The sequence below is a fragment of the Billgrantia endophytica genome (assembly GCF_002879615.1).
Classification (GTDB): domain Bacteria; phylum Pseudomonadota; class Gammaproteobacteria; order Pseudomonadales; family Halomonadaceae; genus Halomonas; species Halomonas endophytica.
On record NZ_PNRF01000044.1, the window covers coordinates 24,682 to 138,218 of the forward strand.

Genomic DNA, 113,537 nt, shown 5'->3' on the forward strand with positions numbered 1-113,537 from the left:
AGCTCCGCTGCTCGGAGAGCGAGCGACATGGACGTCGCGAGTCCAAAGACGGAGTTTACGTGGTGTAAATGAGTACTTTGAGCTGATTTTTAACGCCGTATAGTCGAGCGCAGACAGTTTTCGTACAAGCCTAGTGAGGGCGCTCGGACCTGGCCAAGTCCTGTAGCTCCGTGACAAGGCGGTCAAAACGCTCTCCTGACCGACCGATACAGACCAAGCGACAACTTCCGCTCTTTCCTGAGGCAGGCTGCCAGTTCACCCTCTCCCCACTGAGTTGAAATAGGTAGCGGGATGAGCAGTCCTGGCGATGCAGGAAGCCCTTTGCCCGGAGCAGCACGTCCCGGAAGCCGAGCAGCAGATCCTGCAAGCGCTTGGCATCAATGGGAGAGTGCATGGACAGGCTGACGGACTTCCAGCCTCCCGCAGCCACGGGAATGCGGTAGCGCGGCCTGGTGTCGACTGCGGCAGAACGGGACGACATCAGGCCAGCTCCTTGTCGATCCATGTTTTCAATACGGGCCGTCGGGTTGATATCCCTTAGCCGCTGGATCAACCGTTCCTCTTCTCCACACGGCAGGCGATTGACCAGTATCCGAGTCGCCGCATGTAACTGGGCACACCAGGTTTCCTCGATGAAACGATCGGCCTGGTAGCGCATGATCTGGCCGCCATCGACCAGACACACCACCTCTGCCAGCTCAAGCCGAGCAGAAACCTTGGCGATATCGACAATACGTGCCGGATCGGCGATGCCACTGGTCTCGATGAAAATCGCTCGCGGCCGGCTATGCAGTCGCATGGCCTTGGCCAGCCGTTCGGCCAGGGTCCCCCCCAGCGTACAGCAGATACAACCGTTGCTCAGTTGCAGCATCCGATCATTGTGATATTCGATCAACTCGACATCGATATTGATATCACCGAAGTCATTGACGATGATCAGCGACTGCTCCGGTATGCCCCGGTGAATGAGACCGTTCAAGTAAGAGGACTTGCCCGCCCCCAGGAAGCCCCCGATCACCGTCAGCGGAACCTTGCCATGACTATTCGGTGACATGCACCCTGCCCCCCAGGATCGTTGCAAGCACACCGATCTCCTTCAGGTCGCCCGGCTCACAATCCAGCGGACTCTGGTCGAGTACCGTCATGTCCGCATACTTGCCGATCTCCAGGCTTCCTACGAGATGGTCGAGGCGAAGCGTATAGGCCGCACCGAGTGTGATCATTTCCAGTGCATCCTCCACCGAGATGCGCTCTTGCTCACCTAGCACCTTGCCGGAAGCCGTTTCCCGCATCACGGCACACCAGGCCGTGAACAGAGGACCCAGCGGCGTTACCGGCGCATCGCTATGCATGGCGACAGGAATACCCAGCCGCCTGGCCGATGCCAGAGGCTCCAACCGCTGGCATCGTTCATGGCCAAGCGTATGCAACCGGTGGATATCTCCCCAGTAAAAAAGATGATTGGCAAACATGTTCAGGCATACCCCCTGGGCGGCAGCTCTGCGCAGCTGGGCGTGGTCGATGATCTGGCAGTGCTGGAGAGTGTGCCGATGGTCGCTTCGGGGCCACAGCGTGAGAGCGTTCTCCAGTGCATCCAGCATGAGTTCGACCGCTTCATCCCCGTTGGTATGGATATGTAGCTGGATACCGGCCTGATGATAAGCCTCCACCATCTCGCACAGCGTCTCGGGCGGCGCATTCCAGATACCGTTCGGCTGGCCATCATGGTAATGGGGCCATTTCAATCGAGCCGTATACCCTTGTATCGATCCGTCAGTCATCAGCTTCACTGGGCCGAAATGCAGCTTGTCGTTACCCATTTCGCAACAGTTCTGGAGACGCTCGATCCCTTCTTCCAGCGTCCAGGCCATGCCACTCATGGCGGGTACCAGGCGTACCGGATAGTCATCCTCGCTCGTTACCTCCCTCAAGGCCGAGATACCCTCATCCGTCATGGGGTTGTACAGGTCAGTAATGGTCGTGACCCCGGCATTCCGTGCCACCCGCGCGTAACGGCGTAACGCACGGGGGGTACCCACTGCCTCAAACAGATTCATGCCCAAGGCCTCGAACACCGCATGCATCGCTGCCATTTCCTGTAATTCGCCGTTGGGTTTTCCATCGCCTCCTACCTTGACCCCTTCGACATCGGCATGCCGATCCAGACCTGCCAGTTGCAGCATTCGGGAATTGACCGTCATCACATGCAAGCTGGCATGAACGATGACCAAGGGGCGATCGGCGACAGCGACATCCAGCGACCGTCGGTCGAGGCGCTCTCCTTCGAAGTACACCGGGTCGAAGCCCCAGGCCACCAGCGGCTCGCCAGGAGAAAGCATGCCGGCATGGTCACGAAGCTGCTGCTGCATGGCGGTGATGGTCCGGATGCCCGGCCAGTCGTTGCCATCGGGGTCGCGACGAGGAAAATACCCCAGGTAGAGGTGTTCCCACATTGCCCCTTCCAGAGCATGACTATGCCCTTCGACGAACCCCGGGAGAATGATTTGCTCCGAGAAGCGCTCATCGAGGATGACCTCACCCAAACCCGCCATCGCCTCCTCGGGCCCAACAGCCAGGATACGCCCATCCCGTATCGCCACATGAGTCGCTTCGGGTTGAGAAGGGTTCATTGTCAGTATCTTGCGTGCCACATACACCGTCGTCGTCATGATGCACTTCCTTTCGCAGCGACACCGCTACTGAACGGGCGGCGGATCAGCATGAGCGGAATCATGGCGAGGAAGAACAGCGCCGTTCCGCCGAAGATGGCGAGATAGCTCCAGCCTCCCAGCGATGGCACCAGGGGGGCGAAGATGAACAAAATATGGAAAGTAGTGATGATGATGGCCAGATTGAAGAAAGCGAGCTCCTTCGGCACCGTCGTGCTGAAATCGGCGTCCATCATGCGCAGCAGCAGCAGGCCGGTTCCAGTCGAGCCACAGCAACAGCCGAACGAGGTCAAGGCGCGTTCATGCCCCAGTTTTCCACTCAGCCGCCCAATGAAGAGGCAAATGATGAACGTCGCGAGGGTCACGGAAACGACCACCAGTACAATCGGAGCCAGCAAAGCATAAAGCACGGAAAACTGGATGCTCATCAGGGTGCCCACCACCATGAAATCCACGGCAGAGCCGGTTATGCGCTTGAGACTCTCATCGTCGACGCGATGACTCAGGCCCACGCGGTCAATGACCAGGCGCATGAGCACACAAACGCCAAGACCGTGGAGGAAGAAGAGGTTATGGCTGAACAGCACACTCAGATTGATGCCACCCGGCTCCGCACCCACCACGACCCCTTGCATGAACACCAGCCAGACATGCGTGATGACATAGGCGATGGCCAGCAGGCCAAGATGATAGGCCAGCGAATCCAGGCTTGCCGGGTGGGAAATCATCCGGCCTGTTTCCGGTGGGTTCTGGGCTGGATAGAAACCCGAGCGAAAATTCTCGTCCAGCCTTGATGCCTTGTTGGCATTGTGGCCGCGACTGATGAAACGCTTGGCCATCGGGACGCCTATGGCGAAAGCAACCAGGAAGCCTACCGAGGCAAAAATCAGGCCTACCTGTGCAGCATGCTCGATACCATACTCACTTTCCCAGAGCCCCCCATAGGTCAGTGCCTGCCCCGGCCCTTGAGTGAAGCCGTGTGTGACGATAGCACCTAGCCATTCGCTGACACCTGACCCGGTAATGGCATCGTAGCCCCGTATGACCAGGTAGCCGATCACGCCCTGCAGTCCCAGGCTGATGGTCCAGATGATCGTCAGCCACATCCCTCCGCGCATGATACTTCCCCCCGAGAGAGAAGCTTCCCGGCTAGTGCCAGTCAAGCATAGGGACATGAAGCTGAGAGTAAAGAAGTGAAAGGTCAGAGAAGCGAAGTCACTAGATTGATAGCCAGGAATCCAACCCAGCGAGAGAAGGATAAAACCGATGAGGCCCCCGATGATGCTGGAAGGAATCAGCATGTTTCGGAGTAGTGAAAATCGGTTTCTCAGAACGCTACCTACCACCAGCAATCCTGCCAACAAGGCAAAGGCGATGACGCCATGAAATGTATCTTCCATATCAACCTCTTGCATTGTGCTTATTATGGGAGAAGAGCCAGAAAGGCCCCTGCTCCGGGGAGTCTTAACAAGACATCGCAGCGTCTTGTCGCTTCAGACTAGAAAACCCGACGTGACTTGTATAATATCAATTAAGCAATATTTGATACCTCAAAGGCATCGTGAAATGCGCATAGAAATCCGACACCTCCGCGCCTTCATTGCCGTTGCCGAGCTGCTTCATTTTCGCCAGGCGGCAGAACGGCTGAATCTCGCGCAGCCCGCATTGAGTCGTACCATTCAACAGCTTGAGGAGGCGTTAGGCGTGCAGCTTCTGGCTCGAACCAACCGCCAGGTGGCCATCACCGAGCCGGGGCATACCTTCCTTGATGCGTCCAGGAAGCTCCTGGTTCAACTGGATTTGGCCATCCTCAACACGAGACGTGCCGGGCAGGGTGAGGTAGGGCGACTCAGCATCGGCTACACCGACTTCGCAATCACGGGTAGGCTTCCCCTCATTCTCGAAGAGTTCAAATCTATCTACCCGGAAATAAAGATTGATTTATTGTTCGGGTCAACCGAAGAGCAGTTATCACTGCTGAATGATAGCCGCATCGATTTCGCCTTCGTTACCGGCCCCAACCGTGCCTCGAATCTGACGACCATTCCCATTCAGAGAGACCGATTCATTGCTGCAGTCAGCAACCGACACCGCTTGGCGTCCCGGACATCGATCAGGCTGGAAGACTTGGTAGAAGAGCCTTTTATCGTTGGCTCGATCGAACGCTGGAAGCATTTCCGCCGTCATCTCGACTCCCTATGCATGTCAGCGGGGTTCATGCCCAGAATTTCCCAGGAGACCTTCAATAGCGAAGGCATCTTCGGCTTCGTGGCAGCGGATTTTGGCGTCACTATCCATCTCGAATGTGCCAACAATTACATTAGAAAAGGAGTGACGACTCTACCGATAGAGAACGCGAACCGCTACCTGGAAACAGAGGTCGCCTGGCTATCGACCGCCAGGTCCCCGGCTCAGAAAGTATTCGTAGACTTCATACAAGGTCATAGCCTATAGCTGCATGACAGCGCGTCAAATCATAGCACCTCGTCTTTCAGGTAGTACCAGCGGTAGAGAAAGCGCTGGCCGAAGCGCCGGAAAGGAGCGAAAGTACGTGACTCCACCACGTCACGGATATTGGGGTACGGCAGCTTGGAGGTGAAAATCGGCAGGTCGAGCTGATGACCGTCACCGGCGATCCACTGCGCCAGCCGGCGCCCCGCCTGGGCCGAGTACATCACGCCATTTCCACCATAGCCCAACGCATAGAATATCGACTCCCGTGGGTCCGGCTGGTGAATCCGCGGCATCATGTCATGGCTGACATCGACCCAGCCCCACCAGGAGTAGTCCAGCGGTATGCCCGCGAGCGCCGGAAACTTGCGAACCATGTTGCCGACCAGCACGTTTTCGTACTTCTGCCGTGGTGCATCTCGCCCGGTAATGGCACTGCGGCTTCCGATCTGCAGTCGATTGTCCGGCAGCAGTCGATAGTAGTGGCGCAGCACACGGGTATCGGTGATGACCTGGTGCGTCCTGAGGCTACAGGCATCGATCTCGTCCATCGTCAACGGCCTTGTCACCACGGAGTTGGAGAGGATAGGCAGAAGTCGATTCTTCACCTGCCGGTGCAGACTCTGTGAGGTATAGCCTCCTGTGGCAATGCCCACCGCCCGAGCCTTGACCACGCCTCCCGGGGTTTGCAGGTAATGCGCCCCGTTGCGAGTCTCCCAGCCCTGCACCGGACTCGACGGGTGCACCCTGGCTCCCAGGGCTCTGGCTTTCTCGAGATAGCCGAATGCCAGTTTGCCGGCATGGATGCCGATCCCCTCGGGCTCATGCATGGCTCCGGCGGCTTCCTGATCCCCGACCCAGTCACGCTTCACCGTATCGGCATCGAGGATGCGCGCCTCGTAGTCGAACACATCCCGCAATAGCCTGGCTTCCTTCTCCAGGTCCGGCATGACCTTGTCACGGTGGGCGATATAAAGGTGCCCGCCATGCTGAGGTTCACAGTCAATCTCCTTGATCAGTGACTTGAAGGTCGCCATGCCCTCAATGCATTCGGCATGCAGCTTGAGTGCGGTATCCAGACCATAGCGCTCGATCCATTGGGAACGCTTCAGTCGTCCCGAGGCACACTGGGCCTGGCCACCGTTACGAGTACTGCACCCCCAACTGGTGCGGTTGGCTTCGAGCACCGTGGCCCGGATGCCGTACTCCCTGGCCAGGAAGATGGCCGCCGTCAGGCCGGTGAAACCGGCTCCGATGATGACCACGTCAACCTCCATGTCCTGGGTGACAGGGCCATCGTCGGCGGGTGGCTCGCCCGCCGTGTCGATCCAGTAGGTTGGCGCATAGTCGCGGCCTTGTCCCGGCGTGGCGCTCTTCAGCGGGTCGTAAGCTGGATCATAAGGTTGGGATGGGGCGGTAGAGCGGCATTGCCCGTCTCCCGCCCTGCTGGCGATTGTCTCCATGATCGGCTCCTTCTTGTCTGGATCTCGACGCACACCGATTTAGTGATGGCTGCCTGAAAGGGGTGGCCGGTTCTTGCGGAAGGCGTTTTTCACGGCGATCTTGCCGTCGCGAAAGGTGAAGGCGTCGATCATGCGTGCCTCGGAGCGGACCCCTTCGGTGGTCGTGCCCTTGTAGGTGGTTTCCGAAAAGCCGCGGTCCCCGATGACGAAGTGTTCACCATCGACCCAGCGGGCATCGGGGGCCGTCTTCCAGGCATTCTCGAGTCCTTGGCGCACGTCAGCCTGGCCGACAAAGCTCTTGCCGACCAGTTCCGGACCCGCAATCGCATGGAACACGCAATCGTCGGTCATCATCTCCATCACGGCATCGATATCATGACGATTCAGGGCGTCGCTGAAGGCCTTGAGAAACTCCACATCCGGCTGGCGCATTGGTTGCTCCCGTAAACTCGTTGGTCATTGTAAGTGCGCTTGTTTCACGCAAAAGGCCCGATGGCATCCTTGGTGCCAGGCCTGTCAACGAGAGTACTGGTGTGCCTGGCTCGCGCTTAGCACCAGTTGCCACCCACCTATTGGGCCAGGAAGCCACCCGGTGGGATCGGTGGTTCAAATCAATTCGGACTGAGGATGCTCCTCAAGGCGGTGGCGCGGTGCATAGGGAGCGGGGTCCATCGACGGCTGCCGCCCCAGCAGCCCATCGACCATCAGGCGCGTCGAGGCGGGGGCCAGAACGAGCCCGTTTCGATAGTGCCCCGCATTGACGAACAGCCCCTGGATATCCGGCACCTCGCCAATGAAGGGAATACCATCCGGTGCCGCCGGCCGGAGCCCTGCCCAGTGATGCTCGATCTCGCAGTCGGCCAGCGCCGGCAACATGGCAATGGCGCTCTGTCGCAGGGACTCGCGCGCCACTTCGGTGGGGGTCTTGTCGAAATCCATTTCTTCCAGGGTCGAGCCGATGAGTACCCTCCCATCCGCACGCGGAATCAAATAGCGGCCGTCGGCCAGCACGACCCGCTCCAGCAACATTCGTCCCCCGGGCATCGGCGGCGTGCGAAACAGCATCATCTGGCCCTTTACCGGCTTCACGGGCAGGGTGATTCCAAGCCGACCCAGCAGCACCCCGCTCCAGGCACCGCCGCACAGCACGACCTGGTCGGCGGGGAGGCACCCCCGCGTGGTCTCGATGCCGGTCACTCGTCCCCGATCCATGCGGAGCGACTCGACGCTCACCTCTTCCTCCAGGCGCACCCTCTCCAGCGACATCAACCGCGCCCTCAGCGCCTGGCAGAGCCTTGGATTGCGAATGCTACCCAGCGTCGGCATCCAAAGGCCGCTCGTGAGTTCCCCGGCCAACCACGGTTCCTTGTCATGGATGAAGTCGGCATTGACGACCTCCAGGGGCTTGCCCAGGCCCCTGCCCCAATCGAATGCCCTGTCGCCGTCATCGACCCGCAGATAGAGCAGTCCCTTCTGGCGGTACTCGGAATCGATTCCTGTCGCTTCGAGCAATTCCGCCGCCAGGGCCGCATATTCTTCCTCGGCATTCCGGGCGAGTTCCGATACCGGCTCGCTGTAGCGCCATGGATAGAGCGGCGAGATGATGCCGCCTCCCGCCCAAGACGCTTCCTGCCCGCATCGCCCACGCTCGACCAGGACGACACTGCAGCCTGCCTCGGCCAGTTGGCAGGCAGTCATCATGCCGATGACCCCACCGCCGATAACGAGAAAATCTTTCACCCAGGCTCTCCCATGTACGCCCATCGTCAATCACCCCGATATCGCAGGGGCAAGCCCCGCCGGGACGAGACTCACTCAGACGTGGTCTGGTGCCTCTCCGACACATACCGTGCCCGACACGTAGCAGAATTTTTTATGATACAAAATATTCCGAATAACGAAACTTATTCAAAAACTAGCCCTGCGGCAACCATACGTCAAATGGAAAGTTTCGTAAAATGGTACCATTTGATTGATTTTCAGAAATTACTGTATGCTGCCTATCACCCTGACCCCGTTCGAGGCGGGTACGCTCTTCGAATGGCCAGACACATCGATAACGCCCCTCTCAGACGGGCCGAGGAGGCAGTGATGACAGACCTCATGAATACCAGACCCGACATCATGCTGTCGGCCCGGGAGCTCTTCGGTATCGACAGTGACCTTGAGGTACCGGCTTTCAGTGAACGGAGCGACCACGTGCCCGAGATCGACGACGTCTATCGCTTCAACCCGGACGTGACCCTGGCGATCCTGGCCGGTTTCACCCGAAATCGCCGCGTGATGGTCCAGGGGCTCCATGGCACCGGCAAATCGACCCATATCGAGCAGGTCGCGGCACGCTTGAACTGGCCCTGCCTGCGGGTCAACCTCGACGGCCATATCAGCCGCCTGGACCTGGTGGGAAAAGACAGCATCGTGGTGCGTGACGGCCTGCAGATCACCGAGTTTCAGGAAGGCATCGTGCCCTGGTCGCTGCAGCGGCCGGTGGCGTTGATCTTCGACGAATACGATGCGGGACGTCCCGACGTGATGTTCGTCATTCAGCGCATCCTGGAACGCGATGGCAGCTTTACCCTGCTCGACCAGAATCGGGTCATTCACCCTCATCCCTGTTTTCGCCTCTTCGCCACCGCCAACACCCTGGGCCAGGGCGACCTCAGCGGCCTCTATCATGGAACCCAGTTGCTCAACCAGGCCCAGATCGACCGCTGGAACATCGTCGCGCAGCTCGACTATCTCTCTCACGACGAGGAAGTGAAGATCGTACTGGCAAGGGTTCCCGCCAAGGCCGACGAACGGGGACGCAAGCTGATCGACGCCATGGTGGAAGTCGCTACCCTGACCCGGCGGGGATTCGCAGCCGGCGACCTGTCGATGCTGATGTCGCCACGCACCGTCATCACCTGGGCCGAGAACTGCGAGATCTTCCGCGACCCGGCGTTGGCGTTCCGTCTCTCGTTTCTCAACAAATGCGACGAAGCAGAGCGCCCCATCGTCGCCGAGTTCTACCAACGCTGTTTCGATCAGGAACTGGATGAGTCCTGGCACCATGCGACGGACGGCAAACCGTGAGCACGCCCCAGCGACTCAACCGGCAGCGGCAGCAGGTTGCGGAACTCGAGGCCGCGGCGTTGCGTGCGCTCACCGGAGACCGGGAGTTGCACTATCGTGGGCAACGGCCCCAGCGCGGTATGCAGCCTCTGGCGCTCAACGCTCCCCACCTGAAGCTGGCGACTGGCAACATCGAATTGGCGGCCCTGCGTGGCGTCACCGATGCCTTGGCGATGCGGCTACAGTACTCGAAGCCCGCCCTGCATCGACACTGGTGCCCCGAGCCTCCGGTGGAACGGCTGATATTCGAGCTGCTCGAACAGCTGCGCACCGAGAGCCTGGTCAGCGGGACCATGCCGGGCATGGCAACCAATATGCGGTTGCGCTTCGAGGCGTGGTGCCGTGAGTTTCATCGTTCGGGGCTGACCGAGAGCGCCCTGGGCATTCTTCTCTACAGCGTGGCTCAGATCTGCTGGTCCCGCCTGATGGCCAGGTCGGTGCTGGAGGAGACGGAAGATGTCATCGAAGCGACCCGTGCCGCCATTGCCCCGGCAATCGGTACCGCCCTGGCCGGGCTGCGCCGGTATCGTCACGATCAGGCTGCCTACGCACCCTATGCGCTGGAAATAGCGCAGTGGGTGGGAGCCAGCGTCGAGAACGCCATGGCCGAGCGGGCCGAGGACGACGAAGCAGCGGATCGCGTACAGCAGCGCTTTGCGCTACTGCTGGATTTCGAAGACGAAACGCAGGACAGCTTCACCACAGCCACGACCGGCGACAGCAAGCATTTCGCACAGGCCCAGCAGCGCTATCACATCTACACCACGGCACATGACAGCGTCGTGCCTGTCGACAGCCAGGTACGTGATGCATTGCTGGCCGAGTATCGCGACCACCTCGATGCCCGCATCGCGACCCAGGGCGTCAACCTTCGACGATTGGCACGCCTCTTCTCGGCTCGACTCAGCACACCGCGCCGCGATGGCTGGCACTTCGGCGAGGAGGCCGGTGTGATCGATGGACGCCGGCTGGCGCAGCTGGTCAGCTCCCCGACCGAGCGTCGCCTCTTTCAGCGGGAGCGCTACAGGCCTCGGGCCAACTGCCTGGTGAGCTTTCTGGTCGACTGCTCCGGGTCGATGAAAATGCATGGTGAGCCTGTTGCCATGTTGCTCGACCAATTGAGCCGAGCGCTTGAAATGGCCGGCGTCACCACGGAGGTGCTCGGCTTCACCACAGGCGCCTGGAACGGCGGGCGACCGTATCAAACCTGGCTGAGCCGGGGCAGGCCCGCGTCTCCCGGACGCCTCAACGAGGTTCGCTATCTCGTCTTCAAGGACGCCGATACCCCCTGGCGCCGCGCCCGCCGGAATATCGGCGCTCTTCTCAAGCACGACATCTACCGCGAAGGCATCGACGGCGAAGCCGTGGAGTGGGCCTGCGCCCGCATGACCGGCCGGGACGAAACACGGCGGCAACTGATCGTCATCTCCGACGGCTGCCCAATGGACAGCGCCACCGGCCTGGCCAACGACAAGTTCTATCTGGACAACCATCTCAAGGAGGTCGTGGCACGTCAGGAAAGGCTCGGTGAGGTCGGTATAGCGGGTATCGGTGTAGGGCTGGATCTCAGCCCTTTCTATCGCCACAACCTGCCCGTCGATCTCTCCCAGGGGCTGGATAACGAGCTATTGATGAACATTGCCGGGTTGATCATCAACGGCTGCACATATCGGCGCTGATCATCCACCGCAGGTACTGTCATCCCACGAAGGCATGAGCTCGGACATTCTGACTGGGGTCAGATACCGAACTCTGACAGGATCAGCCTGAGACCGATCAGCATCAGGAAGACAAAGACACCCCGGCGCAGCAACAGGGGAGATAACGGTGGCGGAAAACGCCGACCCGCAAAGGTAGCCAGCGTAATGACAGGGATCGACCAGGCGGCCAGCAACAGGATCTCGGCATTCAGCTGCCCCTGGAGGCCAATGAACAGGGTACGCACCGCCGAGGTGACGGCAAAAAGCAGAATCAGCATATTACGGATTCTGATCAGCCCCATGGGCTGCCGGTAACAATGATAGATCAGGGGAGGGCCGGCAATACCGAACAGGCCACCCAAGAGGCCGGAGAGACCGCCATACAAGGCGAAGCTGCGACGCGAGGATAGTGCCGTCTGGCAATTCTGATGCAGCAACAGGCTTGCTCCACCGTAGATGATGACTATCCCCAGCAAGATGCCAAGCAGTGAAGAGGCCCTATCGCTGAGATAATCCAGCAGCAATACGCCAACCAGAATCGCAGGCACGATACCTAGCCCGGCCGCCTTTGCCGAAGGCCAGTCGATATGATGGAGCGCGCCAGGCAGCGCCACCAGACAGTTGATCAACATCATCAGACTGACCACCGCAGCGACCGAGGCCACCGAAGCGATGCCGAGACCGCTGGTCGCTCCCATCACGATGAGACCAAGTCCAAACCCGGTCACGGTATGGAAATAGCCAGCCAGGGCGGCAACGACAAGAAAGTGCAGCAACAGTGGGTCATTCACGACATCAGCCAATTGCTCTGGCGCCTCGGGCCTCCGCGGCCTGTGCCTGTATCGTGGTCACGGCAATGACATGGTAGATATCGTTGACGCTACAACCCCGGGACAGATCATTGGCCGGCCTGGCCAGCCCCTGCAGCAATGGTCCGATCGCTTCGGCCCCACCGATACGCTCGGCCAGCTTGTAGCCGATGTTACCGGCTTCCAGGTTGGGAAAGATCAAGACGTTGGCATTGCCCTTGACTCGGGAGTCCGGCAGTTTGCGTTCGGCAATCTCGGCAACGATGGCGGCATCGAGCTGGACATCCTCGTCGATGGCCAGGGCCGGACGCCGCTCCTTGACCCGACGCGCGGCATTGACCACCTTTTCCACATGGCCATGACTGGCGCTGCCGCTCGTCGAGAAGGAGAGCATGGCGACCCTGGGTTCCTCGCCCAACAGCGACTCGGCGCTTTCGGCTGCCGCCAGGGCGATATCCGCCAACTGGTTGGAATCGGGATCGATGACCAGGCCGCAATCGGAAAAGATCATTCCCCCCTTCAGGTTGTGAAACGGTTTGCAGAGCATCATCAGGAAGAAGCTGGATACCAGCTTGTGCGCCGGATCGACCCCCAGTATCTGGATGGCCGTTCGTACAACCTCGGCGGTAGGATGCACGGCGCCGGCCACGCAGCCATCGGCATGCCCCTGACGTACCAGCAGGTTGGCGAAGCACAGCGGCTCGTGCACCGCTGTTCTGGCTTGCGCGAGCGTCATGCCACGCTTCCTGCGAAGGTCGTGCAATACTGCCGCCAGATTGGTGGTCAAGCGGGAATCGGCGGGGTCGACCACGTCAAGGGCGGCCAGATCGAGACCCCGGGCCGCCGCCACCGCCAGGATGTTCCGCCGGTTGCCCACCAATACGATCTTGGCAACGCCGTCCTCGGCGGCATTGATGGCCGCCCGAAGGATGCGCTCATCCTCGCCTTCGCAGAGCACGATACGCCTGGGGGACTGGCGGGCTCGCTCGATGATTCGCTTCAGTGCCTTCATTGTCGTCTCCTTCCATGTCCGATACGCGTCGGCATCGGCCATGACAGTGAAAAAACCCCCGGCCATGCCGGGGGAAGACCACTTCCACTGAAACCACATTCACTCAGACGTAGTCCTGGTACTTCTCCAGCAGGCGTACCGGCTTCTTCAACGCATCCCGGCGGAACGGGTCGCCCAGCTCCCGGGTACACAGTATCTCCACGATGCAGGTCTTGCCTTCGTTCATCTGCAGGTCCACTGCCCTCTTCAGCGCCGGCCCCACGTCTTCCAGCCGGTCCACGGTGATCCCTTCGGCCCCCATCGCCCGACCGATCTCGGCGAAGCTCTGGTTGTCCAGCTCCCCCGCGACGAAGCGGCGGTTGTAGAAGTCCACCTGGTTCTTCTTCTCGGCTCCCCACTGGCGGTTGTGGAACACTACCGCGGTTACCGGAATGTTGTGACGCACGCAGGTCATGGTCTCCATCAGGCTCATGCCCCAGGCACCGTCACCGGCGTAGGAGATCGCCGGACGGTGCGGCGCGGCAACCTTGGCGCCAATGATGGTGGGAAAGGCGTAGCCGCAGTTGCCGAAGCTCATGGCGGCAAAGAAGCTGCGTGGCTTCTCGAAACGCAGGTAGCTGTTGGCCACCGAGTTGATGTTGCCGATATCGGTGGAGACCATGACGTCCTCGGGCATGGCCTTTTCCAGCTCGCGCAGCACCTGCCGCGGGTGCAGGTATTCGCCACCGGAGAAGGGCGTTTCCCTCTTGGCCTCGTCGATGGCGTCGAGGCTGAAGGGGTCACGCTCGTGGGTCCACTCGTCGAGTTCGCGTTCCCAGGCGGCCTTCTCGGACTGGATGGTGTCGTGGCGCTCGGCCTTGGTGGTATCACAGGCCAGGTCGCGCCCGGCCAGCCGTTCGCTCAGCGCGATCGCGGAGGCCTTGGCGTCGCCGCAGATGCCCACAGCGATCTTCTTCACCAGGCCGAGCATCTTGTGGTCGGCGTCGATCTGGATGACCTTGGCGTTGGTCGGCCAGTAGTCCAGGCCGTGCTGCGGCAGGGTACCGAACGGCCCCAGCCGGGAACCCAGCGCCACCACCACGTCGGCCTGGGCCAGCAGTTTCATCGCCGCCTTGGAGCCCTGGTAGCCCAGCGGGCCGCACCACAGCGGGTGGCTGGCGGGGAAGGAGTCGTTGTGCAGGTAACTGTTGACCACCGGTGCACCGAGGCGCTCGGCCAGGGCCTGGCACTCTTCCACCGCATCGGCCATCACCACCCCACCGCCGGAGATGATCACCGGGAACCTGGCCGTGGCCAGCAACTCGGCGGCCTCGTCCAGGCTTTTGGCCCCACCGGGGCCGCGGTCCAGCCGCGACGGCTGGGGAATCTCGGCCTCGATCTCGCCGTAGAAATAGTCCCGCGGAATGTTCAGTTGGGTTGGGCCCATCTCGGCCATGGCCCGGTCGAAGCAGCGGCCGGTGTACTCGGCCATGCGCGCCGGATGGGTCACATGGCCCTGGTACTTGGTGAACTCCTGGAACATCGGCAACTGGTTGCACTCCTGGAAGCCGCCCAGGCCCATGCCCATGGTGCCGGCTTCCGGGGTGACGATGACCACCGGGCTGTGCGCCCAGTAGGCCGCGGCGATCGCGGTCACGCAGTTGGAGATGCCCGGGCCGTTCTGGCCGATCACCAGGCCGTGGCGGCCGGAGACGCGGGCGTAGCCGTCGGCCATGTGGCCGGCGCCCTGCTCATGGACCACCGGAATCAGGCGGATACCGGCCGGGGCGAAGATGTCCATGGCGTCCATGAAGGCCGACCCCATGATGCCGAACATGTCGGTGACACCGTTGGCGACCATGGTTTCGACGAAGGCCTCCGAAGGGGTCATCTTCTGCTTGCCCTGGGCCACTGGGCGGTTGTCTACGTTGTCTGAAGTGCTCATAAGGGTCCTCCACGGCGCGGCCGCTTCATCATGATCTTTTTATGGTACGAAGGGTTCCGAATAACGAAACTTGCTCAAAATTTAGCGTCGCGTCAACCACGCGTCAATGGAAAGTTTCGAAAAATGGTACAAATTGATTTCTTTTGAGGAACAATATACCTTGATGGAAAAGGAGGCAGCGCCATGACGAGTAGCAAATCCGACATCACCAAGCTTGAAGGCGACACACCCGCGCAACGTTTACTGGCACTGCTGGAGGTGATAGCCGAGAAGGATCAATTCTTCACCCTGCAGAGCATGGTCGAGGAAACCGGCCTGCCGAAACCCACCCTGCATCGCATGCTGCAGCAGCTCGAGACCTCCGGCATGCTCCAGCGCGAGGCCGACAACCGCCACTACAGCAAGGGAAGCCGACTGCGCCGCCTGGCCGAAAACCTGCTGCTCAACGACACCGTGCACGGTGCACGCCATGCGGTGCTTGGCCAACTGGTCGACGAGGTCGGCGAAAGCTGCAATATCACCGCCCTGTCAGGCGGAGAGGTCCTCTATCTCGATCGTGTCGAGACCTCGGCAGCCCTGCGTTTCTACCTCCACCCCGGGTCCCGGGTCCCGGTGCACTGCTCGGCAAGCGGCAAGCTCTTTCTGGCCCAGATGAGTCCCACGCAGCGCAGGCGACTGCTGGAAACGCTTCCTCTCAAGGCATTCACCAACAACACCTTGACCGATATCGATGCGCTTGAAACCGAAATCGAGACGGTTCGCCAGCATGGTTATGCCTTCGATGACGAGGAGTTTCTATCGGGACTGATCTGTATCGCCGTGCTGGCACCCAACCCCAGGGGCAGGTCCAACCTGGGAATAGCCATCCAGGCCCCCATCATGCGCATGACGCAAGAGCAGGCGCTCCAATGTCTCCCCGCGCTGCAACGCGCCGCCGAGGCCATCGCCGCCATCGATCGAGATGCCATGCCGCACGGCAGCTCCCTGGCCGAATTGGCAACCTAGCCTACGCTCCCAGTGGCGGCAACACGCCGCCCGGCATATAACCAATCGAAGTAACAATCATCGTATTTATTCCTGTTCTGCCGATTCGAGTGACTTATAATGGGCTTGTAAGCGCTAGCCCGTTTCTGATGCGCTTGTGCGGGAGACAGGTCATGATCGAATACAGGAAAACCAGCCGGCGAGAGCTAGAGGAGAGGATCCTTTTCCTCCAACTGACGCTCACGACGCTAAAAGAGCAACTGGATGCCCAGCACAGTCTCGATGACGGCTCGCCAAGAGGCAGGGACGATCGTCCTCCCGCCTGCCGGCCGCCCGCGACTCCGACGTCCGACTGTTTTGAAACCCCTCTGGCCATTGCCGCGGGCTAGGCGCTCACGGTCGCAGGGCTGACCTTTCCTCTGGACCGCTGTGAATGGACGCTCAACTCAATAGAGCAGATTGAGTACCAGCAGCGACACCACGAGGAAGAGTAGGGTCATCACACCCCCGGCCTTCATGTAGTCCGTCACCCTGTAGCCGCCCGGTCCCATGATCAGCGCATTGACCTGGTGCGTGGGAATCAGGAACGAGTTCGAGGTGGCTATCGCCGCGGTCAGGGCAAAGATGCGAGGATCTGCATCCATCCCCATCCCCTGGGCGGCCAAGGCGATGTTCACCGCCAGCGGCACCAGCAGGACCGTCGCGCCGACATTCGACATCACCAGGGTGAAGAAGGTGGCCAGTATCGCGATGACGGCCTGCAGCACCCAGGGCGACACGTCACCGAGGCTGATCAAGGTGGTCTGCGCGATCCAGGCAGCCGTCCCGGTATCCTCCACCGCCCCCCCCAGAGGAATGAGGCTCGCCAGAAGAAACACGGTCTTCCAGCTCACCGCATCGTACGCTTCGTCCATGCTCAGGACCCCGGTCAGGATCATGCCCACCGCCCCGGTCAGCAATGCCACGGAGAGGCGCAGGTCCGTGAACAGGATGAGCCCGAGCGCGACGGAGAAGAACAGCAGCGCCGCGGGAACCTTCTGGGGGCGCAACTCCTCGCGTGGGTAGTCGGTGGTCATCACCACGAAGTCGCGCTCCTTTTCCAGCCGCATCAGGGTGTCCCAGCGGCAGTGCGAGACCAGAACGTCCCCCGCCGCCAGAGGCAGGTCTCGAATCCCCTCTTGCAAGGTCTCCCCCCCGCGATGGATGCACAGCACCGAAAGCCCATAGGACTTGCGCATGGCAATCTCCTGTACGCTCCTGCCAATCAATCCCGACCGCGGCGGAATCACGACTTCGGCAATGCCCGACTTTTCCGGCGCCAGGGCGTCGGCGAAGACATCCAGATCCAGTAGCGTACAGCCAGCGCGTTGCTCGAACGCGTTCAGTTCCTCGCAGTGGCCGAGGATAGCAATGCGTGCGCCGGGCTCTATGGTCAGCCCGCGCCAAGGTCCCACCCGCAGCTCGCTATTCATGAACGTGGCCACGGCAACCACGCCAGCGCCCTGCTCCAGGTCGCCGATTACCCTCCCTGCCAGCGGATGATCCTCGGGGATGCGCACTTCACGTATCAGCAGGTCGAGGCCGTACACTTGCTGGTAATAGCCGATCACGCTATCGCTGCCGCCGTCACCGCTGGCGGCCGGCAGTACCAGCCGTCCGAGCAGCACGAAGTACAGGATGCCAGTGAACAGCAGTGCCAGGCCGACCGGCGTCACATCGAACAACTCGAAAGGCTCCATCCCGGGAGGAAGAAGGTCGTTCAGAAGAATCAATGGGCTGGAGCCCACCATGGTGATGGTGCCCCCCAGGATCGTGCAGAAACCCATCGGCATCAGCAGCCGTGACATCGGCAGCCCTGTACGCCCCGAGATGCGCGAGACGACCGGGATGTAGAGCGCCGCCGCCCCCACATTCTGCATGAAACTGGAGATCACACCGGCGGTGCCGGAAACCAGCGGAATGATGCGCGGCTCGGTCTTCCCGCCCACCCGCATGATCAGGGTGGCGAACCGGCTCATGATGCCGGTCTTGTCCAGGCCGGCACCGATGATCATCACCGCTATGATGGCGATGACGGCATTGCTGGCGAAGCCGTCGAACAGCGCCTGGGGGTCGGACAGCCCCTCCAGGCCGGGCACCAGACCGAGCAGGCCAAGCAATACCATGATCGACACCGCCGCCACGTCGATGCGTACGATCTCCGAGACGAACAGATAGATGGTGAAGCCCAGCAGGGCGAGTACGACGACCATCTGGGGTGTCAGCGCAAGAGTTTGCTCCATGATGGGATGTCCCGGCCGGTGGAAGGGGGCGGGAGTGTATCGACAGCGACGACCGACCGTCGCTTCCCGACCCGGTGGCCGGTAACGACACGCTCCCTTCGAATCCAGCGAAGCGCCGGTTTCAGCACTGTTGACGACCGTAGAACAGATTCACCACATGACGCGCCTCGGCGAAGAACAGCCACCGCTCGGCCAGCAGCCCAATGCCGAGCAATGCCGGTGCCGACAGCGCCAGCGTCAAGGACAGCGGCGTGGCATCGGTACGTAGCAGCGCGACCAGCAGCAGGAACGGCAGGATGAAGCCACATACATACACCACGATGCGCAGCTGGTTGATGCGTGCGGCGGCAGCCTCGTAACTGAATTCGCGGTTGAGGAAACTATCGCTGCTCTGTCCCGATTCGAGCAGCTTGATTCGGGCACGCGTTGCGCCCACGGCCGTATTGATGGTCGGCCCCTGTGGCTTGCCAATCCAGAAGAAGTACACCGCCTTGGCCAGGCCCGCGGTAATGAGCAGCACCAGGGCCAGCCTGCCCGCAACGGCGGGGGACTCACCGAAGGCCACCGTCACCCCCGTCAGCAGCACCGCGCCCGAGGCCAGGCTGAGCAGCAGGTAGTTGGTGGGCACCAATGGGCTGTTCCACTGGGGAATCGTGCGCAGGCTGGCGTAGATCATGCCGGTGGCAAAGACCGTGGCCAGAGCAAGCAGCAGTACCAGTACACCGACAAGGGTCATCCCTGCCCCATGCGCCCCGCCCGTCGACCACAGGCCGAGCAGATAGAGCGCTACGCACGGATAGAACAATACGGAGAACACCGCTTCCCGGGACAGCCAGGAGGTACGGAAGCGGAAGAAGGCCCGCCAGGCGTTCTTCGGGTTGGCCAGGTGCAGAGTCGAGGCCAGCAGGCCAGCGGTGGCCAGCACCACACCGGTGACGATCGAGGTCAGCGTTCCGGACACGCCCAGCCCCGGCACGCCTCCGAGCAGGCCCAGGCCGACGGAGAGGATCACCAGGCCGAAGCCGGCGCCGGAAACCACGGTGAAGAAGATCACGGACAGCGCGGGATGCATTGGTTATCTTCCTTATACGGGTGAATGGGGTTAACGGACGATGGCCTTGTCAATCCAGCTCTTGAAGCGCTCGGAGAGAGACGGCAACGGCGCACCCGGCGTGGTCTCCGCATGGGGCTTGTTACGCGGAGGGAGGTAGCGGTTGACTGGGTTGTAGCCGAGCTCCGGCAGGGATTGATAGCCGTTGCGCTCACGCACCAGGCGGCTGACCTCGGAGTCCGGGTCGTCCAGGTCACCGAACGCCCGCGCACTGGTGGGGCAGGTGATCACGCAAGCCGGCTGCCGATCGGCCTCGGGCAGCAGCTCGTCATAGATGCGATCCACGCACAGGGTGCACTTCTTCATGGTACCGACGGCCTCGTCCAGCTCGCGTGCGCCGTAGGGGCATGCCCAGGCGCAGAGGTTACAGCCCATGCACTTGTCCTGGTCCACCAGTACGATGCCATCCTCCTCACGCTTGAAGGAGGCACCGGTGGGGCATACCGTCACGCACTCCGCCGTCTCGCAGTGCATGCACGACATGGGCATGTTGATCGTCTTGTTGTTGGGGTAGGTATCCACCTCGTAGGTACGCACCCGGTTGAATGCCACGCCGCTGGGCTCCTCGCCGTATGGCTGGTAGTCGGTCAGCGGGCCCAGGGTCCCCGAGGTGTTCCACTGTTTACAGGCCACCACGCAGGCGTGGCAGCCCACACAGGTATCCGTATCAATGACCAGGCCGAGCTTCATGCCTACCTCCGCTTGATGATGTCCATGAACGAACGGCGCAGGGGCACCGCCGCATGTGTCTGGTAGCGCAGCTGGTCCGGTGGTGTCGGCGCACCGGGCAGTGGCTTCACGGTGGCGAAATGCGGCCAGCTGCTCTCCACCTCTTCCGGCTCGGCCGGGGTGATGCTTACCTGCAGGTCATACCAGGCGGCCTGGCCGGTGATCGGGTCGGAGTTGGTGAGGCGCCGCTCGTCATCGGCGGCCGGCAGCAGTTCCGAGATCAGGTGGTTCATCAGGAAGCCGCGCTTCGACTCGGGCGCATCGGGCGACAGGCCCCAGGCACCGCTCTGCTTACCGATCGCATTCCAGGTCCACACCGTGTCCTCCTGGCAGCCTTCCATCAGCTTGACCTGTACCCGGATGCGGCCGTTATGCGACTCCACCCACACCCAGCTCTTGTCCGCGATCCCGAGGCGCTCACCCCGGCCGCGGTTCATGAACAAGTAGTTCTCCGCGGTGATCTGTCGCAGCCAGGCATTCTGCGAATCCCAGGAGTGATACATGTGCATGGGGCGCTGGTTGATCGCATGGAAGGGATAGCGCTGCTGGTCGACGCGCTGCTCTTCCAATGGCACGTAGTACTGGGGCAGCGGGTCGAAGTATTGCACCAACCGTTCGCGGTCCACGGTCTCGGGCGGCAGCGGGCCGTCATAGAGCCCCTGCCCTGCCAGACGAAACGTCTGCAGCACCTCGGAGTAAAGCTCCATGACGATGGGCTCGCTCGAGGGATTGAAGCCCACCGCCTTGGCCCACTCCAGGTAGTCGCGATTGGCGAAGCGATAGAAGCGCATGTGCTCGGGCAGGTGGTGCTGAAAAAAGCCGCCGTTTTCCTTGTATTTCTCCCACTGCCGGGGGTTCGGCGCGCCGCGCATGTGCTGAGTGCCGTCCTCGCCGCGCCAGCCCGCCAGGAAGCCGATGCCGGGGGCCTTCTCCCAGCGGGTAATGAAGTCGGTGTAACCGTCGTACTTGGGCTTGCCCTCCTCGTCAACGAAGGCCGGGAAGCCCAACCGTCCGGCCATGTCTACCAACACCTCCTGCCACGGCCGTACGTTCCGGTCCGGCTCCAGCACCGGCAAGCGGACGGAGTCGCACGGCGAATCGGGCTCCGAGATCGGCCGGTCGAGCATGGAGATGGCGTCGTGACGCTCCAGGTAGGTGGTGTCCGGCAGCACCAGGTCGGCAAAGTTCACCGTTTCCGAATGGAAGGCATCCACCACCACCAGGAACGGCAGCTTGTAGTCACCTTGATCATCCTTGGCACGCAGCATGTCCTGCACGCTGTTGGTGTTCATGGTCGAGTTCCAGGCCATGTTGGCCATGAACAGGATCAGCGTATCGATGGGATAAGGATCGCCGTTGACCGCGTTGGTGATGACCATGTGCATCAGCCCATGGTTGGCCAGCGGCGCCTCCCAGGAGTAGGCCTTGTCGATGCGCAGCGGGCGGCCCTGGTCGTCCACCACCAGATCTTCCGGCGAGGTGGGAAAGCCCAGCGGCGGAGCGGTCAGCGGCGTGTTGGGCGCCATGTCCCGGGCCGGCTTGATAGGTGGGGGCGTATGCCGGGGGAACGGCGCCTTGGCCCGATGCCCTCCCGGCACGTCGATGGTGCCGAGGAAGACCTGCAGCAGGTGGAGCGCGCGACAGGTCTGGAAACCGTTCGAGTGAGCCGAGATGCCGCGCATGGCGTGCATGGCCACCGGCCGTCCGATGAAGCGGTCATGCTTGCGGCCGGCCCAATCGGTCCATTCGCATTCGATCTCGATGGTTTCCTTGAAGGCCACATGGGCCATCTCCAGCGCCAGCCGCTCGATGGTTTCCGCCGACAGGCCGCAGACCTCCGCCGCCTTCTCGGGGGCGTACCGGGGATCGAGATATTTCTCGGCGATCAGCGTCATCACCGTGCGCGTGCGACGCCCGTCAGGCAGGGTGTGCTCGCCGAACATGGCCGCCTGCACGCCGGGCGTCATACCGTTGACGAACGTCTCCACGGCGGTATCCCACACCAACGGCTTGCCCGCTTCATCGCGGGCGATCAGGCCGTCATCGGCATGCCCCGGATTGTCGATCACCAGGAAGGGGGCATTGGTGTAGCGTCCCAGGTAATCCCAGTCCACCAGGTCGCGGCTGAGCAGCACATGGCACATGGAGAGCGCCAGCATGCCATCGGTGCCGGGACGGATCGGGACCCACTCGTCCGCCACCGCCTGGTAGCCCGTGCGCACCGGGTTGATCGAGACGAACTTCGCGCCGCGGCGCTTGAGCTTCTCGATGCCGATCTTGATCGGGTTGGAGGCATGATCCTCGGCCACGCCCCACAGCATGAAGTACTTGGCCCGGTCCCAGTCGGGGTCGCCGAATTCCCAGAACGACTGGCCGATGCTGTAGAGCCCTGCGGCGGCCATGTTCACCGAGCAGAAGCCGCCGTGGGCGGCCCAGTTGATGGTGCCGAACTGCTGCGCCCACAGGCCGGTAAGGGCCTGCATCTGGTCGCGCCCGGTGAAGAAGGCCAGCTTCTTGGGGTCGGTGGCGCGAATCTCGCGCAGCCGCTCGGTGAGGAGTTCCAGCGCCTCGTCCCAGGAAACCTCGACGAACTCGCCATCGCCGCGCTCGGTCCCCGGCTTGCGCATCAGCGGGTTGCGCAGCTTGGCAGGCGACATCTGCTTCATGATGCCGGCGTTGCCCTTGGCGCAGAGTACTCCCTTGTTGACGGGGTGGTCGGGGTTGCCGCGGATGAAGCGGACCCGATTGTCCTCCACGGTTACCTCGATACCGCAGCGGCAGGCGCACATGTAGCAGGTAGTGTGGCGTTTCTCCTGGGCCGAATGGTCTTCGAACGCTGGCAGCTCCCGAGCGACGGAAGCCGCATCCGCGCGAGGCACGGTACCATTCGGCGCGAAGAGCATCTGCAGGGCTTTATCGAACACGGGTTGCCTCCTTCGAGCTGCCATCCGGCCTGTCGCCGGTTCCGCAACTGCTGGCCGTCAATGAGTCTCAAGCATTAAAAAGGGCATAAGCTAATTTCTATCTAGAGCTTAATCGCGGCTAAACTATAGCGACAGTTCATGGAAGTTAAGTCTACATAACCTGAAGGAATGGAAATGAACCTGCACCTGCTCCGCATCTTCGTCGCCGTGGTCGATGCCGGCAGTTTCTCTCGTGCCGCGGAAGCCCTGAGGATCAGTCAGCCAGCTGTGTCCAAGGCGGTACGTGAACTCGAGTCGCAGTTGGAGACCACGCTGCTGGACCGCCAGGGTCGCTCGTTCCAGCCGAGCGAGCCCGGCCAGGCGCTTCATACCTATGGCCGAAGCATCTTTGCCTTGGAGCGGGAGGCCCATGAAACGGTAGCGGCTTTCTACGGCCTCGAGCGTGGGCGGCTGACGATAGGCGCCAGCACCACCATCGCCACCTATTGGCTGCCGCCACTGGTCGCCGAATTCCATCGTCGCCATCCCCATATCGAGATACGACTGGTCAGCGAGAACACCAAGCAGATCATCGAATCGCTCATCGACTGTCGGGTGGACGTCGCCCTGGTGGAGGGGGTGGCAGTCGACGCACGGGTGGAGGCACGTCCCTGGTTCAAGGAGGAGATGGTGATCATCGCCGCCGACTCCCTTGAACCCAGCCAGGTGATGGATCTGACAGGTCCCGATTCGAAGCCGGTGTGGGTGGTACGTGAGCCCGGCTCGGGCACCCGGGAAGCCACCGAGGCGCTGTTGACGGAACTGGGTACCTCGAGCCCTCAAACCATCGAGGTCGGCAGCAACGAGGCGATCGTCCAGACCGTCTCGTCCGGAATAGGGCTAGGCCTGGTACCCCGTATCTGTGCCAGGGACCAGCTGAGGCTGGGCCGGGTCAGGCAAGTGGACATCGGCAAGCCGGCGATCCAGCGCCAGCTCTACCGGGTGCGACTACCCCATCGCACGGTCAGCCAGGCGGCGATTGCCTTCGAGGCACTGCTGGCGCGCCAAACCGCCGAGTCATGAGCCGCCTTGTTCAGGCCCGCCGTGGGCGAGTGCATCACACGGGAAACAGGAACACGGGACGCCGTGACTTGAGCGTCACCTTTCTCGCCACCGAGCCGATGATCATGTCGTTGACCCCCGAATAACGACGCGAGCCCAGGACGATGCAGTCCGCATCGATGCGGTCGGCCTCCTCCAGGATGGTCCGTCCCGGCCGGCCGGTCAGCACACGGATCTCCGCCACCCTGGCATGCACCGCTTCCTCCGACTCCAGGGTGGAGCGGGTAAACTGTTCAAGGCGTCGCTTTATTTCGTCGATCGCCTCCTCGAACGTGGATTCCCGATACCCCCCCATTACCGAGCCGGAAATGTAACGCTCGGCGATATTGTTGCGAATGATGGAGGGCTCCTCGATCACGTGAACGATGTGGATATCCGCACCGTACCGTTCGGCAACGCTCGCAGCGCAGCGAAAGACATCGGGTCCCCGCGGACCGAGATCGGTGGCATAGAGGATTCGTTCAATCTTGAATGACATGGCACTTTCTCCAGAAGCTCCGGGGAGCCGGACTCCCCGGAACCAGGTTGCGCTTCGTTCTGACGGGAGGACCGCTAGGCACGACTCGCCATTTGCTGCTCTTCGGCCAGTTCATCGAGCATGTCGGCGATCTTCAATCTCTGCACCTTGCCGGAAGGCCCCCTGGGCAGCCATTGAACGGAGTGGATGCTGCTGGGCGTCTTGAACTTGCCGACCTCCTTGCCGCAAAACTCCCGCAGCTCGGTTTCGCTCGCCTGCTTGCCGTTCTTGAATACGACGCAGGCCATGATCTGCTGGCCATACGTCTCATCCTCCTGCGCATAAGCGGCGGCCTCGAGCACCGCAGGGTGTTTCAGCAGCGCATCGTCGATCTCGCGCGGGGCGATGTTCTCGCCACCCTTGATGATGAGCTCCTTGAGGCGCCCCGTGATATAAAAGAAGCCATCCTCATCCTGATAGCCTAGGTCCCCGGTGCGTAACCATCCGTTGCTCGTCAGGGTTTCGGCCGTCGCCTCGGGATTCTTGTAGTACTCCTTCATGACATTGTCGCCGCGTACCATGAGCTCACCGATCACTCCGCGCGGCGCTTCCTCGCCGCTACTCGCCACCACCTTGACCTCGTTGCGATAGGCGATGCCGGGCGAGCCATACTGCGCCTGAAACGGTGGAAGCGGGTTGGAGAGAATCTGAGCGGCCGTCTCGGTCAGACCCATGGTCTCTATCAGCGGGATGCCGAACTCTTTCTCGAAGGCCTTGTGGCTGGAAGCCGGCAGCGCCGACGATGCCGAGCGCCCGAAGCGAAGCCGCGCATAGTCGGGATTGGCGCGAACGCTGGTCTCCTGAGTGTCGCCGTGTTCCTGGAGATAGGCGACGATGGTGGGTACCACGCTGAACCAGGTGCATTGGTAATCGCGGATCCAGTTCCAGAAAGCACGCGTGCTGAAGCGATGCGGCATGACGACGCTGCCGCCGCTGATCAGCGGAGCAATGACGGTGACGATCTCGGCATTGATGTGATACAGCGGCAGAACGCACAGCGCGCGGTCCTCGGACGAGAGCGCATGCGCTTCGACCGTATTCTTGCCGCCCGCGATCACGCTGCGGTGGGTAAGCAGCACCCCCTTGGGCTTGCCCGTGGTCCCCGAGGTATACATCAGCAAGGCATTGGCCTCGGGCTCGAGAGGCTCGAGCTGCACCACCTCGACCAGCCCCACTGTCGGCCATTGCGGCCCCTGGTCGGGGCAGGCGGGTATCACGCTTACCGGTCGCCGGACCCTGTCAGCGAGCCGGCTCGCCCGCTCCTCGTGCTCCCCCGAAGCAAACAGTATGCTGGCGTCACAATGATCCAGCACATACTCGAGCTGACCATCACCGGCGATGGCATTGAGCGGTACCGCGACTCGCCCGCTAGCCATCACGGCCAACAGCAGAATCGCCGTCCACAGGCCGTTATCCATGAGCATGGCGACATGCTCCCCCCTCCTGCTGCCCATGGCGTCGAGCTGGGCCGACACCAGCGCCACCTTGTCCCGAAGCTGCGCGAACGTCAGCTCTTCGCCACTTTCCGGAGCGATCAGAAACGTCTTGTCCCTGCAGTCGGTGGCCAGCGAATTGATCAGATTGAGAACCGTCATTGAAATACTCCCATTCCTTGCCCTTGGTTAACGTCAGGAATCGGCAAGGCCGTGCTTTTGCAGGTAGGCGCCGAAGAGGTCGTCCATCGTGGGTTCGCTGGGTGGAATCGTGCGCGCAATACGGGTGATATTGAGATAATGGCGATAGTTCATGTTGTCGGAGATGCTGTTCTGCCCCCAGGTGCCACAGCCCATGGAGAGGGAGAACGGTAGGCCGTTGTCGAAGTTTCCACCGTTGGCGAAGGCGTGTGCCTGGTTCACGATCACGCGGCAGACGGGCATCTCCAGCCCCAACCTGCGGATGTTTGCCTCGTTCCGGGTATGAATGCCACAGGAGTGGCCCTTGCCTTGATGGTCCAGCAGGCAGCGGGTCTGCTCGAAGGCCGCCTCGAAGTCCCTTGCACGGTAGATGGCCAGTACCGGGGAGAGCTTCTCACCCGAGAAGGGATACTCCTTGCCGACGTGCTGCTCCTCGACCATGAAGAAGGAGGCCGACTGAAGCTCGGAGCGGGTCAGCCCGGCACGCCGCGCAATATCGGGCGCGGCGCGGGCGATGATGTGGCGGCTCAGGCTGCCATCCTCCCACATGGCCGCTTCGAGCTGCTGCTTTTCCGCTGCGGTCAGCATGACTCCGCCACTACGTTCGAGGGCCGCGATGGCCGACTCGTAGACGGCATCGAGTATGACCAGGCTGTTCTCCGACGAGCAGCTGGTCGCGTTATCGAAGGTCTTGGAAGCGGTGATCTTGCGCGCCGCATCGTCGAGCTCGGCGGACTCGTCGATGATGACCGGTACGTTGCCCGCCCCCACGCCAACGGCCGGGGTACCGCTGGAATAGGCAGACCTGACATTGTTCTGCGAACCGGTGACCACCACCAGATCCACCTGGTTCATCAGCTCGTAGGTGGTCGCCTTGCTGACCGGGATCGGCAGCTGCTGCACCAGGTCCCGCGGGGCACCGACCCGGTCGAGCTCGGCATGCATGAACTCCAGCAGCAGGGTGCATGCCGCCTGCCCCTTGGGCGATGGTGCCAGAATAATCGCGTTGCGCCCCTTCAAGGCATTGATCGTCTTGTTGGCTGGGGTGGCCGCGGGGTTGGTCGACGGAACCACGGCGCCGACCACGCCGACCGGGCGGGCGATTTCCACCAGGCCGAGCTCGGGCAGCTCCCGGATGACACCGACACTCTTCGCCTGCTCGAGATCCCGCAGCAGCCCCATGGTCTTGCGGCGATTCTTGGTGATCTTGTCCTCGACGTTGCCCAACCCGGTGGTCTCGACCGCGAGCTCGGAGAGCTGGCGATTGCGCTCGGGCTGTACCAGGGCCCAGGCGACAGCCGTCACGACCTCATCCACCTGCCGCTGGCCATAATGCTCATATTCGGCCTGGGCCATACGGGCACGTGCCACCAGCGAGGCCACGGCGGCCCGGGCGTCGGACGTGTCCTTCAGTTGACTCACTTGTGTGCTGCTCACCATAACCGTTGCTCCATTATCGGACGATTCAAGCATCTTAGATACATGAGTTGGTACACATTGGTGTCCTGCGCATCTCTTCGTGAGACATGAACCGATGCGAGACACACTTGCCTGCGGGCTTCAATGTTGCCGGGGATGCCGCAGCGGCTCGGCTGCGGCATCCCACCGGGTTGCCGGGGGTCGCATCCCCGCGATCAGTCTTCCTCGGCCAACTCTTCCAGCTCTTCGGGATCGAGGCTGGCGAACAGCTCCTCGAGGTAGGCCTGACGCTCTTGCCACATCTCCTTGAGCTCCTCGCGGCCCATGACACGCATGGGCGAGCCGCCCGCCTTCAGCTGTGCCTGGACCTCCTCGTCATTGAACATCTCGACAGCGCCTTCGGAGAGGATCTTCAGTCTCTCCTCGGAGACACCGGAGCGCGTCATCAGGCCACGGTAGTTGACGCTGGAGTCATCGATGTCGTAGCCCGCCTCCTTGAAGGTGGGTACGTCGGGCAGAAACTCCTCATCTCGCTCCAGATCGGCGATCCCCAGAATCTTCACGCGATCCTGGCTTCGGTAGGCGTCCGAGAGGTTATTGAAGCCGGCCATGACCTGCCCACCCTGGACAAAGCGCAAGGCATCGACCCCGCCATCGGTGGGCAAGTACTTGAGCTCGATTCCCGCCTCGTTCTCCAGCTGTACCGTTGCGATATGGTGGCCGACGAACAGGCCGGCGCCGGATACGGTAACGCGCCCGGGGTTCTCCCTGGCATATTCGACCAGGTCGTCGATGGTATCGAACGGGCTATCGCGACCGACGATGAGAACGGCCGGGTCCACCCCCCAGTTGGCGATGGGCTCCAGGTTGTCGATATCGTAGTGCGTGTCGTACATCAGCGATTGCGCAATGAAGTGCGGCACGTTGTAAGCAGCGATATCGTAGCCCTCGTCCCGGCTGTTCTGGACCAGATAATTCCAGCCCACCTGGCCACCGGCACCCGGCCGGTTGACGATGACCATCGGCTCGCCGAAGTAGGTCTCTGACTTCGACGTCGCGATACGGGCCTGGAAGTCGGTGGCGCCACCGGCCGAGTAGGACACGATGACGTTGATGGGGTTGCTGGGATAGTCCGCCAGAGCGGAACCACTGACGGCGAGCATGGCCCCCGTCACGATTCCGGCCAACAGCGTCTTGTCTTGGAGCAGGCGTTTGTTGTTCATGTTACGTCTCCTTCGTTCTGGGGAGTTGTTATGTCGTGCGGTGTTTAGATCAAGATCCCCTGGGGGACCTGAACTCGGAGCAAAGCGACAAATATGAGATACAACACTCCTAGGAAAAGGCCCGTGATGACGGCGCCTTTGATGGCTCCGCGCAAGCTGATGCGTTGCGGGGAGTAGATCAGAATGATCAGGAAGAAAGCGATGTAGGAGGTCGCAAAGAATCCCAACCATTCCATGACCCACAGAAAGCCGGCGAGAATCAGTATCAGCGGCCAGATGCCGCCCCACGGGATCGGCTCTTCATCGGCTGCGGTGACCGGCTGCTTCGGGACCCAGGCCAGCAGCACCATGATCGCCGCAATCCCCACGGCCACCAGGGCGGTCATCTGCGGGAACTCGTAGCCCGGCAAGTTGGGCATGAACGAGGCGGCCGCCAGGCCCATGGCCATCAGCAGAGTCGCCAGGGCGGTAAAGCGATGCTTGCGATGACTCATCATGATTCCACCTCCACGGTCCGTCCGGTCGACTGGCGACGTTGGCGCGCGCGCACCTTGAATTCCGCTGCGACGCTATAGCCGATCGACAGCACACAGAGGAAGATCAACAACAGATTGACGCCCCCGGTGAAGAAATACTGGAAGGTGCCGTCCATTGCCTGGCCGAGCATCTGACCCTGCAGCAGATTGGTTTCCGCGATCGGACCGAGGATGATGCCGAGTACCACCGGGCCAGGGCCGAAACCGAAACGCATGGCGAAGTACATGGCACAGCCCATGGTCATCATGATGATCACGTCGGAAGTGCTGTTCTGAACGCTATAGGTGCCGAACACCGCCAGGATGGCCACGGCTGCCGCCATGTGTTGCTTGGGTATCTGGATCACGTACCTGCTGAACCGGCTGATATAGAGACCGAACACCATCATCAACACCTGGCTGACCAGCAGGGCACCCATGAAGGTCCATGCAACCGAGGCGTGCTGGGTAAACAGGTCCGGACCGGGAAACAGGCCCTGGATCAGCAACCCACCCAACAGCACGGCGGCTGTGGGACTGCCGGGAATACCAAGCGACAGCATGGGTACCAGGGACGCCCCGACCATGGAGCTGTTCGAGGTCTCCGAAGCAATCACCCCATCAGGCTCCCCCTTGCCGTAGGCCTCGGGGTTGCGGCTGAACTTCTTGTTCTGGTCGTAGGCAATCAGGCCGGCGATCTGCCCGCCAGCGCCGGGAATCAGACCCACCAGCACCCCGACCACGCTACCGATGCCCAAGGCGCGAACCCTCGACAGGTTGTAGACGATCGAGGCCCAGAGTGGGCGATGCTCCATGCCGAAGGTCTTCCCGCCGCGACCGCGCCTGGCATCTTCGACCATCTGGAAGACCTGCGGTATCGCGAAAAGACCGATTAACGCGGGGATGATGGTCACGCCGCCCTGTAGATGATCGGTGAACATGAACCGCTCGGTCCCCGCCACCGGATTGAAACCAATCAGCGATATCCAGATGCCGACGGCACCGGCCAGCAGCCCCTTGAGCACCGTTGTGCCGCCTAGCGATCCGATGACGGTGATGCCCAGGATGGCGATCCAGAACAGTTCCGAGGGTCCGAAACCCAAGGCGAAGTCGGCCAGCAACGGTGTAAAGAAGATCAGAACCAGCACCCCGATCACACCGCCGATCCCTGAGCTGATGAAGCAGTAATGCAACGCCTCCGTGGCGCGGCCACTCTTGGCCATCGGGTGGCCGTCGAGCATCGTCGCGATGTTGGCCGGCGACCCGGGGATATTGACCAGGATGGCGGTCACCGCACCGCCCGCCACCGTGGCGGTATAGATCACGCCGAGCAGGATCAGGCCCGAAGAGGTATCCATCTGAAAGGTAAAGGGGATAAGCAGGGCAACCGCCATCGTGGGACTGAGACCGGGGGTCGCCCCCAACAGCAGCCCCACTACGGTTCCGACGATGAGAATCACCAGATTCCAGCCGCTCAGAACCTCGGGTAAATATTGGAATAACTCCACGGGTCTTTTCCTCCGCTGGCAGGCCCAAGCTCCGTCGGGCATTACTTGTTATATGAGGGACCGCTTGTTTGTTATGGGGTCCGCTTGTGCCCAGGTCATATACATAACCTACCTAACGTATTAGACTAGACGTCAGAGGCTGTCAAATCGCGAAGGCATGCCGGAGGAAGGCAGCGTCAGGGAAGCAGGAAGGAATCCTGGATTCAATGTAATCCATTGATAATAATGATAATTTATTGACAATTGCGCGGTAGGGGCTCAGACGAGCCGATATCGCGCAAAAGGAACACGAACTTCGTATACAACATTGGCAAGCGCCCGTCTGGGCCGGCAAGGCGTGGTAGCGGCAGGAATACGAATGGAAAAACAAACTGGCTCGAACAGCTGCGAAGCGCGTTTGAACCGGTGGTTGAGGGACCCGTCGAAATTTGACAATAATTGCAAAGGGATCTGTTTTGTACAGTATCTGTCAATAAAATATTCTCCCAATGCAGAGGGAAAAATCAGCAGTGGCGGGAACCGTAGATCAATGCACTGGGATGCAAAACTGGGGGAAGCGCTGTGGAGATGGAAGCAGAAGTCGATAGGCTGAGCCTGTTTACTGTAACGCCGCTGGAGGCGGCCAGGGGCAAGCCGCTCTATCGAGTGGTCGAGGACCACATTCGCACCTTGATAAATACCGGACAACTGGTTCCCGGGGACCTGATTCCATCTGAATCACAGCTGGCGAAAGCTCTGGGAGTGAGTCCCGGGACGGTCAAGAAAGCCATTACGAACCTGGTCTGGGAGAAATTGCTCTTCAGGCATCAGGGAAAGGGAACCTACGTCTCCAGAGTCGACTTCGAAAAAAGCCTGTTCCAGTTCTTCTCCTATGGGGATGCGGAAGGCCGCTCGATCCGCATCCGCAAGAAGACCACAGCCCGCCGGCGTCAGGCCGGTCCAGCGGATATCTGCAAGCGGCTTGGGGTAGAGCCGGGGTCGGAACTCATCTATATCGAGCGGGTGGGCTTGATCGGCGAGCAGCCCATCCTGGTCGAATATTCCTGGTGGCCGGCCACCGTGGTACCGGGGCTGGAGGACGAGAGCATCTACATCCCGGATTTCCTCTATGCCATGGTGCTCAATCGGTACGGCGTACCGGTGGTGCGGGCCCAGGAAACCCTGACAGCCGATGCCGCCGATGACACCACTGCCACGATGATCGGCATCAAGCCGGGAACACCGGTGGTGGTGCTCAAGCGGGTGACCTACACCACCGGTGACCGCATCGTGGAAGTGCGCACAACCAAGGGTCGAGCCGATCGCTTCAGCTACAAGACGGAGATCCGCTAACCGGTACATCGCCGGCATCGATAAGCCAGGCTGTCATAAGGCGCCTTTCAGCCGCTCGCTGCGCCGGCGCAGCAGCTCCATGGTGATCAGCATCAGGGTCGACAGCAGGATCAGGATGGTAGCCATGGCGGCGATGGCCGGGCTGATGTTCTCGCGAATGCCGGAGAACATCTGGATCGGCAGGGTCCGTTCGGTGGGGCTGGCGATGAAGAGTGCCACGACCACCTCGTCGAACGACGTGGCAAAGGCAAACAGCCCGCCGGAGACCACCCCGGGGACGATCTGCGGCAGCACCACGGTGAAGAAGACGCGCAGAGGGTTGGCCCCGAGGCTGGCACCGGCGCGCACCTGATTGAAGTCGAAGCCCTGCAGCGTGGCATTCACGGTGATCACCACGAAGGGCACCCCCAGTACGGTGTGGGCCAGTACCAGGCCGGCATAGGAGTTGAGCAGGCCCACCTGAGCGAAGAAGAAATACATCCCCACGGCTACGATCACCAGCGGCACCACCATGGGAGAGATCAGCAGCGCAATGATCAGCCCCTTGCCAGGAAAGTCGGCACGGTTGAGCCCCACCGCCGCCAAGGTACCGAAGGTCATCGCCAGCAGGGTTGCCAGCGGAGCCACGATCAGGCTGTTCTTGAGCGAGTTCATCCAGGGACCCGAGCTGAAGATCGCCTCATACCAGCGCAGCGAGAAGCCCGGCAGCGGATAGGTCAGGAAGGAACTGCTGCTGAACGACAGGGGAATGATCACCAGCACCGGCGCGATCAGGAACAGCAGGACCAGCCCGCAGACGCCGCGAAACACCCAGAACCAGACCTTTTCTATCGGCGATGCATAGGGAGGCAGTGCCATCGTGCTTCTCCTGAACGGTTCAATTTCTGATCAACTGTTTGCGGTTCACCAGGCGGTGATAGACCAGGTAAAGCATCAGTGTGACCACCAGCAGGATGCTGCCAAGGGCCGCTGCCATTCCCCAGTTATTGGTACTGTTGGTGTAGTAGGCCACGTAGTAGCTGACCATCTGATCGGCCGGTCCGCCCACCAGTGCCGGGGTGATGTAATAGCCCAGTGCCATGATGAACACCAGGATGGTGCCCGCGGCGATACCGGAAACCGTCTGGGGAACATAGACCTGCCAGAAGGCGGCGAAGGGATGTGCCCCCAGTGACACGGCGGCACGCTGGTAGCTGGGCGAAATACCCTTCATGACGCTGTAGAGCGGCAACACCATGAACGGCAGCAGGATGTGCACCATGGCGAAGAACACTCCGATGCGATTGAACACGAGTTGCATGGGTGAATCGATCAGTCCCGAGGCCATCAGGCTCTGGTTCACCAAGCCATTGGACTGCAACAGGATGATCCAGGCCGCGGTACGGACCAGCAGCGATGTCCAGAACGGTAGCAGGACGAGGATCAGCAGCAGGTTGCTGGTCCTGGCCGGCAGGGTGGCCAACAGGTAGGCGAGCGGGAAGCCCAGCGCCAGGCAGATCAGGGTGACGCCTCCAGCGATCACCAGGGTACGCTGGAAAACGGCCTGGTAGAGACGCTCGCCCTCACTGACACGCTGAATCTGGCCGGTGTCATCACGTTCGAGATCGACAGACGCCAGGAGATATCGATCCGTGGTCGCTGGCGCAGCCCGCTGAATGCCCAGCCATGTGGAGGTCTCTCCCCAGGCGGCGTCAATATCGACCAGCGTCTGGGTCCAGTCGCCGCCGCTTTCGGCACTGACGGACGGCAGGCCACGCAGCGTTCGCATCAACAGGCCACGATAGCCGCTGTCTTCATAATTGAGCCGGCGGCTGATGCGTCCCAGACCGCCACCCTGCCGGGAATCTCGAAGCTCTTCGACGAAGACGCCCACGGTCGCCTCATCGGGAAGACCCATGCCATCCCATTGCTGCAGCCCGGCCGTGGTCAGTGGCATGACGGATTCGAGCTCGGTGTTATCGACGCTGCGCCACAGCATGCTGCCGATGGGCACGACGAAGACGATGATCAGGAACAGTGCCAGCGGTGCGACCAGACCGAATGCCTTCAGCTTGCGCAACCGCTCGGCGCGGCGCAGTTGAGCCTTCAGGCTACCGGCAGGCCCGGCCTCGGAACTCGATGCTGCCGTGGACATGGATAGGCCCCCCGTCGACGAAGCGTGGCACGCCAGGACCAGGCCCTGGCACCACAGGGAAAGGGGCGGCGGCCCTGATGGCCACCGCCAGGCTCATGGATCAGCGTGCCGCCCAAGCGTTGAAGCGCTGCTCCAGGTCCTCGCCGTAGTCGACCCAGAAGGCGGTATCCACGGCCAGAGCGCCTTCCATGTTTTCTTCATGAGTGGGCATGCGCCGCGCCTGCTCATCATCGAGCCGAGCGATGGCGTCTGGATGTACCGGCCCGTAGGGGATCTCGCTGGAATAGGCGGCCTGGGTGTCGGGCTGGCTGGCGAAGGCGATGAAATCATAGGCCTCGTCGACATGGTCGCTACCGGAAACGATGGCCCAGTAGTCCAGGTCGTAGATGCTCTCGTTCCAGACGATTTCCAGGTTGCTGCCCTCTTCCTGGGCGGCGGCGATGCGACCATTGTAGGAAGAGGTCATCACCACGTCGCCGGAAACCAGCCACTGAGGCGGCTGGGCTCCCGCCTCCCACCACTGGATGTGCTCCTTGATTTCGTCGAGCTTGGCAAACGCCCGGTCGACACCCTCGGGCGACTCGAGCACCTGATAGATCTCGTCGGCAGGCACGCCATCGGCCATCAGCGCGAATTCCAGGGTGTACTTGGCCCCACGACGCAAGCCACGGGTGCCGGGAAACTGCTCCACGTCCCAGAAATCGGCCCAGGAGGTCGGCGGTGTGTCCAGCGCGTCGGCATCGTAGGCCAACACCGTGGACCAGACGAAGGTACCCACGCCGCACTCATCGAACGCCGCATCGATCAAGACGCCCCCCAGGCCCAGCCGTCCCCAGTCGATGGGTTCGAACAGACCCTCGAAGCAACCACGAACCAGCTCCGGGGATTCCATCTCCACCAGGTCCCAGCTGACGTTGCCCGTCTCTACCATGGCACGGATTCGCGACAGCTCACCGTTGTAGTCCCCGGGCGTAACGTTGACCCCGGCGCTCTCCGCAAAGGGGCCATAGTAAGCCTTCTGCATGGCATCCCCCGACGCCCCGCCGAAGGAGATGACGGTCAGCGCCTGGGCACTGGTGGACACGGCCAGCCCAAGGGCACACAGGCCACTGGCAGCGACGCCACGGCCAAGGCGAGAAAGAGGAAAGCGGTTGTGGGTCATATCATTCTCCTGGTCGCGGACGACCTTTCCATTGTTGTTACTGAGTTGTTACTGATGTGAACAGTTGATGCTGTTGTTGTTGCCGTGTGGATGACTGTTGCCGTTACCACCGCCGTGGGGGCTCCAACGTCAGGAGGCGTTCAGCGCCCGGACGTCCTCATCTCGCCAGCCAAGCTCGATGACATCACCTGGCTGCATGCCGCTCGAGAAATCATCCACGGGGACACGTGCCACGAAATCGTCGTTGCCGGCCAGCTCACAGCGCACGCGCAGGTGGTCACCCAGGTAGATGAACTCCCTGACCCGTGCCTGCAGCCGATTGGGTAGCGCCCTGGCCGAGCCGTTGAGCTTGACCCGTTCGGGCCGGATCGACAGGCGCGTCGCGTCGCCTGCGCCCAGGTTCGGGCCGATGAGCGCCCCCGTGCGCAACCCTTCACCGAAGCTGACCCGACACTGCCGGCCTTCCACGGATTCGATCGTGCCCGATAGGGTGTTGTTCTCGCCGATGAACTGTGCGACGAAGGCGTTCGCTGGATGCTCGTAGAGGCGACTGGGCGTATCGATCTGCTGTATGACGCCGTCGTTGAAGACCGCCACCCGGTCGGACATCGTCAATGCTTCGCTCTGGTCATGGGTGACGAAGACCACGGTCAGGCCCAGTTGCTCGTGAAGCTGCTTGATCTCCAGTTGCATGTGTTCACGCAATTGCTTGTCAAGGGCGCCCAGAGGCTCGTCCATGAGGATCAACTGCGGCTCGAAGACCAGAGCGCGGGCCAGCGCCACGCGCTGTTGCTGCCCTCCCGAGAGCTGTGTGGGACGACGTTTGGCAAACTCGCCCAGCTTGATCATGCCCAGGATATCGGCCACCTTCCGGTCGGCCTCTGCCGCCGGCATCTTGCGGGTCTTCAGCGGATAGCGGATATTCTCCTCGACCGTCATATGCGGAAAGAGCGCATAGTTCTGAAACACCATGCCGAAGTTGCGCTTGTGCGGAGGTACGCTGTTGAGTCGCTGGTTGCCCAGGAAGATGTCACCGTTGGTAGGGACCTCGAAGCCGGCAAGCATCATCAGGCAGGTTGTCTTGCCGGAACCGGATGGACCCAGCAAGGTAACGAATTCCCCTTTGTGGATGGTGAGGTTGAGATCCTTCACCACCAGGTTCTCGCCATCGAAGGTTTTCTGTACGGCATCGAAGCGAATCAAGGGTGTCGATGGGTGGGCACTCGGTTTGCTTGTCGTGTCATGAGGCATCGTTTCACCCGTGTCTATTAGGTGGGTGCAGTGACGTCGACAATCAAAGACGTTCACTCAAAATTTCCACGTTTCCAACCTATTCATCGACGCGCCCGTCGTCAAGTATATTCCACATTCTCCTTCAGCCCTCTTTCAACGCAACGTGGTGCAGACCTCCTGTCATCATGCGTCGCTTTCACGGCATCGGAGCGGCCTTCGGCCTGGCAGAAAAGACAACAGAAAAATCAAAGCCCTTTCACGGTCACGCTCGCTGGCCTAGAGTGGAGGCATGTTCAGCAACAATGCAGGAGGCTAGCCCATGACGGCGCAAGACCGACCCTCGGTCATGGCAGGATCCGAGCGACGTGCCCAACTATCGCTCTTTGCCCGGAATTTTTTCAAACACCCACGGATGCTGGGCTCGATCATTCCCAGCTCTCCGTTCCTGGTACGGCGGCTGCTCGAGCCGATCAACTGGGAAAGTGCCAGGGTCATCGTTGAATATGGGCCCGGTGTCGGAACCATCACGCGAGAGATCCTGGACCGCCTGCATCCCGATGCCACCCTGGTGGTGCTGGAAACCAATGACGAGTTCGTCGATTTCCTGCAGCGTTCCATCAGCGATCCACGACTGCAGGTGATTTCCGGTTCCGCCGAGACGATCCAGGCGGAGCTGGATCGGCTGGGTCTCCCGGCGGCCGACTACGTGGTGGCGGGCATTCCCTTCAGCACCATGCCGGCAGACTGCAGGGAGCGCATCCTGCAGGGTAGCCGGGAGGCCTTGATGCCGGAGGGGGCCATGCTGGTCTACCAGTTCTCACCCAAGGTCCTGCCGGCTCTGCGCCAGATCTTCTCTGCCGTGGAATGCGGCTTTGAACCCATCAACATCCCCCCGGCAAAAGTCTATTTCTGCCATCCCTGAGCCTTGTCATGGGCCGGGCCAGGCGGCGTTTCCGCCTGGCCTTCATCCGGCCTCGCGCCTGGCTTGAAAGGCGTGCCAGCTCCCGGGAACTGGTCCGGGTGCATGAATGGGAATATCCTTTCTGAACTGCATACCGTTCATGATCTTACTGTACACAGGGAGAAAGAAATGCCCGGCTTGCTGCCCGACGTCGACCCCGATGGCCTGCTCGAATACTCGGTGGTCTATACCGACCGTTCGCTCAACCATATGTCCCAACGCTTCCAGGGGGTCATGCGTGACATTTCAGCCACCCTCAAGCAAGTCTACAATGCCCGCAGCGCAGTCATCGTACCCGGCAGTGGCACCTTCGGCATGGAAGCCGTCGCCCGACAATTCGCCACCGACAAGACCTGCCTGATAGTACGCAACGGTCAATTCAGCTATCGCTGGAGCCAGATCCTCGAAATGGGTGCCATCCCGGCGGTGGCGTCCGTGCTCAAGGCTCGCCGCCTGGATCCATCAGACTCGCTCTCCCCCTTCGCCCCGGCGCCTGTCGAAGAGGTGGAGCGCACCATCAGGACCGAGCGACCGGAGGTTGTCTTTGCCCCTCATGTCGAAACATCGACCGGTACCATCCTGCCGGACGACTACCTCAAGCGGATCGCCGCCGCCGTCCATGAGGAGGGTGGCCTGTTCGTGCTGGACTGCATCGCCTCCGGCACCCTGTGGGTGGACATGGAGGCGATCGGCGTGGATGTCCTTGTCAGCGCTCCCCAGAAGGGCTGGAGCGGCGTGCCCTGCTGCGGCCTGGTGATGCTGTCCGAGCTGGCCAGGAAACGCATCGAATCCACTGTCAGCACCAGCTTTGCCTGCGACCTGCGCAAGTGGCTGGACATCATGGAAACCTATGAAGGCGGCGGCCATGCCTATCACGCCACCATGCCCACCGACGGCCTGGCGCGGCTGCGTGACATCATGGACGAGACCGCTGCCTATGGTTTCGAGAGGGTCAGCGAGGAGCAATGGGCACTGGGCAAGGCCGTTCGCGCGATGCTCGCCGACTACGGCTATTACAGCGTGGCGGCCCCCGGGTTCGAGGCACCTGGCGTGGTGGTCTGCTACACCCGCGACTCGGGTATTGTCGGGAAGTTTGCCGCTGCAGGCATCCAGGTAGCCGGCGGCGTGCCGCTGATGTGCGATGAAGGCGATGATTACCAGGCTTTCCGCATCGGCCTGTTCGGCCTGGACAAGCTGCATGACCGCGAGCGCAGCCTGGCCAGCCTGGAGGTTGCCCTCAAGCAGATCGCTTGACAAAGGCGGCGTGAGCCGAACGAGAAACGAGACAAGGGGCGGCCAGAGGGCCGCCCCTTGTCTTTCAGCTCGAGTCAGGCCAGGGCCTGAAATCCGAGCCAGGTGATCAGGATATTGAACGCCTGGGCCAGCGCATCGGTGATTCGCGTTTCGCTCAGTAGCCGCCCATACCCCTCGGCACCATGCCCAGGTTATTTTCTACCGACTTCACCCCCGCCGTGTTCTCGGCAGCCACCTGGACAGCCAGTTTCTCGTTCTGGCTTTCCACCAGCCCCCACAGCTGTACGACCCCATCCGAGACAATGATGTTGATGCGATCCGCCCAGACACCGGTGTGACCCTCGACCTCCCTGAGGATGGCGTCACGTATCTCGCGGTCATCGGTACTGACCGTTGCTTCAGCGCTTGGTGCAAGGGCAGAGAACCCCCGCAGCAGATTGGCGCGGCTGACGATGCCGACCAGGCGGCCGTCACGAAGCACGGGCACCCGCTTGATATGGTGCTTCTCCAGGAGCCTGGCAACGCGGTGCAGGGCCTCGTCCTCGGCGATGGTGATAGGGTTGGGCGTCATGATTTCATGAGCCTTGCGCGCGTGGGACTTGATGTAGTCACTGGCGTTGTCGGCACCGGCAAAGATCGACTTCAACCACCACGACTTGCGCCGGTCGGTGCCGTTCTCGACCCGACGCATCAGGTCACCTTCGCTGACGATGCCCAATACCTTCTGATCGGCATCCACTACCGGTAGCGCACTGATATTATTCTCGAGCAATAGCCGGGCAATTTCACGAACGTCGTCGTCTGGCGACACGGTGATGACCTTGGAAGTCATGACATCAGCAGCTTGCATGGCGGCATCTCCGGAAGAAACAGGAAGGCAATGGAAGGCGACTCTGCTTGACTCTAGTCCGCCTTGGCGGTACTCACAAACTGACGCTTATCGTTGACATTAGCAGTCACGCGGCTCTTCCGACTTGATATGAAGCAAGAGTCTCCTCACAAGCCTCCTCTCACAAGCCCTTAGCCAACGCCCTTACTCAGCCCCCTTCCTGGTGCACCTTTTCGACGTCGACGATGCGTGACCGGCTCATGACGATCTTCCACCGCTGGATCACCGCTTCGTCGCTGCCACCTTCTTCGCGGATGACCAGGTTGAGCAGGTGTCGCTTCTCCACCGACTCACGGGAGACCTGGCCGTCCTTCTGGCGGTAGACGTGGTGGGAGCCCTTGTCCATCAGCCGGGTCAGCAAGGAGAGGTCCAGTGACAGCGTCTCGCGTGTCTTTTCATAGCCGCTGAGAAAGCGGGTCGGCGACATGCGTGAACTGGAGCGGTAATGGAGCACCACCTCCTCGCGCTGGGCCACGTTGCGCTTGCGCACCCGCTGGATCTGCTCATCGAGCTTGCTGAAACGCTTGTAATCGAACCATTCGAGCTGGCGGCCAACCAGCGCATTGCTGGTCGCGTCCAGGTACTGGCGCCGCCACTTGGGGCGCCCCTTGCGCAACAGTCGCCATAACGTGTTGCGCAGGTCGTCCTTGAAGACCTCACGCATGGCATAAAGCACGGCCATGGCCAGCACGAACAGCGCCGTGATGTCTCCCAGGGTGTCCCGTGCCTGGAGCAGCCCCAGCGATACGAAGATCATCACCACCGCCGTCGCCAGCGCCTTGACCGCCTTCTGCTCGCCGATGCCCAGTTCCTGGCTGCGCTGCTTGAGTGTCACCGGGTATTCAATGAGCCGGTGCAGCAGACGCATCTTGTTGGACATGCGCGTGGGGTCGTGGGTAACCCGCTCGGAGTTGTACTCCGCCTGCCTGCGGTGTTCATTCTCCGCCTCGCAGATGGCCAGCAGGCGCTCACGAATACCGCGAAACACCCTGCCCCTCGGCAGGTTCGCCACCAGCGCCAGCAGGCGTTGCTCGGTGAACCAGGACAGGTAATTATCGATGTTGTCATAGTACTTGAGCAGCGTGCCATCGCTCGGTCGGTTACGGCGCAGCCGGCGCAGTATGCCCTGGGCCAACTCGCAGGATTCCTCGAGCTGCTCCTGCAGGCGTATCGCTGGAGTTGCGACCTCCTCCGTTCCTCCCTCGCCTTCCGATTCGCCGCTTGTCGCGGCCACATCCCCGGCGGCCTCCGGCTCTTCGTCTCGATGTCCCTGGCGCTGCTCGATCTCCTTCACCTCCCTGGCCGTGTCCAGCAGCATCTGGATCGAACGCTCCAGGGCGACAACATACTGATAGGCATACAGGCTCAAGCTCAGCCGGTACTGCTCACTGCTGAGCTTGCCGCGACTCGCGAGACGACTGAGGACCAGCGGAAGGTGGTGCTTGTCGCTGTAGTAGGTGAGCTTGACATGGATCGCTCTGTGGTAGAACGCATCCTCGGAAATGATGTGATCGTTGAGCCCCAATTCCCCGGGCACGAAAAGGAAGACATCGAGGCGATGCGAGATCTCCTCCTGTAGTACGCGAGAAATCTTGAGATGAAAGCTGTCCTTGCGCTCGACGGTGATCACGTCGTCGCTGCTCCTGACTTGGGGGTTCGGGCCAGTACCTTGAAGCTACCGGCGCTCTCTCGATAGTACTGCGCCCCGGGGCCGGCTGGCCATGGCTCCCTTGGCTCAGCCATCGACGTCTCACCCTTCCGGTGACGCCCCCCGCGGGCTGGTGTCTCCCTGCGGATCGGCCACGCCGGCCTCGCCCGGCGCCCGGCCTTTGGCATCACGGCTCTGTCTTCGGGCATTGCCTTCCGGATCGTCCCCCGTGGCATCGCCCAGCTCGCTGCCCGAGACGCTTTCCATGCTGACGCTGAGTCGAGGCATGCCGAGGTCGATGTCTTGCGCTTCCATGCGCCGCTTGAGCAGCAGGTTGAAGGAGCGTGTCACGTCCCACTGCATGACCGGCGCGGTGCGGAAACGCATGCGCAACACGGCGGCCCCCTCATCGAAGCGATCGATGCCTTGCATCTCCAGTGGCGACCAGATGTGGTGGCGCATCATCGGGTCCTGGCGCAGTTCCTGGGCGGTTTCCTGCACCAGTGTGATGGCATCGTCGATCTTCATGGTGTGCGGGATTCGGATGCGCATCAGCGCGATGCCGAAGTGTCGCGACATGTTATGGATCGACTGGATGGCACTGAAGGTGATGATATGCAGGATGCCGTCGAGGTCACGCAGTCGCACGGTGCGCAGGGTCAGCCCCTCGACGGTGCCCATGTGGCCATTGATCTGGACGAAATCATCCACCGCCAGAGAATCCTCGACGATGATGAAGATGCCGGTAATCAGGTCCTGCACCAGCGTCTGGGCACCGAAGCCCACGGCCAGGCCGATAACGCCGGCACCGGCCAACAAGGGGGTCACATTGACCCCGATATTGGCCAGCCCGACGATGCCGGCGATGATGACGATGGTGGCAAAGATCACGTTGCGGATCATGGGCGTGATGGTCTGGGCCCGCGCCTGATTGACCCGCCGCCCCCTGGAGCGGGCCGAAGAAATCAGCGCCCGCTGGATGGCGGTATCGGCAAAGATCCAGGCCAACCAGGCCAGTAGCACCGTGAAGCCCAGTGCCAGCAAGGCCGGCCCGATGTGCATGCCCGCCACCCCTTCCTGGCCCAGGCCAAACAGCGAACCGCCCCATACCTGCAACGACAGCTCGGCAAGGATGAACCAGGAGACGACATGGGAAAGCGCATAGCCGAAGCGTTCGAGACGCCGGCGGTACTCGCTGACCCCCCGACGCTTGCTGCGCCGTTCGCTATGGCGGCGAATCAAGCCAGTCACCACCAGCGTCATGACCAGCAGCGCAGCGGAAATGATCGACCGGGCCAGCGCCGCGCCCACGTCGCCTACCGTGACGGAGATCGCCAGTAATGAGCCGACCACTACCAGCAGAGCGGGGACATGCCATAACTCACCGACGATACGGGCCAGTTCGATGGTGGAGCCACCCTCGCGGCGTATGCGCCAGGAACGATTGCGGATCAGGTGCTTGATCGGACGCTTGAACTTGAAGATGAAGCGCACGCTGAGGAGCGCCGCCAGCATATTGGCCAGCACCGAGCTCAACCCGGCCAACTCCTCCCCCAGCATTATCGACAGGCGAGCGGAATTGAGCGCATCACCAAGGGCAATGAGTGCGCCAATCAGAAACAACATCCGCAGGCCCTGCTGCTGCAGGGTCAGCACCGCGATGAAGCGGTGACCACGGGTGAAGACCGACACCACGCACTCCACGATCACCGAAAGCGCACGACCGCAGAGCGCTACATAAGCAAGAACCAGCGCCAGGGTACGTCCCGGACTGGCCGGCAACAGTTGGGCCAGGCCCAGCATCAGCAGGAAGGCCAGGGCCCAGGGCAGCATGCGTCTCAGGAAATGCAGGCCCAACAGCCAGGCGCGAGGATCACGAGGCAGGTCCAAGGGCAGCTCATAGCGCTTGAACAGCAGCCTGCCCAGGGCAATCAGGATCACCAACAGACCTGCCCAGACCCCCACCATGACGGTGCTGTCCACGACGATGCGCATCATCTGCGAGGTCCCGGTTTCCACCATCAGGTCGCTGAGCTCCGACCAGCCTTGCTCCAACTGACGCTGCCAGTCATCGATGGGCGACTCGCCGGCCTCGGCCTGCCCCCCCAGGTCACCGAACGTTTCCGCCAGGGCTCCGAGCAGGCCCTGGCGTTGCACGTCGGTTGTGCCGTCAGCGCTTTCGCCATGCACTTGCTGGAGTTCGCGCAGGCTGTCCAGCAAGGCATCGCGGCGCTCGTCGTCCTCCAGAGTCACGATCACCTCGTCCAACGCCTGCTGGAACGATTCGGCGTCATGCTCCTCCGCCTCGTCTTCCGGGCCCCCGGCCAGCCCCGTCATCGGTAATGTCTGCGCATTCAGTGGATTGCTGATGACCAGCAGCGCGGTCACGATCAACAGCCATGCCCCATCCCCGATCCATCGACTGCCAATCGTCATCAGCGCCTGAAGAAAACCGCCTGGCATCGCCACGACTACACTCCCTGTCCATGTTCTGGTCCGCTCGCTTCAGTGTGACAACACAAAAGCGGGTGTTGGTTCCTGCCGAGCGTCCGCAGCACTATGTTAGGCTGGCAAAGACGTTCGCTCGAGTCGCACAGGATGCCTCCATGCAGCCGCAACCACCACCCGAAACCTTGAGTTTTCAAGGCAGAACCCGGCGAGTGGGAGTCGAAATCGAATTTTCCGGCTTGCCGCCCCTGGCAACGGCCGAGCTGGTCAGGGACCTGTTCGGTGGCGAGCTTCGCCTGGTCAGCCCTCATCGCTTCAAGGTAGACGGCACACGCTGGGGCACCTTCGTCATCGAGCTGGACACGCAATATGCCCACCCCGATGACAAGCTGCTGGCGGAGGTTCCGCGCAAGGACAGCGAGTGGGAGCGCCAGCGCCTCCAGATGCGGGTGGAGTTCCACAGCAAGGCCCGCGAACTGATCGGTGATGTCGTGACTGGCCTGGTGCCCACCGAAATCGTCTGCCCACCCGTACCCTGGAACGAGCTGGGCGATCTGGATGCGCTCTTCGCAGCCCTGTACAGCCGCGGCGCCAAGGGCACCGATGCCAGCCTGCTCTATGGCTTCGGCCTGCATCTCAACCCCGAGGTCGCCAGCCTGGAAACCGTTGACATCCTCAAGCAACTGCGCGCCTATCTACTGATGGCAGAGTGGCTGCGCAAGGAAATCGACATCGACATCACCCGCGAAGTACTGCCCCACGCCAATCCCTTTCCCAAGGCCTACGTGCTCAAGGTGCTGGACCCTGCCTATGCCCCGGATCTGGATACCCTGATCGCGGACTACGTCGAATTCAACCCGACACGCAACCGGGAACTGGATCTCTACCCCCTCTTTGCCTATCTGCGCCCGGATTACCCACACGCGCTCTTCCACGACAAGCTGGTCAAGGCTCGGCCGACCTTCCACTACCGCCTGCCCAACGCCCAGCTCTCGCAACAGGGATGGGGCGCGGTGGTGGAATGGAACCGCTGGCTGGTGACGGAACAGCTCGCTGCCGACCCGGAAGAAGTGACCGGGCGCGCCAGCCGCTATGTCAGCTATCACACACGTTCACCCCTGGCCCGCTGGCTCGGCAGGCTGCGTGACTGGGTCAGGGAGGCTCGTGCCGACTCATGACACGTCCCCTGATCGGCATCACCTCCTCGGATTACAAGAGTCGTATCGCCTGGTGGTTTGACTGGTTTGCCGTCTGGCGCCATGGCGGACGTCCGTTGCGTCTCTCCCCCTCCCGACCGTTGCCGGTATCCCTGGACGGCCTCATCATCGGCGGAGGTGACGACATCCAGGCACACCTGTATGGCGGTGAAGTTCAACTCGACGTGCGGGTCGACCCACAGCGTGATGAGCTGGAGCTGGAACTCATCGAGCGCTTCGCTCCCCAGGGAAAGCCGGTGCTGGGCATCTGCCGTGGCGCCCAATTGCTCAATGTCCACCTGGGCGGCACCCTGGATCCGGATATCTACACCACCCACGAAGGACTCAAGCGGCGGCGAACCGTGCTGCCTCGCAAGACGGTGGATATCGTGGCGGACAGCCAGTTGCACCGTATCCTCAAGGTCAACTGGTGCCGCATCAACAGCCTGCATCATCAGGCCGTGCAACAGACCGGCCAGGGGGTCGAGATAGTGGCCCGCGACCGCGATGGCCTGGTACAGGGAATCGAGTCCAGACAGCACGACTTCTTGATCGGCGTGCAGTGGCACCCGGAGTGGTTGATCTTCAATCGCCCACAACAGCGCCTGGTGCGTGCGTTGATCGATGCCGCGCGGAGCGGAATGACGAACGAGTAGCGGCCACCGCAGCGGATGGCCGCTCGCAACAGGGCAGGAAGGTGTCAGTTTTCCAGCGAGGCGTCCAGCGTGATCTCGGCATTGAACAGCTTGGAAACCGGGCACCCTTTCTTGGCCTTGTCGGCGGCCTCCTGGAAGGCGGCCTGATCGGCGCCGGGGCTGCGCACGCGGGTCTCGAGATGCACCGCGGTGATGCTGAAACCGCCGTCGTCCTGGCTCAGGGTGACGGTCGCTTCGGTCTCGATCTTCTCGGGCTCAAGGCCCGCCTCGCCCATGATCATCGACAGCGCCATGGAGTAGCAGCTGGCGTGAGCCGCTCCGATCAACTCTTCCGGGTTGGAGCCCGGTTCACCCTCGAAGCGCTTCCCGAAGCTGTAAGGCACATCCTTGAGCACGCCGCTCTCGGTCGAGACCTGGCCCTGCCCTTCCTTCAAGCTACCTTCCCAGACAGCGCTTCCGGTTTTCTTCATGCTCATGTCGACTCCTTTGCCATGCTCGGAACTGGCCTGTGGGTAATGGATACTGGCACGTCGTGCCATCACCCTTCCTCACCATAGCCCATCACGCCAAGGTTGCCAGCATGCCCCGCACCTCTATGGAAATCATTTCCGCCCCCGACTCAACCTCGAATGCCACGCAGCGCCTCCAGCCCCCCGGCCAGGGCATCATGGCCCAGCCGCCGCATCTCCTCGATATTGCGCTCGGGGATGGCCTCGGGATCGGGATAGTGCTCCAGCGCCCGCTCGAGGCTCGCTTCGCGCAGCAGGTGCAGCATCGGCCAGGGCGATCGGTTGGTGAAATTGGCGGGGTCGTCCGGCTCGGCGTCCTCGAAGCAGTAGTCGGGATGAAAGCTGGCCAACTGGTAGATCCCTTCATAGCCCTGCTCCGCCAGGAGCGCCTCGGCGATGGCCAGGAAATCGAGGTAGTCGTCGAAGTCATCGAGTCCTTGGCTCAACACCAACAAGGTGGTCTCGATACCGGGCGTTTCATCCAGCCGCTGACACTCCTCGATCAGCGTCCGTAGCGCCGGCTCCCACTCCCTGGCCACGATGTCCGTGTAGCGGACCGTATCGCGGGCCAGCTCACGACCGGCGAAAGGGCAGACATCATGGGCGACCACGAAGGTCTCGACCCAGGTACGGGTGGCGGCAAGGATCGGGGAAGGCGAAGCAGTCATGGCGGGACTCGGCAGATGAAGGGAGTCACATGGTCCGCCGGGGGAGACCGGATTGCAAAGCCGATCGCCCCCGTCAGGGGCGCTTCTCGTCACGGCGCGAGGCAAGCCGGTCGGCCAGCCGCGTCGGTTCGGGCAGCTTGGTGCGCCCCAGGCAGCTCACGACCCATTCCAGCGAGGTCGCCAGCGAGATTCGGTGGCCCAGCGAAACGTAGAGGGGCTTCACGGCCAGCCGCGAGCGCAGCACGGCACCAATGATCTCACCGCGATGACGCAACGGTGTCCACTCGCCACGCCCTTCGGGAACCGCATCGTGACTTCCGCACAGGCGGGACTTGGCCACGCCGATGGTCGGCAGGTCGAGCCACAGCCCCAGGTGCGAGGCCACCCCCAGCCGCCTCGGATGGGCGATGCCCTGCCCGTCGACCATGACCAGCTCCGGCCGGGTGGTGAGCAGGGCGAAGGCGGCCAGCGCCGCCGGTATCTCGCGAAACGACAACAGGCCGGGAACATAGGGCATGCGGGTCGGCTCACGGTGGACCACCTGCTCCACAGGGGTCAGACCCGGCCAGGTCAGCAGCACCACGGCGGCGCGGGTGATCTCCCCGCCCTGCTCGAAGCCGATGTCGACCCCGGCGATGTGCCGCACCGGGTCGAACCGGTCTTCCCGTTCGATGCGCCCGGCCAGGCGCTTCTGCAGGGCAATGGCCTCGTCAGGTGTCAGGTTCCAGTCGTGCAGCGCTGCGGCGGTCATGCCCGGCCTCCTGCTTCATTCATGTGACTCGCGTAGACTATCGCTTCCATGTCGCTCGTCACCATAGCAGGAAAGAGGCTGATGAAACTGATCCACACCGCCGACTGGCACCTGGGCCAGACCTTCCACGGCCAGGAGCGCCACGTCGAGCATCGTGCCTTTCTCGACTGGCTGTTGCAGACCCTGGAAGCGCGACAGCCGGACGCCCTGCTGATCGCCGGCGACGTGTTCGACGTGGTCAACCCTTCCCTGCGTGCCCAGGAGGAGCTCTACGGCTTCATCGTCGAGGCGCATCGCCGCCTGCCGCGGCTCGACATCGTGATGATCGCCGGCAACCACGACAGCGGCAGCCGCATCGAGCTGCCCGGGCCGCTGATGCGGCGTCTCAACACCCATGCCCTCGGCCGCGTGAACTGGTGCGACGACGGCAGCCTCGACGCCGAGCGGCTGCTGGTGCCGCTGACCGATACCCGGGGTGACGTCCGCGCCTGGTGCCTGGCGCTGCCGTTCCTGCGCCCCTCCGAGGTCACCGGTATCCGGCGCGACAACGAGCCTGCGCACGATGGGGGATACATCGCCGGCATCCAGCGCGTCCACCGGGAGCTGATCGACGCGGCTCGTCGGCAGCGCCAACCGGGCCAGGCGCTAGTCGCCATGAGCCACGCCCACCTGCGTGGCGCCCAGGTCTCCGAGCACAGCGAGCGCCCCATCGTGATCGGTGGCGAGGAGTCGATCTCGGCGGCGCTCTTTCCCGATGACATCGCCTATGTGGCGCTCGGTCATCTGCACCGTCCGCAGCAGGTCGGCGAGGCGCGCATCCGCTACAGCGGCAGCCCCCTGCCGATGGACTTCAGCGAGGTGCACTACCCGCATCAGGTGGTGGAGATCACCCTCGAGGGCGAAACCCTGGTCAGCAGCGAACCGATCCCAGTCCCCCGTACGGTAGAGCTCATGCGCATCGGCCCCGCCCCGCTGGCCCAGGTGCTGGCAGAACTGGAAACCCTGCCGCGCGGCAACGAGGAGCCCCCCGAGCCCCTCCTGCCCCGCGAACGATGGCCCTGGCTCGAGGTACGCGTCGAGCTCGAGGCCCCGCGCCCCGACCTGCGTTACCTCATCGAGACGGCGCTGGCCGACTGCCCGGTGAGCCTGCTGCGCATCCACACCCGCTTCCCCGACGCCGCCGACAGGCGCGATGGGGCGCGAGTGACACTGGAAAGCCTCGGCCCCCGCGCCCTGTTCGAGCGCGCCTGGCAGGAGGCCTACGGCTCGGACCCGGACGACGACATCCTGCGCGACTTCGACGCACTGTGTCAGGAGGTACTGGATCACCAGCCGACCCGCGAGGGCAGCGCATGAAGATCCTTGCCGTTCGTCTCGAGAACCTCGCGTCCCTGGCCGGACGCCATGTGCTGGACTTCACCCAGCCGCCGCTCGCCGACGCCGGGCTGTTCGCCATCACCGGCCCCACCGGTGCCGGCAAGAGCACCCTGCTCGACGCCCTGTGCCTGGCGCTCTACGGCAACACCCCGCGCCTGCGCGGTGCCCGACAGGATCAGGCGCGCCTGCCCGACGTCGGCGACAGCGACGTGACCAGCTTCGACCCGCGCACGCTGCTGCGTCGTGGCGCGGCAGGCGGTTACGCCGAGGTCGATTTCCTCGGCCAGGACGGGCATCGCTATCGGGCCCGCTGGGCGGTACGCCGGGCACGTGACAAGGCCGAAGGCCGCCTGCAGGCGGCCGAGCAATCGCTGACCGATCTCGAGGATGGCCGGATCCTGACCGCGCAGAAGCGGGAGTTCGACCGTCTCTTGCCCGAGGTGCTGGGCCTCACCTTCGAGCAGTTCACCCGCGCCGTGCTGCTGGCCCAGAGCGAGTTCGCCGCCTTCCTCAAGGCCGACGACAACGACCGCAGCGACCTGCTGGAGCGCCTGACCGGCACCACCGAGTACTCCGACATTTCCATCGCCGCCTATCGACGCGCCAGGGAGGCGAAAAAATGCGTCGATGCCCTGGAGGCCAGGCTGGCCGACGACCTGCCCGCGGACCCCGACACCCGGGCCACGCTGGAACGCAGCGCCGACGACGCCGAGCGCCAGTTGCATGCCATCCAGCAGGAAGCGCAGCGCCTGGAGGCCGACAAGCAGTGGCACGAAATGGATGAACGGCTCCTCCGGGCCTACGTCGAGGGACGCCAGCAGCAGCAGCACGCCGAGACCCACTGGCAGACGCTGGCCGAAGCGCGCGCCGACAGGGAGTGGCGGCGACGACTGGCACCCCAGCGCCATCGCCTGCTGCGCCAGGCCGCGCTGCCCAATGAGATCGCCGCGTTGGAGGATGCCCACCGCCAGACCCTCAAGGCGCTAGAGCAAGCCAAGGCCGCCCAACAGGCCGCCGGACAAGCTCGAGACCGGGCCGCACAGCAGTTGGACGCAGCCATCCAGGCCCGCCATCAGGCCGACCCCACCCTGCACCAGGCACGCGAGTACACCCAGGCCCTCGCTACCTTGGAGCAGCAGCTGACTGAACTCGAGTCGCAGCATCATGACTGCCGACAACAGGCCGAACGGCTGGCCGGGCAGCGCAGGGAAGCCGAAGCCAGACAGCTCGAGCACAAACGGAAGCGCGACGAGTGGCAAGCCACGCTGCGCCAGCTGATGGGCAATCACGAACGACTCGATGCCGCGCGTCAGGCGGCCCAGCGGGCCCATGGCCAGGCCGCCCACCGCAGCCTGGCGCTGGGTGAGCTGGAGAGCCGGTGGCAGGAGGCCCGGCGTGCCAATCTGGCCCAGCGCCAGCTTGGCGAACGAATGGTCCTGGATGAAGAACGTCGGGCCGAGTTGACCGCTCTGGGCAAGGTCGCCCGGGAACGGCTCGATGAGCGGGAACGTCACTATCGCACTCTGCACGACGTCATCGAACGCAGCCGTGCTGCCCGCAGCGAGAGCGTGATACGCCTGCGCGAGACACTGCAGGAAGGCGAGCCCTGCCCGGTGTGCGGCGGTGTCGAACATCCTTTCCGCCACCGACCGCCGGTTTCTCCCGAAGCGGCGCAACTGGCCGCCCAACAGGCCCAGGAAGAACAGCAACTGGGCGAGGCCCGGCAGACATGGGAGCAGGCCCAGCGCGAGCGCAACGATCTCGAAGGCGAGTACCGTGCCGTCATGGCAGCGATGGCACGCTGTCGCCAGGAGTTGCAACAGACCGATAGTCGCCTGGCTCAGGCGCAGCAAGCCCTGGCCGAACATCCGCTGTACGCCGAACTCACCGCCATCGACGCCACCGAGCGCGACGCCTGGCTGGCGTATCAGCGCCGCGTGAGCGACGACGAGCGCGAACATGGCGAACGCACGCTTCAGGCACTGGCCCGCGCCGAGGCCGAGCTGGCCCCGTTGGAGGAAGCCTTGCGCCAGGATGAGCTCGGGCTCGCCCAGCTCGAGGCCAGGCGAACCGCGCTCGAAGAGGAACTGGGCAAGCGGGCCGAACGGCTACCTCCCTTGCATCAGCAGCGCAGCGACCTGACCGCTACCCTCCGGACACTGCTCGGCGAACATGCCTCCGTCGACGCCTGGCAGCAGGCGTTGGAGACGCGCCAGGAGTCAGCCCGCCAGCAGCGCGACCAGGCCATCGAGGGCTGTCATGGTGCCGAGCGCGAACAGGCGCGGCTCACCCAGCGGGTGAATCACGAAGCCGAGCGCATCGAGCAGCTCATCCGGGAAGGCGCCACGCTGGAGCGGGAGCTGACCGACTGGCGCCAGGCCCATCCGCAGTTGGACGACATTACGCTGGCCCGACTACTGGTGCAGCCCGAGGCAGAAGCCGAGCGTGAGGAGCGCGAACTGGCCAATGCCGACGAGGCCCGCCAACGCACCGAGGCGAGCCTCGCCGAGCGGCGCCATGCACTGATCGAGCATCGGCGAGAGCAGACACTGACGGATGTGGCAAACGGCGACGAAGCGCTACTTGGCGAAGAGGTCGCAGTGGAGATCGGCAACCGCCGGGAGGCACTCGTCGCCGAACGGCAGGTCCTGGCGCCAAAGCTGGAGGAAGCCCAGCAGACACGCGACGAGGCCGTGCATGCGCGACGTGACGACGACCGCCGCCGGGCGCGCCAGCAGGCGGGCCAGGCCGAGCGGGATGCGGCACGCGCCGAGCAGGTGCGCTGGGGACGTATCAGCGAGCTGATCGGATCCGCCGACGGCAAGGCGTTCCGCCGCATCGCCCAGGCCTACAACCTGGAGCTGCTGCTCGACCACGCCAACGCCCACCTGGCCAACCTCGCACCGCGCTACCGGCTGGTGCGCGGCGGAAGTCCGCTGGGCATGCTGGTCATCGATCATGACATGGGCGACGAACAGCGCTCGGCACACTCGCTCTCGGGCGGCGAGACCTTCCTCGTCTCCCTGGCCCTGGCGCTTGGCCTGGCGTCGATGACCTCCGGCAACCTGGTGATCGAGTCGCTGTTCATCGACGAGGGCTTCGGCAGCCTCGACCCACAATCGCTGGCGCTGGCCATGGAAGCGCTCGACGGCCTGCAGGCCCAGGGACGACGCGTCGGGGTGATCTCGCACATTCAGGAGATGCATGAACGCATCCCGGTGCAGATCAAGGTGGAGCCGCTGGGGAATGGCGCCAGCCGGGCGAGGCTGGTGAGTGGTTGAGCAGGCGTTCGAGTAGTGGCATTGCCGCAAGCCATCATGTACGATATTTTGTACGTACCATTTTATGTACAGGAGAAGAAAAAATGGACGCCATCAGCTATACCTCCGCTCGCACTCATCTGGCCAAGACCATGCAGCAGGTCTGCGACGACCATGCTCCGGTGATCATTACTCGCAGCAAGGCCGACTCCGTGGTGATGATATCGCTGGAGGACTACGAAGCCCTGCAGGAGACCGCTTACCTGCTGCGCTCACCGAAGAACGCCCGCCGCCTGCTCGAATCCATCGCCCAGTTGGAGGATGACAAGGGCCAGGAGCGGGAGCTCATCGAGGAATGAAACTGACCTTCTCCGAGCACGCCTGGGAGGACTACCTCTACTGGCAGAAGAGCGACAAGAAGGTGCTTCGCCGTATCAATCAGCTCATCAAGGAGATCCAGCGCACGCCCTTCGAGGGAATCGGCAAGCCGGAACCGCTCAAACACGGCCTGGCGGGGTACTGGTCCCGGCGCATCAACGACGAACACCGCATCGTCTACAAGGTCACGGAGGATGCGCTGCTGATCGCGCAGTTGCGATATCATTACTGAGCGGGTGCCAGTCCGGTCTTATTTGAACTTGGGGCTGAAGTTAAAATAAGCAGCGTCGCTATGTTAACCAGCGGCATCATGACGCCGGGTACGGCGCGACCGCATTGCCGTCTTCGGTCATCAGACGAACCAGCTTGGGATGCACGAACAGCTTTTCGCGCCCGGCACGGATCTCCTTGAGCACTCCGATATCGCATAGCTGCTGAAGGTAGCTGGAGGCGGTCTGGCGCCTGGCGATGTCACGCTCCACCAGATTGTTGATTCGACAATAGGGCTGCTCGAAGATCACCTGCACCAGTTCATGGCTGTAGACCCTGGGCAACTGCTGCTGGATATGGCGGGTCGTATCCTCAATCAACGTGCGGGTCGCCGCAATCTTGTCGGTGGTCCAGCGGGCCGTATATTCCACGGCCTTGAGCATATAGATCAGCCACTCCTGCCACCGCCCCTCGCGAGTCACGGCCAGCAGCAGGCGATAGTAATCAGGCTTGTGCAGAACGATATAGCGACTGAGATAGAGGATCGGCAGCGTCAGCAACTGCTGCTCGATCAGATAGAGGATGTTCAGCACTCTTCCCGTACGCCCATTGCCGTCGGTGAAGGGGTGGATCGCTTCGAACTGGTAGTGAGCCACGGCCATCTTGATCAGGGGATCGACACCATCCTCCTCGTGGAGATAGCTTTCCCAGTTCGCCAGCAGTCTGCGCAGCGCCTCCTCCCCCATGGGCGGGGTATCGATCACCTCACCGGTCGCCTGGTTGGAGAGGGTGGTACCCGGCACCCGCCGGATCTCCATTTCGACGCCCTTGATGGTGCTGCAGATCTCCACTGCCGTATTGGTGCACAGAGGCCGCCTGGCCAGCTCGCGGTAGCCATGGCTCAGCGCGGTACGATAGCGCAGCGCCTCCTTGGTAGCAGGGTCGGCGTGGGTATCTTCCTGGGCAAACTGGAAGAGCCTGTCAGTGGTAGTGACGATGTTCTCGATTTCGGAACTGTCGCGGGCTTCCAGCAGAGGCAGCAGGTTGATGAGCAGCCCCTGGTTGGGCAGCAGCTCGCCCGCCTGCTTCAGTTCCGCCAGTGCCACCCTAGCCGGAATGCAGGCCTTCAGCACGGCAGGCCTCTCGAGCTCTTCGGCGGGTGGCAGCGGCGGTAAGCCGTTATAGGGTTGGTCAGGACGCCAGCTCATGTTCATTTCTTCCTGAAAAATCGACACGTCGTCAGCTTATGTCGATGGCATCGACATAAGCTGACGACGTGTCGAAAAAACTGCGTTTCATAAACATATCGTGGTGACATGTCGATGCCATGGGTACGTCAGCGAGCACTTCATCGATGTGGTTGCCGAGTACGGCGTCGCATACTCGCTACTCGAAGGGAATCGACACCTCACCCAGGGCGGCACGGCGAATAAAAGCGCCCCGTTGTCGGGGCGCCTCTGTCACCACTCTTTCAAACTGGATTACGCCAGGTCGAAGCGATCCGCGTTCATCACCTTGTTCCATGCCGCCACGAAGTCCTTCGCGAACTTCTGCTTCGCATCGTCCTGTGCGTAGACTTCCGCAATGGCACGAAGCTGGGAGTTGGAACCGAAGGCCAGGTCCACGCGCGTTCCGGTCCACTTCACCTCGCCGGTCACGCGATCACGTCCCTCGAACACGTCTGCGTCCGCCGACGCCGGCTTCCACTCCGTGCTCATGTCGACCAGGTTCACGAAGAAGTCGTTGGTCAAGGCACCGGGGCGGTCGGTGAACACACCGTGGCGCGAGTTGCCGTGGTTGGCAGCCAGTACACGCATGCCCCCAACCAGCACGGTCATCTCCGGCGCGCTGAGCCCCAGCAGTTGGGCCTTGTCGACCAGCATCTCCTCGTCGGAGACGGTGAAACGGGCACGCCGATAGTTGCGGAAGCCGTCGGCCTCGGGGCGCAGCCACTCGAAGGACTCGGCATCGGTCTGCTCGTCGCTGGCGTCGGTGCGCCCCGGGGTGAACGGCACCTCGATATCGTGACCGGCATCCTTCGCGGCCTTCTCGATGGCGGCAGCGCCACCCAGCACGATCAGGTCGGCCAGCGACACCGTCTTGCTACCGGTCTGGGTCGCATTGAAGTCGTTCTGGATGCTCTCCAGCGTCTTCAGCACCTTGGCCAGTTGCTCGGGCTGGTTGGCTTCCCAGTCCTTCTGCGGCGCCAGGCGGATACGTGCCCCATTGGCCCCGCCGCGCATGTCGGAGCCCCGGAAGGTCGAGGCAGATGCCCAGGCGGTGGATACCAGCTCGGGGACGGACAGGCCGGAGGCAAGAATCTTCCCCTTGAGGGCAGCGATGTCCTGCGCATCGATCACCTCATGGTCGACAGCGGGCACCGGGTCCTGCCAGATCAGCTCTTCCGCCGGTACTTCCGGGCCCAGGTAGCGTGCCTTCGGACCCATGTCGCGGTGAGTCAGCTTGAACCAGGCGCGAGCGAAGGCCTCGGCGAACTCCTCCGGATTCTCATGAAAGTGCTTGGAGATCTTCCGATACTCCGGATCTTCCCGCATGGCCATGTCCGCGGTGGACATCATGATCCCCACGCGCTTGGACGGATCTTCGGCATCCGGCGCCATGTCTCTGTCGGTCAGGCCTATCGGGCGCCACTGCTGGGCACCGGCCGGGCTCGTGGTCAGCTCCCACTCGTAGCCGAACAGCACGTCGAAGTAGCTCATGTCCCACTTCGTCGGCGTGGGTGTCCAGGCCCCTTCCAGACCGCTGGTGATGGTGTCACGGCCCTTGCCGCTCTTGTAGCGGCTCTTCCAGCCGAAGCCCATCTCCTCCATGGGTGCGGCTTCCGGCTCGGGGCCCACGTTGACCGGATCGCCCGCGCCGTGGGTCTTGCCGAAGGTATGGCCGCCAGCGGTCAAGGCCACCGTCTCGTAGTCGTTCATCGCCATGCGGGCGAAGGTGTCGCGGATGTCCCTGGCCGATGCCAGCGGATCGGGGTTGCCGTCGGGGCCTTCCGGGTTGACGTAGATGAGGCCCATCTGCACCGCGGCCAGCGGGTTCTCCAGGTCGCGCTCGCCGCTGTAGCGGCTGCTGGCGTGGTCGCTGGTGGCCAGCCACTCGTCTTCCGCGCCCCAGTAGATGTCCTCTTCCGGCTGGTAGACGTCCTCACGTCCACCGGCGAAGCCAAATGTCTTGAAGCCCATGGATTCCAGGGCGACGTTGCCCGTCAGGATGTACAGGTCGGCCCAGGAGAGCTTGTTGCCGTACTTGCGCTTGATCGGCCACAGCAGGCGCCGCGCCTTGTCCAGGTTGCCGTTGTCGGGCCAGCTGTTGAGCGGCGCGAAGCGCTGGGTACCGGTGCCGGCACCGCCGCGGCCGTCGCCTACCCGGTAGCTGCCGGCACTATGCCAGGCCATGCGAATGAAGAGCGGTCCGTAGTGGCCATAATCAGCCGGCCACCACTCCTGGGAGTCGGTCATCAGCGCTTCGAGGTCTTTCTTGACGGCCGCCAGGTCGAGCGACTTGAACGCCTCGGCGTAGTTGAAATCCTCCCCCAGCGGATTGGATTTGGGAGAGTGTTGATGCAGGATGCTGAGGTTCAGCTGGTTGGGCCACCAGTCATGATTTGAGTTGCCGGTATCGCCTTGCTTGGTGCGAGAACCGTGCATGACGGGGCATTTACCTGCACTGCTGTCGACTTTCTGATCCATGACGCTCTCCGTTAGTGACGCATAGTTCTGGTGCATAGAATGCAAACCGTTGAGCCGATGGGTTCCTCTCGAACGTTACGCCCTGAAAGCCGTACCGGCGGGACGTCAGCCATATCACCGTAATGTTTCAGTCAAGTGGCGATATGTTTCCCTGCTGTCCATCAACGTGAGAATAGGTATAACAGCTGATTCTGTAGGAGGGGACTTGTTTTTGCGCACCAAGGTAATAGCTAATATCAATGACTTCTCCCAGTCTCATTGAAGCAATCATTCCCAATGAGCCACCTCATCCCCCGGTCGACCCTCCCATCGTCCCCAGCCGTGTTAGGCTTCTTGCATTACCTTGAAGGAATGGGAGTGATCATGACCGCGGCCGAGATGCTCGAGCGCCTGGTGGGATTTGCCACCGTTTCGCGCGATTCCAACCTGGACCTGATCGCCTTCGTCGAGGGCTACCTCGACGAATACGAGGTGGAGCATTGGCGGGTGGAGAGCGATGACGGCAGCAAGGCCAACCTGCTGGCGCGCATCGGTCCTGCAGTGGCAGGCGGCGTGGTGCTGTCCGGTCATACCGATGTGGTGCCGGTGGATGGGCAGCCCTGGAGCACCGACCCGTTCACCCTGGTCGACAAGGGTGACGGGCGACTCTACGGCCGCGGCACCTGCGACATGAAGGGCTTCATCGCCTGCGCCCTGGCCGAGGTTCCCGAATGGGTGAAACAGCAGCTACGCGCCCCGATCTATCTGGCGTTTTCCTACGATGAGGAGATCGGCTGCCTCGGGGCGCCGCGCATGATCGAGCGCTTGATGGCGGAGCATCCACGCCCATCGGCCATCATCGTCGGCGAGCCCACCTCCATGGCTCCCGTCGTGGCGCAAAAGGGGATCACCAACCTGCGCACTACCGTGACCGGCCGCGCGGCCCATTCCAGCCAGGTCAACCAGGGTGTCTCGGCGATCCACGTGGCCGCCCGGCTGGTAACGAAGATCGAGGATGTCATGGCCGAGCTGCGTGCAGAAGGTCGCGTCGACGAGGCCTTCAACGTCGCCCACTCGAGCCTGCATGTCGGCAGGATCCAGGGCGGCACGGCCATCAATATCATGGCCCGGGAATGCACCTTCGACTGGGAGATCCGCCATCTGCCCCAGGACAGCTTCGATGCGCTCCTGGCACGAGTCACCGCCTGTGCCGAGGCACTGGAAGCCGATTTCAAGGCTCGCGCCCCCGATGCCGGCATTCACACCGAACTTCTGACCTCCACGGTGCCGGCCCTGGCGGACCGGGACAATACCGCGGCCCTGTCGCTTTGCCGCACTCTGCTTGGGGAACGACCCAGCGAGGCCGTGGCCTACGCCACCGAGGCCGGCCAGTTTCAGGCCGCGGGATTGTCCACGGTGATCTGTGGTCCGGGCAGCATCGCCCAGGCGCACCAGCCCGACGAGTACATCGAGATCGAACAGCTCGAGGCGGGTGAACGCTTCATGCAGGCTCTGGGGCGCCGGCTGGCAAGCGGCTAGGCACCAAAACCAGGCTCGGCAAGCCCCGCGACTCCTGTCTTCATCTGCAGCAGACTGCCAGCCAGGGGCCAGCGCGCCTTGCTCCCGGTATCCAGGTGCTGGGTGGCCGTGGCGACGTAGAGCGTGCGCAGGTCGGGCCCGTCGCCGTGTTCGGCGCCAGCGACTTCCCACCGGATGGCTTTCGCCCAGGGCGATCCCGTAGTCGCCCTTTTCTCTATCAGGCAGCATCACGTCAAGCGGCGCACCGCCAGCTCCACGCCGCGCAGTTCCGCCAGCCCGCGCAACCGGCCGTAGAGCGGATAGCCGGGCGCGGTGTCGCGCCGCCGGTCGTCGAGGATGTGGTGCCCGTGATCGGGGCGCATCGGCAGGCGCGGGCCGCCCTCCCGCTCCCGGCGCCGCTCCTCCTCCACCAGTGCCTGAACCACCGCCACCATGTCCACGTCCCCCGCCAGGTGGGGCGCCTCGTGGAAGGTGCGCGGCTCCCCCGCGTCGCGCCGGGTCGAGCGCAGGTGGGCGAAGTGGATGCGCGGGCCGAAGCGCCGCGCCATCTCCACCAGGTCGTTGTCGGCACACACCCCGTAGGAGCCGGTGCACAGCGTCAGGCCATTGGCCGGGCTGGGCATGGCATCGAGGATCCACTGGGCATCCTCGGACGTGGAGACCACCCGCGGTAACCCCAGCAGCGGCCGCGGTGGATCGTCGGGATGGATCGCCATGCGGATCCCCAGCGCCTCGGCCACCGGGACGACCGCCTTCAGGAAATACCCCAGATGCTCGCGCAGGCGTCCGGTGTCGATGTCGGCGTAAGCGGCCAGTGCCTCGCGGAAGCGCTCGAGGGTGTAGTGCTCCTCGGCCCCCGGCAGGCCGGCGATCAGGGTATCGACCAGCCGGTCGAGCCCGGCCCGGTCCAGGGAATCGAGGTGGGCTCTCGCCGCACGCTTCTCGGCTGCGTCGTACTCCGCCTCGGCGCCGGGGCGCTGGAGCAGATAGAGATCGAAGGCGGCGAAAGCCATCTGGTCGAAGCGCAGCGCCAGGGCGCCATCCGGCAGGCGGTACGCCAGATCGGTGCGGGTCCAGTCGAGCACCGGCATGAAGTTGTAGCAGACGGTGTCGATACCGCAGGCCGCCAGGTGGCGCAGCGTCTGGCAGTAGGTATCGATCAGGGCGTCGCGCTCGGGCAGTCCCTGCTTGATCGCCTCGTGCACCGGCACGCTCTCCACCACCGACCAGGTGAGGCCCGCTTCCTCGATGAGGCGCTTGCGCTCGGCGATGGCGTCGATGGGCCACACTTCGCCGTTGGGGATACCGTGCAGCGCAGTGACGATACCGGTAGCCCCCGTCTGACGTATTTCCCCGAGTTGGATGGAGTCCTTGGGGCCGAACCAGCGCCAGGTGTGTTCCATGAACGTCTCCTCGTCTCAGGTTTGCAGACAGACGTCGATCGCTCCGTCGGGCCCGTACTGCGTCAGGTGTCGATAGGCGGCGAGCACCGCCGCCGTGAACCCGGCGTCGGCCGCCAGGGCCGGTGGCACCACGTCGTCCATGACCAGGAAGGCGTCGACCAGCGCCTCGGGGTCCCGGCCGTAGCGGTCGTGCAGCCCGGCGAAACGCCCCGTCAGGGGGTCGTCGATCGGGTAGGGAAGGCCCCGCAGATCATGGCCGGCGGTATAGCGGATCCAGGCGGCCACGCCCAGGGCCGTGCAGGGTACCGGCCTGCCGATCTCGACACACGCCTGCGCGCCCAGCAGCCAGCGCTGGGGCAGCTTCTGGCTGCCATCCATGGCGATCTGCTGCAGGCGATGCCGCAGGCTGTCGTTGGCGAAACGCGTGAGCAGCGACTCGGCGTAGGCAACGAGGTCCATGCCCTCCGGCAGGCTCAGGGTGGGGGCCGCCTCTTCGAGCATGTAGCGACGCAGCAGCGCGCGCAGGTCATCACGCCTCACCGCCTCGAACACCGTCTCGATGCCGGCCAGGGCCCCCAGGTAGGCCAGCAGCGAGTGGCTGCCGTTGAGCATGCGCAACTTCATGGTTTCGAAGGGCGCCACGTCGGCGACCATCTCCACACCCTCGGCCTCCCAGTCGGGGCGTCCCAGGGGAAAGTCATCCTCCACCACCCACTGGGAGAACGCCTCGCAGACCACGGCGCAGGGGTTCTGAATGCCCAGGTCGGCGAGGCGGGAGAAGTCGGCGGCGGTCATGGCCGGTACGATGCGATCGACCATGCTGCAGGGAAAGGCCACCTCGGTGGCGATCCACCTCGCCAGGGCGGCATCACGTCGCCGTGCCAGCTGGATCACCGCGATGCGGGTGCGCTTGCCGTTGTCCGGCATGTTGTCGCAGCTCAGCACCGTGAAGGGGGCGACGCCCCGCTCACGCCGCCGGGACAGCGCCTCGACCAGCAGGCCCGGCGCGGTGCGCGGGCGGGAAGGGTCGGCGATATCGGCGGCGATCATCGGGTCGCCCAGCAACAGCTCGCCGCCGGCCGGACTCAGGAAATAGCCCTTCTCGGTAACGGCCAGGGTGACGATGCGCACTTCGGGAGAGGCGAGCCGCGCCAGCAGTGCGTCGAGATCCCGCCCCCAGTGCCCATCGCCGTCGCGACCGGAGCTCTTGTCTTGCCCCGTGAAGTGCGTCTCCTCGATCACGCCGATCTCGCGCAGGGTCGCATGCTCGCTGTCGGCGTACTCGACCACCGGGTAGCGGTACCCCGCCTCCCTCAGGTCGTCCACCAGCCCCACGCTCGAGCGCAGGTTGGCGCTGCTCACGCCCCAGGCCGTGTCGCCGGTGCGCCGACGATGGCGCTCCAGATAGACCGTCTGGTGGGCCCGATGGAAGGCCCCGAGCCCCAGGTGAACGATGCCGATCCGGCCTTCACCGGGGGCCGCTGCAACGTAGGTCACGTTCATATCCATCCATAATCCTCACATATCGCGCACGGCCAAGGGGTCTATTCACCCATCAACAGGTTCGGCAGCCACAGGGAGATCGCCGGCACGTAGGAGACCAGCAGCAGCACGGCGAGATTGCAGAGCAGAAACGGCATGAGCGCGCGCGCCACGGTCAGCATGGGCAGCTTGCCGATCCCCGACACCACGAACAGGCAGACCCCCACCGGCGGCGTGGTCAGGCCGATCATCAGGTTGAGTACCATCATGACGGCGAAGTGCACCGGTTCGATGCCGACCCCGGTGGCCACGCCCAGCAGCGCCGGAAAGAGAATGATCAGTGCGGCGATGGTCTCCATGAAGGCGCCGACGAACAGCAGGATCAGATTGAGGATCAGGATGACGATGATCGGGTTCTCGCTGATGGCGAGAATCAGGCCGGCGATCATCTGGGGCACCTGCTCGCTGGTGAGAATCCAGCCGAACAGGTTGGCGAGCCCCACCAGCAGCAACAGCGCCGAGGAGGTGAGCACGGTATCGGAGAGGATGCCCGGCAGCTTGCGCCAGGAGATGCCCTTGTAGATGAACATGCCCACCACCAGGGCGTAGAGGCTGGCGACGATGGACGCCTCGGTGGGCGTGAAGAAGCCGCCAATGATGCCGTAGAGGATGATCACCGTCATCAGCAGCGCCCAGAAGGCGGTCTTCGCCTCCTTGAGCAACTGCGGGAAGGGAACGCGCGCCTCCTTCGGATAGCCGCGCCGCACGGCAAGGATGTAGACGGTGACCATCATTGCCACCCCCATCAGCAGGCCGGGGATGGCACCGGCCAGGAACATGCGCCCCACCGAGATGCCGCTGAGCGAGCCGGCGATGATCATCGGCACGCTGGGCGGAATGATCGGCCCGATGGTCGAGGAGGCCGCCGTCACCGCCGCCGCGAAGGGCTTGTCGTAGCCGGCACGCGCCATGCCGGGGATCATCACCGAACCGATGCTGGCGGCATCGGCGACCGCCGTGCCCGAGACGCCGCCGAAGATCATCGACCCACCGACATTGGCCAGCCCCAGGCCACCCCGGATATGCCCCAGCAGCGCGTTGGAGAAGCGGATGATGTGCTCGGTGATGTTGCCGACGTTCATCAGGTTGCCGGCCAGCACGAAGCCCGGGATGCACAGCAGCACGAAGGTGTCGATGCCCGCGTACATGCGCTGGGGCACGATGGTCAGCGAGATGCCCTCCATCAGCAGATAGATCAGCGAGGCGATGCCCAGGGCGAAGGCGATGGGCATGCCGATGAGCAGAAGAGCCAGGAACACGCTGAACAGGATGATGACTTCCATCACGGCGTCTCCTGCTCGTTGCGGTCGAGCGGACGGAACATGGCGATGCCCCCTTCCAGAAAGCCGATGACGCCGTAGAACAGCAGCAGCCCGAACGTCACCACGGTGGAAAAGAAGATGTAGAGCATGGGGATCCGCAGTGTCGGCGAAGTCTGCCAGGCGCCGTTCTGGGCGTACTGCCAGGCATGGGGCAGAACGACCCAGGCGAAGCCGGCGATCAGCAGGCAGATCAGGGCCTGATAGGCGGCCCGTGCCCGGATACCCAGGCAGTGGTGGAAGAGTTCGACGTTGACGTTGCGGTTCTTGCGCAGCACCACCCCCGCCGCCAGCGCCACCATGTAGAGGAACAGATAGCGCGACAGCTCCTCGGTCCAGGCCGGGGAAAACGGCAGGAACAGCCTCGAAACGACCTGCAGCAGCACCGTGCCGGCGATCGCCACCAGGGCGACAACGGCCATGCCGGTGAACAGGGTATCGATCCAGCCGATCAGGCGCCCCACCATCCCCTGGAATCCGGGCACCGCCGCGAGGGTGTCCAGGCTATCGATGGCTTCCTGCTCGATCGCCTTGTAGTCCGGGCCCATAAGCCTCTCCTCATGGTTATCCCCCATGGGGGCAAGCATGGGCTCATGCTCGCCCCCGGGGGGTGCCTTACAGGTTCTGGATGGCCTCGAACAGGGCCCGTTGCTCCTCATTCAGAACACTCTCCACCGCCGGAAGAGCCTTCTCGGCGAAGGCAGCGGTATCCACCTCGATGAACTCCATGCCACGTTCGCGCAGCAGCTGCTCGAGGCGCACCTGATCCTCCTCGAACAGTCCGGCCTGATACGCCTGCATGACCTCGGCGGCATCGAAGACCACCTGTTGCAGTTCTTCCGGCATCCGCTCGAGCTGGTTCCTGCCGATCACCACATAGATCCAGCTACGCACGTGGCCGGTGAGATTCAGGTAGTCCTGCACCTCGTAGAAGCTGGCGCTCTCGATCAGGCTCAATGGATTCTCCTGGGCCTGAATGGTGTTCTGCTGCAGCGACGTGAACACCTCGCTGAACGCCATGGGCGTGGGACGAGCGCCCAGCGCCTGCCAGGTATCCACGAACAGCGGCACGTTGGGCACCCTCAGCCGGATACCGTCGAGATCATCCGGATGCCGAATGGGCCGGTTGGAGGTCAGCTCACGCGAACCACGCTCGAACCAGGCCAATGGCACCAGGTCGGCGCGCTCGGTGATCTGCGCCTCGATCTCGGCACCAACCTCACTTTCCACCACCCGGTGCAGGTGCTCGGCATCACGGAAGGCATAGGGCGCCGCCATCATGGCGGCCTTGGGCGCCCAGTTCTGCAGGCTTTCGCCGGTGATGGTCATGTCGGCGGTGCCCAACTGGATGCTGTTGATCACGTCCATTTCGCTGCCGAGCTGCTCGTTGGGATAGATCCGCACCTCGATTCGCCCCTCGGAACGGGTCTCGACCTCCTCCTTGAACCTCTCGGCCGCCAGATGCCAGATATCCCGTTCATTGGCCAGATGACCGAAACGCAGCGTGAAGTCCGCAGCCAGTGTTACCTGGCTCACGGCCAGGGCCACGCCCAGAACGGTGCCGGTGAAGAGTGATTTCATCATGGTGTCGACTCCTGCATGTGAGCATGCGAGTTGTTGTTGATCTTCGTGTGGCGTGCTGAGAATCAGCACCGGCCGTCAGGCACCGATCTGGATCAGTACCTTGCGGGCCTTTTCAGGATGGTGCTCGAGCATGTGGATAGCGCCCGGCATCTCGGCGAACGACAGGCGATGGCTGACCAGCGTCAGGGGGTCGAGACGCCCCTCGGCCATCAGCGCCAGCACCTCCGGAAACTTGCGGTTGTTGAGGCGCGACCCCACCAGGGTCAGCTCCTTCTTGATCACCTCGAGCTGCACCAGGTCGCTCGGCGTGGGAGCGAAGCCCAGCAGGCCGATGCGTCCGGCCGGCGAGGCCAGGCGCAGCATCGACGGCAACAGCGCCGGCACGCAGGCGGCATCGGCAATCAGCGGCAGGCCCTCTCCGCCGGTCAGGCGCATCACCTCGGCCTCGACGTCATCGCGGCTGCCGTGGACGGTATGCCACGCGCCAAGCTCACGAGCCGTGACCAAGCGCTCGTCGATCACGTCGGTGACGATCACCTCGTCGATGCCCTTGGCCCGGGCCATCTGCAGGATGGTCAGGCCGATCACCCCGGCACCGAACACCAGCAGACGATCCCCCGGGTGTGGCTGCATCCGGTCGAGGACATTGGCGGCGATGGTGTAAGGCTCCACCAGGGCGGCGGCATCCAGCCCCAGCCCCTCGGGCAACGGGTGCAGGTTGGCGGCCGGCACGGCGACGAGTTCCTCGAAACCACCGTCGCGATGCACGCCGATCACCTCCAGGGCGGTGCACACGTTGGGGCGCCCGATGCGGCAGGGGTAGCAGCCGCCGCAGCTGATCACCGGATCGATGCAGACCCGGTCGCCCACGGCCACCTCCGCCACACCCTCGCCCACCGCCTCGACGATGCCGGCGAACTCGTGCCCGGTGATGCGCGGGAAGCGCACGAAGGCATTGTCGCCATGGATGATGTGCATGTCCGAGCCGCAGATGCCGGCATAGGCGACGCGTACCAGTGCCTCGCCGGCGGCCACTCCCGGCACCTCGACCTCGGCGAGCCGATAGTCCAGGGGGGCCTTGACCTGAAACGCTTTCATGGGCGGTTACCTCCTCACCAGTGCCACAGGGTGCCGTCTTCCAGCCGATTGACCGGCAGGCTGGCACGCGTGTAGGGGTACTGCTTCGCCAATGCCTCATCGATGTCCACGCCATGTCCCGGCATCTCACCGACGATGAAATGACCATCCTCGAAGCGGTAGTCGTGGGGGAACACCTCATCGGTGATCGCCTCGTGGGGCATATGCTCCTGGATGCCGAAGTTGGGCACCCAGGTATCGAAGTGGATCGCCGCACCCAGGCATACCGGCGAGAGATCCGTCGGGCCGTGGAAGCCGGTACGCACGTGGTAGAGCGCGGCCAGGTCGGCGATGCGGCGCAGATGGGTGATGCCGCCACCGTGGGTCAGCGGGGTGCGGACGTAGTCGATCCACTGGTTCTGGAGCAGTTCGCGGTAGTCATGGATCGAGTTGAACACCTCGCCCACCGCCAGCGGTGTGGTGGTGTGCTGACGAATCAAGCGGAAGCTCTCCTGGTTCTCGGCCGGCACGCAATCTTCCAGCCAGAACAGGTGATAGGGCTCGACCTCCTTGCCCAGCCGCGCCGCCTCGATAGGGGTCAGCCGGTGGTGCACGTCGTGCAACACGTGGAGCTCGTCGCCGAAGCGTTCGCGCACCGCGGCGAACAGCTTGGGAACGTGATTGAGATATTTTTCGCTACTCCACACATGTTCGGCGGGAATCTCCGAGTCCGCCGGCTCGTAGCGCTCGCCCTCACGCTTGGCAACGCCGTAGATGGTGGCAATGCCGGGTACGCCGGCCTGTACCCGTACCGCACGGTAGCCGAGCCTGACGTGTTTCTCGACTTCCTCAAGGCAACTCTCGATATCGCGGCCGGTACAGTGGGCGTAAGTCATCACTCGCTCACGACTCTTGCCCCCGAGCAGCTGGTAGAGCGGCATATTGGCCGTCTTGGCCTTGATGTCCCATAGCGCCATGTCCACCGCCGATACGGCAGACATGGTCACCGGCCCACGTCGCCAGTAGGCACCCCGGTAGAGATAGTGCCAGATGTCTTCGATACGGCTGGCATCCCGCCCGATCAGGGCGGGAACCACATGCTCCTCGAGATAGGCAACCACCGACAGCTCACGCCCATTCAGGGTGGCATCGCCGATACCATGGGTGCCCGATTCGGTCACGATCTTCAAGGTGACGAAGTTGCGTCCCGGCGAGGTAACGATCACATAGGCATCACTGATTTTCATGGCTGCTCCGTCGAAGTAATGAAAGGTACCGCTCAACGCTCGAAGAGATAGCGCTGCACGTTGTCGTAGCAGACCGCACGCACCAGGTGGCCGATACGATCGGTATCGTTGGGTAGCTCGCCACGCTGCATTTGCGCGCCGAGCATCTGGCAAAAAATGCGGCGGAAGTAATCGTGACGCGAGAACGACAACAGACTGCGCGAATCGGTGAGCATCCCCACGAAGCTGCGCAGCAGGCCGAACTGCATTTGGGTGGTGAGCTGGCGCTCGATGCCGTCACGCTGGTCGTTGAACCACCAGGCCGCCCCGAACTGAACCTTGCCGGGAATGCCATCGCCCTGGAAGGAGCCCGCCAGGCTGGCAAGCATCTCGTTGTCGCGCGGATTGAGGTTGTAGACCACCGTACGTGGCAATGCCCTGTCGCGGTCGAGTGTGTCGAGAATCGCCGCCAGTGGTTCGGCGTAGGTCACATCGCCGATGGCATCGAAGCCGCTGTTGGGGCCGATCTCGGCCAGGCCGCGCTGGCTCAGGCTACGCAACGCCCCCAGGTGCAACTGCATCACCCAGCCGCGACGGGCGTACTCGCGCCCCAGCCATAGCAGCACCGCAGTGGTAAAGCCGCCGGATGCCTCAGCGGTCAGCGCTGCACCCTGACGCCGGCGGTCGATCAGTCGGTCGAGCTCAGCCACCGTGGGCGGCACCACGAACACCGGCTTCTCCAGGCTGTGGTCCGACAGGCAGCAGCCGTGTGCGGCGAAATGGTCGAGTCGCTGGCCGAGCGCCGCGAGCAGGTCGTCGAAGCGCCGGATCGGTACGCCGCTGGCCGCCTCCAGCTCCCCAAGGTAATCGACGAAACCGGGCTGCTCGATCTTGAGCACGGCATCGGCTCGAAATGTCGGCAGCATGGTTGGCCCCTTGCCGCTCACGGCGTGACGGCGATGCTCGTCAAGCGGATCGACCGGGTCATCGGTGGTGCATACCGTGCGGACATTGAAGCTGTCGAGGATGCCCTGGGCGCGCAACTCCGGGGTCGACAGACGCGCGCGGGAGGCGGTCCATATCTCCTCGGCGGTCTCAGGCGAGAGCAGCGTATTCTCGATACCCAACGGATGGCGCAACTCCAGGTGCGTCCAGTGGTAGAGCGGATTGCCGAGACAATCCGGCACCGTTTCCGCCCAGGCCTGAAAGCGCTCGCGGTCATCACGGTCACCGGTGATGCGGCGTTCATCGATGCCGGCACAGCGCATCGCACGCCACTTGTAATGATCGCCCTTGAGCCACAACTCGGTGAGGTTGTCGAACTGTACGTTGCCGGCGATCTCGACCGGGCTCAAGTGCGAGTGGTAGTCGCAGACCGGCATGCAGGCGGCATGCTCGTGATAAAGACGTCGGGCCGCCTCATTCTCGAGCAGAAAATCCGGCCCCATGAAGTCGATTCTGTCATTGAAGGTCATGGCACACTCCGCCGTTATCGGGACTTGCCCTGGAACCAGTGTCAGCCCATCAGCAGGTTGGGCAGGAACAGTACGATGTCGGGAAAGGCGATGATGCCAAGCACTACCACGAGCACCGCGATGGCGAACGGCAGCAGCTCACGGCTGTACTCGATGAACGAGCAACGCAGAATGCCGCAGACGGTATACATCGAGATGCCCACCGGGGGCGTCATGCCACCGAAGGTGACCAGGGTCATCATCACCAGGCCGAAGTGCACCGGATCGATACCCGCCGCCTTGATCACCGGCACCAGGATCGGCGTCAGCAGCATGACCACCACGGTGGCCTCGAGCAGCATGCCGAGCAGCACCAGCAGCACGGCCAGCGTCAGCAATAGCGTCACTTGGCTGGAGAACACACCCAGCGTCAGCTCGGCGATGGTCTGGGGAACCCGTTCGAATGAGACCACATAGCCGATGATGCCGGAGAACATGATGATCAACATGATCATGCCGATATCACGCACACTGGCATGCATCGCCGCGATGACCTCCTTGAGCCCCATCTCGCGGTGGATCACGCATCCCACCAACAGCGCGTAGGCCACGGCGAAGGCGCCCGCTTCGGACGGGGTGAACAGGCCATAGCGAATGCCGACCAGCAGCCATACCGGAAACAGCAGTGCCCAGATGCTGCCGCGCGCAGCCTTGAGAACCTCGCGCCCCGAGGGGAGCCCTTCGCGCACCGGCGTGTAGCCGCGCCGCTTGGCGACAAAGTGAGTGGTCACCATCAGCGCGATCATGAGCAGGAAACCAGGCACCACGCCGGCAATGAACAGCCGGCCGATCGACACCTCGCCGAGGTAGCCGTAGAGAATCAGACCAATGCTGGGCGGGATGGTGGCCGTGATCAGCCCTCCGATGGAAAGCACCGCACCGGAAAAGCCGGGGCTATAGCCCTCCTTGATCATCCCCTGCCCCAGCACCCGCGACTGCATGGCGGCATCGGCCACTGCCGAGCCCGAGACACCCCCCATCAGGGTGCTCAATACCAGGCTGGCCTGGGCCAGACCACCGCTCATCCACCCGGCCAGCAGTGTGGAAAGACGCATCAGGCGGGGCGTGATGCCGCTGGCATTCATCAAGTGACCGATGAAGATGAACAGTGGCACCGCCAGCAACGGGAACGACTGGGTCGCGGAGACGATACGCTGTGCCCCGATATTGATCGGCAGAAAGGTATCGGGGAGGAAGAAGTAGGTGAACCCGGCGATGCCGATGGCGAAGGCGACGGGCATGCCGATGGCCATCAACACGAGGCCCAAGCCAAGCAGGAGCGCGGCCGTCATAACGGCTCCTCCACAATTTCGTCATCCGGAGCCAGGCTGAAGACGATACCCTTGGCCGCGATGCGACGCGTGAGCGAAACGATCATCAGCATCGCGCCCACCGGCAGGGCCAGGGTGATATAGCCATAGCTCAACCCGGCCACGCCCATCGGACGCTGCCAGTTGGAAAGCGCCAGAGGAAAGCCGTACCACGCCAACAGGAACAGGAAGCCCAGCATCAGCACCAGGCACAGGCCGGCGGCCAGGCACTGGAGCAGCGGCGGCAGGCGCACAGCCAGCGCATCGATGCGCACCTGGCCCCCGCGACGCAGGGTGATATCCGCACCCAGCACGGCAGTCCAGATAAACAGGAACTGGGCCAGCTCGGCGCCTCCGGCAAAGGGCTGGCCGATGGCCCGCGCCGTCGAGCTGACCAGCATGACCAATGAAGTGCCGCCGAGCAGCAGGATGGCGAGCCACTCCTCGATTCGATCGTACCAACGCCACATAAAGAATCCTCGACCCCGGAGGTCCGTCTGGCAGAGTGTCGGGGACAGCCGGCTCAGGCCGGCCGCAGCCAGTTGTTATTCTTGCGCCAGGAGGGGGATCACCCCCCTGCTACCAGCTCCTCACGGTATTGGTCGTAACCGAGCTCTTCATAGACGCCACTGACCCGCTCGCGGAACTCCTCGACATCCACCTCGGTGAAAGTCACGCCCTCGGCCTCCATGCGTTCACGCACGGCATCCTGGGCATCGACGGTGGCCTGACTGGCTTCCTCGCCAGCCTTGGTGAGTTCCTCGTCGAGGATGGTGCGCAGTTCCTCGGGCAGCGACCGATACCACTGTTCGGAGGTGGCGATGCCGGTCATCAGGTGGATATGACCGGTAAGGGCGATGTGACTGGTGACCTCATGCAGGTTCTGGCCTTCGGCGGCGGTCAGTTGCGCCTCGGCGCCATCGATCGAGCCCAACTGCAGCGCCGAGTAGACTTCCGACCACGGTAGCGGCGTTGGCGTGGCGCCCATCGCCTCAATGGTCTTGACCCATACCGGCGAGTTGATGGTGCGAACGCGCACCCCGCGCAGGTCGTCCGGGGTCTCGATGAGCTTCTGTGTCAGCATCTGGCGGGAGCCCTGGAACCAGTTGTAGTTGAGCAGGCGCAGGCCGCTGCTCTCGGCCAGACCCTCGACCCATCCCAGGTAGAGGTCGGACGAGGTGATCCGGTCGTAATCGCTGTGGTCCTCCACCAGGTAGGGCGCGCTAAGAATGCCCAGCTCCCGCTGGTATTCGGAAAGCCTGCCGGCATCGATCAGGATGGCAATATTGGCGCCACTGCGGATCTGCTCGACCACGTCCTCGTCGGAGCCGAGTTGGCTGTTGGGGAAGACGTTGACGATCAGTTCTCCTTCGGAGCGTTGTTCGATCGCCTGCCTGGCGCTCTCCATGGCCTGGACGATGGGGTCCTGGGAGCTCAGTGCCGAGGACAGGTTCAACTGATAGGCCGCGTGGGCGAGGTTGGCGCCTACGGCCAGGGCAATGGCCGAGACGAGTGCGGATGTCTTCATGTGAGTCTCCTGGCGTGCATCATGTTGTGGTTATCGTGTCGAACGGTATGGCGTGTTGTTGTCGCTGACGACAGCGGTGGAAGTTCCATCGAACATTTCGGGGAAACGGCGCATGAGTTCGGGCAGCGATTGCAGTATCTCGCGCTGATGGAGACGCATGGCTCGGCTGGCCGCTTCGGGATCCCGGCCGGCAATGGCCTCGACGATCATCGAGTGCTGGTCGGCCAGCTTGGCGATCGGTGTCGACTCGGGAATGCTCAGGTAGCGCACCCGGTCGAGCTGTGCCTTGACCTCTTCGGTGACACGCCAGGCCGCGGTATGCCCCGCGCCTAGTGACAGCGAACGGTGAAAATCCTCGTCGAGCTGAAAAAAACGGTCGTAGTCGTTAGTCTCGATGCAGCGCCGTTGACGCTCGATCAGTTCATGCAGGTCATCGACCGTGCGATCGTCCAGCCCCTGCTCGGCAGCCTCCTTCGCCACCGCGACCTCGACGGCTTCGCGCACGAAGCGCGCTTCGAGCACGGCCCGTTGCGAAATCCGTATCACGTAGGTGCCACGCTGTGGACGCACCTCGACCAACCCCGCTTCCGACAGCCTTATGAAGGCCTCTCGCACCGGCTGTCGACTCACCGAGAAGATATCGGCCAGCTCTTTTTCGGATAGCGCCTGGCCTGGCGCCAACACCATGCGAATGATGGACAGGCGCAGCACCCGGTAGAGCCGTTGGCGTACCGAGCCTCTGTCGTGAGTGTCCTGCCATAGGGCCTGCAGACCGTTGTCCATGCGCGTTCTTCCCGTCTCGTGGTTGCAGCAGGGTCGTCACCTTGCCGACATAACTAGTATGGTAGTATGGCAATCAAAAAAGAGAAAGAAAAAAACCCAGGCCGGGATTTCCCGACCTGGGTCATTTCGTTCTCGATCGCCTGGCTGGCGATCATGGGCTGTCAGGCAGTGGTGCGACGACGGATCGGCGCATCGCCATCCTGGCGACGACGCGGGGCCCGTTCGGGAGCACCGCTGTCCTCGCTGATTTCAAGCGGACGGCCGGCGACCCGGGCGCGCGCCATCTTGGCAAGGATGCTGGCCGGCAGCGAGCTCGGCAGCTCCACCACGGAGAAGGCGTTGCGGATATCGATGCGTCCGATACGGGCCCCTTCGATGCCACCTTCATTGGCCAGGGCGCCGACCAGCTGGCCCGGCTTCACGCCATCCTTGTGACCCACGGCCACGCGATAGCGGGTCATGCCCTCGCTGGGACCGCCCTCACGGCGACGCGGCGGCTTGCCGTCACGGGGTGAACGCTCGGCACGCTCGTTGCGGTCCTTGCGCGGCGGCTGCATACGACCGATCGGTGTTTCATCGGCGCGAGCCATGGCGGCAAAGGCGCAAGCCAGTTCGATCGGATCGTGCCCTTCGGCGACCAGGCGCTCGATCAAGGCACGCTGTTCCTCGGCACCGGCTGTCAGTGCGCCCTGAGTACGCAGGAAGAAAGCATTGTCACGATGAGCGCGGATGGCGGCCTCATCGGGAATCGGCATATCGGCCATGTGCTGACCGGTGGCCTGCTCCATCCAGCGTACCTTGCGGATCTCGCGAGAGCCGACGAAGGTGATTGCGATGCCGGTCCGACCCGCGCGACCGGTACGGCCGATACGGTGGGTGTAGGCTTCGCTGTCCTGGGGCAGGTCATAGTTGATGACGTGAGTGATGCGCGCCACGTCGAGGCCACGAGCGGCCACGTCGGTCGCGATCAGCACGTCGACCTTGCCACGCTTCAGACGGGTGATGGTGCGCTCACGCAGGCTCTGATCCAGATCGCCGGAGAGGCTCGCCACGTTGACACCCCGGGCGGAGAGCTGCTCCATCAAGGTGGTACAGGCGGCGCGAGTCCGCACGAAGACGATAGCGCCGTCGACGGGCTCGACCTCGAGGATACGTGACAGGGCTTCCAGCTTGGCGCCACCTTCGACGCGCACCAGGCGCTGGTCGATGCTTGCGGCAGTCCCCACGCTGGCTTCGATCACGACCTTGACCGGATCGACCAGGTAGCGATTGACGATGCGCTCGATCTCGGTCGGAAGCGTGGCGGAGAAGAAGACCCGCTGGGCATCCTTGGGCGTATCGGCGACCACACGCTTGACGTCGTCGATGAAGCCCATGCGCAGCATTTCGTCGGCTTCGTCCAGCACCAGGGCGGAGAGGCCGTCGAGCTTGAGGCTACCGCGGTCCAGGTGGTCGATCACACGGCCGGGTGTGCCGACCACGACCTGGGCGCCACGCTTCAGCGCACCCAACTGCTCGCGGTATTCCTGGCCGCCACACAGGGTGGCCACTTCCAGGCCCTGGAGGTTCTGGCCGTACTTGCTGAACGACACGGCCACCTGCTGGGCCAGCTCACGGGTCGGCGCCAGCACCAGTACCTGGGGCTCGCGGCGGCTCAGCTCGAGACGAGAAAGAATCGGCAGTGCAAAGGCAGCGGTCTTGCCGGTGCCGGTCTGGGCCTGGCCCAGCATGTCACGGCCTTCCAGCAGTGCAGGAATGGTCTGCATCTGGATAGGTGAAGGAGTTTCGTAGCCCAGGGTTTCCACAGCGGAGAGAACGGCAGGCAACAGAGCAAGATCGCCGAAGCTCGGCGAAGCGACAGAAGTCGAGGTCATCAATCACACCTTGGTAGGCCGGCAGGGGCCGGCAAATCACATTGAGGCATCCCCGACGCAAAAGAACGGTCGGGCGCACTGCGCTTGTCGAGGGCCACCGTTGGCCGAAGGGCAGAGCGAGTCACGGTATCGGGGACGCCGGTCGCACCTGGCATCCGGTTCGCGTCCAAAGGACTGGCGAACCGCTAAGGCGACCTTTCTGCGCCGATGTCGCCGGTTGGCGGCATCTGGTGGCGCTCCATCTTCACATCTCGGACACTGTCGGAAGATGACCGCAGGTCTCGGTGATTCGGCTCAGGCAATTTCAGCGCCGGCGAATCGTCATGATGGCGGGGTCAGCACATGCGAGGAGGACGCATGCTACCATTGGCACGCCCCCCTGGCCAGCACTTTCAACGCTACGGCCTTGCGAAACCGTCAAGGAGCTTGTCCATGCCAACGCTGTGGGTCGATGCAGACGCCTGCCCCAAGGTGGCGCGCGAGATCATCGTGCGCGCCGCCGAGCGTACCGCCACACCGACCTGGTTCGTGGCCAATCATACGATTCCCCTGCCGCCCTCACGCTGCGTCAGGTCACTCGCGGTGAGCCATGGCTTCGATGCCGCCGACAACGAGATCGTGGCCCGCCTCGCCCCCGGCGATCTGCTGTTCACCTCCGACCTGCCCCTGGCCATGGAGGCCATCGAAAAGGGCGCGGCGGTGATGACCACTCGTGGCGAGATGCTCGACAAGAGCAACATCAAGGCGCGGGTGCAGATGCGGGACTTCATGGAGACCCTGCGTGCCAGCGGCGAGCACACCGGCGGACCCAAGGGGTATACCGACACCGACCGGCGCGAGTTCGCCAATGCGCTGGACAGGTGGCTGGCGAAGAACGCCTGATCCCCGGAAGCCTGCCGTGCCGGTAAGTCCCAGCGCAAAGCGGCGCCGGGGACAGGACGCCACGGAGGTCACCGTCTCACCCCTTCTCGCGAATCCCCTTCCCCGCCAGGCGTTCCCGGTCGTGGGGCCGATCGAAGTCGAGCAGCGGCCCTTTCGGCACGATACGCGTCGGATTGATGGTGTCGTGACTGTAATAGTAGTGACGCTTGATATGGTCCATGCTCACCGTCTCGGCCACGCCCGGCCACTGGTAGAGCTCGCGCAGGTAGTTCGACAGATTCGGGTAGTCCTCGATACGCCGCAGGTTGCACTTGAAGTGGCCGTGATAGACGGCGTCGAAGCGCACCAGGGTGGTGAACAGACGAATATCGGCTTCGGTGAGCCATTCGCCGGCCAGGTAACGACTACCGGCCAGTCGCGCCTCCACGCGATCCAACGCCTCGAACAGCGCCACCACATGCGTCTCGTAGACCGCCTGCTCGGTGGCGAAACCCGACTTGTAGACGCCGTTGTTGATGTGCTCGTAGACATCCTCGTTGACCGCATCGATGGTCTCGCGCAACTCCTGCGGATAGAAGTCCAGGCGATTGCCGGTCAGGCCGTCGAAGGCATCATTGAACATGCGCACCAGGTCGGCCGACTCGTTATTGACGATACGCCCTTCCCGCTTGTCCCACAGCGCCGGCACCGTTACCCGGCCGGTGTAGCGCGGGTCGGTCAGGGTGTAGAGTTCGCGATGGAATTCCACGCCATTGACCGGATCGCCGCTGGCGCCCTCGTCCTCATGATAGCTCCAGCCCTGGTCGAGCATCAGTGGGCTGACGTGAGAGGCCCCGACCAGTGCATCGAGCCCCTTTAGCCGCCGCATGATCAGGGTGCGATGCGCCCAGGGACAGGCCAGCGAGACATAGAGATGGAAACGATCGGCCTCGGCCGGCAGCCCGGGCTGGCCCTTCGGGCCCGGACGGCCGTCTTCGGTAACCCAGTCGCGCAGCTTTGCAGACTCACGCACGAACTCACCGCCATGCTGGCTGGTGTCATACCACTGGTCGTGCCACTTGCCGTCGATCAACAGGCCCATGAGGCGCTCCTGGTCAGGAATTTTGTCTGCCCACAGCTTAAGCCAGCTTACTCGACGCTCAAGCGCAGTTTTTCCCTTGGTCATTTCGAAAATATCGAATCACCAGGGACATTGCTCTCGACCGCGTCTTGGAGCGCTTCCGCCACCGCATGGGTCGCGGGGCCTGCCCGATCCCGATCACGGAAGAACATCTGCATGGGCACGAGACGTGCCCCACCGGTAGCCAGTGGCAGGGGGCGCATGGTCTCCGCATCCAGGTCAACGCCGATTCGGGTTTCCGGCAGCCAGGCGAACCCCAGGCCCCGCCTGACCATGTCGATGGACGTTTCCAGATGGCTGACCGTCCAGCGTTGTTCGGCCTTGAGCCAGCCGGCGTCCATCGATTGACGCTGTGCCGAGTCCCGCACCACCAGCTGTCGATAGCGCTGCAGGTCGCGCAGGTCGAGCTGGCGGCCAAGCGCATGCAGCGGGTGGTCATGGTGAGCCACCGCCAGGAATCGCACCTGCACCAGCGGCTCTCCCAGGAACCCTTGAGCCGCGAGACCGGACACCGCCAGGTCGGCCCGTCCGTCATAGAGCATCTCGATACCGCCATTCAATACGGTTTCATGCAACTGCACCCGGACATGGGGAAAGGCTGCGGAAAAACGACTCAGCGCCACGGCCAGGGCACGGGGAGGAAATATCTGATCCACCGCCAGTACCACTTCGGCCTCCAGACCTTCGGCAAGTCGGCCCGCCACGTCCTCCAGCGCCTCGGCGCTCTCGATCAACTGGCGCGCCCGGCGCAACAGCATCTCGCCGGCCTCCGTGAGCCGAACCTGTCGTCCCGCAGGCTCGAGGACCTGAACGCCCAGTTGCTGTTCCAGCTTATGGACGGCGTGGTTAAGCGTCGACGGGCTCTTGTGCACGACTTCGGCGGCCCGGGCAAATCCGCCATGATCCACGACTGCCGCCAGCATTTGCCATTGGGCCAATGTGACACGCGACATTTTCGATTTCCTCGAACAATGGGTGCGAAACTATGCGCTTAATTTTCGAAAATCCCGTCCTAGAATGCCAGACATATCCTTGAGATTGGAGCAGGTCACATGAGCGATTTGTCACACCCACGTCGCGTCGACCGCTTGATGCGCAGCCAGCCCAGTCAAGATGGCGATGGCGTCAAGATTCAGCGCATTCATGATTTCGGCGGCGGCCTCGACCCATTCCTGATGCTGGACGAACTCGGCTCCGACAGTCCTGACGATTACCTTGGCGGCTTCCCGTCGCACCCCCACCGGGGCATCCAGACATTGACCTACGTGTTACATGGCGGACTGACCCACGAAGACCACCTGGGCCACACCAGCACCATTCGGGCAGGCGATGCCCAGTGGATGCATACCGGACGCGGTATCGTGCACTCGGAAATGCCGCTGACCGATAGCCGGGGGCTGCACGGGTTCCAGATGTGGCTCAACCTGCCTGCCAGGGACAAGCTGAGTCCGGCCACCTATCGGGACGTCCGCAGCGACGAGATGCCGCACCTGATAGGACAGGACGCCGACCTGATAGCACTGGGCGGCCGCTGGCGGGCGACCGATGGCGAAGCGGTGGAGGGTCCGCTGAATGCCCTGGCGGGCAACGGAGCCGTCGGCCATGCGCGACTCGCGGCGGGCGGCGTCCTGAACCTGGAAACCGCCGACGAAACCTTGGCGATCTATGTCTTCGAAGGCACCCTGACCGTGGCGGATGACACCGTCGCGGCCGGTCAACTGGCGCGACTCGAGGAAGGCCAGACCCTGTTGCTGCGCAGTGAGGATGGGGCCCAGTGCCTGATTCTGGCCGGCACGCCCCACCGTGAAGCGATCGCCCACTATGGCCCTTTCGTGATGAACGACATGCGCGAGATCGAGCAGGCACTGAGCGACTATCGAGATGGAACCTTTACGGGCCAGTGAGGCCTCTTGTGGTAACGCCATGTAGCAGCTGCTCGGTCAAGTGGGGTTGCCAACGACACGTCATTGCCGTTCAATGAAGATATAGAGAACGGTGTTCGACAACATCGGCACGGCTCGGGCGAAGCTGCCGGATCGCCCGGGGCGCCTCTTCCTGTATGTTCATACAGACTAGGCAGGCCATATATCATGAGTTAAGGTTCCCATGCCTTTTTATATTCATGTCACCTATTTATATGGCCGATATCCATGTTGCGAATCCTCCATTCGCTGCCCCGCACGCATAAGTTATTGCTGCTACCCGTTGCCACCATGGTCACCGTGCTGGGCGCACACAAGATTGTCACCCTCGTAGAGAACACCCAGCGTCAAGGGCAGACACCCGACACCGTCCTGTTCCCCCTGACGCCCCAGGCCCAACCCGGCCTCCCCTCGTTGAACAGTGAACGCTACTCGGTAGCCGATGCCATCGAAATCGCCACCCAGGCCATCGACGCCACTCGCGACCACATCCCCCTTTCACAGCTGAAACCCACCGAGATCATCGATCTCGACGGTACAGGGCTGGCCGGCATCGCGAACGCAGCCGCCTCTCCCGAATCTCTCGCCTCCCCCCCGACACCGGGGCCCGAGGCGCTCATGTCTGACGAGCGACAGGCCAGCAGCGTTGACCTGGTCGCCACCCTGGACTCCGGGGCACTGCACATGGCCCTCGTGATCGGCACCCTGGCCAGCGGCATGCTGGATGATACCCATACCGATGACGAAGCCCTGGCCGCCGGCGCCACCTCCTATGACGATATTCCCGATGAAGACTGGGCCTTCTTCGACGACGGCCCCATCGTCTTCGACCATGAAGTGGCGGCCACCGAGCCTTTCGTCCCCGAGTGGCGCACCTACACCGTCCAACAGGGCGATACCTTCGCGGTGCTGGCACAGAATGAGTTGGGCCTCGGTTATAGCGAGGCTATCCGGCTTCTGGAAAGCTTGCCGGACCAGAGGCTGTTGACGCATTGGCGAGTCGGCAACACGTTCGAGTACCAGTTGGATGAACAGGATCGGCTGGCGGCCATGCGGGTCATGAAGAATGCCCGTGAAGGCTTCCTGCTGGAACGCGACGACGATGATTTCGACGTCGCCACCATCGAACGTGCCGGCGAAGCCACGCAGCGCCTGTTCGCTGGCACCGTCAGCGGCAGTTTCGCCCGTTCGGCCCAGGCAACCGGCCTGTCCAGTACCGAGGTGGCCCAGGTATCACGGCTGCTCGAGCGGAAGCTCGACTTCCGCCGCGATACCCGCCGGGGCGACGAGTTCCAGGTGCTCATCGAATCCGACATCATCGACGGGGCCAGCTTCGACTCCCGCGTGCTGGCCGTCCAGTATGCAGGGGCACGCATGGACCTGACGGTGGTGCGCAACAGTGCCGACAACAACTTCTACACGCCGGATGGCCAGAGCCTGGACCCAGCCTTCAGCCGCTACCCCTTCGAGGGCAGCTACCGCATGAGTTCGAGCTTCAACCCCCGCCGCACCCATCCGGTGACCGGCCGGGTCAGCCCTCATCGCGGTACTGACTGGGCCATGCCGATCGGCACCCCGGTCCAGGCACCGGCGGATGGCCGTATCGAGAAGGTGGGTAATCACCCGGTGGCCGGTCGCTACGTGGTGGTGCGCCACGATAACGGCTATCGCACCCGTTATCTCCATCTGTCACGCGCACTGGTCAATCGCGGCGACCGGGTCGAGATGGGCGAGCGCATCGCACTGTCCGGCAACACCGGCCGCAGCACGGGCCCGCACCTGCATTACGAGGTCATCGTCAACAATACCGCTGTCGATGCCATGCAGGTCGAGCTGCCGGAGAACAAGAGCCTGAATGGCGAGAAGCTCATGGCCTTCCAGCAGGAAGCCGAACCGCTACTGGCCGCCCTGCGCAATGGCGAAGCCGGGCCCGCGGTAGCCCGGGCGTCCGAGCACGACTCGGAAGACGACTGACGCCACACCGCACGGTCATCACCGACGCCCCGCCAACCAGCGAGCCGACGCCGCGCTGGTTGGCGGGGCGTCGGCTCGCTCCGGAAGCAAAACCGTCTGCTGAAGCGGTCGCCTGACCCCGATGACCCTCGGCATTCCCCCGGAGGTTCCCCGCGTGTCTTCGCCCCACCTACGCAAGACCATTCCCTCCCCGCCCCCGGAGGACAACAACCGCCTGAGTGTCTTCTTCGGCGTCTTCCGCTACAGCCGCCGTGCGCTGGCGCTCGTCTGGCAAACCTCGCGACCGCTCACCCTGGGCCTGGCCGTGTGCACCCTGATTGCCGGCATCTTGCCGGCAGTGGCCGCCTGGATCGGACAGCTGATCGTCGATGCCGTCGTGGCGGCCATGGCACACCATCGCGATACCGGCAGCGTCGAGTGGTGGCCAGTGTTGCGCTACGTACTGGCGGAAGCCGGCGTCATTGCCGCCATTGCCATGGCCCAGCGTGGCCTGTCGGCCCAGCAGTCGCTCCTGCGCGCTCTGCTCGGCCAGAAGGTCAACGTGATGATCCTCGAGAAGGCCGGTACCCTGTCGCTTGCCCAGTTCGAAGACTCGGAATTCTATGACAAGCTGACCCGCGCCCGTCGCGAGGCCTCCATCCGCCCCCTGGGCCTGGTCAACAAGACCTTTTCCCTGCTTCAGAACGCCATTTCACTGATCAGCTTCGGCGTGCTACTGGTGCAGTTCTCGCCATGGGCGATCCTGATACTGGTTATCGGCGCCCTGCCGGTGTTCGTCTCCGAGGCAAAGTTCTCCGGCGATGCCTTTCGGCTGTTCCGCTGGCGCTCGCCCCAGACCCGCATGCAGGTGTACCTGGAGACGGTGCTGGCCCGGGAGGACAGCATCAAGGAGGTCAAGCTGTTCGGTCTGGAGCCGCTGCTGCTCGATCGCTACCGCAAGATCTTCAATACCCTCTATGGCGAGGATCGCCGCCTGACGATCCGCCGCGAGACCTGGGGCTTCCTGCTCGGCCTGCTGGGTACGCTCGCCTTCTATGGCGCCTATGCCTGGGTGGTAGTGGAAACCGTGACCGGCCAACTCACCCTGGGCGAGATGACCATGTACCTGATGGTCTTCAAGCAGGGCCAGGCGGCGCTCTCGGCGAGCCTGACCTCGATCAGCGGCATGTACGAGGACAATCTCTACCTGTCGAATCTTTACGAATACCTGGAGCAGCCGGTGGCCGCCGAGCGAGGCACACTCACCCAGGGGGCCAAGCCCGGCGATGGCATCCGCTTCGAGAACGTCGGCTTCACCTACCCCGGTGCCACGATGCCAGTGCTGTCGACTATCTCGCTGCATATCAAACCCGGCGGAAGCCTGGCACTGGTTGGCGCCAACGGCTCGGGCAAGACCACCTTGATCAAGCTCCTTACCCGGCTGTACGAGCCCAGTGAAGGACGCATCCTGCTAGACGGCAGTGACCTGCGGGACTGGGACATCCAGACCCTGCGTCGACGCATCGGGGTGATCTTCCAGGACTTCGTGCGCTATCAGATGAAAGTGGGCGAGAACCTGGGCGCCGGCGACGTGGCCGCCTTCGAGGACGAGGGGCGCTGGCAGGAAGCCGCTCGGCGCGGCCTCGCCGAGACGTTCATTGCCGACATGCCCGGCGGCTATCACACCCAGTTGGGCCGCTGGTTCAAGGATGGCCAGGAGCTGTCGGGCGGCCAGTGGCAGAAGATCGCCCTGTCGAGAGCCTACATGCGCGAGAGTGCCGACATCCTGGTGCTCGACGAACCCACCGCGGCCATGGATGCCGCCGCCGAGGCCGCGGTCTTCGCCAACTTCCGGGAACACGGCGGGGACAAGATGACCATTCTGATCTCGCACCGCTTCTCCACCGTTCGCTCCGCCGACCTGATCCTGGTCATCGATGGCGGAGAAATCCTCGAGCAGGGCGACCACACGAGCCTGATGGCCACCAACGGCCGCTATGCACGGCTGTTCAGGTTGCAGGCCAAGGGCTATGAGTAAGCCTTCTTGCACAGGATCGGGCCTTCCGGGAGCAGGCCTTCGCATGGCTCAATGGCCGGTTTGGAAAAGCGTTCCCGCCTACAGCGTCAACGGCCGATCCAATGCCTGCAGCAGGGCCTCGTCGCGCCCATAGATATCGGGCCGGAAGGCCAGCTCGCCATCGTCTGCCGGATGCACGGTCCAGTAGTGGAGGATGACCGGAACGCGCTCTGCCAAGGGGACATTGCGGGTCTGGCCATTGGCGATCTGCGCCTGAACGTCGTGACCACTATCGGTATCGTCGAACAGCAGTTGGGCGAACTCCAGCACATCCTGCACCCGGATACAGCCTGAACTGAAGGCCCGCTGCTCCCGGGCGAAGAGGCCCTGGGCCGGGGTATCGTGCAGATAGACCATATGGTCATTGGGAAACCGGATCACTACCTGCCCCAACGCGTTATGCGGCCCCGGGCTCTGGCGCAGTACCACATTGCCCGGCCGTGACCAGTCGACTTCCCATGGGTTCAGCGGCACACCCGACGGGCTGAGTACCTGGATCCGCTCCCGCCACAGGTAGCCCAGGTCCTGGCGCACACGGGGCAGAACGTCCTCGCGCAGGATCGTGGGCGGAATCGTCCAGGTCGGGTTGACGGTCATGTGGGTGATGTCGGAGCGAAGCGACGGCGTACGCCGGTAGGGCTGGCCCACCACGATGCGTGAACGCCAGATTTCACCATTGGGACGGAAATAACTGAGTTGGTAGCCGGCGATGTCCACCAGCACGAAGGATTCCGGCAGCCCATGCAGCAGCCAGCGGGCACGCTCCATGTTCAAGCGTATCTGATCGATGCGGTCGCCTACCGGTACGTTCAAGGCGGCCAGGGTCTGGGCGCCGACGATACCGTCCACCTCCAGCAGATGACGCCGCTGAAAGCGACGCACGGCAGCGTCTAGCCTCTCGTCGTAGCGCCGAGGGTCCGGCCCGTCCAACGCGGCTCCCGGGAAAGCCTCGATGGCGGTGGCCATGACCTCCAGCTCACCCATGATGGCCAGGCGTTCACGCAGCAGCAAGACATCGTCATCGAGATCGCCCGGTCGCAGCGCCCGTTCCCGTGGAGGCAGGCTTGCCCAACCGCCCAGGCGCTCGATGGTCCGATACCGGGCCAGGCCGGAGCGAAGTCGTTCATAGGGCGTATAGCCAGGGCGCGCTTCGGCGAAGGCCTGTTCGAAGCGCTGTGCCTCCACCGCCCGGGAGATCGCTGTCGGATCCAGCTCGGCGGCCTCGGCCGGGATCTCCCACCCGGTATCGATACTGTGTGGATCCACCTTCCCACGCTTCAGGTGTGCCAGAACCGTCAGCAATACCTGACTGGTGTGCAGGTCGAAACGGGCCTGTTGCTCGCTATCGTCCTCGGCATAGGCTTGGCGATGCCCTATCACCAGATCATCGGGCCGGTAGTCCTCCGGCCTGAGGCCGTCCGCATCCAAGGTGTGTAGCGCCGCGGCAAAGGCTGCAACGGCCTGCCCGTCCCGCCAGGCCGGTCGATGCTCGCGCTCCCGGTACAAGGCCCGTACCGTCTCCGTTTCGTCGTCGACCAGCCGGGCAATCTCCGCTGTCACTGCTTCAACGCTTGCCTCTCTGTCGGCCGGCTCACCCTGGGCAAGGCCCGACAACCCCAACAGCACGGCCAGTACGCCACCAAGTGCAACAAAACACCGCATGCTTGCCTCCTGCTTCGTTGATGACTCAAGTAGCCTTCCTGGCGTCTGGCTTCATAATAGAACCTGCACAGGGCTACAGGCTCCGTTTCGTGTGTCCATCCGGGCCAAGCCATCAATGGCCTTGCACACCATGACCTGACCAACCGACCATCACAGGTTTCCCATGATCAGATCGCCACTGTCCACCCGATTTTCCTTCGCCGTGCTTATCGGCGGCCTGCTGATCGCCACGCCCCCAACCCAGGCCGGGGACTTTCTGGCCCAGGCACGACTCTCCGACGCCAGCCTGGAGCAGACCTTGACCCGACTCGCCCCCCAGGCCACCCCCCATGTGCTGCAGCTGGCCGCCAACGCCCTGACCTGTGCCGAGCCGCACGCCGAACGGCTGGCGGTGATCGACTATTCACTGCCTTCCACCCAGCCGCGCCTGTGGATCTTCGATCTGGCAGAGAAGCGGCTGCTATTCGAGGAGCTGGTCTCCCACGGCCAGGGCTCCGGTGACGCCGAAGCGACGATTTTCTCCAATACGCCGGAAAGCCATCAGTCGAGCCTCGGCCTGTTCCGCACCATGAACAGCTACTACGGACGCAACGGTTATTCGTTACGGCTGGAAGGTCTCGAGGCCGGCGTCAATGACCTGGCCTACCAGCGCGCCATTGTCATTCATGGGGCCGACTACGTCAGCGAAGCCTTCATCGAGCGGACCGGCCGCCTGGGTCGCAGCCATGGCTGCCCGGCGGTACGTCAGGAGGTGACCTACTCCCTGATCGATAGCATCAAGGAGGAGCAGTATCTCTTCGCCTACTACCCGGACCCCGAATGGCTGGAAGCCTCCGCCTTCCTGGCCTGCCAGGGTGATGGGCGCCAGTTGACCATGAATTAGCCTTGCCCTGTTGCCGCGTATTTTCCTGTCTGCCACGACAAAGCGTCGGCTGCGCCAACAAGGAGCAAGCTTTCTCCGGCGATGCACCATCGTCACCCATCCAGGCTCACGCAGCAGGCGGAGCCTACCCTGGCCCCTTCTTTCCGATCGAAACCAATTGATTGACGAAAAAGAAAAACTACCATAATGGCATGTTGCTTGCTTGAAAAAGTCAACTGCTGGTAGGCGTGGACCAGGCTCCCCAGGCCAAGTGATGGGAGTACGAGTGCGTCGAACCTGACCTTCAACGACGAAGGACACGTTCCCGGATTCGCTACTATCCCATGCGAGGCTTGACCCATGGACATACGCGGCAAGGCCAACAGGATTCGCCTGTTGAGCCTCGATACTCCTCAGATGCGAGCCTTTCACTTCTCCTGGTTCGCCTTTCACATCTGCTTCTTCGGCTGGTTCGGTATTGCACCGCTGATGGCCGTGGTCCGCGAAGACCTATCTCTCAGCCAGACCCAGATCGGCAATACCATCATCGCCTCAGTGGCCATCACCATCATCGTTCGCCTCTTGATAGGCGTGTTGTGTGATCGCATCGGACCACGCAAGACCTATACCGGCCTGCTGCTGCTCGGCTCGATCCCGGTGATGAGCATCGGGCTGGTCAATAGCTTCGAAGGTTTCCTGCTGGCACGCCTGGCAATCGGCGCGATCGGCGCCTCCTTCGTGATTACCCAGTATCACACCACCATGATGTTCGCGCCCAACGTAGTCGGCACGGCAAACGCCACCAGCGCCGGCTGGGGCAACCTTGGCGGTGGCACCACGCAGATACTGATGCCGCTGATCTTCTCCGGCCTTCTGATGCTGGGGGTCAGCGAAACGCTCGGCTGGCGACTGGCCATGGTGGTGCCGGGCGTCGTGATGTTCGCCACCGGTATCGGCTACGGGCTGTTCACCCAGGATGCTCCCAACGGCAACTTCAGTGAGTTGCGCGCCAGGGGGGAGCTGCCCCGGGCTGACGGTGACAGCGGTGCCGGCCAGACATTCCTGACTGCCGCCAGGGATATCCGCGTCTGGGCCCTCTTCGTGGTCTATGCCCTCTGCTTCGGGGTCGAACTGACCATCAACAATATCGCCGCCATCTACTTCTTCGATCATTTCGACCTGACACTCGCCACCGCGGGCATGATTGCCGGCCTGTTCGGGCTAATGAATGTCTTCGCCCGCACCATGGGCGGCATCTTCTCCGACCTGTTCGCCAGAAACGGCGGACTCAAGGGCCGGGTACGCTGGCTGTTCATCGCCCTGGTATGCGAAGGCATCGCCCTGGTCGCCTTCTCGCAGATGCATGTCCTCTCCTATGCCATTGGCATCATGCTGGTCTTCAGCCTCTTCGTGCAGATGGCCGAGGGTGCGACCTATGGCGTCGTGCCCTTCATCAACAAGAAGGCGTTGGGAGCCGTGGCCGGTATCGTCGGCGCAGGCGGCAATGTCGGTGCCGTGGCCGCCGCGTTCCTGTTCCGTTCAGAGGCCATTACGTACCAGCAAGGGCTCTTCTACCTCGGGCTGACTGTGCTTGCACTTGCCTCCTGCGCTCTTCTGGTGCGTTTTTCGGAGGAAACGGAAGCCGAAGAAGCCGCCGCCTATCAGGATGCCGTGGGTGAGGATAACGGTGCTGGTGCCCTGTCACTACGCTGACTGGCTCACGGCCGGACGACGACCACCTGGACCATCACTGCGCCGCCTTCGGGCGGCACGATGCGTTGAAGCATGGCACTGAAATTGCTTCACCTGATAACGGCTGCAGCACACGCTCGCGGCGAGCCGCCCGGGTAACGACGAGGTCATCAGAATGACACCTGCGGAACACCTGCTGTTGGCAGCCAAGCGCTGCGAAATAAACGCCCTGGAACATTTGGCCACGACCTGTGAGATCGTCGGGGATATCAGCCGCTTCATCCATGCACTGCAAAAGGAGCGGGGCGCCTCCAATGTCTATCTGACATCCAGGGGAGAGCGCTTCGAAACCCGGCGCCGGGAGCGCATTGCGGAGTGCCTGGACACCGAACGGATCATGCGTCAGCGCCTCGATATCCTGACCAGCGAGGGTGGTCGCCCAGTGGCCAGTGCGCGGCTGCTGGAACGTATCGCCCGAGTCTCGAATGCCCTGGACAGCCTCGACGGACTGCGCCGGGACATCGAATGCCTGCGCATCAGTGCAGACGAATCGACGCTGACCTTCAACCGCTTGATCAGTGGTTTGCTGTCGGTCGTCTTCGATGCCGCCGATACGGCGGGGGACCCGGAGATCACCCGCGCCCTGGTCGCCATCTTCCATTTCATGCAGGGCAAGGAGCTGGCCGGTCAGGAGCGCGCCTGCGGCGCCATCGGATTCACGGCAGGTCATTTCGATGACACCCACCGTCAACTGCTGCTGCACCTGGTCGACGCCCAGCAGCGCTGTTTCGATACCTTCAATGAGTTCGCCACTGCACAAGCGCGCCAGAGCTGGGACGAGGGCCTGCCACCTCGCACCCAGGCGGGCATTCACCAGTTGCGGGACATGGCGTGCCGCGGTCTTCCAAGGTCCACCACGGGGCGAAGCCTTGGCGAAACCTGGTATGAGCTGACCACTCGCCGCATCGACGCCATGATGGCCGTGGAAGATACCCTGGCCGATGAGCTTTTCCAGATGTGCCGCTGCAAGATTTCCACCGCACGAGAACATTTGACCAACCGTGAGAGACTCCAGGCCTCCCTTGCGGCGGAAGACGAGACACCCTCCATGTGTCAGCAATTGGTCGAGCTGCTCGATGACCAGCCCTCTCGCACGCTCGGCAATCTGACAGCCACTGCCGTCGACTCCCCTCTCAATCGCTCGCTGATCGAGCTGATGCAGGCCCAAGCGGCACGGCTTCAAGGACTCAGCGACGAGCTCGAGCATACCCGCAAGGCATTGCGTGAGCGAAAACTCGTCGAACGCGCCAAGGGCTTGATCATGGACAGCCAGCAAATGACCGAGGAGCAGGCCTATCGATTCCTGCGCAAGATGTCGATGGACCAGAGCAAGAGCATGACGGAGCTGGCAAACAGCATTCTCGACTTGTCCGATATTCTCAAGAAACGCGCCGGACAGGATATGTAGAGGGCACCGCTGGTGCAGACAGGTTCGGTTTCGCACCGTTAACGTCCATCAGGCCGCCAATGCCATTTGATGCCCGTCATGATGAAAAAAACAACTTGTTGTTTATATTTATTTAAATAGTGATAGATGCATCCATGGCACCCAAACTGCAAAGCATCTAGTGCCCGCTGAGTCAACGACGGTTCAGCCTCGAAGCATTTACTCGATATCGGACAACGGCGTCTGCGTAGATTCCCGTGACCTTCACGGCGAACTCCTCGCAGACGCCGTTTTTTTGTTGGGAGTCATCGTCATGAACAAATCATTCCAGGGACACTCGCCTCAGCGTCGCCGCTTCCTGAAGAGCACTGCAGCCGTCGTAGGCGGTTCCGCCCTGCTCACAGCATTGCCGGGCAACTGGGCCTTCGCCGCTGGCAAGCCTGAGACCACCTCGGCCAAACTCGGCTTCATTGCCCTGACCGATGCCGCTCCACTCTTCGTGGCCGATGAGAAAGGCTTCTTCGCCGCGCACGGCATGACCGACGTCGATGTGCTCAAGCAATCCTCCTGGGGCACCACCCGTGACAACCTGGTACTCGGCTCGCAGCGCAACGGCATCGACGGCGCCCATATCCTCACGCCGATGCCCTACCTGATGTCCGCCGGAGCCATCACCCCCAATAATCAGCCGGTACCAATGAGCGTCCTGGCGCGCCTCAACCTCAACGGGCAGTGCATCTCGGTGGGCCGAGAATATGCCGATCTGGAGGTCGGGGTCGACGCCACCGAATTCGGCCAGGCACTCGCCGAAAAACGCGCCGGCGGCAACGAGGCGAGCGCCGCCATGACCTTCCCCGGCGGCACCCACGATATGTGGATTCGTTACTGGATGGCCGCAGGAGGCATCGACCCCAACCGCGATGTCTCGACGATCACCATCCCACCCGCACAGATGGTCGCCAACATGCGCGTAGGCAGCATGGATACCTTCTGCGTCTGCGAGCCATGGAACCTCCAGCTGGTCAACCAGGGCATCGGCTATACCGCCAACACCACCGGCGAGCTATGGAACGACCATCCGGAGAAGGCCTTCGCCCTTCGCAGCGACTATGTGGAAGCCAACCCCAATGCGACCCGCGCGCTGTTGATGGCGATCATGGAAGCCCAGATGTGGTGTGAAGATCCGGCCAACCACGAGGAAATGGCCCAGATCTGCTCGCGTCGCCGCTGGATCCACGCCCCCTATGCCGACCTGATCGACCGGATCCAGGGCAACTTCGACTATGGCACCGGCCGCGTGGTCGAGGATCATCCCCAGATGATGCGCTACTGGGACAAGCATGCCTCCTACCCCTACAAGAGCCATGACCTCTGGTTCCTCACCGAAAACAAGCGCTGGGGGTATCTGCCCCAGGACTTCGATAGCGCAGCATTGATCGAACAGGTCAATCGCGAGGATCTGTGGCGCGAGGCGGCCGAGGCGCTGGGCGTCTCCTCGGAGCAGATCCCGACATCGACCTCGCGCGGCGTCGAGACCTTCTTCGACGGCAAGGTCTTCGACCCCGAGGACACGCAGGCCTATCTCGACAGCCTCGAGATCAAGCGCCTCGCCTGATGGCGACCTGCCATCACCCTGATCTCACACCACGGGAGAATCGCCATGAGCGTTTCACAGCGTGCCGATAGCGTGACTCAGCCGGCTCCAGCCAGTTGGACACCGTATCTACAGGACCTGAAGGATGTTCTCGTCCAGAAAGTCCTTCCTCCCCTGTTGATCCTTGCCCTGCTCGGCGGCATCTGGGAGATCCTCTGCTCGTCGCCGGGAGCCGCGCTGCCACCGCCCTCGCAGGTACTGCGCGACACCTGGGACCTGATCATCAATCCCTTCTACGACTACGGCGGCAATGACAAGGGCATGGGCTGGCAGATATTGGCCAGCCTGGAGCGGGTGGCCTATGGCTACTCGCTGGCAGTCATCGCCGGTATCAGCCTCGGCGTCCTGGTCGGCCAGTCCACCTGGGCCCTGCGCGGCCTGGACCCGGTCTTCCAGGTGCTGCGCACGGTGCCGCCACTGGCCTGGCTGCCTATCTCGCTGGCCGGTTTCCAGGACAGCACCCCGTCGGCCATCTTCGTCATCTTCATCACCGCGATCTGGCCCATCATCATCAACACCTCGGTAGGCGTACGTAACATCCCCGAGGATTACCGCAACGTCGCACGAGTGCTTCGCCTCAATGGCTACGAGTACTTCATCCGCATCATGCTGCCCGCCGCGGCACCCTATATCTTCTCGGGGCTGCGTATCGGCGTGGGCCTGTCCTGGCTGGCCATCGTCGCCGCCGAGATGCTGATCGGCGGCGTGGGCATCGGCTTCTTCATCTGGGACGCCTGGAACGCGTCGATGATCAGCGACATCATTCTCGCCCTGATCTACGTCGGCATCGTCGGCTTCATCCTCGACCGCATGGTCGCCTATGTGGGTAACCGCGTGACCCGCGGCACCAGCAAGGGCTGACAGGAGATATTCCAATGACTGCACGTTATCTGAGCATCGAACAGGTCGACATGACCTTCTCGCGCGCCGGTGTCGACAGCCAGGTTCTCAAGAACATCAACCTGAACGTCGAACGCGGTGAATACATCGCGATCATCGGCCATTCCGGCTGCGGCAAGTCAACCCTGCTCAACATCGTCGCCGGCCTGATCAACGCGACGTCCGGAGCGGTGATCCTCGATGGCAAGGAGGTCAACGACCCGGGGCCCGATCGCAGCGTGGTGTTCCAGAATCACTCTCTGCTGCCCTGGCTGACCGTCTACGAGAACGTGGCGTTGGCCGTCAACAAGACCTTCGCCCGCACCAGGAGCAAGGCCGAACGACATGCGTGGATCCTGAAGAACCTGGAAATGGTCGGCATGAGCGCGGCGCTGCACAAGCGGCCCGATGAGATCTCCGGCGGCATGAAACAGCGCGTGGGCATTGCCCGGGCGCTGGCCATGGAACCCAAGGTGCTGCTGCTCGACGAGCCGTTCGGCGCCCTCGATGCCCTGACCCGCGCTCACCTGCAGGAAGAGGTGATGCGCATCCAGGAGGAGTTGCACAACACCATCATCATGATCACCCACGACGTCGACGAGGCGGTGTTGCTCTCCGACCGCATCGTGATGCTGACCAACGGCCCCTCGGCGAAGGTCGGCGAGATCCTCGACATCGACCTGCCGAGGCCACGCAACCGCATCACCCTGGCCGACGACCCGCGCTACAATCACTACCGCCAGGAAGTGCTGCGCTTCCTCTACGAGAAACAGCGCAAGGTGGAAGACTTGGCCGAGCGCCGCAGGAAGGAACAGAGCGCTGCGGCGTTGGAGAAAGAGCGGGCCTGATGCCCGACTCTCTCGAAAACGGCCACTCGCACGAGTGGCCGTTTCTACACCGAAATCTCCATTCCCAACAAGAGAAACGATAGTGTCTTGCCATGGCCATCCAGATTCATACCGGCCAGGCACGATACAGGCTCGACCGCGACCCAGCCGCTACACTATCGATAGCAAAGAGTGCTCGAAGCCGCATGGCGGCTCCGATGCCAAGACTCACGAGACTCAACCGGAGAAAGACGATGGAAGGAATGAGCGCACGCGGAAGCTGCCTGTGCGGCGCCGTACAACTCGCCGTAGTGGCCGCCAGGCAGAATCTGGGCGCCTGTCATTGCAGCATGTGTCGCACCTGGGGAGGTGGTCCGCTGCTGGCTTTGGAATCGGTCAGCGAAGTCGAGATACAGGGTGAGGAGAACATTACCGTATTTTCCTCTTCGGATTGGGCCGAGCGGGGCTTCTGCAAGCGCTGCGGCACCCACCTCTTCTACCGACTGACGACCGGCGACCACTATGCCATCCCGGTCGGCCTGGTCGACGGGGGCGAGGCGTGGACCTTCGATACCCAGATATTCATCGATCAGAAGCCCTCCTTCTACGACTTCGCCAACGACACGCACAACATGACCGGCCAGGAAGTGTTCGACGCCTACCAGGGCAGCTAGTCACCCACGCCAACGAGGAGTCATTCCCATGCCGCTTTCCGTAGGCGACAAGATCCCCGACATCGCCCTCAAGACCAACGGGCCCGACGGCCCCAATGACATCGACACCGGCAAGCTGTTCGCCGGCAAGCGCGTGGTGCTCTTTGCCGTGCCGGGAGCCTTTACACCAGGCTGCTCCAATACCCACATGCCCGGCTTCGTGGTCAAGGCCGACGAGATCCTCGCCAAAGGGGTGGATGTCCTGGCCTGCCTGTCGGTCAACGATGCCTTCGTCATGGATGCGTGGCAGAAGAATCAGAATGCCCATGACATGCTGATGCTGGCCGATGGCAATGCTGATTTCACCCGGGCGACTGGCCTCGAGAATGACCGTACCGCCTCGGGCATGGGGGTTCGCAGTCATCGCTACGCGCTGATTGCCGATGATGGCGTGGTGCAGTACATCGGTGTCGATACCGAACGAGGCGTGGTCGATAGTAGTAGTGCCGACGCCGTGCTGGCCCATCTCTGAGGCCAATGCTGTTCGGACCACCTTCTGCATACGAGTGCGCATCCCTAAAGTTTTGGGGCCTTCCGCCGATTGGTACTGTAAGAAATCGATAGAACGGATGTCGCGTATGGCCATGGCATATGCATCCATGCTGCCACCAGGAGATGCGCCATGCAGAGTGCTGATACCGACCAGTTGGCGAATACGAAAGGCCAGGATGAATGCCTCGCGACACTGCTGCTGGTCGAGGAGGAATCCAGCGCGCTCGACTTGCTCGCTACCGCGCTGCAAGGAGATGGCTACCGTCTTCTGAAAGCCAGCGGGGGTGAAGCCGCCCTGGCGTTGATGGAAAGGGAAAGCGTGGATCTGGTCATCACAGGCGCCCGCGTACCGGACATGGATAGGGTCGAATTGCTGAGCGCCATCCAGCAGAAATGGCCCGACTGCATTCGTGTGATGCTCACTGACCAGGCTGATCCGAATGCCATGGTGCACGCTATCAACAAGGGGCGCGTCCACAGCGTCATCACCCAGCCGTGGAATGACGAAGAGCTGCACCTCATGCTGCGCCAGGCGCTGGCCCATCAACATGCCGAGCGTGAGCAGAAGCGTCTGGAAGCCGCCACCCAGCAACAGAACCGGACTCTTGCCGAGCTCAACTCGACGCTGGAACAGCGGGTCGAGGCCCGCACCCAGGAGCTGAAGCAACTCTCGGACATGCTGGATGCCGCCTATGTCGAGCTGGAGCGCAGCCATGTCACCGCCACCCGAGCGCTGGCATCATTGCTCAATCTCCGTCTCTCCTCTCCTCTTCAGACAAATGCCCAGGTCGACGCCCTGGTCAGGACCTTTGCCGAGATTCACGATCTGGATGAAACGCTCAGGCGGGATCTGCTGATGGCAGCCGCTCTCTATAACATGGGGCGGCTGATCTGGAGCGATCGTCTGCTGAATACGCCTGAACAGAAACTGTTTGCCCAGGACCAGGTCGCCTATCAGCGCTATCCGGTAACGGGCGAAAAACTGTTGACGTCACTGGAGCATCTACAGGGCACGGCCAGGATCATTCGCCATCATCGCGAGCGCTGGAACGGCACCGGCTTTCCCGACCAGCTGGAAGGAAACGCCATCCCGTATGGGGCCCGCCTGCTGGGGCTGGCGGTGGACTTCACCGAACTGCAGCGCGGCATGATATTGCCACGCAAGGTCCCACGCCAGCAGGTGCTGAGCCTGCTGCGCAAGTTCTCGGGACGGATCTACGACCCGGACCTGTGCAATGCATTCGTCAAGATGTGTCTTGAACAGGCACCGGATCTCGGGGTCGTGGGCCAGTCCGTCGAGTCACTGGTAAGCAGCAAGCTCAAGCCCGGCATGATTCTCGCCCAGGACCTCTATTCCGAGTCTGGCATTCTGCTGCTGCATGAAGGAAAGGAACTGACCCGAGGTCTCATCGAGAAGCTGATCCACTTCGAGGAAGTGGAAGACATCCGCTACTCCTTGCTGATCAGAAAGCCGGAGAGCCAACGTTCCGGGCCTGGCTCTGAAAGTCATAGACTTGAAAACAAGACGTTACCCCCCCAGTGAATGCTGACTCACTCCCTCGGGTCTACCGGGCCTCCGCCCCCAGTTCCTGCAGCTTGCGAAACCACTTTGTGCGCACCTGCTCGCTCAGCGACTCCACCCTGCCAATCAGCGTCTCATTGATGGGCGCGATGCCGACAAAGCCGAGAACGTTGCGCTCCAGCGCCTTGACGCCATGTGCGCGGTAAAGGTGGCGATAGATCATCGCGGGCATGCCCATGGTGACCACTATTCTTGCTGAGCGACCAGTCAGGCTTTTCTTGCCCAACGGACTGCCCTCGACATATTCGAAGGCGAAGCCAGGCCGCATGACCTGCTCCAGGAAGGCTTTCACCATGGCTGGCATGCCGCCCAGCCACAGCGGAAAAATCAGCACCAGGTGCTCACACCAGCCGATGGCCTCCTGGGCCTCCTGCAGCGAAGCGGGTAAAGAACCCTCCTTCCACGACTTCTGACTTCGCAGCAACGGGAACTCGAGCCTCGCGATATCGATCATGCGCACGGTATGACCGTTGGTTTCGGCTCCCACCCGATAGTGTGCGCCCAACGAGTGGCAGAGGTGCGAATCACTGGCATCGGGGTGTCCCTGAAGGATCAAGATACGCTTGGTCATAACGCAGGCACTCGCACCAGGCAGAAGGAAGACAGCTGGTTTCAGCCTAGCCGCAAACATGTGATTCACACCTGATCGATATCAGTTTACCGGCTCTTCGATTACCTCCTGCCCTCAGGCTAACCAGGCCGACGGGAGCCACGGCATGCACAACTCACCGGCATGCAAGCAAAAAAGGGCCGGCACATCAGGCCGGCCCTTGCGTAGTCCATCAGTCAGACCATCCGCCCCATCGGGCTCAGTCTTCCAGCTCGATCTCGGTGGCAATATGGCGCCCATCGCGATAATCGAAATCCACCTCGACCCGCTGCCCCTCCTGCAGATCTTCGAAACGGCTCAGACCGTCATCATAATCGGTGCTGTCTGTCACCTCGAAAGTGATCCCCTGCACGGTCAGCGTGCGATTCTCCGCATCCACCGCCTCTATCACACCTTCGATGTCATCCGCGCTGACGGATATCGATACCCCCGCTATCGCCGCTGCCGCCATCCATTTCCACAGTCGAGTCGTCATACAGAAATCTCCATTTTCATTGAGAGGCATGATCAAAAGCCTCAGGTCCAGAGTACGGCAAGTTTCCTCCTGCCGCGTGCTGGCATGGCTCATCCAGCGCTTGCAAGTACTCACTCTTCCACCACTTCGACCTCATCATCGAGTACAGCCTCAATATAGAACATCTGCACCGTGACGGCCGCCACCACGGCGAGAGGCATAGACAGCCCTGGCCCTTCTTGCCGAGTGTGCCGGACTGGCCTCGACCATCCGCACCACGCTACCCACCACGATCAGGCAGGGAGACGGAAGAGGCTCTTGAGTCAGTTTGGCCGGCATGTCCGCCAAGGTGCCAACGAGCGACACCTGCTCCGGCAGGCTGGCATTGGCGACCAGCATGATCGGCCAGTCGTCCGGTAGCCCCGCCTGGCGCAGGCCCGTGCAGATGACCGCCACCTTGGAGAGCCCCATGTAGAACACCAGGGTTTCGTCCCGGCGGGCCAGTTCGGTCCAGTCGGGCTCGCCGCCCTCGCGACACAGCTGTGCGGTGATGAAGCGCACCTGTTGGGCATGACCGCGGTCGGTGAGCGGAATGCCCATCCCGGCACTGGCGGCCGACGCCGCCGTGATACCGGGCACGATCTCGGCAGGCACGTTGGCCTGTGCCAGGGCGGCCAGTTCCTCTCCCAGGCGCCCGAAGATACCGGGATCGCCACCTTTAAGGCGCACGACCGATTTGCCCTGCCCCGCCAGCCTGACCAACAGTTCACCGATTTCGGTCTGGGGCACGCTGTGATGCCCCCGGGCCTTGCCGACATAGTGACGTTCGCGGCCTGCCGGGATCAACGACAGCACCTCGTCACCGATCAGGCGATCATAGACGATGGCGTCGGCCTGCTGCAGCAGCCGGGCGGCCTTCAGGGTCATGAGCTCAACGTCGCCGCTGCCGGCGCCCACCAGGTAGACGCAGCCCGGGCGGCAGTCGCCACGCAGTGCCAGGGAGGGCATGCCGCCACACTCCCTGCCTTCGCCAAGGCAGCCCGCATAGCGGGAGCCGATTCCGAGACGGGCCAGGCCAGCGTTCAGGGCATCACGCGACAGTGACTTCAGGTTTCGGCTCAGCGCTCGCATGGGCCCTCTCCTCTTCGATCAGGGATTTCAGTTCGGGGATACAACTACCGCATCGGGTGCCGCACGCCAGCCGGGCGCCTAGCGCTTCGACGCTGCCGTCACCGCCGCGAATCGCCTCACGGATGCAGCGTTGGCCCACCTGATGACAGCTGCACACGACAGGCCCGCTGTCGGCGCCGCCATCGTCACAGCCGGCCAACAGGCGTCGATGCCGGGCTTCGTCCAGCCGTTCGCCCCGGGCCGCCTCCCGGAAGCGCTCGTCGAGCCAGGCCAGCCCCGGCAGCTCGCCGGGCGGCCCCACCATCAGCCACCAGCGCAGACGACCATCGACGACGCCAGCGGCACGCAAGCGGCCGCTGGCCGGATCCTCACACCACAGGGACGGCGCCACTGGCAAGTATACTTCCAGCCAGGCCAGCCAATCGCGATCATTCGTGGCAGTGGCATCGCCACCGGCCAACTGCCAGCGCTGGCTATCGGCCAGCGGTATACGCGCCCAATAGCGGGCATTGTCACACCATTTGGCATCGCCTTTCAGGTCGTTGGCCACTATAAGGGTAGCGTCCCAACCGTTCTCCAGCGGCTTGAGCGAGACAGCGCCATGCTTGGACTCGGGCTGACCGGAAATGGGGTCGCGGTACGCCGCCAACAAGCTACCCATGCGCGCGGCTCCACTGAACTGGCCGGTCCAGTGCATGGGCACGAACACCTCCCCGCGGCGCTGCCCTTTGGAGAGCCGAACCCGGCCGATATAGTCACCGCCGGCGCCGCTCAATCGTGCCAGTTGCCGATCGCTCATACCGTAGGAACGCGCATCGTCGGGATGCAGTTCAATGAAGGGCTCGCCACGGTGGTTCATCAGGCGTGGCGACCGAGCCGTGCGTGTCATGGTATGCCACTGGTCCCGTACACGGCCCGTGTTGAGGCGCAGCGGACGGACATCGCTCAAGGCCTGCCGTGGCTGTCGCGGGCGAATGGCAATCAGTTGAGCCTTTCCGTTCGGCGTGGCAAAGCACCCATCCACGAAGAGCCGCGCAGTACCACGGGGAGCAGCGGCCGTGACCGGCCATTGAATGGGTTCCAGCGCATCATAGGCCGCCCGGTCGAGCCCGGCCAGGCCGGAGACATCGAACAGGCGAAAGCTCCCGGACTGGTTGTCAAAGCCGGATAGCCTGGCATGCTCGTCGAAGATCTCACTGGGATGCTCATAGGCGAACGCCTCGCCGAATCCCATTTCCCTGGCGACCTGGGTGATGATCCACCAATCGTGCCGTGCCTCCCCCGGGGGTGGCAGAAGTCCGCGCTGCCGCGAAATGCGCCGCTCGGAGTTGGTCACGGTGCCGTCCTTTTCGGACCAGCCCGAGGCTGGCAGCACGATATCGGCATAGGGCAGCAGGTCGGTGTCGGCCATGCATTCGGACACGATGACGAGGGGACATCTGGCGAGAGCCTCCCTCACGCGGTTGGCATCCGGCAGGCTCACCACTGGGTTGGTGGCCATGATCCACAGCGCCTGCACCTCGCCCCGCTCGATGGCCTCGAACAGCTCCACCGCCTTGTGGCCGGGCCCGTCGGGCAGGTCCGGCTCAAGGGTTTCGGTTGCCCAGAAGCGTGAAACCCGTTCGATGGCACCCGGCGTGTGGTAGTCCATGTGCGCCGCCAGCTGATTGGCCAGCCCGCCCACTTCGCGCCCCCCCATGGCGTTGGGTTGACCGGTGATCGAGAAGGGGCCGGCCCCGGGCAGGCCGATCTTGCCCTCGGCCAGATGGCAATTGATGATGGCATTGCACTTGTCGGTACCGCTGGAGGACTGGTTGATGCCCTGAGAGTAGAGGGTCACCACGTGAAGGCGACTGGCGAACCAGTGGAAGAAGGTTTCCAATCGTTCCACGTCCACATCGCAGTCGGCCGCAATGGCTTCCAGCGACGTGTCGTCCTCGCGAGCCGCTGCCAGGGCCTCTTCCATCCCCTGGGTATGCCTGTCCAGGTAGACCCGGTCCAGCTTGTCCCGGTCATCCATCCAGGCCAGCAGACCATTGAACAGCCGGGCATCGCTACCGGGGGCGAGGCCGAGATAGAGATCGGCGATCTCGCAGCTATCGGTGACCCTGGGGTCGATCACGACTACCCGCATCAGCGGGTTGACCTGCTTGGCCGCCTTGATGCGCTGATACAATACGGGGTGATTCCAGGCCAGATTGGAACCCACCAGCACGACCAGCTCCGCCTCTTCCAGGTCCTCGTAGTTGCACGGCACGGCATCGGCACCGAAGGCACGCTTGTAGGCGGCGACCGCCGAGGCCATGCAGAGCCGCGAGTTGGTATCCAGGTGCGGGGTACCCAGAAAGCCCTTGAACAGCTTGTTGGCAACGTAATAGTCCTCGGTGAGCAGTTGCCCCGAGAGATAGGCCGCCACGGCATGGTTGCCGTGATCGCGACGCGTTGCGTGCAGCCTCTCGGCCACCGTCTCCAGCGCCGTATCCCAGCCCACCTCGACGCCATCGATCCGCGGTCGAGTCAGCCGTCCATGATCACCCAGGGTCTCGTGCAGCGCCGCCCCCTTGACGCATAACCGCCCAAAGTTGGCGGGATGTTCGGTATCGCCGGCAACGCCGATGATGCGATCATCATCGATCTCGGCCTGAACGCCGCAACCAACGCCGCAGTAGGGGCAAGTGGTTCGAGCCTGGTGCATGACGACCTCCTGTGCGCTCGTGCATAAAAAAACGACGCCCACCCTTCGCCTCTCGAGGGAGGCGGAAGGTGGGCGTCGTTGCCGATGATGAAGCGCCGCCATGGCGCTTCGTTCTGCGTCTACCCAGTCAGGCAGCAATTTCCATACCAGTTGATGGGATTTCCATACAGGCAAGTGACTTTGCACGGTCGCCCCGACATCCGACCCGGTCACAAAGCGACTTTCAGCGATACCTTGCCTCATGGTTCTGCGGGGAAGGCCTGCCCCGCACCAAGGTGGTGCTGGAATGCCGTTCTCACTTGTCGCTGGTGATAGCGTTGACGTGCCGGCTGCCTGGCATGGCTCGCCGTAGCGGTATCTGGAATGCATCTTGCATTGCAGCACACAGATGCAATGCGACTAGCGAGACTGCCATGCCCCCACCGCTGAATGTGCTGCTGGTTGATGATGAGGTCGTGCGCGCCGCCATGGTCGAGGAGGCCCTCGTCGCCGAGGGTCACAGGGTGATCTGCCGACTGACGAGCCCGGCTAGCCTCAACGAGATGGTCGCCCGGCACCAGCCCGACGTGGTGATCATCGACATGGAATCACCCGACCGGGACACCCTCGACAGCATGGCCCTGCTCAACCGCGAAAACCCGCGGCCCGTGGTGTTCTTCGCCGACCAGCACGACCCCGACACCCTGCAGGCCGCCCTCAAGGCGGGTGTCAGTGCCTATGTGGTCGACGGTCTGCTGCCCGGTCGGGTCAAGGCGATCATCGAGGTGGCCATCGCCCGCTTCGACGCATTCCAGTCCATGCGCCATGAGCTGGAGAAGACCCGCAACCAGCTGACCGAGCGCAAGCGCATCGAACGTGCCAAGGGCCTGCTGATGAAGCATCAGGACTGTGATGAGGAACAGGCCTATCGCATGCTGCGAAAGCTAGCCATGGATCGCAGCCAGCGCATCGCCGAGGTGGCCGATAGCGTCATCGATATTCTCGAACGCCTGAGCCCGCGTTCGTCTGACCCGACATCGTCGAAACAGGGGCCTCTTCCATGAGCGCGATGGACATGAACAAGACACCGGAGCTGAACCGTTTGACCCTGGGCTTCGTGCCACTGCTGGATGCCGCCCTGCTGGTCATCGCCCGTGAACGGGGTTTCTTCGCCGCACAGGGGATAGATGTCTCCCTGTCACGGGAAAATGCCTGGTCGACCCTGCGCGACAAGGTGGCGGCCGGCCTGCTCGATGGCGCCCAGATGCTCTCGCCCATGCCGCTGGCCATGAGCCTGGGGCTGGAACGCGCGCCCTGCGATGCCCTGGCCCCCATTACGCTGAGCCGTAATGGCAACGCCTTCGTCCTGTCGACGTCACTCTGCGAGCAGAGCGGTGCCGCGCTTGGCAGCGAGCCGGCCGCCAGCGCCCGGGCGCTGGGCAACTGGCTTGGCCAAGGCCGCCGACCACGCCTGGCCATGGTCTACCCCTTCTCCTGCCAGCATTACCTGCTGCGTGAGTGGCTCGCCCTGGGCGGCATCGACCCGGACCGGGACGTGGAATTGGTGGTGCTGCCGCCGCCGCGCATGGTGACGGCCCTGAGTGAAGGCCAGATCGATGGCTTCTGCGCCGGCGAGCCCTGGGGCAGCCTGGCCGAGCATTATCGTGTCGGCCGCCTCGTGGCCAGCGGTGCCCAATTGTGGCCAGAGCATCCCGAAAAAGTTCTCGGTGTCACTCACTCCTGGGCCCACCACTATCCCGCTACCCTGGCCGCGTTGATCCGGGCGCTGGTGGCGGCCAGCGAATGGCTCGCCGAGACACCCGAAAACCGCCGCCAGGCGCTGGCTTGGCTCGCTCTTCCCCCTTACCTGGATCGCTCGGTGAATCACCTCGACAGCCTCCCGCTGGATACCGCACCGATCCATCAACGACTATACGGCCCCGGCGTACTGCGCCCGGATGTCGAGGCCATGGGCCGTATTGCCGAGCAGTTGAACAGATCCCTGCGTCACGTCGAGCGCTCCCTGGATATCCCGGCTCTCCACGAATGCTACTCCCCTGTGCATTTCGACGCGGCCATGCACCAGTGACGTGCAGGGGGCTCGTCCTGGAAGGCTGATCGAGCCCCCGAGTGCCTGCCCATACCATTGATAAATAGTGGTTAAAGCCAGGGAATCGGCATCTTGGCTGGCTTCTTGACTGATAAGACGTAATACGGCGATCAACGGCGATCGTTCTACAGACAGATGGAATGGGCGAAGGCGCCCCAGTGCAACCCCTCATCAGAGCGGGGTTCCACCGGGGCGCCTTTTTTTTCGTCTCTCTTTAATCGCTCCCTGCGAGGTAACGGATATGCAACAGGCCACGACCGAGCACCTGGTGATCGTCGGCAACGGCATGGCGGGCCATCGCCTTATCGAAGCCCTGGTCAAGCAGCCGGGGCGCCCGATGTCCATCACCGTGATCGGTGACGAATCGCAGCCTGCCTACAACCGTATCCTGCTCTCGCCACTACTGGCCGGCGAGATGGAGCGGGATGCCCTCTCCCTGCATGACGCCAACTGGCATGCGCAGCAGGGCATCACGCTGGTGCTCGGCGAGCGCGTCATCACCATCGACCGCAAGACGAAGACTCTGACCACCGACGCCGGCCGCACCCTCGATTACGACCGCCTGGTACTGGCCACCGGGTCGCGCCCGGCGATGCCGCCGATTCCGGGCCTCGCGCTGGCCGGCGTCCACGTCTTTCGCGACCTGAACGATGCCTTCGCCCTGAGGCGCGCAGCCGAGACCGGTGGCAATGCCGTGGTGATCGGCGGCGGCCTACTGGGTCTGGAGGCCGCCGAAGGGCTGCGCAAGCGCGGCATGGACGTCAGCCTGATCCAGCGCGACGACCGGCTGATGAATCGCCAGCTGGATACCACGGCCGCCAGGCTGCTCGAGGCCGAACTGAGGGCCCGCGGCCTCGCTATCGTCACCGACGCCACCCTGGACCACCTGACGGAAGACGGCCAGGGCCATGTCACTGGCGCCAGGCTGAGCGACGGGCGGTGGCTGCCTGCCGCATGCGTGGTGGTAGCCATCGGCATCACCCCCAACACGGCGCTGGGGCGGGACGCCGGGCTCGAGGTGAACCGCGCCGTGATCGTGGACGACACTCTCACCACCTCGGACCCGGCCATTCACGCCCTGGGCGAATGCTGTGAATTCCAGGGCAATACCTTCGGTCTGGTAGAACCTATCTGGCAGCAGGTCGAGGTGCTTGCCGCCCACCTGTCCGGCCAACCGGTCGATGGCTATGTCGACACGCCCTGCGCCACCAAGCTCAAGGTCAGCGGGGTTTCGCTTTACGCCTTCGGCCCCACCGAACCGGACGCCGACCACGACGTGCTCACCTACCGAGATCCCGTGCAGGGCGACTATCGCCGCCTGCTGCTGCGCAATGGCCGCATCCAGGGCGCCGTGCTCTATGGCGATACGGCCATGGGCCCCTGGTACTTCGCACACTCCCGTGACGGCACCGACCTCGGCCCCTGCCGCCAGGCCCTGATGCTCGGCACCGCCGATGCCGACGCCCTGCTGGCCGAGCATGACCTCAATCCAGAATCCCCGGAACGCCCCGTCAAGGAGGCCGCCTAACCATGTCAACGACATCTCTCACCACCAAACAGAGCCTGATCATCATCGGTAACGGCATGGTCGGACACCACCTGGTCGAGCAACTGGTCGAGCAGGGTGCGACCGAGCGCTACGACATCGTGGTGTTCGGCGAAGAGCGCCATCTCGCCTATGACCGGGTTCATCTCTCCGAGTACTTCTCGGGCCGTGACGCCGCTTCATTGGCCCTTTCCACCCGCGGGTACTACACCGAGCACGGCGTCACCCTGCACCTGCACGCGGCGGTGACCGGCATCGACCGTGAACGAAGCGAGGTGATCACCGATCAGGGCCGTCATCCATACAACCGACTGGTGCTGGCCACCGGTTCCACCCCCTTCGTGCCGCCGATTCCCGGTAGCGATCGCGAGAACTGCCTGGTCTACCGCACCCTGGATGACCTGGACGCCATTCGTGCAGCCGCCAAGAATGCCACCACCGGCGTGGTGGTGGGCGGCGGCCTGCTGGGTCTGGAAGCGGCCAACGCCCTGCGCGGCCTCGACCTGGACACCGCCGTGGTCGAATTCGCACCTCGACTGATGCCGATGCAGGTCGACAGCGAAGGCGGCGGGCTGCTGCAGGAGAAGATCGAGGCCCTGGGCGTGCAGGTACTGACCGGGCGCGTCACCCAGCGCATCGAGAATGGTGAGGCAAGCTTCCACCGCATGGTGTTCCAGGACGAAAAGGTACTCGAAACCGACCTGATCGTCTTCTCCGCCGGTATCCGCCCCCGGGACGAACTGGCCCGCGACTGTGGCCTGGAAATCGGCGAGCGCGGCGGCGTGGTGATCGACGACCGCTGCCTGACCAGCGACCCGGCCATCCTGGCCGTGGGCGAAGTGGCGCTGTGGAACAACAGCATCTTCGGCCTGGTGGCGCCCGGCTACCAGATGGCCAAGGCCGCCACCGGAACCCTGCTCACCTCTTCCAGCGAGCCCCAGGGCGGCACCTTCCACGGCGCCGACATGAGCACCAAGCTCAAGCTGATGGGCGTGGACGTGGGTGCCATCGGCGATGCCCACGGCGACCGCACGCCCGGCGCCAAGATGTTCCGCTATCTGGACGAGATCAAGCAGCAGTATCGCAAGCTGGTGGTCTCCAGCGACGGCCGCCGCCTGGTCGGTGCCATGCTGGTGGGCGACAACAGCGTCTACGACACCCTGCTGCAGTACTACGCCAACGGCCTCGACCTGCCCGAGGACCCCGCCGCACTGATACTGCCGAGCAGTGAAGGCACACCAGCCCTGGGCCCCGACGCCCTGCCGGAAACGGCCATGATCTGCTCCTGCCACAACGTCACCAAGGGCGATATCCGCGCGACGCTGGATGCCGGTGCCGTCGATCTTGGTACGGTCAAGGACTCCACTCGCGCCAGCACCGGCTGCGGTGGCTGTACGGCGCTGCTCAAGAGCGTGGTCGACCACGAGTTGGAAGCCCGTGGCGTGAAAGTCGACAAGTCGATCTGCGAACATTTCCACTATACCCGCCAGGAGCTCTACGACATCGTCCGGGTGGAGGGCATCAAGACCTTCGGCGAGCTGATCGATAAGCACGGCAGCCCCGATACCCATAAACTTGGCTCTTCATCAGCCCCGATGCTTGGCTGTGACATCTGCAAGCCGGCGGTGGCCTCGATCCTCGCCTCCTGCTTCAACGAGCCGATCACGGACGCGGCGCACATCCCGCTGCAGGACACCAACGACACCTTCATGGCCAACATGCAGAAGAACGGCACCTACTCCGTCGTTCCCCGCGTGCCAGGTGGAGAGATCACCCCCGACAAGCTGGTGGTGCTGGGTCGGGTGGCGAAGAAGTACGAGCTGTATACCAAGATCACCGGCGGCCAGCGCATCGACCTGTTCGGCGCCCGCCTGGAGGACCTGCCGGCGATCTGGGGCGAGCTGATCGAGGCCGGCTTCGAGACCGGCCACGCCTACGGCAAGTCGCTGCGCACCGTGAAATCCTGCGTCGGCAGCACCTGGTGCCGCTACGGCGTGCAGGACAGCGTGGGCATGGCGATCTACCTGGAGAACCGCTACAAGGGCCTGCGCGCGCCCCACAAGATCAAGTTCGGCGTTTCCGGCTGCACCCGCGAGTGCGCCGAGGCCCAGAGCAAGGACGTCGGCATCATCGCCACCGAAAACGGCTGGAACCTGTACGTGTGCGGCAATGGCGGCATGCGCCCGCGCCACGCGGAACTGCTCGCCACCGACATGGACGAGGAAACGATGGTCCGCACCATCGACCGCTTCCTGATGTTCTACGTACGCACCGCCGACCGCCTGCAGCGCACCTCGGTATGGCGCGAGAACCTCGAAGGCGGGCTCGACTACATCAAGCAGGTGGTGGTGGACGACAGCCTCGGCCTGGGCGCGGAGCTGGATAGCCAGATGCAGACCGTGGTCGACAACTACGAGTGCGAATGGGCCAACGCCATCAAGGACCCCGAGAAACTCAAGCGCTTCCGCACCTTCATCAACGACGCGCGCCCCGATCCGGACATCATCGTGACCGAAGAGCGTGGCCAGCTGCGCCCCGCGTGACGCCGCCAGTGATTACCGCGCTCGCTGCAGGAAGGGCCTCGGCTCGAGACAGGTGGCATTCGCCAACGACAGCAGTGACCGCAATATTCGAGGACATGACCATGAACACCGCCACAGCAGCAGCCAAGACCATGACCCGGACCTGGCAATCCCTCTGTATCCGCGCTGACCTCGTGCCCTTCTCCGGTGTCGCCGCCTGGGTGGAAACAACCGAAGGCCCCGCCCAGGTGGCCATCTTCTATTTGCCGGGCTACGACACCGAGCTCTACGCACTGGACCACCACGACCCCTTCTCCAGTGCCAACGTCATCGCCCGCGGCATCGTCGGCGACCTCAAGGGCCAGCCCGTCGTCGCCTCACCGATCTACAAGCAGCACTTCCGTCTCGAAGACGGCCAGTGCCTGGAAGACGAAAGCGTAACGCTGCGCACCTGGAAGGTGAGCTTCAAGGGCGATGAGGTGTGGATCGAAGCGTGAGGTTGCGGCCTTAGAAAAGCAAAAGCCGCCGACGCTGGGGTAGCGTCGGCGGCTTTGGGTAAGCCCGTCCTCATCTCAGCCGCGAAAGGCTGCCTCGATCTGGGCGATGTCGATTTTCCTCATCGTCATCATGGCATCGAACGCCCGCTTGGCGGCGGCGCGGTCGGAGCTGGTGAATGCCTTCGTCAGCGCAACCGGGGTAATCTGCCAGGAGATGCCCCACTTGTCCTTGCACCACCCGCATTGGCTCTCCTGGCCGCCATTGCCGACGATGGCGTTCCAGTAGCGATCCGTCTCGTCCTGATCTTCGGTCGCCACCTGAAACGAGAACGCTTCGCTATGCTGGAAGGCAGGCCCGCCATTCAACCCGAGGCACGCCACGCCCAGCACGGTGAACTCGACCGTCAAGACGCTCCCCTCCTTGCCCGCTGGGTAATCCCCAGGGGCCCGGTGCACCGCGTCGAGCGATGAATCGGGGAAGGTCTCGGCATAAAATCGTGCGGCTTCCTCAGCGGCGCCATCGTACCAAAGGCAGATCGTGTTCTTTGCCATGTGCTTCATGATCAGCTCCCTTCACTGGGTGATTGCTATGAGTGGCAATCTAATGTCGAACGGAGCTGATCGAAATCGACAGGGGTGGTGGTGCCTAACGCCAGCCATCAGGCGCGCGAGGTACGAGCGTCGGCTGGATGGCCTCGTTATGCGTACATCAATCGCCCTCGCGGCTCCGGGACCGGCCAGCCAAGCTCCCTAGCCGTCTCGATCCACTCCTCAATGACCTGCTGAGCGTTCGCTACGGCCTGTTCATAGGTTTCGCCGTCCGCCATGCAGCCCGGCAACTCCGGAACCTCCACGACGAAGGACTGGTCCTCATCGCTCCAGTAGATGATCAGCTCATACTTAATCGACATCAGTCTCTCCCAACCGGTACTTGACCAGGATACTTCTAACCTGTTTGACCTGATACGGCTTGGCCTTGCTCCCCTTGGGCTGCAGATTGAGTATCTCCGCCACGCCATCCCGGGTAAATATATGGTGACTGCCTCTGACTCGTTCCTCGAAGCCGAGCCGGACCAGAAGCTGACAGAGGACTGAAAACTCAACATTCGTGTCTGAGCTTCCCGACAGGATCTTCTGCCTTATCTTCGAATATCTTCCCATTGTCTGATCATCCTTGTGCCTCTCGGATTCCAGTACGCATAACCGTTCAGCATTTATTCGCCGTGCGGAGCATGGCGAATAAATGCCTGTTGGACTAAGCCGCCCGTCAAGCTGCTGCGCCGCTTCTATAGGGTATTGTATTGATCGCTGAGCTGCCTGAGGGGATAGATCGCTCGGGCGCGGATCGCTGGTAACGCGTGTGAACAGTGTTCGTGATCATTATACCCGTCTTTTCTTGACCCAATTTACCCCAACGTAACCCGTCTGCTGGCCAAAAACCATCGCCGGGACGAGCGCCGCCGCGGCCCGCCAGCGGGCCGGGGCGCCGAGTCCGTTGTCTGGCCGACTCCGTGGTGTGTCTGGCGTTACCTCATGCTCGATAGCGTTGCCTCCTATGGTTGGATGGTCGGCCGAGGGTGGGTCGCTGGGGCGTAAGGGTCCCGATCACCCGCAGCGTCGCTCGCCGGCAGTGGGGGCAGGGATAAGTTGGCGCCGGATCGCTGGCCGCGGAATCGGTACTCGGTGGCGACTCGATGACTGCCAAGGCTTGGCGGATCTGGGCCAGGCGTCGCCGCCGGCAGCGATTGGCCAGAAAGCCGTAGTGACGGACTCGCATCAGCCCCTTGGGCAGGACGTGGAGCAGGAAGCGGCGCACGAACTCTCCGCCATCGAGCACGAGCCGTTTGTGTCGGTCACGATCGCGGTAGTCCTTGTAGCGCAGGGTGACCTGGTGGTCGTCCACGGCGAGGATGCGGGCGTTGCTGATGATGATCTGGCGCGTGTAGCGTGCCAGGTAGCGGACCACGGCCTGGGTATGCTCGAGGCAGTCCTTGCTGTAGACCACCCACTCGGTGGCCATCAGGGTATTGAGCTGATCATCCACGTCACCGGGCCGAGTGACCCGGTGGAGCTCGCCGGCATTAGCCGCCCGGCGCAGAGCGCTAACCAGGTGCCCACGAAAGTGGCGCGATAGGGCCCGCACCGGGAACAGATAGTGGCTACGCGCCCCACGCCAGCCGCCGTCGTCGCCCAACGCGCCGCCGGGGACCAGACAGTGCAGGTGCTGCACATGCTGGCTCAGGTTCTGGCCCCAGGTGTGGAGCACGGCACTCATGCCCATGTCGCCACCGAGGCGTTTGGGATCGCGACCGAAGGCTCACCCGTAGTCCGCAGCCATAGCACAGTTCGAGCATCATGCGATGCTTGGGGTTGTGGCAGGCGGCCAGGATCCGCCTTACCTCGTCGCGCGTCAGCAGTTCCGGAATGCGCTGCGGTGTCTTCGGCACCACCAGCGATACCTCCACCGACGGCCAGTGCAGCACTTGCAGGTACAGGAAGCGCACGCCATACAGATAGACGCGGCAACTGGCGGCGGACAAACCGCGCTCCTGGACCAGGTGATGAAAGAAGTGCTGCAAGTCGTCGGTGCTCAACGTATCAGGCGAGCGGTGGAAGTAACTCGCCAAATCCGTGATCACCATCAGGTAGTCGTATGAGTACGTTGCGCAAAGCCACGCTGACGCATGGCCTCGATCATCTTCTGTCGCAAGGCAGTCATCGTCATCACTCCTGTTCTCTGACCCACGTGGGTCAAGGAACAGTGTGGTGCGATGAGGCAAAAGACATGATGCGGCGACAGCTACCGCGAAGCGATTTAGTTCAACGATAAGCTTTGGGGCGGCTGGAGCGCAGCGTAAGCCGTCCCAGCCACGATAGCGGCGACAACAGCGCCTTGTTAGCCATCGATGGGCTCCGGCGGAGTCTCAAGAACGAGTTGATAAAAAGCAAGATCGAGCCAGCGGCTGAACTTGAAACCTGCATGCTTGATTGTGCCTGCATGGAAAAAGCCCAGCCTTTCATGTAGAGAGATACTTGCCTGGTTAGATGCATCTATACCGCCAACCATTATGTGATATTGTTGTTTTTTTGCCTCTTTAATGAGTTTCTGCATTAGTGCAAGACCGATGCCCTTGCCGCGATGCTCTTTATGGATGTAAACAGAGTGCTCGACTGTGTATTTGTATGCTGGCCAATTGCGAAAAGCTCCGTAACTGGCAAAGCCGAGCAAGTGGCCAACTTCGTCGAAGGCTCCGATGACGGGATACGAGCCTGTCTCTTTGACTTTGAACCAAGGAGCCATAGTTTCCAAGCTGCGCGGTTGGTAGTCATATAGCGCCGTCGTATTGAGTATTGCATCGTTAAAAATATCAAGGATTTCACGGGCTGTAGTGTCATAGGTACAATGTGCAAATCGCATTCGCGCCCCCAGTGGCTAACGCCTGCCATAACCGGACCCAAAAAGCAGAGCGACGAGGAACGAGGAGCGGCGCTTTTTGGGGTCCGAGTTTATGGCCTTGTTAGCTGATTTTTTGCTTCGACAATGCCACATGCTATTCGACTCTAGAATACGTTTTACCATCAAGAACACGCTGAACTTGAGCAACATTTTTTGCGCCTATACGCGTAAATATTTCTTCAGCTGAATACTCATTGGCAAGTTGGCGTATCGCTCTAATTTGCTCAACTGACAATCTGCCATCTCGACCACAAATTTGAGCAACAGCCCAATCATTATCTCGCCATTTTTCAGCTACCCAAGGCGCGGGGAGGCCTTTCCTAGGGTGCTCTTTGAGCCATTCACCAACGATTCTGTCACGTTCATCTGGCATCGGGACAACTGATTGTTGGAGCAATCCATTCTCTCGAAGATAACGCAAACCAGATTTGCCGCCTGGAATCATATTAAGGCGGCGTTGATCTTCCCAATGGCCTTCAACTAAAAATTCTTCGGTTGCGTACAATTTTTCAAGATCATCAGTTATACCCATTACCTTATGATTAACATAGGTAATTCGTCCTTTCTCCTTTTCTTCTCGATATTTCCTATGGAACAACAATGGACTCCCGCCATTGATGGCTCTTTTATGCTCAGACCACCGCTTCTGCCAACTACGCGTTGTGACCCCTACATAAAAGAACCCGTCATTTGGATAAGAGCCACCGTGCCCAAAAATATGTTGATAAAGTACATACGCTTTTTTGGGAAAATGCTTTGGCGACAACAGGAAATGGGCGGGTATAGAAAAGAGCAAGCTCGGCTGCGTTATCTGACTTTCATCAAGTGTTGTTTGGCCTTGCCTTGCTGCTTGAATAAACAATGGATCAGTCACAAGATCGATAGAAATAATCGGCTGAAGTGCTCGCTCCGCTTCTTCGAGGGGCCGTCCCGATTGGTATTCAGTAGCTGCCCCGACTGTACGATGACCAGCCTTTAATTTTTGAAAAGGTGCTACAAAGCCAGGGGCTTTCCCAAGGAACGTTAACTGGACAACTGGAATCATCTGCCCAGGCTTTACCCTAAAGATTCCATTCGGATTCTTCGCAACTTTGATCCATTCCGCTCCGTAGGGTGATTTTTGTATAAAATTATTGAGCAGGGCTTCTACTTCGCGACGACGAGCAATCATTGGTTTCGGGGCTAAATGCTCCCACCATAATTTGTTGATTTTTACGTCACTTCGCATCTATGAGAATCTCTTCTTAAAACAGCTAACACCGGAGTTAAGCGGCGCCGCAAAGCGGCGTCGGCTTGAATGAATTGTTATGTGGCGTGACTCGCCTCCGAACGTAGAAATTCGAGTAGCACCTCACCGCGTGGTGACAAACGGTAACCGGTTCCAAGGCTTTCGGTAAGCCCGAGGTTCTTGAGTTTCCTCACGTTGAGCTTGAACCGCTCCTTCCCCTGACCGACAAGACCACACAAGTCCCCCGCACGAACCCCCGGATGAGAGCTTAGAACTTCCAAGGTACGAAAGGTCCACTCCCCCTCCAAAGTCCGTGCATCCAATCGACTGAGTTGACTCCGCAACTCTTGGAGCTCCCCGTCTGTCGAAGACTGTGTTTCACGCAGTGCGATTCGTGGATCTGGGCGCAATGGTCCAAGTTCAATCCGGTAAAACTCACCCTCGCACCGACGCCGCAATTCATCCAGTAACTCCCCTCTCGACTCGTACCCAGCACGATGAGCATCTGCTTCCGAGATGGTGTTCAGGGCCACTGGCTCCACAGACTTGATGCTGAGTTGCCCGACGGGAGTAAGCAAAGTGCCGCCTTCTCGCACGGATGGCCGCCGCCAGCGCCGGAAAGCCAGTGTAACGACCCCTATGCGAATGCCCTCAAGGAACTCCTTCCGAAAAAGCATCAGATCACCCCCGCTTCAGCCACATAACGCCGAACTAAGCCGCTGGCCGTAGCGCAGCGTAGGTCAGTCGGCTTGAGTGACGTGTTATGCGTGGCCAAATCTTGTTGCCACTGAACTTGAATCGTGCAACTGAGGCTTGTAGATGGGCATAGAGGATATAGCGCCCTAAGCAGGTTGCCTCGACTCGGTGGTTTCATTCTCATGTGGCGGCGAACCTGCGAGAAGACGTTCGATCAGATCGGCAGCCTCCATTGCTCCACCACCCTCGTGCAGAGTCGCCGCAAGAGTGCGGGCCGAAGCCGTGTATGACGAATCGTCCAGCAGTGTTTCGACGGTTGTCCGTAGTTCCCTCGTGCTGACCTTCTGCCCACTAAGGTGTTGCCGCAGCACAAGGCCCGCGCCACGGTCCGCGACCGCTTGGCCGATAAGGAATTGCTCAACCTGCTGGGGAATCACGACCATCGGCACCTCGAAATGGAGCCCCTCCATCACACTGTTCATTCCGCCGTGCGTCACGAACACTGCCGCCTGCCGCAGCACCGTGAGTTGGGGCACAACGGCCCGCACCACTATGTTCGACGACACTGACTCAAAATCCGCGGGGCCCATGGCACGGCCGACGACCAGTAGCACGTTCGCAGGCAGCGCTGCGAAGGCGTCAATGCAAGACCTGAAAAAGTCTTCGCCCCCACGGTGCAGTGTCCCCAGGGATACCAGCACCAGGGGAGTTCCGTCTTCAAGGAGACGTTCGAGTTGCCGGTCAATCTCCTCGGAGTGTGGCGCGGCATCGATGGAAGGGCCGACGAAGTGGCTACTCGCATCGCACCGGTCATCGGGGGGTTGAATCCATGCAGGAATTGGGAAGATCGTTAGATCACCTCGGGCCGGGAACATCGGACTCGATGGTAGGAGGTCACGACCGGGGCTTCGCAGAAGCCGGCGTCGCGCGCCGAGGGTTCCCGGCAGAGAAGTCGCGGTCTCCCACACTACGGCGAGACACTCGCGAACAGTCAAACTGCGGAACGCGGATGCGTTGACGAGGATCGTAGTCATAAGAGAGATCGCTGGACGGCGCAGACTGGTTGCGAGCATTCGCCCCCATAGGGCGTTCGAGTCGAACATGATTGCGTCCGGCGGGTCCTCCCGCAGTTCCGACTCTAGCAGCGGCAACAGCGTCTGCGTTGCCTCCAGTAGTCGCTGTACGACCTTCGCCGATCCGCCGTGAGCGTTGGCATCGGCAATTACTTTGGAGGAGATGGTCCCGTCGGGATAGGCGCGAAAGGTGGCCCCAGCCTGCTCGGCAACGGCGCGGAACTCCTCGGTGGCGTAGAAAGTGACGTCGATGCCGCGTCGGATCAGTTCGCGGACTAGCGGCGCGCTAGGGTTGACATGGCCAGCTGCCGGCATGGCAATCATGACGATACGGATCATCGGCACCTCCGTGCGGAATTGTCTTAAGTTCGAAGAGTGGAGCCTGGTGCTCTGGGCGCATAACGAGGCTGTAGAAAAACTCGATTCTGAGTCCCTCCCACCGCCTGTCTTCTTATTCTGTGTGCCGCCCACCAAGCGGACAATTTCCTTGACCAAGGGACCTAACTGACCATTTCGGTTCCTTGGTGATACCAAAGGCTCTCATCACCGGCATTTGGCGGCCACCTTCAGGCCTTGTAACCCCTTTATCACGTGCCTAACCGACCATAATTGGCAAGCTTCTCAATGTTATGTATCAAGCAGTATAACTGCCACTGACCCTGTACCTTCTTCTTGCCACGAAGCCCGAATCGGTTCAAACGTTTCGTAGTGCCGATGTTGCCGAATACCGGCTCCACCACTGACATTCGGTGACTATATATCTCCTTACCTTGCTGGCTATCCACTCGGTGCTTCATCCAGTCTGTGTAGCTCGGTTGTCCGTCGCTCTTTATCGTAAAGGAGACTTGTCGGCCAGCTCCGTTGCGGTGATTTGCCGAGGCGGGGTTCTGCATGCAGCGGTGCTTCTTGGGGCAGTGCCGGCATTGCAGCAGTCGCCCCTCGAAATGTGCTCGTAGCTTGCCATTCTCGGCTTCCCGTTGCCCCCGGTAGGTCAGGGATTCCCCATTGGGGCAGATACAGCTAAGGGTGACCGGGTCGAATTGGAATTCACTGGCCGGAAAGGTGGCTTTCCATCCCTTGTCTGGCAGGTTCTGGTGCCGCTTGCCGTACTTGTCTTTCTGCTCGGCAAACCTCGGGTCCCGGCTACGGAACTGATTATCCGGCACATAGCCATTGATCTGTCGTTCGTGCAGGTACTTCATATTGGCCTCATTGGCGAAGCCCGTATCAGCAGTGACGACGGTGCCTTGCTGGTAGATGTTGTCAGCAATCCCCAGCTTCTTGAAGCGGGCCTTCACCCTCTCGAGTACCGGTTGCAGCGTGTGGTGTTCCTGTCCCTCTCCAAACGCCTGGGCATCGATGATGATTTGGTGCTTCTTGTCCACCGTGGCCACGCCGTTGTAGCCCTGGATCGTGCCCTTGCTGGTGGTCATCTTGGCGCTTTGGTTATCCGTGATGTTGCTCTTCACTTCCTTGCTCCGCTTCCCCCGGCCCATCCTTGGGCTGTGCGTCTTTAGGAAGCGGTCGACTTTGTTCATGGCAGCATCTAGCGAGAGGATCGTCTTGGCCCGACGAATATCCCGATCAAGCTCGGCTTCCGTCTCGGCTTCATCCCGCGCGTAGTGTTCCAGCAGGTGATGACGAATCAGACGTCGCAGCTTCTCCCGCTTCTCGCCCAGCTCCTTGAAGGTGCCAGACCACCCCTTCGAGGCATCCGAGGGCATCTTGCAGCCGTCAATGGCAAAGAGTTCGTTGCCCAGCAGGCCTTGCTCATGGCACACCAGCAGCACCTGCTCAAAGAGGGCTTCAATCTCCTCGGTGTGGCTGCTGACGAACTTCGCCAAGGTGGTGAAGTGGGGGACGGTATCGCAGGACAACGCCTTGAAGATGATGTTGGTTTCGCAGCACCACTGCATCTCGCGGCTGGAGGTGATTCCCTTGGAATAGGCGAACAGGATGATCTTCAGCAGGATGGCGGGGGCATAGGCCAGCCGGCCCGTATCGTGGTTGCGGTACTGGGGATGGAAAACCGACAGGTCCAGCTTGTGTTCGATCAGGTAGTGGACGGCGTGCTCGAAAGTGCCGGGCTGAAGCTGGTCCTGGTAGTTGAGCACTACCATGGCGCTCTGATCATGGTTGTAGGGCTTGAAGCGGGGCATGTTGACCACTCCTCGGCTGTTTTCCTGATCCTACCAAAACGGCGTGGGCTGCGGGCTTTTTCTACAGCCTCAACGC

General features: G+C 62.5%; 91 protein-coding genes and 2 pseudogenes. 33 read left to right on the plus strand and 60 right to left on the minus strand.

Annotated elements, in window-relative coordinates; translation table 11 throughout:
- Nucleotides 1-130: 130 nt before the first annotated feature.
- From C1H69_RS20885 to C1H69_RS20895, 3 genes are read right to left on the minus strand one after another with little or no spacing between them, the layout of a single operon-like run.
- On the minus strand, nucleotides 131-1,054 hold the full coding sequence (locus C1H69_RS20885) for a CobW family GTP-binding protein (RefSeq protein WP_102655317.1): 924 nt from the start codon (nucleotides 1,052-1,054) through the stop codon (nucleotides 131-133).
- On the minus strand, nucleotides 1,041-2,669 hold the full coding sequence (locus C1H69_RS20890) for an amidohydrolase (RefSeq protein ID WP_102655318.1): 1,629 nt from the start codon (nucleotides 2,667-2,669) through the stop codon (nucleotides 1,041-1,043). Before C1H69_RS20890 ends, C1H69_RS20885 begins: the two co-directional genes overlap by 14 nt.
- Nucleotides 2,666-4,069, minus strand: coding sequence for a sodium/glutamate symporter (locus C1H69_RS20895; RefSeq protein WP_165789553.1), 1,404 nt, complete (start codon nucleotides 4,067-4,069; stop codon nucleotides 2,666-2,668). The genes C1H69_RS20890 and C1H69_RS20895 overlap by 4 nt, the downstream gene beginning before the upstream one ends.
- A gap of 166 nt (nucleotides 4,070-4,235) precedes the next feature.
- Between C1H69_RS20895 and C1H69_RS20900 the strand changes: the two genes are divergently transcribed.
- On the plus strand, nucleotides 4,236-5,123 hold the full coding sequence (locus C1H69_RS20900) for a LysR family transcriptional regulator (protein ID WP_102655319.1): 888 nt from the start codon (nucleotides 4,236-4,238) through the stop codon (nucleotides 5,121-5,123).
- Between the two features lie 20 nt (nucleotides 5,124-5,143).
- Here the strand turns inward: C1H69_RS20900 and C1H69_RS20905 are convergent, their stop codons facing one another.
- The 3 genes from C1H69_RS20905 to thiO form a co-directional block, all read right to left on the minus strand.
- Complete coding sequence (locus tag C1H69_RS20905; RefSeq protein WP_102655320.1) at nucleotides 5,144-6,583, minus strand: NAD(P)/FAD-dependent oxidoreductase; 1,440 nt, start codon at nucleotides 6,581-6,583, stop codon at nucleotides 5,144-5,146.
- A gap of 39 nt (nucleotides 6,584-6,622) precedes the next feature.
- Nucleotides 6,623-7,015: a nuclear transport factor 2 family protein gene (locus C1H69_RS20910; RefSeq protein WP_102655321.1), complete on the minus strand. Its 393-nt coding sequence runs from the start codon at nucleotides 7,013-7,015 to the stop codon at nucleotides 6,623-6,625.
- Between the two features lie 174 nt (nucleotides 7,016-7,189).
- Entirely contained in the window at nucleotides 7,190-8,323 is a 1,134-nt protein-coding gene (thiO, locus tag C1H69_RS20915) for a glycine oxidase ThiO (protein WP_102655322.1), read from the minus strand.
- A gap of 351 nt (nucleotides 8,324-8,674) precedes the next feature.
- Here thiO and C1H69_RS20920 point away from each other — a divergent pair, with 351 nt between their 5' ends.
- Entirely contained in the window at nucleotides 8,675-9,658 is a 984-nt protein-coding gene (locus C1H69_RS20920) for an AAA family ATPase (RefSeq protein ID WP_102655323.1), read from the plus strand.
- Nucleotides 9,655-11,376, plus strand: a complete 1,722-nt coding sequence (locus C1H69_RS20925; protein ID WP_102655324.1) for a cobaltochelatase CobT-related protein — start codon at nucleotides 9,655-9,657, stop codon at nucleotides 11,374-11,376. The genes C1H69_RS20920 and C1H69_RS20925 overlap by 4 nt, the downstream gene beginning before the upstream one ends.
- 59 nt (nucleotides 11,377-11,435) lie before the next feature.
- On the opposite strand, the gene C1H69_RS20930 is transcribed toward C1H69_RS20925, so the two are convergent.
- From C1H69_RS20930 to xsc, 3 genes are all read right to left on the minus strand, one after another.
- Entirely contained in the window at nucleotides 11,436-12,188 is a 753-nt protein-coding gene (locus tag C1H69_RS20930) for a TSUP family transporter (RefSeq protein WP_102655406.1), read from the minus strand.
- A 4-nt stretch (nucleotides 12,189-12,192) separates the two neighbouring features.
- Nucleotides 12,193-13,218 carry a phosphate acetyltransferase gene (pta, locus tag C1H69_RS20935; RefSeq protein WP_102655325.1) on the minus strand — a complete coding sequence of 342 codons (1,026 nt, stop codon included), beginning with the start codon at nucleotides 13,216-13,218 and terminating at the stop codon, nucleotides 12,193-12,195.
- Nucleotides 13,219-13,321: 103 nt separating this feature from the next.
- Nucleotides 13,322-15,142 carry a sulfoacetaldehyde acetyltransferase gene (xsc, locus tag C1H69_RS20940; RefSeq protein WP_240610035.1) on the minus strand — a complete coding sequence of 607 codons (1,821 nt, stop codon included), beginning with the start codon at nucleotides 15,140-15,142 and terminating at the stop codon, nucleotides 13,322-13,324.
- 183 nt (nucleotides 15,143-15,325) lie between these two features.
- On the opposite strand from xsc, the gene C1H69_RS20945 reads away from it, so the two are divergent.
- Nucleotides 15,326-16,147, plus strand: a complete 822-nt coding sequence (locus C1H69_RS20945) for an IclR family transcriptional regulator (RefSeq protein WP_102655326.1) — start codon at nucleotides 15,326-15,328, stop codon at nucleotides 16,145-16,147.
- Nucleotides 16,148-16,572: 425 nt separating this feature from the next.
- Here the strand turns inward: C1H69_RS20945 and C1H69_RS20955 are convergent, their stop codons facing one another.
- From C1H69_RS20955 to C1H69_RS20970, 4 genes are all read right to left on the minus strand, one after another.
- A complete protein-coding gene (locus C1H69_RS20955) occupies nucleotides 16,573-18,408 on the minus strand; it encodes an SLC13 family permease (protein ID WP_102655328.1) in 1,836 nt (611 codons plus the stop codon).
- Nucleotides 18,409-18,529: 121 nt separating this feature from the next.
- Nucleotides 18,530-19,480 carry a dimethyl sulfoxide reductase anchor subunit family protein gene (locus C1H69_RS20960; RefSeq protein WP_102655329.1) on the minus strand — a complete coding sequence of 317 codons (951 nt, stop codon included), beginning with the start codon at nucleotides 19,478-19,480 and terminating at the stop codon, nucleotides 18,530-18,532.
- 30 nt (nucleotides 19,481-19,510) lie between these two features.
- Nucleotides 19,511-20,209 carry a 4Fe-4S dicluster domain-containing protein gene (locus tag C1H69_RS20965; protein ID WP_102655330.1) on the minus strand — a complete coding sequence of 233 codons (699 nt, stop codon included), beginning with the start codon at nucleotides 20,207-20,209 and terminating at the stop codon, nucleotides 19,511-19,513.
- Nucleotides 20,210-20,211: 2 nt separating this feature from the next.
- The gene (locus tag C1H69_RS20970; protein ID WP_240610036.1) at nucleotides 20,212-23,172 is read right to left on the minus strand and encodes a molybdopterin oxidoreductase family protein; all 2,961 of its coding nucleotides are present in this window, start codon (nucleotides 23,170-23,172) and stop codon (nucleotides 20,212-20,214) included.
- A 174-nt stretch (nucleotides 23,173-23,346) separates the two neighbouring features.
- Between C1H69_RS20970 and C1H69_RS20975 the strand changes: the two genes are divergently transcribed.
- Nucleotides 23,347-24,234: a LysR family transcriptional regulator gene (locus C1H69_RS20975; RefSeq protein ID WP_102655331.1), complete on the plus strand. Its 888-nt coding sequence runs from the start codon at nucleotides 23,347-23,349 to the stop codon at nucleotides 24,232-24,234.
- Nucleotides 24,235-24,268: 34 nt separating this feature from the next.
- Here the strand turns inward: C1H69_RS20975 and C1H69_RS20980 are convergent, their stop codons facing one another.
- The 6 genes from C1H69_RS20980 to C1H69_RS21005 all read right to left on the minus strand — a co-directional run bounded on the left by C1H69_RS20980 (nucleotide 24,269) and on the right by C1H69_RS21005 (nucleotide 31,089).
- The gene (locus C1H69_RS20980; protein ID WP_102655332.1) at nucleotides 24,269-24,751 is read right to left on the minus strand and encodes a universal stress protein; all 483 of its coding nucleotides are present in this window, start codon (nucleotides 24,749-24,751) and stop codon (nucleotides 24,269-24,271) included.
- 74 nt (nucleotides 24,752-24,825) lie between these two features.
- Nucleotides 24,826-26,385, minus strand: a complete 1,560-nt coding sequence (locus C1H69_RS20985; protein WP_102655333.1) for an AMP-binding protein — start codon at nucleotides 26,383-26,385, stop codon at nucleotides 24,826-24,828.
- 33 nt (nucleotides 26,386-26,418) lie between these two features.
- The gene (gene sauS / locus C1H69_RS20990; RefSeq protein ID WP_205738576.1) at nucleotides 26,419-27,846 is read right to left on the minus strand and encodes an acylating sulfoacetaldehyde dehydrogenase; all 1,428 of its coding nucleotides are present in this window, start codon (nucleotides 27,844-27,846) and stop codon (nucleotides 26,419-26,421) included.
- A 212-nt stretch (nucleotides 27,847-28,058) separates the two neighbouring features.
- Nucleotides 28,059-29,066: a Bug family tripartite tricarboxylate transporter substrate binding protein gene (locus tag C1H69_RS20995; protein ID WP_102655335.1), complete on the minus strand. Its 1,008-nt coding sequence runs from the start codon at nucleotides 29,064-29,066 to the stop codon at nucleotides 28,059-28,061.
- A 44-nt stretch (nucleotides 29,067-29,110) separates the two neighbouring features.
- Nucleotides 29,111-29,563 carry a tripartite tricarboxylate transporter TctB family protein gene (locus C1H69_RS21000; protein ID WP_102655336.1) on the minus strand — a complete coding sequence of 151 codons (453 nt, stop codon included), beginning with the start codon at nucleotides 29,561-29,563 and terminating at the stop codon, nucleotides 29,111-29,113.
- Nucleotides 29,560-31,089, minus strand: a complete 1,530-nt coding sequence (locus C1H69_RS21005) for a tripartite tricarboxylate transporter permease (RefSeq protein WP_205738577.1) — start codon at nucleotides 31,087-31,089, stop codon at nucleotides 29,560-29,562. Before C1H69_RS21005 ends, C1H69_RS21000 begins: the two co-directional genes overlap by 4 nt.
- A 567-nt stretch (nucleotides 31,090-31,656) precedes the next feature.
- On the opposite strand from C1H69_RS21005, the gene C1H69_RS21010 reads away from it, so the two are divergent.
- Complete coding sequence (locus C1H69_RS21010) at nucleotides 31,657-32,421, plus strand: GntR family transcriptional regulator (protein ID WP_102655338.1); 765 nt, start codon at nucleotides 31,657-31,659, stop codon at nucleotides 32,419-32,421.
- A 33-nt stretch (nucleotides 32,422-32,454) separates the two neighbouring features.
- On the opposite strand, the gene C1H69_RS21015 is transcribed toward C1H69_RS21010, so the two are convergent.
- The 4 genes from C1H69_RS21015 to C1H69_RS21030 form a co-directional block, all read right to left on the minus strand.
- A complete protein-coding gene (locus C1H69_RS21015) occupies nucleotides 32,455-33,279 on the minus strand; it encodes an ABC transporter permease (protein WP_102655339.1) in 825 nt (274 codons plus the stop codon).
- A gap of 19 nt (nucleotides 33,280-33,298) precedes the next feature.
- Complete coding sequence (locus C1H69_RS21020; RefSeq protein ID WP_102655340.1) at nucleotides 33,299-34,555, minus strand: ABC transporter permease; 1,257 nt, start codon at nucleotides 34,553-34,555, stop codon at nucleotides 33,299-33,301.
- Between the two features lie 100 nt (nucleotides 34,556-34,655).
- Entirely contained in the window at nucleotides 34,656-35,717 is a 1,062-nt protein-coding gene (locus tag C1H69_RS21025) for a polyamine ABC transporter substrate-binding protein (protein WP_102655341.1), read from the minus strand.
- 129 nt (nucleotides 35,718-35,846) lie between these two features.
- Nucleotides 35,847-36,968, minus strand: coding sequence for an ABC transporter ATP-binding protein (locus C1H69_RS21030; protein ID WP_102655342.1), 1,122 nt, complete (start codon nucleotides 36,966-36,968; stop codon nucleotides 35,847-35,849).
- Between the two features lie 301 nt (nucleotides 36,969-37,269).
- On the opposite strand from C1H69_RS21030, the gene C1H69_RS21035 reads away from it, so the two are divergent.
- Nucleotides 37,270-37,872, plus strand: coding sequence for a class I SAM-dependent methyltransferase (locus C1H69_RS21035; protein WP_102655343.1), 603 nt, complete (start codon nucleotides 37,270-37,272; stop codon nucleotides 37,870-37,872).
- A 168-nt stretch (nucleotides 37,873-38,040) separates the two neighbouring features.
- On the plus strand, nucleotides 38,041-39,165 hold the full coding sequence (locus tag C1H69_RS21040; RefSeq protein WP_102655344.1) for an aminotransferase class V-fold PLP-dependent enzyme: 1,125 nt from the start codon (nucleotides 38,041-38,043) through the stop codon (nucleotides 39,163-39,165).
- A 154-nt stretch (nucleotides 39,166-39,319) separates the two neighbouring features.
- Here C1H69_RS21040 and C1H69_RS21045 read toward each other — a convergent pair whose 3' ends face one another.
- From C1H69_RS21045 to C1H69_RS21055, 3 genes are all read right to left on the minus strand, one after another.
- Nucleotides 39,320-40,015 carry a CBS domain-containing protein gene (locus C1H69_RS21045; protein WP_102655345.1) on the minus strand — a complete coding sequence of 232 codons (696 nt, stop codon included), beginning with the start codon at nucleotides 40,013-40,015 and terminating at the stop codon, nucleotides 39,320-39,322.
- A gap of 187 nt (nucleotides 40,016-40,202) precedes the next feature.
- On the minus strand, nucleotides 40,203-41,684 hold the full coding sequence (locus tag C1H69_RS21050; protein WP_102655346.1) for a hypothetical protein: 1,482 nt from the start codon (nucleotides 41,682-41,684) through the stop codon (nucleotides 40,203-40,205).
- A 120-nt stretch (nucleotides 41,685-41,804) separates the two neighbouring features.
- Entirely contained in the window at nucleotides 41,805-44,165 is a 2,361-nt protein-coding gene (locus tag C1H69_RS21055; RefSeq protein ID WP_102655347.1) for a mechanosensitive ion channel family protein, read from the minus strand.
- Between the two features lie 143 nt (nucleotides 44,166-44,308).
- On the opposite strand from C1H69_RS21055, the gene C1H69_RS21060 reads away from it, so the two are divergent.
- Nucleotides 44,309-45,328 (plus strand): amidoligase family protein, encoded by a 1,020-nt coding sequence (locus tag C1H69_RS21060; protein ID WP_102655348.1) that lies wholly within the window; start codon nucleotides 44,309-44,311, stop codon nucleotides 45,326-45,328.
- A complete protein-coding gene (locus C1H69_RS21065) occupies nucleotides 45,325-46,002 on the plus strand; it encodes a gamma-glutamyl-gamma-aminobutyrate hydrolase family protein (RefSeq protein ID WP_102655349.1) in 678 nt (225 codons plus the stop codon). The genes C1H69_RS21060 and C1H69_RS21065 overlap by 4 nt, the downstream gene beginning before the upstream one ends.
- A gap of 44 nt (nucleotides 46,003-46,046) precedes the next feature.
- Here C1H69_RS21065 and C1H69_RS21070 read toward each other — a convergent pair whose 3' ends face one another.
- From C1H69_RS21070 to nfi, 3 genes are all read right to left on the minus strand, one after another.
- The gene (locus C1H69_RS21070) at nucleotides 46,047-46,478 is read right to left on the minus strand and encodes an OsmC family protein (RefSeq protein ID WP_102655409.1); all 432 of its coding nucleotides are present in this window, start codon (nucleotides 46,476-46,478) and stop codon (nucleotides 46,047-46,049) included.
- Nucleotides 46,479-46,621: 143 nt separating this feature from the next.
- Entirely contained in the window at nucleotides 46,622-47,179 is a 558-nt protein-coding gene (locus tag C1H69_RS21075; protein ID WP_102655350.1) for a DUF1415 domain-containing protein, read from the minus strand.
- A 73-nt stretch (nucleotides 47,180-47,252) separates the two neighbouring features.
- Entirely contained in the window at nucleotides 47,253-47,930 is a 678-nt protein-coding gene (gene nfi / locus C1H69_RS21080; protein WP_102655351.1) for a deoxyribonuclease V, read from the minus strand.
- 81 nt (nucleotides 47,931-48,011) lie between these two features.
- Here nfi and C1H69_RS21085 point away from each other — a divergent pair, with 81 nt between their 5' ends.
- From C1H69_RS21085 to C1H69_RS21100, 4 genes are all read left to right on the plus strand, one after another.
- Entirely contained in the window at nucleotides 48,012-49,286 is a 1,275-nt protein-coding gene (locus tag C1H69_RS21085) for an exonuclease SbcCD subunit D (RefSeq protein WP_102655352.1), read from the plus strand.
- On the plus strand, nucleotides 49,283-52,588 hold the full coding sequence (locus C1H69_RS21090; protein WP_102655353.1) for an AAA family ATPase: 3,306 nt from the start codon (nucleotides 49,283-49,285) through the stop codon (nucleotides 52,586-52,588). Before C1H69_RS21085 ends, C1H69_RS21090 begins: the two co-directional genes overlap by 4 nt.
- An 83-nt stretch (nucleotides 52,589-52,671) precedes the next feature.
- Nucleotides 52,672-52,926: a type II toxin-antitoxin system Phd/YefM family antitoxin gene (locus C1H69_RS21095; RefSeq protein ID WP_102655354.1), complete on the plus strand. Its 255-nt coding sequence runs from the start codon at nucleotides 52,672-52,674 to the stop codon at nucleotides 52,924-52,926.
- Nucleotides 52,923-53,177 carry a Txe/YoeB family addiction module toxin gene (locus tag C1H69_RS21100; protein ID WP_102655355.1) on the plus strand — a complete coding sequence of 85 codons (255 nt, stop codon included), beginning with the start codon at nucleotides 52,923-52,925 and terminating at the stop codon, nucleotides 53,175-53,177. Before C1H69_RS21095 ends, C1H69_RS21100 begins: the two co-directional genes overlap by 4 nt.
- Before the next feature lie 76 nt (nucleotides 53,178-53,253).
- On the opposite strand, the gene fic is transcribed toward C1H69_RS21100, so the two are convergent.
- Together fic and katG are read right to left on the minus strand one after the other, a co-directional pair.
- A complete protein-coding gene (gene fic / locus C1H69_RS21105) occupies nucleotides 53,254-54,363 on the minus strand; it encodes a protein adenylyltransferase Fic (protein WP_102655356.1) in 1,110 nt (369 codons plus the stop codon).
- 273 nt (nucleotides 54,364-54,636) lie between these two features.
- Nucleotides 54,637-56,862: a catalase/peroxidase HPI gene (gene katG / locus C1H69_RS21110; protein ID WP_102655357.1), complete on the minus strand. Its 2,226-nt coding sequence runs from the start codon at nucleotides 56,860-56,862 to the stop codon at nucleotides 54,637-54,639.
- A 363-nt stretch (nucleotides 56,863-57,225) separates the two neighbouring features.
- Here katG and argE point away from each other — a divergent pair, with 363 nt between their 5' ends.
- Entirely contained in the window at nucleotides 57,226-58,380 is a 1,155-nt protein-coding gene (gene argE, locus C1H69_RS21115; protein ID WP_102655410.1) for an acetylornithine deacetylase, read from the plus strand.
- A 227-nt stretch (nucleotides 58,381-58,607) separates the two neighbouring features.
- Here argE and uxuA read toward each other — a convergent pair whose 3' ends face one another.
- The 13 genes from uxuA to C1H69_RS21185 all read right to left on the minus strand — a co-directional run bounded on the left by uxuA (nucleotide 58,608) and on the right by C1H69_RS21185 (nucleotide 73,540).
- Nucleotides 58,608-59,783: a mannonate dehydratase gene (gene uxuA, locus C1H69_RS21125; protein ID WP_102655358.1), complete on the minus strand. Its 1,176-nt coding sequence runs from the start codon at nucleotides 59,781-59,783 to the stop codon at nucleotides 58,608-58,610.
- Between the two features lie 15 nt (nucleotides 59,784-59,798).
- Nucleotides 59,799-61,286 (minus strand): mannitol dehydrogenase family protein, encoded by a 1,488-nt coding sequence (locus tag C1H69_RS21130; protein WP_102655411.1) that lies wholly within the window; start codon nucleotides 61,284-61,286, stop codon nucleotides 59,799-59,801.
- A gap of 41 nt (nucleotides 61,287-61,327) precedes the next feature.
- Nucleotides 61,328-62,608: a TRAP transporter large permease gene (locus tag C1H69_RS21135; RefSeq protein WP_102655359.1), complete on the minus strand. Its 1,281-nt coding sequence runs from the start codon at nucleotides 62,606-62,608 to the stop codon at nucleotides 61,328-61,330.
- Complete coding sequence (locus C1H69_RS21140) at nucleotides 62,608-63,192, minus strand: TRAP transporter small permease (RefSeq protein WP_102655360.1); 585 nt, start codon at nucleotides 63,190-63,192, stop codon at nucleotides 62,608-62,610. The genes C1H69_RS21135 and C1H69_RS21140 overlap by 1 nt, the downstream gene beginning before the upstream one ends.
- A 67-nt stretch (nucleotides 63,193-63,259) precedes the next feature.
- Nucleotides 63,260-64,228, minus strand: a complete 969-nt coding sequence (locus C1H69_RS21145; protein WP_102655361.1) for a TRAP transporter substrate-binding protein — start codon at nucleotides 64,226-64,228, stop codon at nucleotides 63,260-63,262.
- A gap of 75 nt (nucleotides 64,229-64,303) precedes the next feature.
- Nucleotides 64,304-65,326 (minus strand): Zn-dependent oxidoreductase, encoded by a 1,023-nt coding sequence (locus C1H69_RS21150; RefSeq protein WP_102655362.1) that lies wholly within the window; start codon nucleotides 65,324-65,326, stop codon nucleotides 64,304-64,306.
- 14 nt (nucleotides 65,327-65,340) lie between these two features.
- Complete coding sequence (gene manD / locus C1H69_RS21155) at nucleotides 65,341-66,552, minus strand: D-mannonate dehydratase ManD (protein WP_102655363.1); 1,212 nt, start codon at nucleotides 66,550-66,552, stop codon at nucleotides 65,341-65,343.
- Nucleotides 66,553-66,584: 32 nt separating this feature from the next.
- A complete protein-coding gene (uxaC, locus tag C1H69_RS21160; protein ID WP_102655364.1) occupies nucleotides 66,585-68,006 on the minus strand; it encodes a glucuronate isomerase in 1,422 nt (473 codons plus the stop codon).
- Between the two features lie 41 nt (nucleotides 68,007-68,047).
- The gene (locus C1H69_RS21165; protein ID WP_102655365.1) at nucleotides 68,048-69,337 is read right to left on the minus strand and encodes a TRAP transporter large permease; all 1,290 of its coding nucleotides are present in this window, start codon (nucleotides 69,335-69,337) and stop codon (nucleotides 68,048-68,050) included.
- Complete coding sequence (locus C1H69_RS21170; RefSeq protein ID WP_102655366.1) at nucleotides 69,334-69,825, minus strand: TRAP transporter small permease; 492 nt, start codon at nucleotides 69,823-69,825, stop codon at nucleotides 69,334-69,336. Before C1H69_RS21170 ends, C1H69_RS21165 begins: the two co-directional genes overlap by 4 nt.
- Nucleotides 69,826-69,923: 98 nt before the next feature.
- Nucleotides 69,924-70,883 (minus strand): C4-dicarboxylate TRAP transporter substrate-binding protein, encoded by a 960-nt coding sequence (locus C1H69_RS21175; RefSeq protein ID WP_102655367.1) that lies wholly within the window; start codon nucleotides 70,881-70,883, stop codon nucleotides 69,924-69,926.
- Nucleotides 70,884-70,913: 30 nt separating this feature from the next.
- Entirely contained in the window at nucleotides 70,914-71,666 is a 753-nt protein-coding gene (locus tag C1H69_RS21180; protein ID WP_102655368.1) for a GntR family transcriptional regulator, read from the minus strand.
- 161 nt (nucleotides 71,667-71,827) lie between these two features.
- Complete coding sequence (locus C1H69_RS21185) at nucleotides 71,828-73,540, minus strand: DEAD/DEAH box helicase (protein WP_102655369.1); 1,713 nt, start codon at nucleotides 73,538-73,540, stop codon at nucleotides 71,828-71,830.
- 432 nt (nucleotides 73,541-73,972) lie between these two features.
- Here C1H69_RS21185 and C1H69_RS21190 point away from each other — a divergent pair, with 432 nt between their 5' ends.
- Entirely contained in the window at nucleotides 73,973-74,422 is a 450-nt protein-coding gene (locus C1H69_RS21190; protein ID WP_102655370.1) for a YaiI/YqxD family protein, read from the plus strand.
- Between the two features lie 76 nt (nucleotides 74,423-74,498).
- Here C1H69_RS21190 and C1H69_RS21195 read toward each other — a convergent pair whose 3' ends face one another.
- On the minus strand, nucleotides 74,499-75,503 hold the full coding sequence (locus C1H69_RS21195) for a glutathione S-transferase family protein (protein WP_102655371.1): 1,005 nt from the start codon (nucleotides 75,501-75,503) through the stop codon (nucleotides 74,499-74,501).
- 80 nt (nucleotides 75,504-75,583) lie between these two features.
- The gene (locus tag C1H69_RS21200; RefSeq protein ID WP_102655372.1) at nucleotides 75,584-76,495 is read right to left on the minus strand and encodes a LysR family transcriptional regulator; all 912 of its coding nucleotides are present in this window, start codon (nucleotides 76,493-76,495) and stop codon (nucleotides 75,584-75,586) included.
- A gap of 99 nt (nucleotides 76,496-76,594) precedes the next feature.
- Here C1H69_RS21200 and C1H69_RS21205 point away from each other — a divergent pair, with 99 nt between their 5' ends.
- The 3 genes from C1H69_RS21205 (at nucleotide 76,595) to C1H69_RS21215 (ending at nucleotide 81,455) form a co-directional block, all read left to right on the plus strand.
- A complete protein-coding gene (locus C1H69_RS21205) occupies nucleotides 76,595-77,446 on the plus strand; it encodes a pirin family protein (protein WP_205738578.1) in 852 nt (283 codons plus the stop codon).
- Between the two features lie 246 nt (nucleotides 77,447-77,692).
- Entirely contained in the window at nucleotides 77,693-79,438 is a 1,746-nt protein-coding gene (locus C1H69_RS21210) for a peptidoglycan DD-metalloendopeptidase family protein (RefSeq protein ID WP_102655373.1), read from the plus strand.
- 181 nt (nucleotides 79,439-79,619) lie between these two features.
- A complete protein-coding gene (locus C1H69_RS21215; RefSeq protein ID WP_240610039.1) occupies nucleotides 79,620-81,455 on the plus strand; it encodes an ABC transporter ATP-binding protein in 1,836 nt (611 codons plus the stop codon).
- Nucleotides 81,456-81,533: 78 nt separating this feature from the next.
- On the opposite strand, the gene C1H69_RS21220 is transcribed toward C1H69_RS21215, so the two are convergent.
- The gene (locus C1H69_RS21220) at nucleotides 81,534-83,156 is read right to left on the minus strand and encodes a L,D-transpeptidase family protein (protein WP_102655375.1); all 1,623 of its coding nucleotides are present in this window, start codon (nucleotides 83,154-83,156) and stop codon (nucleotides 81,534-81,536) included.
- Nucleotides 83,157-83,319: 163 nt separating this feature from the next.
- On the opposite strand from C1H69_RS21220, the gene C1H69_RS21225 reads away from it, so the two are divergent.
- The 9 genes from C1H69_RS21225 to nosR all read left to right on the plus strand — a co-directional run bounded on the left by C1H69_RS21225 (nucleotide 83,320) and on the right by nosR (nucleotide 93,265).
- The gene (locus C1H69_RS21225; RefSeq protein ID WP_102655376.1) at nucleotides 83,320-84,039 is read left to right on the plus strand and encodes a murein L,D-transpeptidase catalytic domain family protein; all 720 of its coding nucleotides are present in this window, start codon (nucleotides 83,320-83,322) and stop codon (nucleotides 84,037-84,039) included.
- 339 nt (nucleotides 84,040-84,378) lie between these two features.
- A complete protein-coding gene (locus tag C1H69_RS21230; RefSeq protein WP_102655377.1) occupies nucleotides 84,379-85,731 on the plus strand; it encodes a NarK family nitrate/nitrite MFS transporter in 1,353 nt (450 codons plus the stop codon).
- A 154-nt stretch (nucleotides 85,732-85,885) separates the two neighbouring features.
- Nucleotides 85,886-87,178, plus strand: a complete 1,293-nt coding sequence (locus C1H69_RS21235) for a nitrate regulatory protein (protein WP_102655378.1) — start codon at nucleotides 85,886-85,888, stop codon at nucleotides 87,176-87,178.
- A 292-nt stretch (nucleotides 87,179-87,470) separates the two neighbouring features.
- Complete coding sequence (locus tag C1H69_RS21240; RefSeq protein ID WP_102655379.1) at nucleotides 87,471-88,772, plus strand: CmpA/NrtA family ABC transporter substrate-binding protein; 1,302 nt, start codon at nucleotides 87,471-87,473, stop codon at nucleotides 88,770-88,772.
- A gap of 45 nt (nucleotides 88,773-88,817) precedes the next feature.
- Entirely contained in the window at nucleotides 88,818-89,672 is an 855-nt protein-coding gene (ntrB, locus tag C1H69_RS21245; RefSeq protein ID WP_102655380.1) for a nitrate ABC transporter permease, read from the plus strand.
- Nucleotides 89,673-89,686: 14 nt separating this feature from the next.
- Nucleotides 89,687-90,538, plus strand: coding sequence for an ABC transporter ATP-binding protein (locus tag C1H69_RS21250; protein ID WP_102655381.1), 852 nt, complete (start codon nucleotides 89,687-89,689; stop codon nucleotides 90,536-90,538).
- Between the two features lie 233 nt (nucleotides 90,539-90,771).
- Complete coding sequence (locus C1H69_RS21255; RefSeq protein ID WP_102655382.1) at nucleotides 90,772-91,191, plus strand: GFA family protein; 420 nt, start codon at nucleotides 90,772-90,774, stop codon at nucleotides 91,189-91,191.
- A 28-nt stretch (nucleotides 91,192-91,219) separates the two neighbouring features.
- On the plus strand, nucleotides 91,220-91,702 hold the full coding sequence (locus C1H69_RS21260; RefSeq protein ID WP_102655383.1) for a peroxiredoxin: 483 nt from the start codon (nucleotides 91,220-91,222) through the stop codon (nucleotides 91,700-91,702).
- Between the two features lie 150 nt (nucleotides 91,703-91,852).
- On the plus strand, nucleotides 91,853-93,265 hold the full coding sequence (gene nosR / locus C1H69_RS21265; RefSeq protein WP_102655384.1) for a response regulator c-di-GMP phosphodiesterase, NosR family: 1,413 nt from the start codon (nucleotides 91,853-91,855) through the stop codon (nucleotides 93,263-93,265).
- Nucleotides 93,266-93,287: 22 nt separating this feature from the next.
- On the opposite strand, the gene C1H69_RS21270 is transcribed toward nosR, so the two are convergent.
- The 4 genes from C1H69_RS21270 to C1H69_RS21285 all read right to left on the minus strand — a co-directional run bounded on the left by C1H69_RS21270 (nucleotide 93,288) and on the right by C1H69_RS21285 (nucleotide 98,194).
- The gene (locus C1H69_RS21270; RefSeq protein ID WP_102655385.1) at nucleotides 93,288-93,875 is read right to left on the minus strand and encodes an NAD(P)H-dependent oxidoreductase; all 588 of its coding nucleotides are present in this window, start codon (nucleotides 93,873-93,875) and stop codon (nucleotides 93,288-93,290) included.
- A gap of 238 nt (nucleotides 93,876-94,113) precedes the next feature.
- Nucleotides 94,114-94,389 carry a DUF5666 domain-containing protein gene (locus C1H69_RS21275; protein WP_165789554.1) on the minus strand — a complete coding sequence of 92 codons (276 nt, stop codon included), beginning with the start codon at nucleotides 94,387-94,389 and terminating at the stop codon, nucleotides 94,114-94,116.
- A gap of 150 nt (nucleotides 94,390-94,539) precedes the next feature.
- Nucleotides 94,540-95,499: a uroporphyrinogen-III C-methyltransferase gene (gene cobA, locus C1H69_RS21280; RefSeq protein ID WP_102655387.1), complete on the minus strand. Its 960-nt coding sequence runs from the start codon at nucleotides 95,497-95,499 to the stop codon at nucleotides 94,540-94,542.
- Entirely contained in the window at nucleotides 95,459-98,194 is a 2,736-nt protein-coding gene (locus C1H69_RS21285; RefSeq protein WP_102655388.1) for a nitrate reductase, read from the minus strand. The genes cobA and C1H69_RS21285 overlap by 41 nt, the downstream gene beginning before the upstream one ends.
- Nucleotides 98,195-98,607: 413 nt before the next feature.
- Between C1H69_RS21285 and C1H69_RS21290 the strand changes: the two genes are divergently transcribed.
- The 5 genes from C1H69_RS21290 to nirD all read left to right on the plus strand — a co-directional run bounded on the left by C1H69_RS21290 (nucleotide 98,608) and on the right by nirD (nucleotide 104,848).
- On the plus strand, nucleotides 98,608-99,237 hold the full coding sequence (locus tag C1H69_RS21290) for an ANTAR domain-containing response regulator (protein ID WP_102655389.1): 630 nt from the start codon (nucleotides 98,608-98,610) through the stop codon (nucleotides 99,235-99,237).
- Nucleotides 99,234-100,262, plus strand: a complete 1,029-nt coding sequence (locus C1H69_RS21295) for a CmpA/NrtA family ABC transporter substrate-binding protein (RefSeq protein WP_240610037.1) — start codon at nucleotides 99,234-99,236, stop codon at nucleotides 100,260-100,262. Before C1H69_RS21290 ends, C1H69_RS21295 begins: the two co-directional genes overlap by 4 nt.
- A gap of 262 nt (nucleotides 100,263-100,524) precedes the next feature.
- Nucleotides 100,525-101,811 (plus strand): NAD(P)/FAD-dependent oxidoreductase, encoded by a 1,287-nt coding sequence (locus tag C1H69_RS21300; protein WP_102655391.1) that lies wholly within the window; start codon nucleotides 100,525-100,527, stop codon nucleotides 101,809-101,811.
- A 2-nt stretch (nucleotides 101,812-101,813) separates the two neighbouring features.
- Complete coding sequence (gene nirB, locus C1H69_RS21305) at nucleotides 101,814-104,372, plus strand: nitrite reductase large subunit NirB (RefSeq protein ID WP_102655392.1); 2,559 nt, start codon at nucleotides 101,814-101,816, stop codon at nucleotides 104,370-104,372.
- A 101-nt stretch (nucleotides 104,373-104,473) separates the two neighbouring features.
- Nucleotides 104,474-104,848 (plus strand): nitrite reductase small subunit NirD, encoded by a 375-nt coding sequence (gene nirD / locus C1H69_RS21310; protein ID WP_102655393.1) that lies wholly within the window; start codon nucleotides 104,474-104,476, stop codon nucleotides 104,846-104,848.
- A 75-nt stretch (nucleotides 104,849-104,923) separates the two neighbouring features.
- Here the strand turns inward: nirD and C1H69_RS21315 are convergent, their stop codons facing one another.
- The 9 genes and pseudogenes from C1H69_RS21315 to C1H69_RS21360 all read right to left on the minus strand — a co-directional run bounded on the left by C1H69_RS21315 (nucleotide 104,924) and on the right by C1H69_RS21360 (nucleotide 113,461).
- Nucleotides 104,924-105,409, minus strand: coding sequence for a VOC family protein (locus C1H69_RS21315; RefSeq protein WP_102655394.1), 486 nt, complete (start codon nucleotides 105,407-105,409; stop codon nucleotides 104,924-104,926).
- A 137-nt stretch (nucleotides 105,410-105,546) separates the two neighbouring features.
- Entirely contained in the window at nucleotides 105,547-105,759 is a 213-nt protein-coding gene (locus C1H69_RS21320; RefSeq protein WP_102655395.1) for a type II toxin-antitoxin system HicB family antitoxin, read from the minus strand.
- Nucleotides 105,749-106,009, minus strand: coding sequence for a type II toxin-antitoxin system HicA family toxin (locus tag C1H69_RS24665; protein WP_102655396.1), 261 nt, complete (start codon nucleotides 106,007-106,009; stop codon nucleotides 105,749-105,751). The genes C1H69_RS21320 and C1H69_RS24665 overlap by 11 nt, the downstream gene beginning before the upstream one ends.
- Nucleotides 106,010-106,379: 370 nt before the next feature.
- A pseudogene (locus C1H69_RS21330) lies at nucleotides 106,380-107,162 on the minus strand (IS91 family transposase); the annotation flags it as partial.
- A 172-nt stretch (nucleotides 107,163-107,334) separates the two neighbouring features.
- Nucleotides 107,335-107,490, minus strand: a pseudogene (locus C1H69_RS24670) (phage integrase N-terminal SAM-like domain-containing protein); the annotation flags it as partial.
- Between the two features lie 254 nt (nucleotides 107,491-107,744).
- Nucleotides 107,745-108,266 carry a GNAT family N-acetyltransferase gene (locus C1H69_RS21340; RefSeq protein WP_102655398.1) on the minus strand — a complete coding sequence of 174 codons (522 nt, stop codon included), beginning with the start codon at nucleotides 108,264-108,266 and terminating at the stop codon, nucleotides 107,745-107,747.
- 133 nt (nucleotides 108,267-108,399) lie between these two features.
- On the minus strand, nucleotides 108,400-109,533 hold the full coding sequence (locus tag C1H69_RS21345) for a GIY-YIG nuclease family protein (RefSeq protein WP_102655399.1): 1,134 nt from the start codon (nucleotides 109,531-109,533) through the stop codon (nucleotides 108,400-108,402).
- 842 nt (nucleotides 109,534-110,375) lie between these two features.
- Nucleotides 110,376-111,641: a macrolide family glycosyltransferase gene (locus tag C1H69_RS21355; protein ID WP_205738580.1), complete on the minus strand. Its 1,266-nt coding sequence runs from the start codon at nucleotides 111,639-111,641 to the stop codon at nucleotides 110,376-110,378.
- A gap of 248 nt (nucleotides 111,642-111,889) precedes the next feature.
- Nucleotides 111,890-113,461: a transposase gene (locus C1H69_RS21360; protein ID WP_102651582.1), complete on the minus strand. Its 1,572-nt coding sequence runs from the start codon at nucleotides 113,459-113,461 to the stop codon at nucleotides 111,890-111,892.
- Between the last annotated feature and the right edge of the window lie 76 nt (nucleotides 113,462-113,537).

Excerpts from the sequence above, each read along its gene's own strand:
- C1H69_RS21150 (WP_102655362.1), bottom strand. The coding sequence starts at position 65,326 with ATGAAAGCGTTTCAGGTCAAGGCCCCCCTGGACTATCGGCTCGCCGAG.
- C1H69_RS21285 (WP_102655388.1), bottom strand. The coding sequence starts at position 98,194 with ATGCACCAGGCTCGAACCACTTGCCCCTACTGCGGCGTTGGTTGCGGC.
- C1H69_RS21295 (WP_240610037.1), top strand. The coding sequence starts at position 99,234 with ATGAGCGCGATGGACATGAACAAGACACCGGAGCTGAACCGTTTGACC.
- C1H69_RS21185 (WP_102655369.1), bottom strand. The coding sequence starts at position 73,540 with ATGACCTCGACTTCTGTCGCTTCGCCGAGCTTCGGCGATCTTGCTCTG.
- C1H69_RS21230 (WP_102655377.1), top strand. The coding sequence starts at position 84,379 with ATGGACATACGCGGCAAGGCCAACAGGATTCGCCTGTTGAGCCTCGAT.
- C1H69_RS21055 (WP_102655347.1), bottom strand. The coding sequence starts at position 44,165 with ATGCCAGGCGGTTTTCTTCAGGCGCTGATGACGATTGGCAGTCGATGG.
- C1H69_RS21015 (WP_102655339.1), bottom strand. The coding sequence starts at position 33,279 with ATGGCACTGCCTCCCTATGCATCGCCGATAGAAAAGGTCTGGTTCTGG.
- cobA (WP_102655387.1), bottom strand. The coding sequence starts at position 95,499 with ATGCGAGCGCTGAGCCGAAACCTGAAGTCACTGTCGCGTGATGCCCTG.
- C1H69_RS21175 (WP_102655367.1), bottom strand. The coding sequence starts at position 70,883 with ATGAAGACATCCGCACTCGTCTCGGCCATTGCCCTGGCCGTAGGCGCC.
- C1H69_RS21060 (WP_102655348.1), top strand. The coding sequence starts at position 44,309 with ATGCAGCCGCAACCACCACCCGAAACCTTGAGTTTTCAAGGCAGAACC.
- uxuA (WP_102655358.1), bottom strand. The coding sequence starts at position 59,783 with ATGGAACACACCTGGCGCTGGTTCGGCCCCAAGGACTCCATCCAACTC.
- C1H69_RS21030 (WP_102655342.1), bottom strand. The coding sequence starts at position 36,968 with ATGCCTCATGACACGACAAGCAAACCGAGTGCCCACCCATCGACACCC.
- C1H69_RS21255 (WP_102655382.1), top strand. The coding sequence starts at position 90,772 with ATGGAAGGAATGAGCGCACGCGGAAGCTGCCTGTGCGGCGCCGTACAA.
- C1H69_RS20975 (WP_102655331.1), top strand. The coding sequence starts at position 23,347 with ATGAACCTGCACCTGCTCCGCATCTTCGTCGCCGTGGTCGATGCCGGC.
- C1H69_RS21090 (WP_102655353.1), top strand. The coding sequence starts at position 49,283 with ATGAAGATCCTTGCCGTTCGTCTCGAGAACCTCGCGTCCCTGGCCGGA.
- fic (WP_102655356.1), bottom strand. The coding sequence starts at position 54,363 with ATGAGCTGGCGTCCTGACCAACCCTATAACGGCTTACCGCCGCTGCCA.
- manD (WP_102655363.1), bottom strand. The coding sequence starts at position 66,552 with ATGAAAATCAGTGATGCCTATGTGATCGTTACCTCGCCGGGACGCAAC.
- C1H69_RS20980 (WP_102655332.1), bottom strand. The coding sequence starts at position 24,751 with ATGTCATTCAAGATTGAACGAATCCTCTATGCCACCGATCTCGGTCCG.
- C1H69_RS21020 (WP_102655340.1), bottom strand. The coding sequence starts at position 34,555 with ATGTCCACGGCAGCATCGAGTTCCGAGGCCGGGCCTGCCGGTAGCCTG.
- C1H69_RS21065 (WP_102655349.1), top strand. The coding sequence starts at position 45,325 with ATGACACGTCCCCTGATCGGCATCACCTCCTCGGATTACAAGAGTCGT.
- C1H69_RS20910 (WP_102655321.1), bottom strand. The coding sequence starts at position 7,015 with ATGCGCCAGCCGGATGTGGAGTTTCTCAAGGCCTTCAGCGACGCCCTG.
- C1H69_RS20900 (WP_102655319.1), top strand. The coding sequence starts at position 4,236 with ATGCGCATAGAAATCCGACACCTCCGCGCCTTCATTGCCGTTGCCGAG.
- C1H69_RS21240 (WP_102655379.1), top strand. The coding sequence starts at position 87,471 with ATGAACAAATCATTCCAGGGACACTCGCCTCAGCGTCGCCGCTTCCTG.
- C1H69_RS21210 (WP_102655373.1), top strand. The coding sequence starts at position 77,693 with ATGTTGCGAATCCTCCATTCGCTGCCCCGCACGCATAAGTTATTGCTG.
- C1H69_RS21355 (WP_205738580.1), bottom strand. The coding sequence starts at position 111,641 with ATGATCCGTATCGTCATGATTGCCATGCCGGCAGCTGGCCATGTCAAC.
- C1H69_RS21010 (WP_102655338.1), top strand. The coding sequence starts at position 31,657 with ATGGAAGCAGAAGTCGATAGGCTGAGCCTGTTTACTGTAACGCCGCTG.
- C1H69_RS21140 (WP_102655360.1), bottom strand. The coding sequence starts at position 63,192 with ATGGGCCCGGACTACAAGGCGATCGAGCAGGAAGCCATCGATAGCCTG.
- C1H69_RS21180 (WP_102655368.1), bottom strand. The coding sequence starts at position 71,666 with ATGGACAACGGTCTGCAGGCCCTATGGCAGGACACTCACGACAGAGGC.
- C1H69_RS24665 (WP_102655396.1), bottom strand. The coding sequence starts at position 106,009 with ATGGGAAGATATTCGAAGATAAGGCAGAAGATCCTGTCGGGAAGCTCA.
- C1H69_RS21075 (WP_102655350.1), bottom strand. The coding sequence starts at position 47,179 with ATGACTGCTTCGCCTTCCCCGATCCTTGCCGCCACCCGTACCTGGGTC.
- C1H69_RS21270 (WP_102655385.1), bottom strand. The coding sequence starts at position 93,875 with ATGACCAAGCGTATCTTGATCCTTCAGGGACACCCCGATGCCAGTGAT.
- argE (WP_102655410.1), top strand. The coding sequence starts at position 57,226 with ATGACCGCGGCCGAGATGCTCGAGCGCCTGGTGGGATTTGCCACCGTT.
- uxaC (WP_102655364.1), bottom strand. The coding sequence starts at position 68,006 with ATGACCTTCAATGACAGAATCGACTTCATGGGGCCGGATTTTCTGCTC.
- katG (WP_102655357.1), bottom strand. The coding sequence starts at position 56,862 with ATGGATCAGAAAGTCGACAGCAGTGCAGGTAAATGCCCCGTCATGCAC.
- nosR (WP_102655384.1), top strand. The coding sequence starts at position 91,853 with ATGCAGAGTGCTGATACCGACCAGTTGGCGAATACGAAAGGCCAGGAT.
- C1H69_RS21130 (WP_102655411.1), bottom strand. The coding sequence starts at position 61,286 with ATGAACGTGACCTACGTTGCAGCGGCCCCCGGTGAAGGCCGGATCGGC.
- C1H69_RS21190 (WP_102655370.1), top strand. The coding sequence starts at position 73,973 with ATGCCAACGCTGTGGGTCGATGCAGACGCCTGCCCCAAGGTGGCGCGC.
- C1H69_RS21260 (WP_102655383.1), top strand. The coding sequence starts at position 91,220 with ATGCCGCTTTCCGTAGGCGACAAGATCCCCGACATCGCCCTCAAGACC.
- C1H69_RS21000 (WP_102655336.1), bottom strand. The coding sequence starts at position 29,563 with ATGATGAGTCATCGCAAGCATCGCTTTACCGCCCTGGCGACTCTGCTG.
- C1H69_RS20965 (WP_102655330.1), bottom strand. The coding sequence starts at position 20,209 with ATGAAGCTCGGCCTGGTCATTGATACGGATACCTGTGTGGGCTGCCAC.
- C1H69_RS21320 (WP_102655395.1), bottom strand. The coding sequence starts at position 105,759 with ATGTCGATTAAGTATGAGCTGATCATCTACTGGAGCGATGAGGACCAG.
- xsc (WP_240610035.1), bottom strand. The coding sequence starts at position 15,142 with ATGAGCACTTCAGACAACGTAGACAACCGCCCAGTGGCCCAGGGCAAG.
- C1H69_RS21340 (WP_102655398.1), bottom strand. The coding sequence starts at position 108,266 with ATGCGATTTGCACATTGTACCTATGACACTACAGCCCGTGAAATCCTT.
- C1H69_RS21035 (WP_102655343.1), top strand. The coding sequence starts at position 37,270 with ATGACGGCGCAAGACCGACCCTCGGTCATGGCAGGATCCGAGCGACGT.
- C1H69_RS21195 (WP_102655371.1), bottom strand. The coding sequence starts at position 75,503 with ATGGGCCTGTTGATCGACGGCAAGTGGCACGACCAGTGGTATGACACC.
- pta (WP_102655325.1), bottom strand. The coding sequence starts at position 13,218 with ATGAAGGCACTGAAGCGAATCATCGAGCGAGCCCGCCAGTCCCCCAGG.
- C1H69_RS21170 (WP_102655366.1), bottom strand. The coding sequence starts at position 69,825 with ATGTGGCGTTGGTACGATCGAATCGAGGAGTGGCTCGCCATCCTGCTG.
- C1H69_RS21070 (WP_102655409.1), bottom strand. The coding sequence starts at position 46,478 with ATGAGCATGAAGAAAACCGGAAGCGCTGTCTGGGAAGGTAGCTTGAAG.
- C1H69_RS20905 (WP_102655320.1), bottom strand. The coding sequence starts at position 6,583 with ATGGAGACAATCGCCAGCAGGGCGGGAGACGGGCAATGCCGCTCTACC.
- C1H69_RS21045 (WP_102655345.1), bottom strand. The coding sequence starts at position 40,015 with ATGCAAGCTGCTGATGTCATGACTTCCAAGGTCATCACCGTGTCGCCA.
- C1H69_RS21275 (WP_165789554.1), bottom strand. The coding sequence starts at position 94,389 with ATGACGACTCGACTGTGGAAATGGATGGCGGCAGCGGCGATAGCGGGG.
- C1H69_RS20945 (WP_102655326.1), top strand. The coding sequence starts at position 15,326 with ATGACGAGTAGCAAATCCGACATCACCAAGCTTGAAGGCGACACACCC.
- C1H69_RS20895 (WP_165789553.1), bottom strand. The coding sequence starts at position 4,069 with ATGGAAGATACATTTCATGGCGTCATCGCCTTTGCCTTGTTGGCAGGA.
- C1H69_RS21225 (WP_102655376.1), top strand. The coding sequence starts at position 83,320 with ATGATCAGATCGCCACTGTCCACCCGATTTTCCTTCGCCGTGCTTATC.
- C1H69_RS21135 (WP_102655359.1), bottom strand. The coding sequence starts at position 62,608 with ATGGAAGTCATCATCCTGTTCAGCGTGTTCCTGGCTCTTCTGCTCATC.
- C1H69_RS21085 (WP_102655352.1), top strand. The coding sequence starts at position 48,012 with ATGAAACTGATCCACACCGCCGACTGGCACCTGGGCCAGACCTTCCAC.
- C1H69_RS21345 (WP_102655399.1), bottom strand. The coding sequence starts at position 109,533 with ATGCGAAGTGACGTAAAAATCAACAAATTATGGTGGGAGCATTTAGCC.
- C1H69_RS21360 (WP_102651582.1), bottom strand. The coding sequence starts at position 113,461 with ATGCCCCGCTTCAAGCCCTACAACCATGATCAGAGCGCCATGGTAGTG.
- C1H69_RS20955 (WP_102655328.1), bottom strand. The coding sequence starts at position 18,408 with ATGGAGCAAACTCTTGCGCTGACACCCCAGATGGTCGTCGTACTCGCC.
- C1H69_RS21200 (WP_102655372.1), bottom strand. The coding sequence starts at position 76,495 with ATGTCGCGTGTCACATTGGCCCAATGGCAAATGCTGGCGGCAGTCGTG.
- nirB (WP_102655392.1), top strand. The coding sequence starts at position 101,814 with ATGTCAACGACATCTCTCACCACCAAACAGAGCCTGATCATCATCGGT.
- C1H69_RS20890 (WP_102655318.1), bottom strand. The coding sequence starts at position 2,669 with ATGACGACGACGGTGTATGTGGCACGCAAGATACTGACAATGAACCCT.
- C1H69_RS21220 (WP_102655375.1), bottom strand. The coding sequence starts at position 83,156 with ATGCGGTGTTTTGTTGCACTTGGTGGCGTACTGGCCGTGCTGTTGGGG.
- C1H69_RS20960 (WP_102655329.1), bottom strand. The coding sequence starts at position 19,480 with ATGCATCCCGCGCTGTCCGTGATCTTCTTCACCGTGGTTTCCGGCGCC.
- nirD (WP_102655393.1), top strand. The coding sequence starts at position 104,474 with ATGAACACCGCCACAGCAGCAGCCAAGACCATGACCCGGACCTGGCAA.
- C1H69_RS21205 (WP_205738578.1), top strand. The coding sequence starts at position 76,595 with ATGAGCGATTTGTCACACCCACGTCGCGTCGACCGCTTGATGCGCAGC.
- C1H69_RS21165 (WP_102655365.1), bottom strand. The coding sequence starts at position 69,337 with ATGACGGCCGCGCTCCTGCTTGGCTTGGGCCTCGTGTTGATGGCCATC.
- C1H69_RS21250 (WP_102655381.1), top strand. The coding sequence starts at position 89,687 with ATGACTGCACGTTATCTGAGCATCGAACAGGTCGACATGACCTTCTCG.
- ntrB (WP_102655380.1), top strand. The coding sequence starts at position 88,818 with ATGAGCGTTTCACAGCGTGCCGATAGCGTGACTCAGCCGGCTCCAGCC.
- C1H69_RS21040 (WP_102655344.1), top strand. The coding sequence starts at position 38,041 with ATGCCCGGCTTGCTGCCCGACGTCGACCCCGATGGCCTGCTCGAATAC.
- nfi (WP_102655351.1), bottom strand. The coding sequence starts at position 47,930 with ATGACCGCCGCAGCGCTGCACGACTGGAACCTGACACCTGACGAGGCC.
- C1H69_RS21145 (WP_102655361.1), bottom strand. The coding sequence starts at position 64,228 with ATGATGAAATCACTCTTCACCGGCACCGTTCTGGGCGTGGCCCTGGCC.
- C1H69_RS21315 (WP_102655394.1), bottom strand. The coding sequence starts at position 105,409 with ATGAAGCACATGGCAAAGAACACGATCTGCCTTTGGTACGATGGCGCC.
- C1H69_RS21025 (WP_102655341.1), bottom strand. The coding sequence starts at position 35,717 with ATGACCCACAACCGCTTTCCTCTTTCTCGCCTTGGCCGTGGCGTCGCT.
- C1H69_RS20995 (WP_102655335.1), bottom strand. The coding sequence starts at position 29,066 with ATGAACAACAAACGCCTGCTCCAAGACAAGACGCTGTTGGCCGGAATC.
- C1H69_RS21300 (WP_102655391.1), top strand. The coding sequence starts at position 100,525 with ATGCAACAGGCCACGACCGAGCACCTGGTGATCGTCGGCAACGGCATG.
- C1H69_RS21095 (WP_102655354.1), top strand. The coding sequence starts at position 52,672 with ATGGACGCCATCAGCTATACCTCCGCTCGCACTCATCTGGCCAAGACC.
- C1H69_RS21290 (WP_102655389.1), top strand. The coding sequence starts at position 98,608 with ATGCCCCCACCGCTGAATGTGCTGCTGGTTGATGATGAGGTCGTGCGC.
- C1H69_RS20985 (WP_102655333.1), bottom strand. The coding sequence starts at position 26,385 with ATGACGGTTCTCAATCTGATCAATTCGCTGGCCACCGACTGCAGGGAC.
- C1H69_RS20885 (WP_102655317.1), bottom strand. The coding sequence starts at position 1,054 with ATGTCACCGAATAGTCATGGCAAGGTTCCGCTGACGGTGATCGGGGGC.
- C1H69_RS21100 (WP_102655355.1), top strand. The coding sequence starts at position 52,923 with ATGAAACTGACCTTCTCCGAGCACGCCTGGGAGGACTACCTCTACTGG.
- C1H69_RS20920 (WP_102655323.1), top strand. The coding sequence starts at position 8,675 with ATGACAGACCTCATGAATACCAGACCCGACATCATGCTGTCGGCCCGG.
- C1H69_RS21235 (WP_102655378.1), top strand. The coding sequence starts at position 85,886 with ATGACACCTGCGGAACACCTGCTGTTGGCAGCCAAGCGCTGCGAAATA.